This is a genomic window from Brevibacterium sp. SIMBA_078 (genome assembly GCF_046534565.1).
GTDB lineage: Bacteria > Actinomycetota > Actinomycetes > Actinomycetales > Brevibacteriaceae > Brevibacterium.
Window position 1 is genome coordinate 1,782,658 of sequence record NZ_JAWRYQ010000001.1, and the last position, 94,532, is coordinate 1,877,189.

General features: G+C 64.1%; 84 protein-coding genes and 1 pseudogene (1 of these 85 running past the window's edge). 56 read left to right on the forward strand and 29 right to left on the reverse strand.

The window, feature by feature from the left end; translation table 11 throughout:
* Positions 1-686, forward strand: the 3' portion of a protein-coding gene (locus SB749_RS07830) for a response regulator (protein ID WP_410709839.1). The gene continues 16 nt to the left of window position 1, outside the view; the window shows 686 of its 702 coding nt (coding positions 17-702); the start codon falls outside the window, past its left edge; the stop codon is at positions 684-686.
* A gap of 156 nt (positions 687-842) precedes the next feature.
* Here SB749_RS07830 and SB749_RS07835 read toward each other — a convergent pair whose 3' ends face one another.
* Positions 843-1,778: an Ltp family lipoprotein gene (locus SB749_RS07835; RefSeq protein WP_410709840.1), complete on the reverse strand. Its 936-nt coding sequence runs from the start codon at positions 1,776-1,778 to the stop codon at positions 843-845.
* A 346-nt stretch (positions 1,779-2,124) separates the two neighbouring features.
* Here SB749_RS07835 and SB749_RS07840 point away from each other — a divergent pair, with 346 nt between their 5' ends.
* Positions 2,125-4,365, forward strand: coding sequence for a helix-turn-helix transcriptional regulator (locus SB749_RS07840; RefSeq protein ID WP_410709841.1), 2,241 nt, complete (start codon positions 2,125-2,127; stop codon positions 4,363-4,365).
* Between the two features lie 43 nt (positions 4,366-4,408).
* Here the strand turns inward: SB749_RS07840 and SB749_RS07845 are convergent, their stop codons facing one another.
* The gene (locus SB749_RS07845) at positions 4,409-4,759 is read right to left on the reverse strand and encodes an ArsR/SmtB family transcription factor (RefSeq protein WP_410709842.1); all 351 of its coding nucleotides are present in this window, start codon (positions 4,757-4,759) and stop codon (positions 4,409-4,411) included.
* Between the two features lie 120 nt (positions 4,760-4,879).
* On the opposite strand from SB749_RS07845, the gene arsB reads away from it, so the two are divergent.
* From arsB to SB749_RS07860, 3 genes are read left to right on the forward strand one after another with little or no spacing between them, the layout of a single operon-like run.
* On the forward strand, positions 4,880-5,977 hold the full coding sequence (gene arsB / locus SB749_RS07850; RefSeq protein ID WP_410709843.1) for an ACR3 family arsenite efflux transporter: 1,098 nt from the start codon (positions 4,880-4,882) through the stop codon (positions 5,975-5,977).
* On the forward strand, positions 5,974-6,456 hold the full coding sequence (locus SB749_RS07855) for an arsenate reductase ArsC (protein WP_410709844.1): 483 nt from the start codon (positions 5,974-5,976) through the stop codon (positions 6,454-6,456). The genes arsB and SB749_RS07855 overlap by 4 nt, the downstream gene beginning before the upstream one ends.
* Positions 6,449-7,876 carry an NAD(P)-binding domain-containing protein gene (locus SB749_RS07860; RefSeq protein ID WP_410709845.1) on the forward strand — a complete coding sequence of 476 codons (1,428 nt, stop codon included), beginning with the start codon at positions 6,449-6,451 and terminating at the stop codon, positions 7,874-7,876. Before SB749_RS07855 ends, SB749_RS07860 begins: the two co-directional genes overlap by 8 nt.
* Positions 7,877-7,936: 60 nt before the next feature.
* Here the strand turns inward: SB749_RS07860 and SB749_RS07865 are convergent, their stop codons facing one another.
* Together SB749_RS07865 and SB749_RS07870 are read right to left on the reverse strand one after the other, a co-directional pair.
* A complete protein-coding gene (locus tag SB749_RS07865; protein ID WP_139469872.1) occupies positions 7,937-8,590 on the reverse strand; it encodes a histidine phosphatase family protein in 654 nt (217 codons plus the stop codon).
* A gap of 63 nt (positions 8,591-8,653) precedes the next feature.
* The gene (locus SB749_RS07870) at positions 8,654-9,553 is read right to left on the reverse strand and encodes a LysR substrate-binding domain-containing protein (RefSeq protein WP_139469873.1); all 900 of its coding nucleotides are present in this window, start codon (positions 9,551-9,553) and stop codon (positions 8,654-8,656) included.
* A gap of 158 nt (positions 9,554-9,711) precedes the next feature.
* On the opposite strand from SB749_RS07870, the gene SB749_RS07875 reads away from it, so the two are divergent.
* The 3 genes from SB749_RS07875 (at position 9,712) to SB749_RS07885 (ending at position 12,961) form a co-directional block, all read left to right on the forward strand.
* A complete protein-coding gene (locus SB749_RS07875) occupies positions 9,712-10,626 on the forward strand; it encodes a CoA transferase subunit A (protein WP_181271956.1) in 915 nt (304 codons plus the stop codon).
* On the forward strand, positions 10,623-11,471 hold the full coding sequence (locus tag SB749_RS07880) for a CoA-transferase subunit beta (RefSeq protein ID WP_410709846.1): 849 nt from the start codon (positions 10,623-10,625) through the stop codon (positions 11,469-11,471). Before SB749_RS07875 ends, SB749_RS07880 begins: the two co-directional genes overlap by 4 nt.
* A 110-nt stretch (positions 11,472-11,581) precedes the next feature.
* Entirely contained in the window at positions 11,582-12,961 is a 1,380-nt protein-coding gene (locus SB749_RS07885) for an MFS transporter (RefSeq protein WP_410709847.1), read from the forward strand.
* 212 nt (positions 12,962-13,173) lie between these two features.
* Here the strand turns inward: SB749_RS07885 and SB749_RS07890 are convergent, their stop codons facing one another.
* Positions 13,174-15,714 (reverse strand): HNH endonuclease signature motif containing protein, encoded by a 2,541-nt coding sequence (locus tag SB749_RS07890; protein ID WP_410709848.1) that lies wholly within the window; start codon positions 15,712-15,714, stop codon positions 13,174-13,176.
* Positions 15,715-16,515: 801 nt separating this feature from the next.
* On the opposite strand from SB749_RS07890, the gene SB749_RS07895 reads away from it, so the two are divergent.
* Positions 16,516-17,721 (forward strand): NADP-dependent malic enzyme, encoded by a 1,206-nt coding sequence (locus tag SB749_RS07895; RefSeq protein WP_410709849.1) that lies wholly within the window; start codon positions 16,516-16,518, stop codon positions 17,719-17,721.
* Between the two features lie 244 nt (positions 17,722-17,965).
* Here the strand turns inward: SB749_RS07895 and SB749_RS07900 are convergent, their stop codons facing one another.
* From SB749_RS07900 to SB749_RS07910, 3 genes are all read right to left on the reverse strand, one after another.
* Entirely contained in the window at positions 17,966-18,388 is a 423-nt protein-coding gene (locus SB749_RS07900) for an organic hydroperoxide resistance protein (protein WP_410709850.1), read from the reverse strand.
* Positions 18,389-18,459: 71 nt separating this feature from the next.
* Positions 18,460-18,978, reverse strand: coding sequence for a MarR family winged helix-turn-helix transcriptional regulator (locus tag SB749_RS07905; RefSeq protein ID WP_410709851.1), 519 nt, complete (start codon positions 18,976-18,978; stop codon positions 18,460-18,462).
* Between the two features lie 271 nt (positions 18,979-19,249).
* On the reverse strand, positions 19,250-20,428 hold the full coding sequence (locus SB749_RS07910; protein ID WP_410709852.1) for an SPFH domain-containing protein: 1,179 nt from the start codon (positions 20,426-20,428) through the stop codon (positions 19,250-19,252).
* 201 nt (positions 20,429-20,629) lie between these two features.
* Here SB749_RS07910 and SB749_RS07915 point away from each other — a divergent pair, with 201 nt between their 5' ends.
* Positions 20,630-21,328: a FadR/GntR family transcriptional regulator gene (locus SB749_RS07915; protein WP_410709853.1), complete on the forward strand. Its 699-nt coding sequence runs from the start codon at positions 20,630-20,632 to the stop codon at positions 21,326-21,328.
* Between the two features lie 78 nt (positions 21,329-21,406).
* Positions 21,407-22,189 (forward strand): glucosamine-6-phosphate deaminase, encoded by a 783-nt coding sequence (gene nagB / locus SB749_RS07920; protein WP_410709854.1) that lies wholly within the window; start codon positions 21,407-21,409, stop codon positions 22,187-22,189.
* 123 nt (positions 22,190-22,312) lie between these two features.
* Here the strand turns inward: nagB and SB749_RS07925 are convergent, their stop codons facing one another.
* The 4 genes from SB749_RS07925 to SB749_RS07940 form a co-directional block, all read right to left on the reverse strand.
* Positions 22,313-22,999, reverse strand: a complete 687-nt coding sequence (locus SB749_RS07925) for an N-acetylmannosamine-6-phosphate 2-epimerase (RefSeq protein ID WP_410709855.1) — start codon at positions 22,997-22,999, stop codon at positions 22,313-22,315.
* Positions 23,000-23,080: 81 nt separating this feature from the next.
* The gene (locus tag SB749_RS07930) at positions 23,081-24,250 is read right to left on the reverse strand and encodes an ROK family protein (protein WP_410709856.1); all 1,170 of its coding nucleotides are present in this window, start codon (positions 24,248-24,250) and stop codon (positions 23,081-23,083) included.
* Positions 24,247-25,164: a dihydrodipicolinate synthase family protein gene (locus tag SB749_RS07935; protein ID WP_410709857.1), complete on the reverse strand. Its 918-nt coding sequence runs from the start codon at positions 25,162-25,164 to the stop codon at positions 24,247-24,249. Before SB749_RS07935 ends, SB749_RS07930 begins: the two co-directional genes overlap by 4 nt.
* A gap of 10 nt (positions 25,165-25,174) precedes the next feature.
* Complete coding sequence (locus SB749_RS07940; RefSeq protein ID WP_410709858.1) at positions 25,175-26,839, reverse strand: sodium:solute symporter; 1,665 nt, start codon at positions 26,837-26,839, stop codon at positions 25,175-25,177.
* A 320-nt stretch (positions 26,840-27,159) separates the two neighbouring features.
* Here SB749_RS07940 and SB749_RS07945 point away from each other — a divergent pair, with 320 nt between their 5' ends.
* From SB749_RS07945 to SB749_RS07975, 7 genes and pseudogenes are all read left to right on the forward strand, one after another.
* Positions 27,160-27,990, forward strand: a complete 831-nt coding sequence (locus SB749_RS07945) for a CoA transferase (protein ID WP_410709859.1) — start codon at positions 27,160-27,162, stop codon at positions 27,988-27,990.
* Between the two features lie 180 nt (positions 27,991-28,170).
* A pseudogene (locus tag SB749_RS07950) lies at positions 28,171-28,269 on the forward strand (DUF2510 domain-containing protein); the annotation flags it as partial.
* Positions 28,270-28,419: 150 nt separating this feature from the next.
* Positions 28,420-29,841 carry a DUF4041 domain-containing protein gene (locus tag SB749_RS07955; RefSeq protein WP_410709935.1) on the forward strand — a complete coding sequence of 474 codons (1,422 nt, stop codon included), beginning with the start codon at positions 28,420-28,422 and terminating at the stop codon, positions 29,839-29,841.
* A 74-nt stretch (positions 29,842-29,915) separates the two neighbouring features.
* Positions 29,916-30,995: a glycosyltransferase family 2 protein gene (locus tag SB749_RS07960; protein WP_410709860.1), complete on the forward strand. Its 1,080-nt coding sequence runs from the start codon at positions 29,916-29,918 to the stop codon at positions 30,993-30,995.
* Positions 30,992-31,912 carry a hypothetical protein gene (locus SB749_RS07965; protein ID WP_410709861.1) on the forward strand — a complete coding sequence of 307 codons (921 nt, stop codon included), beginning with the start codon at positions 30,992-30,994 and terminating at the stop codon, positions 31,910-31,912. Before SB749_RS07960 ends, SB749_RS07965 begins: the two co-directional genes overlap by 4 nt.
* Before the next feature lie 22 nt (positions 31,913-31,934).
* A complete protein-coding gene (locus SB749_RS07970) occupies positions 31,935-32,396 on the forward strand; it encodes a DUF3151 domain-containing protein (RefSeq protein WP_410709862.1) in 462 nt (153 codons plus the stop codon).
* Positions 32,397-32,499: 103 nt separating this feature from the next.
* The gene (locus tag SB749_RS07975) at positions 32,500-33,969 is read left to right on the forward strand and encodes an MFS transporter (protein ID WP_410709863.1); all 1,470 of its coding nucleotides are present in this window, start codon (positions 32,500-32,502) and stop codon (positions 33,967-33,969) included.
* Between the two features lie 71 nt (positions 33,970-34,040).
* On the opposite strand, the gene SB749_RS07980 is transcribed toward SB749_RS07975, so the two are convergent.
* The gene (locus tag SB749_RS07980; protein ID WP_139469891.1) at positions 34,041-34,385 is read right to left on the reverse strand and encodes an ArsR/SmtB family transcription factor; all 345 of its coding nucleotides are present in this window, start codon (positions 34,383-34,385) and stop codon (positions 34,041-34,043) included.
* Positions 34,386-34,584: 199 nt separating this feature from the next.
* Here SB749_RS07980 and SB749_RS07985 point away from each other — a divergent pair, with 199 nt between their 5' ends.
* Positions 34,585-35,661 (forward strand): NADH:flavin oxidoreductase/NADH oxidase, encoded by a 1,077-nt coding sequence (locus SB749_RS07985; protein WP_410709864.1) that lies wholly within the window; start codon positions 34,585-34,587, stop codon positions 35,659-35,661.
* A gap of 183 nt (positions 35,662-35,844) precedes the next feature.
* Here SB749_RS07985 and crcB read toward each other — a convergent pair whose 3' ends face one another.
* Genes crcB through SB749_RS08000 form a run of 3 tightly spaced genes read right to left on the reverse strand, consistent with a single transcriptional unit; the run spans position 35,845 to position 37,243 of the window.
* Complete coding sequence (gene crcB, locus SB749_RS07990) at positions 35,845-36,222, reverse strand: fluoride efflux transporter CrcB (protein ID WP_410709865.1); 378 nt, start codon at positions 36,220-36,222, stop codon at positions 35,845-35,847.
* On the reverse strand, positions 36,219-36,653 hold the full coding sequence (locus SB749_RS07995; protein ID WP_410709866.1) for a fluoride efflux transporter FluC: 435 nt from the start codon (positions 36,651-36,653) through the stop codon (positions 36,219-36,221). Before SB749_RS07995 ends, crcB begins: the two co-directional genes overlap by 4 nt.
* Entirely contained in the window at positions 36,650-37,243 is a 594-nt protein-coding gene (locus SB749_RS08000) for a universal stress protein (protein WP_410709867.1), read from the reverse strand. Before SB749_RS08000 ends, SB749_RS07995 begins: the two co-directional genes overlap by 4 nt.
* A 314-nt stretch (positions 37,244-37,557) precedes the next feature.
* Between SB749_RS08000 and SB749_RS08005 the strand changes: the two genes are divergently transcribed.
* The 8 genes from SB749_RS08005 to SB749_RS08040 all read left to right on the forward strand — a co-directional run bounded on the left by SB749_RS08005 (position 37,558) and on the right by SB749_RS08040 (position 46,120).
* Positions 37,558-38,052, forward strand: a complete 495-nt coding sequence (locus SB749_RS08005) for a MarR family winged helix-turn-helix transcriptional regulator (protein ID WP_410709868.1) — start codon at positions 37,558-37,560, stop codon at positions 38,050-38,052.
* A 72-nt stretch (positions 38,053-38,124) separates the two neighbouring features.
* Complete coding sequence (locus SB749_RS08010; protein WP_410709869.1) at positions 38,125-39,603, forward strand: MFS transporter; 1,479 nt, start codon at positions 38,125-38,127, stop codon at positions 39,601-39,603.
* A gap of 68 nt (positions 39,604-39,671) precedes the next feature.
* Positions 39,672-40,616 (forward strand): hydroxymethylglutaryl-CoA lyase, encoded by a 945-nt coding sequence (locus SB749_RS08015; protein ID WP_410709870.1) that lies wholly within the window; start codon positions 39,672-39,674, stop codon positions 40,614-40,616.
* On the forward strand, positions 40,613-41,344 hold the full coding sequence (locus SB749_RS08020; RefSeq protein WP_410709871.1) for an enoyl-CoA hydratase/isomerase family protein: 732 nt from the start codon (positions 40,613-40,615) through the stop codon (positions 41,342-41,344). Before SB749_RS08015 ends, SB749_RS08020 begins: the two co-directional genes overlap by 4 nt.
* A gap of 1 nt (position 41,345) precedes the next feature.
* Complete coding sequence (locus SB749_RS08025) at positions 41,346-42,542, forward strand: CaiB/BaiF CoA transferase family protein (RefSeq protein ID WP_410709872.1); 1,197 nt, start codon at positions 41,346-41,348, stop codon at positions 42,540-42,542.
* Complete coding sequence (locus SB749_RS08030) at positions 42,539-43,363, forward strand: enoyl-CoA hydratase/isomerase family protein (protein WP_410709873.1); 825 nt, start codon at positions 42,539-42,541, stop codon at positions 43,361-43,363. Before SB749_RS08025 ends, SB749_RS08030 begins: the two co-directional genes overlap by 4 nt.
* The gene (locus tag SB749_RS08035) at positions 43,360-45,105 is read left to right on the forward strand and encodes a class I adenylate-forming enzyme family protein (protein ID WP_410709874.1); all 1,746 of its coding nucleotides are present in this window, start codon (positions 43,360-43,362) and stop codon (positions 45,103-45,105) included. Before SB749_RS08030 ends, SB749_RS08035 begins: the two co-directional genes overlap by 4 nt.
* Before the next feature lies 1 nt (position 45,106).
* Entirely contained in the window at positions 45,107-46,120 is a 1,014-nt protein-coding gene (locus SB749_RS08040) for an NAD(P)H-dependent flavin oxidoreductase (RefSeq protein ID WP_410709875.1), read from the forward strand.
* Positions 46,121-46,284: 164 nt separating this feature from the next.
* Here the strand turns inward: SB749_RS08040 and SB749_RS08045 are convergent, their stop codons facing one another.
* Together SB749_RS08045 and SB749_RS08050 are read right to left on the reverse strand one after the other, a co-directional pair.
* Positions 46,285-46,614, reverse strand: coding sequence for a nuclear transport factor 2 family protein (locus SB749_RS08045; protein ID WP_139469895.1), 330 nt, complete (start codon positions 46,612-46,614; stop codon positions 46,285-46,287).
* 70 nt (positions 46,615-46,684) lie between these two features.
* On the reverse strand, positions 46,685-47,440 hold the full coding sequence (locus SB749_RS08050) for an SDR family oxidoreductase (protein ID WP_410709876.1): 756 nt from the start codon (positions 47,438-47,440) through the stop codon (positions 46,685-46,687).
* Positions 47,441-47,503: 63 nt separating this feature from the next.
* Here SB749_RS08050 and SB749_RS08055 point away from each other — a divergent pair, with 63 nt between their 5' ends.
* Positions 47,504-48,190 (forward strand): TetR/AcrR family transcriptional regulator, encoded by a 687-nt coding sequence (locus SB749_RS08055; RefSeq protein ID WP_410709877.1) that lies wholly within the window; start codon positions 47,504-47,506, stop codon positions 48,188-48,190.
* 126 nt (positions 48,191-48,316) lie between these two features.
* Here the strand turns inward: SB749_RS08055 and SB749_RS08060 are convergent, their stop codons facing one another.
* Entirely contained in the window at positions 48,317-49,597 is a 1,281-nt protein-coding gene (locus tag SB749_RS08060; RefSeq protein ID WP_410709878.1) for a PLP-dependent aminotransferase family protein, read from the reverse strand.
* 204 nt (positions 49,598-49,801) lie between these two features.
* Here SB749_RS08060 and SB749_RS08065 point away from each other — a divergent pair, with 204 nt between their 5' ends.
* The 9 genes from SB749_RS08065 (at position 49,802) to SB749_RS08105 (ending at position 61,199) form a co-directional block, all read left to right on the forward strand.
* Positions 49,802-50,332: a DinB family protein gene (locus SB749_RS08065; RefSeq protein WP_410709879.1), complete on the forward strand. Its 531-nt coding sequence runs from the start codon at positions 49,802-49,804 to the stop codon at positions 50,330-50,332.
* 143 nt (positions 50,333-50,475) lie between these two features.
* Positions 50,476-52,071, forward strand: a complete 1,596-nt coding sequence (locus SB749_RS08070; protein WP_410709880.1) for a sensor histidine kinase — start codon at positions 50,476-50,478, stop codon at positions 52,069-52,071.
* Positions 52,068-52,925 (forward strand): response regulator, encoded by an 858-nt coding sequence (locus SB749_RS08075; RefSeq protein WP_410709881.1) that lies wholly within the window; start codon positions 52,068-52,070, stop codon positions 52,923-52,925. Before SB749_RS08070 ends, SB749_RS08075 begins: the two co-directional genes overlap by 4 nt.
* A gap of 135 nt (positions 52,926-53,060) precedes the next feature.
* A complete protein-coding gene (locus SB749_RS08080; protein WP_410709882.1) occupies positions 53,061-53,927 on the forward strand; it encodes an ABC transporter ATP-binding protein in 867 nt (288 codons plus the stop codon).
* Positions 53,924-56,458, forward strand: a complete 2,535-nt coding sequence (locus SB749_RS08085; RefSeq protein WP_410709883.1) for an ABC transporter permease — start codon at positions 53,924-53,926, stop codon at positions 56,456-56,458. Before SB749_RS08080 ends, SB749_RS08085 begins: the two co-directional genes overlap by 4 nt.
* A 175-nt stretch (positions 56,459-56,633) precedes the next feature.
* A complete protein-coding gene (locus SB749_RS08090) occupies positions 56,634-57,920 on the forward strand; it encodes an adenylosuccinate synthase (protein WP_410709884.1) in 1,287 nt (428 codons plus the stop codon).
* A 293-nt stretch (positions 57,921-58,213) separates the two neighbouring features.
* A complete protein-coding gene (locus SB749_RS08095; RefSeq protein WP_410709885.1) occupies positions 58,214-59,140 on the forward strand; it encodes a Bug family tripartite tricarboxylate transporter substrate binding protein in 927 nt (308 codons plus the stop codon).
* On the forward strand, positions 59,137-59,691 hold the full coding sequence (locus SB749_RS08100; RefSeq protein WP_410709886.1) for a tripartite tricarboxylate transporter TctB family protein: 555 nt from the start codon (positions 59,137-59,139) through the stop codon (positions 59,689-59,691). Before SB749_RS08095 ends, SB749_RS08100 begins: the two co-directional genes overlap by 4 nt.
* Complete coding sequence (locus SB749_RS08105; RefSeq protein WP_410709887.1) at positions 59,688-61,199, forward strand: tripartite tricarboxylate transporter permease; 1,512 nt, start codon at positions 59,688-59,690, stop codon at positions 61,197-61,199. The genes SB749_RS08100 and SB749_RS08105 overlap by 4 nt, the downstream gene beginning before the upstream one ends.
* A gap of 99 nt (positions 61,200-61,298) precedes the next feature.
* Here SB749_RS08105 and SB749_RS08110 read toward each other — a convergent pair whose 3' ends face one another.
* On the reverse strand, positions 61,299-61,745 hold the full coding sequence (locus tag SB749_RS08110) for a carboxymuconolactone decarboxylase family protein (protein ID WP_410709888.1): 447 nt from the start codon (positions 61,743-61,745) through the stop codon (positions 61,299-61,301).
* 55 nt (positions 61,746-61,800) lie between these two features.
* Complete coding sequence (locus SB749_RS08115; RefSeq protein WP_410709889.1) at positions 61,801-62,079, reverse strand: hypothetical protein; 279 nt, start codon at positions 62,077-62,079, stop codon at positions 61,801-61,803.
* Positions 62,080-62,246: 167 nt separating this feature from the next.
* Here SB749_RS08115 and SB749_RS08120 point away from each other — a divergent pair, with 167 nt between their 5' ends.
* The 4 genes from SB749_RS08120 to SB749_RS08135 all read left to right on the forward strand — a co-directional run bounded on the left by SB749_RS08120 (position 62,247) and on the right by SB749_RS08135 (position 65,439).
* Entirely contained in the window at positions 62,247-63,086 is an 840-nt protein-coding gene (locus SB749_RS08120; RefSeq protein ID WP_410709890.1) for an urea carboxylase-associated family protein, read from the forward strand.
* 28 nt (positions 63,087-63,114) lie between these two features.
* A complete protein-coding gene (locus SB749_RS08125) occupies positions 63,115-64,029 on the forward strand; it encodes an arylamine N-acetyltransferase family protein (protein WP_410709891.1) in 915 nt (304 codons plus the stop codon).
* 54 nt (positions 64,030-64,083) lie between these two features.
* On the forward strand, positions 64,084-64,935 hold the full coding sequence (locus tag SB749_RS08130; RefSeq protein WP_410709892.1) for a helix-turn-helix domain-containing protein: 852 nt from the start codon (positions 64,084-64,086) through the stop codon (positions 64,933-64,935).
* 81 nt (positions 64,936-65,016) lie between these two features.
* The gene (locus SB749_RS08135; protein ID WP_410709893.1) at positions 65,017-65,439 is read left to right on the forward strand and encodes a VOC family protein; all 423 of its coding nucleotides are present in this window, start codon (positions 65,017-65,019) and stop codon (positions 65,437-65,439) included.
* A 55-nt stretch (positions 65,440-65,494) separates the two neighbouring features.
* Here SB749_RS08135 and SB749_RS08140 read toward each other — a convergent pair whose 3' ends face one another.
* Positions 65,495-66,535 carry a GAF domain-containing protein gene (locus SB749_RS08140; RefSeq protein ID WP_410709894.1) on the reverse strand — a complete coding sequence of 347 codons (1,041 nt, stop codon included), beginning with the start codon at positions 66,533-66,535 and terminating at the stop codon, positions 65,495-65,497.
* A 274-nt stretch (positions 66,536-66,809) separates the two neighbouring features.
* Between SB749_RS08140 and SB749_RS08145 the strand changes: the two genes are divergently transcribed.
* Entirely contained in the window at positions 66,810-68,630 is a 1,821-nt protein-coding gene (locus SB749_RS08145; protein WP_410709895.1) for a flavin-containing monooxygenase, read from the forward strand.
* 167 nt (positions 68,631-68,797) lie between these two features.
* On the opposite strand, the gene SB749_RS08150 is transcribed toward SB749_RS08145, so the two are convergent.
* Positions 68,798-69,319 carry a TetR/AcrR family transcriptional regulator gene (locus SB749_RS08150; RefSeq protein WP_410709896.1) on the reverse strand — a complete coding sequence of 174 codons (522 nt, stop codon included), beginning with the start codon at positions 69,317-69,319 and terminating at the stop codon, positions 68,798-68,800.
* Between the two features lie 189 nt (positions 69,320-69,508).
* Here SB749_RS08150 and SB749_RS08155 point away from each other — a divergent pair, with 189 nt between their 5' ends.
* The gene (locus SB749_RS08155; RefSeq protein WP_410709897.1) at positions 69,509-71,053 is read left to right on the forward strand and encodes an MFS transporter; all 1,545 of its coding nucleotides are present in this window, start codon (positions 69,509-69,511) and stop codon (positions 71,051-71,053) included.
* Positions 71,054-71,333: 280 nt separating this feature from the next.
* On the opposite strand, the gene SB749_RS08160 is transcribed toward SB749_RS08155, so the two are convergent.
* From SB749_RS08160 to SB749_RS08170, 3 genes are read right to left on the reverse strand one after another with little or no spacing between them, the layout of a single operon-like run.
* On the reverse strand, positions 71,334-72,881 hold the full coding sequence (locus tag SB749_RS08160; protein ID WP_410709898.1) for a tripartite tricarboxylate transporter permease: 1,548 nt from the start codon (positions 72,879-72,881) through the stop codon (positions 71,334-71,336).
* A gap of 1 nt (position 72,882) precedes the next feature.
* Positions 72,883-73,557: a tripartite tricarboxylate transporter TctB family protein gene (locus SB749_RS08165; protein ID WP_410709899.1), complete on the reverse strand. Its 675-nt coding sequence runs from the start codon at positions 73,555-73,557 to the stop codon at positions 72,883-72,885.
* A complete protein-coding gene (locus SB749_RS08170; RefSeq protein ID WP_410709900.1) occupies positions 73,554-74,591 on the reverse strand; it encodes a Bug family tripartite tricarboxylate transporter substrate binding protein in 1,038 nt (345 codons plus the stop codon). Before SB749_RS08170 ends, SB749_RS08165 begins: the two co-directional genes overlap by 4 nt.
* Positions 74,592-74,803: 212 nt before the next feature.
* Here SB749_RS08170 and SB749_RS08175 point away from each other — a divergent pair, with 212 nt between their 5' ends.
* The 11 genes from SB749_RS08175 (at position 74,804) to SB749_RS08225 (ending at position 87,550) form a co-directional block, all read left to right on the forward strand.
* The gene (locus SB749_RS08175) at positions 74,804-77,074 is read left to right on the forward strand and encodes a S9 family peptidase (RefSeq protein ID WP_410709901.1); all 2,271 of its coding nucleotides are present in this window, start codon (positions 74,804-74,806) and stop codon (positions 77,072-77,074) included.
* Between the two features lie 264 nt (positions 77,075-77,338).
* The gene (locus SB749_RS08180; protein WP_410709902.1) at positions 77,339-78,316 is read left to right on the forward strand and encodes an ABC transporter substrate-binding protein; all 978 of its coding nucleotides are present in this window, start codon (positions 77,339-77,341) and stop codon (positions 78,314-78,316) included.
* 145 nt (positions 78,317-78,461) lie between these two features.
* Complete coding sequence (locus tag SB749_RS08185) at positions 78,462-79,445, forward strand: ABC transporter permease (protein WP_039209291.1); 984 nt, start codon at positions 78,462-78,464, stop codon at positions 79,443-79,445.
* 5 nt (positions 79,446-79,450) lie between these two features.
* Positions 79,451-80,242, forward strand: coding sequence for an ABC transporter ATP-binding protein (locus tag SB749_RS08190; protein WP_039209292.1), 792 nt, complete (start codon positions 79,451-79,453; stop codon positions 80,240-80,242).
* Between the two features lie 119 nt (positions 80,243-80,361).
* A complete protein-coding gene (locus tag SB749_RS08195; RefSeq protein ID WP_410709903.1) occupies positions 80,362-80,964 on the forward strand; it encodes a TetR/AcrR family transcriptional regulator in 603 nt (200 codons plus the stop codon).
* A complete protein-coding gene (locus SB749_RS08200; RefSeq protein ID WP_139469915.1) occupies positions 80,961-81,320 on the forward strand; it encodes an SMR family transporter in 360 nt (119 codons plus the stop codon). The genes SB749_RS08195 and SB749_RS08200 overlap by 4 nt, the downstream gene beginning before the upstream one ends.
* Complete coding sequence (locus SB749_RS08205) at positions 81,317-81,631, forward strand: DMT family transporter (RefSeq protein ID WP_139469916.1); 315 nt, start codon at positions 81,317-81,319, stop codon at positions 81,629-81,631. The genes SB749_RS08200 and SB749_RS08205 overlap by 4 nt, the downstream gene beginning before the upstream one ends.
* 151 nt (positions 81,632-81,782) lie before the next feature.
* Positions 81,783-81,914 (forward strand): hypothetical protein, encoded by a 132-nt coding sequence (locus SB749_RS08210; RefSeq protein WP_410709904.1) that lies wholly within the window; start codon positions 81,783-81,785, stop codon positions 81,912-81,914.
* 183 nt (positions 81,915-82,097) lie between these two features.
* Positions 82,098-84,308 carry a BCCT family transporter gene (locus tag SB749_RS08215; protein WP_410709905.1) on the forward strand — a complete coding sequence of 737 codons (2,211 nt, stop codon included), beginning with the start codon at positions 82,098-82,100 and terminating at the stop codon, positions 84,306-84,308.
* On the forward strand, positions 84,305-85,909 hold the full coding sequence (gene betC / locus SB749_RS08220; RefSeq protein ID WP_410709906.1) for a choline-sulfatase: 1,605 nt from the start codon (positions 84,305-84,307) through the stop codon (positions 85,907-85,909). The genes SB749_RS08215 and betC overlap by 4 nt, the downstream gene beginning before the upstream one ends.
* A 240-nt stretch (positions 85,910-86,149) precedes the next feature.
* Positions 86,150-87,550 (forward strand): TIGR01777 family oxidoreductase, encoded by a 1,401-nt coding sequence (locus tag SB749_RS08225; protein WP_181272528.1) that lies wholly within the window; start codon positions 86,150-86,152, stop codon positions 87,548-87,550.
* Between the two features lie 84 nt (positions 87,551-87,634).
* Here SB749_RS08225 and SB749_RS08230 read toward each other — a convergent pair whose 3' ends face one another.
* Complete coding sequence (locus SB749_RS08230; RefSeq protein WP_410709907.1) at positions 87,635-88,864, reverse strand: cobalamin-independent methionine synthase II family protein; 1,230 nt, start codon at positions 88,862-88,864, stop codon at positions 87,635-87,637.
* Positions 88,865-89,109: 245 nt separating this feature from the next.
* On the opposite strand from SB749_RS08230, the gene SB749_RS08235 reads away from it, so the two are divergent.
* Positions 89,110-89,451, forward strand: coding sequence for a hypothetical protein (locus tag SB749_RS08235; protein ID WP_139469922.1), 342 nt, complete (start codon positions 89,110-89,112; stop codon positions 89,449-89,451).
* A 130-nt stretch (positions 89,452-89,581) separates the two neighbouring features.
* Here the strand turns inward: SB749_RS08235 and purL are convergent, their stop codons facing one another.
* The gene (gene purL / locus SB749_RS08240; protein WP_410709908.1) at positions 89,582-91,966 is read right to left on the reverse strand and encodes a phosphoribosylformylglycinamidine synthase subunit PurL; all 2,385 of its coding nucleotides are present in this window, start codon (positions 91,964-91,966) and stop codon (positions 89,582-89,584) included.
* A gap of 137 nt (positions 91,967-92,103) precedes the next feature.
* Between purL and SB749_RS08245 the strand changes: the two genes are divergently transcribed.
* The gene (locus tag SB749_RS08245; protein WP_172175061.1) at positions 92,104-93,015 is read left to right on the forward strand and encodes a rhodanese-related sulfurtransferase; all 912 of its coding nucleotides are present in this window, start codon (positions 92,104-92,106) and stop codon (positions 93,013-93,015) included.
* Positions 93,016-93,066: 51 nt separating this feature from the next.
* On the opposite strand, the gene SB749_RS08250 is transcribed toward SB749_RS08245, so the two are convergent.
* Complete coding sequence (locus tag SB749_RS08250; RefSeq protein WP_410709909.1) at positions 93,067-94,083, reverse strand: epimerase; 1,017 nt, start codon at positions 94,081-94,083, stop codon at positions 93,067-93,069.
* Between the last annotated feature and the right edge of the window lie 449 nt (positions 94,084-94,532).

Consider the following 94,532-nt stretch of genomic DNA (forward strand, 5'->3'; position numbering starts at 1 on the left):
CGCTGCGGGTGCTCATCGTCGAAGACGATCCGATGACGGCGCAGGCGCATGCGGACTTCGTTGTCCGGATTCCTGGGTTCGAGGTCGTCGGAACGTGTCTGGGCGGGCACGAGGCGATCGAACGCTTCGACGAACTCGCCGCGGCCGGGACGCCAGTCGATATCGTCTTACTCGATATGAATCTCACGGATTCTCACGGTCTCGAAGTTGCCGGGCGCCTGAACTCGCGCGGTCAGGATGTTGACATCATCGCGATCACCGCGGTGCGGCACCTGCAGGTGATCCGATCGGCGATCTCGTCGGGTATCACGCAGTACCTCATCAAGCCCTTCACCTTCGCGTCGTTCCGGGAGAAGTTGGAGAACCAGCGGGAGTTCCGGCGCGGACTCAGCGGATCGGGGACGTTGGCGACTCAGGCCTCGGTGGACAATGCGCTGTCCGCCTTGCGGTCGGTATCGTCGACGACCCTGCCGAAGGGCCTCATCGCCGAGACCTTGGACGCGGTGTCCGCGTTCGTCCGGGACTCTCCGGTTCCGGTCTCCGCCAGCGAGGTGGGGCGTCGGCTTGATCTGTCCCGGGTCACCGTCCGTCGGTACCTGGAGCACCTCGTCTCGACGAAGCAGGCGATCAAACAGCCTCGACATGGGACTCCGGGGCGGCCGGAGTACGAGTATCGGTGGGTGTGAAGGCACGGACTCAATCAGCGTTTGGGGCCGCTGGGTTCGAGCGAATCGGACACATAGACCAGATGTACGAAGGCGGGCGAAGGAATCTCTTCGTTCGCCCGCCTTCGAGGTTGGCAGATCAATGGATCTATCTGCCCAATCAGGTGTTGACGTCCGTCAGTTGTTGAGGTTCTCGATCGCGTAGTCGGCCTCAGACTGAGTGAACTGTTCACCATATTCGCTTGTCAGCTGGTCATGGATTGCGGCTGGCGACATCGACATGTTGTCCTGATACGACCGTGCCTTCTCCAGAGCGTTCTGCTTCCAGTCGGCCTGGACATTGTCGATGGCGTACTGGGCAGCGTCGGCGGAGAACTGCTCGCCGTATTCGCTCGTCAGCTGATCGTAGAGGCCCTTTTTGCTCATGTGCATCATGTCCGAATAGGACTCGGCTTTGGTCAGTGCGGAGCTGTACTCGGCGGGAACGCTCGAGTCGGTCTCTTCCTCTGCCGACGCTGCGGGATCTTCGGCGACGGGCTCTTCTTCGACTGCTTCTTCAGCAGGTTCCTCAGCGGAGGGTTCTTCCGCCGGTTCCTCGGCAGGTTCCTCTTCGACCGCGGGGTCGGCTTCAGCGGGTTCCGTGACAGCTTCGGGGGCAGGCGCTTCTTCGGCGGCAGCTTCCTCTTCGGAGACGATCGGCGCGTTGTCGCTCGGTGCATCCGACATTGCTCCCGCTTTGACTCCGTTGATGATGAGGCCGAGAACGAAGAAGATGCCGGTGACGATCCAAGCGACCTTCTTATGCTGGTCGTACCCCTGGAGGCGCAGACCCTTCTTGTCTTTCTGCTTGCCGGCAAGAGTGATGATCAGGTCGACGAGGTACCAGATGCCGAACCCGCCGAGGGTGATGAGTTTGAGGATGCCGGTGCCGATCTTGCCGAGGTAGAAACGGTCGACGCCGAGTCCGCCGAGCAGCCACGACAGCAGCCACGTAGCGAGGAACGATTTCTGCCCGACAAGGGGGTGGTACTGGCCGAATGAAGGCTGGAATGAGGGCTGAGCTGGGGTCCACTGGTTCGAGTTGTCGACCGGTACTGGAGGCTGCTGTGTCATTATCACTTCCGAATGTTCAGAGAGGAGGTAGTTGCACTTTCAACTATAAGTTAAAATTTCAACTAAGTACACCAGGTGTTGTCTCGATTGGGTAACAAATCCGCTTGTCGGAGTTGCCGGCCCCGTGTGGGGAGCCTCACTCAGGAGTGCAGTGCGGGTTCCGGGGCTCCGAGGAAAGAGTCAGGTTCAGCGTCGTCGATGACACGTGATTCTCTGTCATACTCGTGAACGCACCCCTCATCTCCATGCGGCCGACCCAGCCGCACCTCGACGTGAGTCGAGCCGAACCGAAAGTTCCCCATCCGTGTCACCTCAACAGATCAAGCGAGGCGAAAACCTGAACTGTATGTCGGACTCTGATGGACCGCCATCGGACTTCGACGCGCAATTCGGACCGCGAGCCTCCTCGGCGAAGGACTTCGCATCTGCGGTCGACGTGCGCGACACACTCTCCGAGTCCGAGCTGGAGCGGATCTTCCGGGCCAGCGGCGGTCGTACCCGCATCGCTGCCTCCCTCGTTCAGGCGCGAGCCGAAGCGGGACTGCTCGCGAGCGATACCGACCCTGACCGGACTGTCGCTATGCTGTCCCCATCATTGAATCCGACGCTCGCGAACGCCTCCCGCGAATCGGCCGCGCTCTATCTGCTCGCTCTCTTCTCCTGGACGCCGAGGATCACCTCGAACATGGTCGACCTCGTCCACGCCGCCTTCGCCGCCGCGAAGGTCAGGAGCGATGCCACTCCCGATGACCTCACCCCGCTGCTGACCTCGGCCGGACTGCTCGCTGTTGCCTCCGGCGACGAGGTCTTCACCGTTCCCACCTTCATCCGCATACTCATGCGACGCATCACCGCCGTCGACGACGGCCTCGCGAAGAGGACTCCACGCGAAGCTCTCGGCATGGCCGTCGCCGACATGATCGGCCGCCAGCGCGCGGACCGCCGTGAAGGACTGCCCGAGCTGCTCGACCTCGTCCTGGAGATCAGGGACTGGAAGATCCTCGAGCGTGGGTGGGCACAACGGTCGGTGAACGTCTTCATAGATGTGCCGACTTCGATCGAAGCCTTTCTCAGTGTCCCCGAGGCGGTGATCGCGAAGAACCCGATCCTCACCCTGGCCCGCAGCGCGGCTCGACGCATCGATTCGACCCGGCACGTGCTCGGAACCGATGACCCCTGGCAACTCATGTCGGCGACCGACTTCGACAGCATCGTGGTGCCGGAGCTGCACGGCCGGCTGACCGATCCGAGCCTCCCCCTCTCCGGCGACGAAGTAGCCGTGCTGACCATACTGGAGGCGCGCAGTCACCGATTGAACCGGAATTACGAGGCGGCGCTCAACGTCATCGAGGTGGGACGGAAACGCTTGCTCAGCCTCGGTGCCGGAGAACCGGGGCCCACGCTGATGCTGCAGGCCGAACTCAATCTTGAACGCGGGCGGAACCTCGTCGCAGCCGGTCGATTCACCGAGGCGACACCGGTATTGCAGAGCGTCGTGCACTTCGCGGGAATCTATACACCGAACTCACCGCATCCGCTGCTGGCAGGACTGGTCGAAACCGCATTGGCCGGGCTGGGGCACGGACACGGGTCGGACATGGACCGCTGCCTTGAGCGGGCGCGAGAGAACGCTCGCCGCTTCGGGATGGAAACGCTGCAGGACGAGCGGACGGCGCTGAGCATTGAGCTGATGCGCAGCCTCGACCGGCTCGACCTCAACGCGGCGGAGGACATCCTCGGTGCCCTGGATCAGGTGAAGTCCACTCAGTCTCTGGGGCCGATGCCGGACTGTGGCAAGGCGCTGTACTACGTGTACCGCGGGCGGGCGTCGATTGCTGCGAAGCTCGTGACGGAGAGCCCGACGGTGCAGATCCTGCCGACGGCGGCCGGCGATGCGAGCACTCAATTCTCCGGAATCGTCAACGCCGTCGGGTTCGTGCTCGCTGCGGCGGGGGAGACGAAGACGCTTCAGGACATGAGCGATCGCATGAGTTCGGCCAACCCCGGTGATTCGATCATCAAGGCTCGACAGGCGCTCGTCTTCGGTCAGCATGACCGGCTGTGGACGGCGACCGGGCAGGCGCTCAGCAGTGATCAGGGGCCCAGACTCAAGAGCTGTGCCATGGCCTTGCGCGCCGACATCCTCCACCATGAGGGGCACGCGGATGAGGCGCTGGAGACCTTCGTGCACATGCTCGACTACTGTGCGATCACGGCATCGGTGTTCGCTGCGGCGCAGCTGTCGAAGTCGGCTCGAGAGGCGCTCATTGCCGCATCGGCCGATTTCTCCGAGTGGGAGGCCGTGGCCCGGTCATTCAATTCTGCGGAGATCACGGCGGTCGTGCTGCAGAAGCGACTGCTCGAGCTGCCGGATACCTCGCCTGTGGCCCCGGACTTCCAGACCGATCTCACCCCGGCCGAGCAGTCGCTGCTGTTCGCGATCGACTCGTCGAAGTCGATCGCGCAGATCGCCCGCGAGTTCGGAGTGGTGTCCGGGACGCTGAAGAATCGGCTGTCCGCGCTCTATCGCAAGCTCGGCGTGCGCAGTCGCGCCGAAGCCGTGGCGCACGTCCACCGGCAGCGGTAGGGAGTGAGTCGCCTCGGCGAAAGAGTCCTACCCGTGCGCCGCCTCAGCCGGGGGAGAGGAATTCCGACAGGCGGTTCAACGTGGTGGCATCGAGCGAATAGTACGACCAGACGCCGCGCTTCTCACGGTGCAGGACCCCGGCATCGACGAGGATCTTCAGATGGTGGGAGACGGTCGGCTGGCCGAGACCGACGGGTTCGGTGAGATCGCAGACGCACGCTTCCTGCTGCTCGTGCCCGGCGATGAGGGAGACCAGGCGCAACCGGGTCGGGTCGGCCACTGCTTTGAGGATGCGCGCGAAGTCCTGGGCGTCGTCGAGACTCAACGGCGAGACGGTCAGCGACGGGCAGCAGACGTCCGCCTCGGTCGGAGAGAACGCGGGCTGTGTGGTCATTCCTCCATTATGCCCATACATTGACATTTGTCGATGCCTTGTGGTCCCATCGTATCGATGAACTTCAATGCGCCGGCATGTCAGCGCGGCGCAGAACCGACTCGGACCTCAAGGGAGACCATGCATTCCACGGAGACTGCCAACGCTGAATCACCGGTGGCGGCGAAGATGTCGACGCTGGACCGATTCCTGCCGCTGTGGATCATCGGTGCCATGGCCCTGGGCCTGGTGTTGGGCAGGCTCGTGCCCGGTCTCGACGAGGCTCTGGACTCGGTCAAGGTCGCCGACGTCTCCCTGCCGATCGCCATCGGCCTCCTGGTGATGATGTTTCCGGTGCTCGCCAAGGTCCGGTACAACGAGACCGGGCACGTGCTGGCCGACAAGAAGCTCATGGTCACCTCCTTGGTCATCAACTGGTTGGCAGCTCCGGCGTTCATGTTCGCGCTCGCCTGGCTCTTCCTGCCCGACCTGCCCGAATACCGCACCGGACTGATCATCGTCGGGCTGGCCAGGTGCATCGCCATGGTCCTCATCTGGAATGACCTGGCGTGTGGCGACCGCGAGGCCGCCGTCGTGCTCGTGGCCATCAACTCCGTGTTCCAGGTTCTCGCGTTCGGTCTCCTCGGCTGGTTCTATCTGCAGTGGCTGCCGAATCTGCTGGGGCTGCCGACGACGAGCAGCGAGTTCTCCTTCTGGGCGATCACCCTCAGCGTCCTCGTCTTCCTCGGAATCCCGCTTCTCGCCGGCTTCCTCACACGCACGGTGGGGGAGAAGGCGAAGGGGCGTCAGTGGTATGAAGATCGCTTCCTCCCGAAGGTCGGGCCGTGGGCGCTGTACGGACTGCTGTTCACCATCGTCGTGCTCTTCGCCTTCCAAGGTGACGAGATCACGTCGCACCCGGGCAATGTCGCCCGCATCGCCTTGCCTCTGCTCGTCTACTTCGTCGTCGTCTTCGCTGTCGGGATGGTCATCGGCAAAGCCTTGAACCTGGGCTATGAGAAGACGACGACCCTGGCATTCACCGCTGCCGGCAACAACTTCGAACTCGCCATCGCAGTGGCGATCGGGACGTACGGCGTCGCCTCGGGGCAGGCGCTCGCCGGAGTCGTCGGCCCGCTCATCGAGGTGCCCATCCTCGTCGCCCTCGTCTACGTCGCGCTCTGGGCACGACCCCGTTTCTTCCCCTCAACTTCTGTTCAAGGAGCGAATCGAGCATGAGTCCCACACCAACGCCAAAGCCGAGTGTCCTCTTCGTCTGTGTGCACAATGCCGGCAGGTCCCAGATGGCGGCCGGATTCCTCCGCGAACTGGCCGGGGGATCAATCGAAGTGCGGTCCGCCGGCAGCGCACCGGCCGAGACGATCAACCCCGTCGCCATCGACGCCATGCGGGAGCTCGGCATCGACATCACCCGCAACAGCCCCACTCTGCTCGACGCAGATACCGTGCGCACCTCGGACGTCGTGATCACGATGGGCTGCGGCGATGCGTGCCGGATCTTCCCCGGCAAACGATACGAAGACTGGGTTCTCGACGATCCCGCAGGTCAGGGCCTGGAATCGGTGCGCCGAATCCGTGATGAGATCCGGACCCGAGTCGAAGCCCTCATCGTCGATCTCGCCCCCGACGCAGGGACGAAATCCACACAGTCGACGACCACGTCGAACCCCATCGCCGAGGCGGCTCCCAATGACTGATATCGCGCTCGCAGATCTGCCGGTCGCCGTGATCGGTTCCGGTCCCGTCGGCCTCGCGGCCGCGGCCCAGCTGGTCCGACGTGGAATCCGACCGCTCGTCCTCGAAGTGGGATCGTCCGTCGCGGCGGCAGTGGCCGAGTGGGGTCATATCGGGTTGTTCTCACCGTGGAAGTACAACATCGACGTTGCGGCCCGCAGCCTGCTGGCACCGACCGGTTGGCAGGAACCCGACGGCGAGCACCTGCCCACAGGGGACGAACTCATCCGGGACTATCTCATTCCGCTGGCCGAGACAGATGAACTCCGGGACGCCATCCTCACCGATACCCGGGTTGTGGCAGTGAGCCGAGTCGGAATGGACCGGACCGGCACCGCGCAGCGTGAATCGACTCCCTTTCTTGTTCGCACTCAGAACTCCGATGGAACTACGACGGACTTCCAGGTCAGGGCGGTCATCGACGCCTCGGGGACATGGGAGAGCCCGAACCCGATCGGGCAGTCCGGGCTCGCAGCGCCCGGCGAAGTCGAGGCCCGTCGCAGCGGGTTCGTCACCTCGCCTCTGCCCGATGTGACCGGCCGTGACCGTGAGCATTTCGCCGGGAGGCGGACTCTTGTCGTCGGTGGAGGGCATTCGGCGGCGAACACGCTCTTGGCACTGGCGGAGCTGCGTGCGGAAGTGCCGGGCACGCGAATCGGCTGGGTGCTCAGGCGCGCAGACCCGGCATCCGTCTACGGTGGGGAGGACCAGGACGGTCTGCCGGCTCGCGGAGCCCTGGGCGCGCGGCTCCGCCGTCTTGTCGAAGACGGAGCCATCGATGTGTATGCCTCCACGACGATCACCGGGTTCGCCGCCGACGGTGGTGGCACCGTGGCTTCCGAGACCGGCGGTGAGTCGGTGACGCTCCACGCCGATCGGGTCGTTCCCGCCACTGGCTTCCGTCCGGACCTGGGATTCCTGCGCGAGATCCGGTTGGACCTTGACCCGGTTGTCGAAGCTCCGCAGCAGTTGGGGCCGCTCATCGATCCCGAGTATCACAGCTGCGGAACGGTCCCTCCGCATGGTGCCAGGGTGTTGGGGCATCCGGAGCCAAATTTCTACATCGTGGGCATGAAGTCCTACGGGCGCGCCCCGACGTTCCTCATGTACACCGGTTACGAGCAGGTCCGTTCCGTCGTCGCAGCGATCGCGGGGGACCTGGAAGCTGCGGACCGAGTCGAGCTCGTCCTGCCGGAGACCGGCGTGTGTTCGACCGACATTGGATCTTCGTGTGACGCGCCGACCGGCAAGCCTGGTTCTGTCGACTTGCCCGCGGCAGGCGCACCGGACGCAGGCGGATGCTGCGGACCTGCGGAACCGGTAGTGATCGGGATCCCCACGGGGACAGAACACGGGCGATCAGGAGAGACCGGGAACGACTGACTCGCGGGCTCGGCTTACGTCGCCACGGCGGACTGACTCGCCGGTTCGGCCCTCGCCGCCTCAGCGGTAGGTGGCGTTCTTCGGATCCTGGTGGCCGTGGTCGTTGAACGAGATGAGGCTGGTTCCGCCTCGGCCGGTGATGATCTTCGTGATGCCGGTGTTGATGGTCACTCGGTTGAAGGCCATCCACTGATCGAAGCCGCCGCCGATCAGTCGGGCCGCGGTCCACGCGATGGCGCCGGCGCTTGAGACGACGATCGTCGACTGTCCCGAGCTCATCGCACCGGTCGCCTCGTCGAGGGCTCGATCGACGCGTGACGTGAACTGGTTGTAGGTCTCCGTGTAGTCCTCATCGTGCTCACCCGAGGCCCACCGGGCGGCACCGCGCTCGAGTTCGCCCTGGAAGATCTTCGAATCGTGCTGAGCGCGCGGATCGAGATCCGTGAGCACGCCGGTGAGCTCCCATGCGGCGTATTCGTTCCAGCCATCGTCGACGTGGGCGTCCATATCGAGGCCGAGTCCTGCGAGGAGGCCTTCTGCGGTCTGGCGCTGCCGCAGCATCTCACCGTGGATGATGCGATCGGGTTCGAGTCCTTGTGAGGCGAGGAAGCGACCGGTGATGCGGCTCTGCTCTTTGCCGAGATCGGACAGCCTGTCATAGTCATCCGTGCCGAACGACGCCTGCCCGTGCCGAACCAGATAGAGCACACTCATGAATCACACATCCTCGTCGTGAAGCCCACGCTGCTTTTCGAGTGATCGTTTACTGATGTGAGTCTACGGGACATCGGTGGGGAACAGCTGCTCGGCCAGTCGAAGCACCTCAGCGAGGGCAGGACTGACGTCATCTCTGCGCCATGCCATGAGCAGCGGGAACGGCCCCTTCGGGTCTTCGAGGGGGACGAAGGCGATATTGGGGAAGGAGGCGTTCTTCGGCACCGACGCCACTGTGACTGAACAGCCGATCTCCGCACCGACGAGCGAGAGTATCGTCCACGTGTCCGGAGCCACCTGGATGACGGTGGGGTTGAAACCTGCGGCCTGCGACAGCTCGTAGAGCCGTTCGATCGTCGTCGACCCCGGATTCGGCGGCACCGTGATGAACTCCTCTCCCGCGAGCTCGCTCATCGACACCGACTCGCGGCCTGCTAAGGCATGCTCTCTGTGCATGGCGACGACAAGCGACTCCTGGGCGACGATGCGAGTATCGACCGACTGTGGCACGAATGGCCAATAGCCGAAGACGAGGTCCACTGAGCCGTCGGCGACGCTGTCGATGGCCGGCATCCCGAAGGAGGCGCTCTGCAGACTGAGGTGGATTCCCGGATGAGTCCCGCGGACCAGTTTGAGCAGCCGTCCGATGAGTTTGTGGGTCGCGATGCCGGTGAATCCCAGGCGCAGATGTCCGACCTCGCCTTTCCCTGCTGCCTGCACTGCGGAGTCGGCGAGGCGATGACTCATGAGGATGTCGCGCGCAGGTTCGACGAGCGCCTGTCCTGCCGGAGTCAGGCGCACGGACCGAGTGCTGCGTTCGAACAGCTGTGCCGACATGTCGGACTCCAGGCCCCGGATGAGTCGGCTGAGGGGAGGTTGGGTCATATGCAGTCGTTCGGCGGCTCTGCCGAAGTGAAGTTCCTCGGCGAGGACGAGGAATGCGCGGATGTGCTTTGTGTCCATATCGGTGTCTCAATCGTGAAGGCGGCCGCCCAGTGAGGATCGGGCGATATTCGTGCAGTGACTGCATTAATCGTCTCCATTATAAGTATTGGACTGGTATCAATGATTTTGAAAGGATGACCCAGGTCACAGTCATCCGAGGTTCGAGGAGGAACGCGATGGACAAGACGATGAGTCTTCCCCAGGCGATCAGCACCTATCTGCGCAACGGGGATACAGTCGCCCTGGAGGGCTTCGGCCACATCGTGCCGGTCGCTGCCGCGCACGAGATCATCCGGCAGGGCTTCACTGATCTGGTCCTTGCGCGCATGTCCTGCGACGTCATTGTCGACCAGCTGCTCGGAGCGAACTGCCTGAAAGGTCTCATCTCCTCGTTCATCGCCAACAGTTCGGCCGGTTCCCTTCACGAGCTTCGGCGGCGCATTGAGAAGTCGGACCCGGAACCGCTGTGGTTCGACGAATACAGTCACGGCGGAATGGTCGCCCGCTATCAGGCCGGTGCCTCGAAGCTTCCGTTCCAGCCCATCGCCTCCTACCGGGGCAGCGACCTAGCGGCGAAGAATCCGCGGATCAAGTCCGTTCCCGATCCCTACGGTGGACCGGACATCCACGTCGTCCCCGCACTCAATCCCGACCTCACGATCATCCACGCCCAACGTGCGGACATGCATGGAAACGTGCAGGCATGGGGGATGCTCGGGATTCAAACCGAGGCCGCATTCGCCAGTCACCGACTCATCGTCACAGTTGAGGAGATCGTCGACGAGGCTGTCGTCCGCTCCGACCCGAACCGCACAATCGTTCCCGCGCATGTCGTCGATGCCGTCGTCGCCGTGCCACGCGGCTCGCATCCTCATTCGGTCCAGGGCTATTACGACCGCGACGACGAATTCTCGAGACAGTGGTCCGCGCTCGCCCGCGACGCGGCGGCGGTCCAGGACTGGCTCGAGACCAATATCCGCGGCACGAGTGACCACGATGAGTTCCTTGCCACCCTCGGATCGGAACATTTTGAGCGGATGGCCATCCACGACGCATATTCGACGCCCGTGAACTATGGAGGGCGAGCATGACATTGAGTGCTCACGACACCACTGAGACCCGGTCCCGCGACGAGCTCAGCGAGACCACAAGCAGCGAGGTCGCTGGCGACGTGGTCACCAGCAGCGAACTTCTCACCGTCCATTCGGCGCGGGCGCTGGCCGGACGCAACGTGGTCTTCGCCGGGCACGGCCTGCCCACACTGGCCGTCTCTCTGGCCCAGCACACCGTCGCACCGGACATCGAGATCGTCTACGAGTCGGGAGTCACCGGAGCCAGGCCGCCGGCCATGCCGCGCAGCATTTCGGACTCGATCCTCGTCCCGGGAGCTGCCTCGGTGATGCCGATGACGCACCTGTTCAACTATGTTCTGCAAGGCCAGCGAATCGATGTCGGCTTCCTCGGTGCCGCGCAGGTCGACAAGTTCGGGAACCTGAACTCCACCCTCATCGGCGAGGACTGGGAGCACCCAGACAGCCGACTTCCGGGCTCAGGAGGAGCCATCGAGGCCATGGCGGGCGCGGCCGAGATCTTCCTCGTCATGCGCAGGCACACCCCGCGTACCTTCGTCGAATCCTTGGACTTCGTCACCTCCCCGGGGCCGAAGAAGGCCGCTGAGGCTGCGGTCGGTTCAATGCCGGCTGGTTCCGGCGTGACCCACGTGATCACCGACCTGGGCATCATGACGCGCTTCGCTCGGGATGAGGAGCTCACTCTGACAGCCGTTCACCCCGGTGTCGACCCCGCCGAGGCGGTGCGGCAGACCGGATGGAACCTCCAGGTATCGACCGACCTCAAGACGACGCAGCCGCCGACTCCGGATGAGCTGGCACTGCTGCGAGAGACGCTCGATCCCACCCGGATCTACCTGCGCTGAACCGGAGCCCTCACCCACTGACCGATGTCCGCGGCCAGCTGTAGGCGACAGTCGCCCACTGCGGCTCCCTGCTGAGCAAGCGAGAATTCGAATCGAAGAAAGTTGAAATCATGTCAATGAAGACAAACGCACAGGTTACCTCCCCTCCTGATCCGAATGTGACTCGGCCCGAACTGCGCCGTGCCGCGTGGTCGTCGTGGCTCGGCAGTTCGCTCGAGTACATGGACTTCACCTTGTATACGCTCGCCTCGGCTCTGGTCTTCGGACCGCTCTTCTTCCCCAATGAGACTCCTGCGGTGGCGCTGATCTCCAGTCTCGGCGTCTACGGGTCCGGTTTCGTAGTCCGGCCGATCGGTGGATACGTCTTCGGACGGGTCGGTGACAAGCACGGACGTCGGATCGTCCTCATCGTCACTCTGTCGATGATGGGCATTGCCACCATGGGCATCGGTCTTCTGCCGACTTATGCGCAGATAGGCATCTGGGCGCCTATGCTGCTCGTCGTACTCCGGCTCGTGCAGGGGTTCGGAGCCGGAGCCGAATTGGCCGGAGCTTCGGTGCTCTTGGTCGAATCGTCGCCTGTGCGTCGCCGTGGGCTCTTCGGGGCGATCGTGGCGATGGGGACCAACAGCGGAATCTTCCTGGCCACTGTTCTGTGGACGCTGCTCACCCTGCTGCCGGACGAGGCTTTCCTCAGTTGGGGCTGGCGGGTGCCCTTCCTGCTCAGCATCGTCACCACTTTCGTGGCTCTGGCAATTCGTACGAAGGTCAGGGAGTCCCCGGTGTTCGAAGAGGCGAAGGAGCGCCGCGCCGAGGTGGCCGCGGACAAGAGCGATCAGCCGAGCATCCTCGTCGAAGCGCGTCGGTCGACGAAGTCGTTCCTGCTCGCCTTGGGCATCCGAATGGGAGAGAACTCCGCAGTCTACCTCGTCAAAGGCTTCATGGTCGGGTGGGTGGTCACCACGACGGGAATCGACTCCTCCATCGTCACCACCGGCATCATGATCGGCACCGTCATCGGATTCGCGACTGTGCCGTACTTCGGCAAGCTCAGTGACAAGCTGGGTCGCCGACCCGTGTTCTTGGGGTTCACTCTATTCCAGATCCTCTTCGCGATTCCGGCCATGATCCTCATCGACACGGGCAACCCGATCATCATCGCGGCCGTCTTTGCGGTCTTCGTCGGCGGGCCTCTGCCGAATCTCTACGGTGTCGAGTCGAGCTGGTTGGTCGAACTGTTCGGATCGAAGCATCGGTATACGTTCATGACCACTATCAAAGAGGTCGGATCGGTCGTCTCCGGCGGTCTGGCGCCGGTGATCGCGGCCTCGCTCGTCGCCGTGATCACCGACTCATGGTGGCCCGTTGCGATCGTTCTCATTCTGTTCGCCGGCTGCGGCCTGCTCGGTGCGCTCTTCGCGCCCGAGACCCGTGGTCGCGACCTCACGACTGAAGTCGACGCAGTGGACGAATTGCGACCGCAGCAATAGGCAAGGGCTGGGACCCCGCGGCGGGCGAGGGCCGGGACCCTGCGATACGCGACGGCCGCCCCGGTGAGGTGGACTACGACCAGCCCGCTGGGGTAGGCGACGGCCCTACTGCCGGATTGCGGTCAGTTGTTGTGGCGCGGAGGCACTCTGCCACCAGTGCTGTCGCTGCAGCTCTGCGTTGAGAGCGATGCCACAGGCTCCGTGGGGCGTCATCAGAACGGTGGGGGATCGACTTCGAGGTCGTGTTCCCAGTTCACCGTCTTGAAGACGAAGCGGTGGTCCCAGGGATCGTCGGCTCCAGCGTCTTTGGAGTCGGAAGCGTCCTCAGACTGCGCCTTGACCTCCGAGTCGCTGATGCTCGAGCCGGTGCTGGTACGAGCGCTGGGTTTGTCGAGCCCGTTCGGGTCGACGGTGATGTCGTCGATGGCGAGACCCGCGAGACGCGACCAGTTAACTGCCTTTGCATACTTGGCGTTCCCAGTCAGCTGCTTCATTGCAGCTGGGTCGGTGCCGGCGGGAAGACTGAGCTGGTGGGCAGACTTCTCCCAATTGAGGCAACGTTCAAGCCGCAGCCGCCTGTTTTCTGCCTGCTGCTCCCGATACGCCTCCGACAGTCGCCGCTGTCGGGCTTCGCGTTCCTCTCGCTGACGCCTCTCCTCGTCGCGCCGGCGCTTCTCTGAGTCGCGCTGGCGGATCGTCGACTCACCGGGCATGAGTTCGAGCACCCTTGGCGTTGGCGGGACCATCGACCAGGGCAGTTTCCACCGTTTGAGACCCAGTCGTCCCAATGCATCGAATTCGAGCGCTTGGGCCACATTGATCGGCTGGCCGGGCGCCGACACAGTAGTCGTGATCCCGTGCTTGAACTCGTAGTCGAGCTCACCGGATTTCGGCATAGTGACCCGAAGGCGACCGGCGGTCTTCAACGCATGGTGTTTCTTGCACAGAGGATGCAGGTTTCCGAACCGGGTGAGACCGCCCTTGAGCGGATTCAGGTGGAAGAACGGAACGACGTGGTCGATCTCCGACTTCTCGGCCCGACGAGAGCAGCCGGGAACGGTGCACACCGTCCACTGCTCGACCAGGGTCTTCCGAAGATCCCTGGGGACTTGGTAAGTCGTCGCTTTGGCGTCGACAGGAGTGCCGGTGCCGGGGTCGGTGAGGATCCGTTGGATGCTCTTCGAGCGGCCGGCGATAGTGCGGGCCACCTCGGCGGGTACAGGCGAGCCATCGGCAAAGGTGCCGGGCAGGTCCGAATCTTCGGTGAGGGTGAGGAAGGGAACGGTCACCACGGTGGCGGCCTGATGCGACAGCCACCACGAATTGGTGGGCATGCGCAGCTTGACGACATATTCAACGGCGCCGTCAGAGTCCTGGCCTTCGACGCTGCAGTCGGGGCGGAAAGTCGAACCGTCGGGTCGGTTGGCGACAGAGAGTCCGTCGGATGAATCCGTTGAGCCAGCGGCCGAGCTCCGGTCGGACGACTCTGTGGTGTCGTCAGCTGAACCCGAAGCAACGTGCTTCGCGAAGTCGGCGACAGCGTCGTCGGAGCCCATATCCGGAATGAGCTCGCCGTCGGCGTCGAGCAGCGATGTGTCTTTGGCTGTTTGGATTCCCGTGATCGGGTCGACCGAAATGACTTTGACCTTGAGTTCCGGGACAGGCCGGATGAACAGATCGTACTCGAGCTGAGAGATGGAGCGGTCATCGCTGATCTCAACGCCCACAGGCAGATTGAACGCCGACTTGTTCTTTCCATGCACGGCCAGCGCCATGCCCTGGATTCGGTTGTAGCAGGCGAAGATCTCCGCTGAAGGCCCGCTGACGGTCAGGCAGGCCGAGCCGTCCTTGTAGCCTTCGACATCGACGCGGCGACGCTTGGTGGCGAGTTCGGTGTTGTCGACCGGCGGAACGAGCAGGGCGACCATCTTCGCCAGATCCCGGCGCAGGGTCTCGCAGGTGATATCGGTGCGCCGGGCTGCCAGGAAGATATCGAGTTTCGGAAGGAAGGCGAAAGCGACGTCGGCACACTGGCGGGCAACCACGTCGACATGGGCTTGGGTGAACTCTCCGGCGCGGACCCGGTTGGCGAAGCGGGGAAGACCATAGAAGATCGTCATCGCGCCGGTGAGCTGACGGTAGGTACGGGCAGTGTTGGTCCCCAGCACCGTCGAGATCTCGACGAGGTCCTCAGCGTCGACATTGTCATAGACCCATTTCGAGAAGCAGATGCCCTCATCGAGCTCGGGGAACTCGGGCAGCGCCTTCGCCTCGGGCTCAGTCGCCTTGCGCAACTGTTCGCGGGCGAAGTCGGCGACATAGAGCACAACTGTCGCGGAAGGGGAGCCGCCGGTGCTGGTCGTGTCGTCAGTGGGCGACGACGCGCCGTTGGACGAAGACGCGCCCTTGGTTGACGACGCGCCCTTGGGTGAGGACTCCGACTTCTCCGCAACGCCGAAGACGGTGTTCTCTTCGGACTCTTTGGCGCGGCGTTCGAAGGATGCGGAGATCGTTTCGCAGCGAAACGGTTCGGAACGCTCGGGCACGGGTAGTTCGAGGGCGATGAAGACCTGTTCCAACACAACTGAGGAGACTGACTCGAGGAGGGAGAAATGGGCACGGTCGGAAGCGACCGCGTTCTCGGCAAAGCGAGACATGCTTGATTCGAAGCGGATGGAGAATCGGGGCGACGGCTGTGCCATACCCGGCTCGTCTGCTTGCGCGGGAGTCGAACGGTTGGTGGTGCCCTTCATTGCGTTTTCACCTGCCTCGGACTTCGTCGTCGGGAGTGGTGCTGATTGGAAAAGCTGTTAACTCTATGTTAAGCGTTCAAACGGACAGTCGCAATAGAAAACCAAGAAAAGATTCGAATATTTGTCGATGAGAGATCGAAGAGGTTCTGATTACCTCATTATCTTTGCATCCGGCACTGACATGAGAGTGTTGGATTTCATCCATGCAGGTCAGGTACGGTTTCTGGACGAGTGCGGTTCGTGGGTGGGGATTGCGGGGAAGGTCTGCTGCGATTTCGGGGGAGAATACGCCTCCTCGGTACTGACCCGTCGCGGCTGCAGAATGAGTCGGCCATCGGGGGCGTGCCTCCTCGGCGGCCACAACGACGACGTTCCAGCCTTGAGTCCAAAGGTCTGGAGAACATGCCACCGGAACGGCGGGACAGCCTCGGTGGGGCCGGATTCTCGAGTGAAACGGGTCACAGCATCGGTTATGATGATCGAGTTGTCGGATGCGACCCATGAGGTCGGTACTCGCCTCATGCGAGCCGTATCCGCACTGCGCGCAACCGCGTCGCCCTTCACCTAGGGTCATGTCGCGGGCCGCGTCGACGTCACCGCGCCATCCTTCACTGGTGACCAGTTCTTCGCCCAGACCATCGCCTGCGCTCACGGTCGACCGTGTCCGCGCCGGCCGACGGCCAGACGATCACTGCCGGCTGCACCGATGATCCGATCATCGAACGGAGTGCTCGCTCGACCGAGAACTCACGAGCCCAGCAGGCTCACCAACCGCCGCCGCATCAACCACGAGGATCAACCATGACGACCACCGCTCACAACTCAACCGCCTCCGACCAGGGCTCGAAGGGCCCGATCACCGACGCCGAGATTTTCGAGGCACACGAAGGCGGCAAGCTCTCCGCCGAGCTCACCTCACCGCTGCAGACCCAGCGCGACCTCTCGATCGCGTACACCCCCGGCGTGGCCAAGGTCTGCACCGCGATCAAGGACGAACCGCAGCTGGCGCGCACGCACACGTGGACCGGCCGACTCGTCGCGGTCATCGCTGACGGGTCGGCTGTGCTCGGCCTCGGTGACATCGGTCCGGCCGCCTCGCTGCCGGTGATGGAGGGCAAGTGCGCCCTGTTCAAGTCCTTCTCCGGGCTGAATGCGATTCCGATCGTACTCGACACCAATGACACGGACGAGATCGTCGAAACCATCGTCCGCATGGCCCCGACCTTCGGAGCGATCAACCTCGAGGACATCTCCGCTCCGCGCTGCTTCGAGATCGAGGATCGGGTCAAGGAAGCCCTCGACATTCCCGTCATGCACGATGACCAGCACGGCACCGCCGTCGTCGTCCTCGCCGCGCTGACGAATGCTCTGCGCGTGGTGAAGAAGTCTTTCGAATCCGTCCGCGTCGTCGTCTCCGGTGCCGGAGCTGCCGGTGTGGCCGTGGTGAAGATCCTCGCCGACGCTGGTGTCAACGACATCGTCGTCCTCGATTCCAAGGGCGTCGTCGAGTCCGGCCGCTCAGATCTGACCGAGACGAAGCAGTTCCTCGCCGAGTCGACGAACCCGCGCGGAATCGCTGGTGGGATCGGCGAGGCCCTCGACGGTGCCGATGCCTTCATCGGCGTCTCCGGCGGCACCATCGACGAAGCTCACCTGGCCAACATGGCCGACGACGCGATCATCTTCGCTCTGTCGAACCCCAACCCCGAGGTGGTCCCCGACGTCGCCGCCAAGTGCGCCACCGTGGTGGCTACCGGGCGCAGCGACTTCCCGAACCAGATCAACAACGTCCTCGCGTTCCCCGGAATCTTCCGCGGTGCGCTCGACGCTGATGCGTCCGAGATCACCGACGATATGAAGCTCGTCGCCGCCCGTGCGATCGCCGATCTCGTCGGCGATGACCTCGAGCCCGGCTACATCGTGCCCGGCGCGCTCGATTCCCGTGTGGCCCCGGCCGTCGCCGAGGCGGTCGAGAAGTCCGCGCTCGAGGCCATGGCCAAGCGCTGAGGTTCGCATGCGTCCGTTGGTCTCTGCTGATGTCAGCTGGTATCCGCTGACGTCAGCTGAGGTTTGGGTGGGGCAGGGCCTGCGGGCAGGCTGTTGAATCCGAACGGCACTGAGGGCGGGTGAAGAAAGATCTTCACCCGCCCCACAGTTGTTATTGCGGCCGGAGGCTGCGGCCCGCGTCGGCGAGCCGGTGTCGGTCAGCTGCTGGAGGCCTGCCGCCGACTGTCGGCGGCCGCGTTGCAGATCAGTCGTCGGTGACGGTGATGGTGACGTCGATGTTCCCGCGGGTGGCGTTCGAGTATGGGCAGACCTTGTGGGCCTTGTCGGCCAGAGCCTGGGCCTCGGCCTTCTCGAGATGCGGGAGTGTGACCTCGAGTTCGACGGCGAGCTGGAACCCGCCCTCATTGTCCTTGCCGATGCTCACGCGTGAGCCGACCGTGGAATCGTCGACGTTCGCCTTGGCTTGACCGGCCACGAGGCGCAGCGCTGAGTGATAGCAGGCCGCGTAGCCGACGGCGAAGAGCTGTTCGGGATTCGTGCCGTTGCCGCTGCCGCCCATCTCGGTCGGAGTCGCGAGATCGACATCGACCTTTCCGTCGCTCGTGCGTCCGTGGCCGTCGCGGCCTTCGCCTGTGGCCAGTGCTTCTGCTGTGTAGAGAGCCTTCATGATGTTTCCTTCCGTTGTTGGTGCATTGTCGGATCAGTGGTGATCGGTGGGGTCAGCGGTGCAGTACGGGTTCAGTGGCGCGCTGTCAATGCAGAGGCGCGGTGCGAGTTCAAAGGTGCGGCAGGGGGGTCGGGGGACTCGAAAGGCGCGGGTTCCGCGCGCAGGTTCCTCGTCAGCGCGCGCAGAGTCTCCAGCAGCTCGGGCATCGACGCGGGGTCGAGATTCGTGCGCTCGCCGATCCGGGCCGGTACGCATTCGGCGCGTTCTTTGGCCGCTGCGCCCTCGGCGGTGGCGCGGACGAGAACTCTGCGCGAATCCTCGGCGGAACGATGGCGAGTGACGAAGCTGAGCGATTCGAGTCGTGACAACAGAGGGGAGAGCGTGCCCGAGTCGAGCTGCAGACGCTCGCCGAGGCGCTTGACCGTCACACCCTCGTCGTTGGAGCCCTCTTCCCACAGCACGAGCATCACCAGATACTGCGGATAGGTGATGCCGAGTTCGGCAAGCAGGTCCTTGTACGACGCGGTCATCGCTCGTGACGCCGAATAGAGAGCGAAGCAGAGTTGCCGGTCGAGGTCGAGCGCGTTCATACGAAAATGATTGCACACAATTCAATTGTGCACAACTGATTTATCGAAATGCGGGTGAGCAGGGATCGCGGTGAACACAGCGGAGGGGCGGGCGAAGATCTCTCTTCGCCCGCCCCTTTGCGTGGCTTGCCGCCTGCGTGGCCGGCATCCATCACCGTTAGTGGCTTAACGCCCCAGCCCGTGGGCATCATTCACCGTTCGCGCCTTTTCCTCCCGTGGGAGCGGGACGGTGCGAGGCACCGGGTGGGTGATGCTGTTGTTGGAGGGGGTTCTATTGCTGAGGATTCTGCGGCGGCTGCTGGCCGTTCTTCCACTGCTGAGCAGCCTCCCGCGCCGACTGGGCTGCAGAGCGAACGGACTGGCCGAGCGACTGGCCGGAACCTCCGGGGCCACCTGACCGACCGTCATGACCCGAGCCGTCGGAACCATTGGAGCCGCCCGAGCTCGGCGGGTTGGACGGCTGCGGGGGAACGCTGGCCTGCTCGGAGCGGTGGCTCGAGGTGTACCTGCTCTCGGGCGCCGTGAAGGTCGCCCCATCCTCGGCGGCGTTGGCGGCGAACAGGGCGTTGCGGATCTCCTGGCCCATCTCGCCGAGGCCGCCCGGGTTCGAGGGCATGAACAGCACGTTCGACCGGCCCTCCTGAGCGACGTTCTGCATGGTGTCGAAGTACTGGGTCATCATCAGCAGCTGCTCGGCCGTCTTGTCGATGCCCACCTCCTGCAGCTTCGCGTACTGCTCGGCGATACCCGTCGCGATCGCCTTGCGCTGAGCGGCGACACCCTCACCGTGGAGGCGCATCGCCTCGGACTCCGCCTGAGCCTGGGTGACGCGCTTGATCTTGTCCGCCTCGGCGAGCGACTGAGCGGCGACGCGGTCACGCTGTGCGGCATTGATCGAGTTCATCGAATCGCGGACCTTCGGGTCCGGGGTGATATCTGTGACCAGGCTACTGACGATCTTGAAGCCGTAGCGCTTCATCGATTCCGAGAGCCGGCCCTCGACGTTCTCCGCGATATCGTCCTTCGACTCGAACGCCGTGTCCAGAGTCAGGCCCGACAGTGCCGAACGAACGGTGTCGAAGACGTAGGAGCGGATCTGCTCCTCGGAATTCGCCAGCTTGTAGTAGGCGTCGGCGACATTGTTCTCTTCGACGACGTACTGGACGGCGACGGGAACGGTGACGAAGACGTTGTCCTTCGTCTTCGACTCGATGTTGACCTCGAGCTGCTGGACGCGCAGCGAGATCGGCCGACTCGTCGTCTCGATGAACGGCACCTTCGTGTTCAGTCCTGGCTTCGCCACCTTCTTGAACTTGCCGAATCGCTCGACGATGACGTTCTCCTGCGTCTTCACCGTGAAGAACATGCTGGTGCGCAGCTTGCCGAAAAGCAGAACGGCGATGATGAGGATGACGATGATTATGGCGAATGTGGCCACCAATCCAGTCATGGGTGCTCCAATGCGTCGTAGATTTCGGCCGCCGAACGACCGCCTGTGACTACCACCCTAGTAGCCAGGACGACATCCGCATATGCCAAGGTCGGTTGGCGTCACGGCCCAAGTGTCTCGACATCGAAGAACGACTGCCGGAACATCTGATGTCAGACGTATAATGGAGGCTCAGCGTAGAACGACCAGCAGAAGGTGATCATGGCGGAGCCGACAGAGACCGGACGGAAAGTGACGACCTCCGACAGAATCAAGGATCTCATCCTCTCCGATGGTCTGCGTCCCGGAGACCTGCTGCCGACCGAAGGCGAACTGTGCACCCGCCTCGGCGTCTCGCGGTCGAACGTCCGGGAAGCCATCCGCAAGCTCTCGACCCTCGACATCGTCGACGTCCGGCACGGTCATGGCACCTACGTCGGCGAGATGACGCTCGACGCGCTCGTCGAAGCCCTCGTCTTCCGCGGCGTGCTCAGCCCCGGCGACGACCTCGACGCACTGCGCGATGTCGTCGAAGTGCGCAAGGCCCTCGACCACGGAATGTCCGAACAGATCGTCCACGTCCTCAACGGCACGGAGAATTCCGAGCTCAAGGACCTGGTCGACGAGATGACCGCGCTCGCCGCTGACGGCAAGACCTTCCCGCAGCAGGATCGCGCCTTCCACACGGGACTGCTCGCGAAGCTCGGAAACTCGCTCGTCGGCCAACTCGTCGCTGCTTTCTGGGACGTGCACACCGCCGTCCTGCCTAAACTCAACGTCGCCGTGGCTTCCGACCTGGAACAGACTGCCCGTGCCCACGGCCTCATGCTCGAAGCGGCAGAATCCGGCGATGCCGAGGCCTTCCGAGCCGCGATCACCGCCCACTATGAGCCGATCATGCGGGCCCTCGAACAGAAGTGATTGACTGAAGGCAGAGACTCCCGCACAACCGACCGGGGCAGCGCCGAATTCAGACCGCAGTACGCCGAAGGAGACCACATGGAAGTCGTCATCGCCGACGAATACACGCTAGCGGAGCTCGCCGCCGACGCGATCGAGCGGTTGCTGCGCACCGAAACCGCACCGGTCATCGGCCTGGCCACCGGGTCGAGCCCACTGCGCATCTACGACGAGCTGACCACCCGCCACAAGAACGAGGGTCTGTCCTTCGCCCACGCGCAGGCGTTCATGCTCGACGAATACGTCGGCATCGCCGACGACCATCCGCAGCGCTATCGCAACGTCATCGACGCCGAGATCGCCACTCGAGTCGATTTCGCCGAGGGGGCCGTCCACGGTCCCGAGGGATCCGCCGATGACCTGGCGGCCGCCTCGGCGGACTATGAACGGGAGATCGCCGAGGCGGGCGGGATCGACCTGCAGATCCTCGGGATCGGCAGCGACGGTCACATCGCGTTCAACGAACCCGGATCATCCCTGGCCTCGCGGACGCGGGTGAAATCCCTGACGCACCAGACCCGGCTCGACAATGCGCGGTTCTTCGACGGCGACGTCGAGCAGGTGCCGAAACTGTGCCTGACCCAAGGGTTGGGCACGATCATGGAAGCGAAGCATCTCGTGCTCGTCGCGACCGGAGGCAACAAGGCCGAGGCAGTGCATCAGATGGTCGAAGGGCCGATCTCGGCGATGTGGCCGGCGACCGTGCTGCAGATGCACCCGCATGTCACTGTCATGCTCGATGATGCGGCGGCGTCGAGGCTGCAGCTCGGCGACTATTACCGCCACGCGTATGAGAACAAGCCGGAGTGGCAGAGCCTCTGAACGATTTCGGCCTGGGCAGGCAACTGGCGGGGCCTCGGAGCGAGATCAACCCGGGCGGGTAGCCGGTCAGCTCATCCCGGGCCGCTTACCTGCGAACTCAGCCCGGGCAGCTGACTCGTGAACTCAGCCCTCGACCGCCTCGGTGAACCATGAGGTGATCGTCGAGGGGTGCGTGATCGCGGTGCCCACGACCACGGCGTCGGCGCCGGCTTCACGGGCGGCGGAGGCATGCAACGGGGTGTGGATGCGGCCCTCGGCGACGAGCAGCGCAGGCAGTTCCGCCGCGCGGATGGCACTGATGAGCTCGAGGTCGGGGCCTTCGGTGGCCGGTCGTTCTCCCGAGTACCCGGCCAAAGTCGTGCCGACGATGTCCGCTCCTGCATCTGCCGCTGCCTTTGCATCGTCAAGGCTGCCGCAATCGGCCATGACCAGGGCGTTCGTCTGCTCGTGGAGGCGTTCGACCGTCTCGGCCAGGCTCAGTCCGTCGGGTCGTTCCCGCCGCGTCCCATCGAGAGCGACGATGTGGGATCCAGCCAGAGCCACTGCATACGCGTGTTGAAAGGTCGGGGTGATGACGACTCCGTCTTTGCCGTCCTTCCACAGCCCGATGACCGGGACGTCGACGGCCGAGCGGGTTGCCTGAATGTCGCCGAGACCTTGCACTCGTACGGCAGATGCTCCTCCGCTGACCGCCGAGGCCGCCACCTGCGCCATCGTCCTCGGATCGCGCATCGGCTCGCCCGGATAGGCCTGAGCGGAGACGATGAGCCGTCCCCGCAGCGCCTCGAGGATCTCGGTCTTCGACAGCATCAGTGAGTCTCCTTCTTCTGGCGGTTCTCCTCGCCGTTCGGCGAGTTCGTCAGTGTGTTGGTTTGACAGGAGGGAAGCGTCTCAGTGCTTCTGGCCAGGCGCGTCATTCCAGAGGCCGGCAGCGCCGATGAGCGCGGCGTCCTGCCCCAATTCTGCCTTCACCAGCCGGGTTCCGGAGGTGGCGGGGATGAGTTCCGCGGCGAAAGCCTCGCGCAGAGGTGCCCACCAGGTCTCGTCCATATCGGCGAGTCCGCCGCCGATGACGACGACCTCGGGGGAGAGCACGTTGACGATCCCACCGAGTGCCGAGCCGAGGGCACGCGCCCCGATGTCGAAGGCGCGAAGCGCCAATGCATCCCCCGCCGAGGCGGCCGCCGCCAATTCTCGGGTGTTCGCCGGGACCGGCGCGGGCGTGAAAGTTGGGGTGAAGGAGTCGCACGGTTTCGCTGAGGCGGGGCTTGAGACGGGAGACTGCCCTTGTGCCGCACGTTCCGATTGCCCGTGGCCGGGCTCGGTCGATCCTTCGACCAAACGCCGGTAAGTCTCGAGAATAGCCGGACCCGAAGCGATGGCTTCGACGTGGCCGTTGCCGCCGCAGGGGCAGTCCAGTCCGGCCGCTGCTGCAGAAGGTACGTGTCCGATATGCCCGGCGGCCGAATTCCGGCCCGTGAGCAAGCGGCCACCACTGATGAACCCGCCACCGATACCGGTGCCTGCCGCGACGAGCAGCGAACTTTGCGTACCGGTGGAGGCTCCGGCAGCCGCCTCGCCGAGGGTATGAGCGTGCACATCGTTGACGGCGCGCACGGGTAGGCCGGTGCGGGCGGTGAGTTCGGAGACCACGTCTGTTCCGGCCCACCCGGGCAGGGAATCCGTCGCCGAGACCACGGCCCCCGTCGTCGTGTCGATGACCCCGGCCGCGCCGACGCCGATCCGCCACGCGAAATCGGAATGCGATCCGGCCTCGCCGAGACCGGCGGGCTCGCCGCTAACGGCCGACTCAAGGCTGGTGCCAACGGCAACCCCGCCACCGGGGTCGGACCCACCCGAGCCGGACTCGGCGCCACGCGAACCCGACGTCTCCACGATGACGGCGGCGGCCACCTCGGCGATTGTGTCGAGTACCGCCTGGGCACCTGCGATCGCGGGCGTCGGCACGCTGCGCACGTGCGCAAGTTCGCCGTCGATGACGGAACCGGCACGGATCTTCGTGCCTCCGACATCGACGGCGACGGTGGCGGGCAGGGTCACAGCAGTCCTGCGGCGGCGACGATTTCGCGGACGCGCTCGGCCTCGTAGGCGTTGAGCGCTTCCATCGGCTCGGCCATCCGGTTCGAACCGATGACGCCCATGAGCTGCAGGGCGGTCTTGAACCCGCCGAGGCCGGCCGCACCAGCGGACACGCGACCCGGGGTCGCGGCTCCGGTGATGTCGAACAGCGCCGCCACACGGTCCTGCTCGGCAGCTGCGGCCTGCCAGTCGCCGGCCTTCGCCGCATCATAGATGCGCACATATCCGGCAGGGTCGACATTGCCGAGCCCGGGGACGATGCCCGCCGCGCCGCCGAGCATCGCACCGTCGGTGACCACCTCGTGGCCGGTGAAGACGGTGAAGTCGGGCAGGTGCTTCGTTGCGAGGAGCAGCCGGCGGAAGCCGACATCATCACCGGAGGAATCCTTGACTCCGGCGATGACGCCCTCCTCGGCGAGGCGGACGAGGACGTCGAGCGGCATCTTCATATGCGTGCGCACGGGCACGTCATAGGCGAACAGGGGCACGCTGATATGGGCGGCGACGGCGCGGAGGTGGCGCTCCACCTCGGCGGCATCGGACAGAGCATAGAACGGCGTGGTCACGACGGCTGCGTCACCGCCGATGGCCAGCAGGCGGTCGGCCTCTTCGAGGACCCGGGTCGTCGTCTGCTCGCTGATGCCCACGAGGACGGGCACCCGGCCGGCGGCGGCCTCGATCGCGGTCTCGAGGACGAGGTCACGCTCGGCCTTCGTCAGGTACGGGACCTCGCCGGAGGACCCGAGCACGAAGATTCCGTGTACACCGCCGGCGACGAGGTGGTCGACGAGGGCGGCCAGCCCGGCGCGGTCGACCTCACCGTCGGAGGTTCGCGGGGTCAGCAGCGGCGGGATGATTCCGTGGAAGTCAGTCATGGTCGTGTCCTTACTTGTCGTACTTGTCATTGTTCGGTGGGGCGGCCCCGGAGTCGGTCGGAGCCGATCCGTTCGGCGGGGCAGAGTCGGCGGAGACCGCGGGGGAGGAGGCCACGGATGCGGCGGGCTCCCGGGCGGGTTCGGTGGGGACTCGGCGAGTGTAGGCGGAGCGCTTTCCGTAGATCGTCAGCGGCAGCACATCGTGGTGGCTGCGGCCGGTCTGCATCGCTCCGGTGAGCAGAGAGATGAGGTAGCCGAAGACCATGGCGGCGATGAACGCGACCGCGGAGACGGCGAACGGTGTGAGCCCGGCCTGTTCCTGGACGATCCAGGCCAGTGCGGCACCGAGCAGGAGGCCGGCGAGCACTCCCGAGGTGTTCGCCCGCTTCGTGAAGATGCCGAGTGCGAAGACGCCGGCCAGCGGGACGCCGAAGAGTCCGGTGATCGAGAGGAACAGGTCCCAGGTTTGGGCCTGATCGGTCGCCGCGAGGTAGAGCGCAACCCCGACGGACAGGACACCGACGATGACGATGACGGCACGGGAGAAGCCGACTCCGGTGCGAGGCTGGCCATCCTTGGGCGGAAAGAAGCGGTCGCGGATGTCGACGGTCACGCAGGCCGAGATCGAGTTGAGGCTCGAGGAGATCGTCGACTGTGCGGCGGCGAAGATCGCGGCGATGAGCAGACCCGAGATGCCGGCCGGCAGGGCAGTGACCGCGAAGTAGGGCACGAGCGCCGAGGTGTTGAAGCCCTCCGGCAGAGCCTCCGAGTGCTGGTAGAAGCTGTAGAGCACGGTGCCGATGCCGTAGAACAGCGGGATCGTCAGCAGGGCGAGGAAGCCGTTGACGATGAGCGAACGGGCCGTCGACTTCGGCGAATCCGTGGTCTGGTAGCGCTGGACGACGTCCTGGCTGGCCGTGTACTGATGCAGGTTGTTGAAGACCGAACCGAGGAAGACGATCGGGATGGCCGCTGCGGCTCCGCCGAACTTCCAGTTGTCGGCCGAGATGAACTTGTCGTCGGCCGCAGCGTCGGCGGCGACCGTGCCGAGCCCTCCGTCGATGGCCATGACGCCGAAGACGAGGATGACCGCCGCGCCGACGAGGAGGATGATGCCCTGAACGACATCGGACCAGATGACGCCTTCGATGCCGCCGAGGAAGGTGTAGACGACCGAGAGCACGCCGACGGCTCCGGCGACGAGCGCCGGGTTGATGTCGGTGACCGAGCTGATGGCCAGTGTCGGCAGGTAGATGACGATGGCGACGCGGCCGATGTGGAAGAGGACGAAGAGGACGGAGCCGAGCAGGCGGATGCTCGGGCCGAAGCGCTCCTCGAGGTACTCATATGCCGTGGTGACGTCGAGCTTGCGGAAGAAGGGGATGTAGAAGATCACGAGCAGGGGGACGATCGCGAAGATCGCGATGTTGCCGGCCGCATAGGACCAGTCGCTGAGGAAGGCCTGCTCGGGCGTGGACATGTACGTGATCGCCGACAGCGTCGTCGCGTAGATGGAGAAGCCCGCCGCCCAGGCCGGGATCCGCCCGCTGGCCTTGAAGAACTCCTCTGTTCCGCCGCTGGCTCGCCTGGTGAACCAGACTCCGATGCCGAGGGTGGCCAAGAGGTAGATGATGATCACGGCCCAGTTGAGGCCGCCGAGTCCCGGAGCGTCCATGCTCCCTCCTCACGTGGATGAACGTAGGGGACCGGCGCGGGCGTGAGTGCGAGCGGAAGTCCCATCTGACATAGAAGACCAACACGTAAGACGTATGATGTCCTATGTTGTGAATGTACGGGAATGTGCGGCACGGCACAACCCGGCAGGCGGCGGATGTGCTATCCGCGCAGGTGGGGGCGGGTAGATCGTGAGGGGCCTGCGACATTCGGACGCCCCTTATTGAACACTCTTTCAGTTTCCAATACATTCGGTGAAAGACGATGAGGTGCAGCAGTCGTGCTGTGAGCCGATTCCATGGCCGAATACGAGGAGACACGGTGCCCGACCAGCAGCCACTTGACGGAGTCACGGTGATCAGTCTCGCCGTGAACCTGCCCGGCCCCTTGGCCGCCGCCCGATTGAGCGCACTCGGAGCCGAAGTCATCAAGATCGAACCATTGACCGGTGACCCTCTCGATGCCGTTGTGCCCGAATACTACCGAGAACTGACCGTCGGCCAGGACATCCGCAGAATCGACCTCAAGGATCCCGCCGGCAAGGCAGAGCTCGAGGCCCTCGCCGCCGATGCCCAGGTGCTGCTGACGGCGATGAGACCGCGAGCCGCCGCTGCTCTCGGCCTGCCCGAGCTCGTCGAACAGCACGGACTCGTCCATGTCGAGATCGTCGGCTTCGCCGGTGACCGCGCCGATGTGCCCGGTCACGACCTCACATATCAGGCGGCACATTCCACACTCGTGCCCGGAACGATGCCGACCGTGCCTGTCGCCGACGTCCTCGGTGGTGAACATGCCGCTCTCGAGGCGCTCGCCGGCCTGCGGGAGAAGGAGCGGCTGGGGGCCGCCGGCGGCATCGTCAAGCGCGTCGTCCTCGACGACGCTGCCGCATGGGCGGCAGGGCCGGCACGGCACGGTCTCAGCTCACCCGGGGGCCACCTCGGCGGGGGATCACCGTTCTACCGGACCTACCCGACCTCCGATGGGCACGTGGCCGTCGCTTGCCTCGAGCCCCATTTCGCGAAGGCGCTGGCGGCGCACATCGGCACCGAGGAGGCCGTGCTCGAGAGCACGTTCGCCGGGAAACCGACCGCGCACTGGGTGGAATTCGCCGCAGAGCACGACCTGCCCATCGAGGCCATCGCTCTCAACTGATCGTTCCTCGCGGCGGAGAGCTCCACCTCAACCGGGAATTGCGGAATCGCGTTGTAGGTTCCGCGACTCGCTTGTTCAAGAACGTGCGAAGGCGCGAGGAGGGCACCTCACCGCGATCTATTGAAAATCGGTTTAAAAGCCGAGAAGCCGAGCTGTTTCATTCCATGCTTAGATAACTACATGAGCAATGTTCCTCCAGGCTGGTACGTGGATCCAGGCAATAGTGCGTTTGTGCGGTGGTATGACGGTGTGAAATGGACTGCCCATTCCCAACCGAGGCAACCGCTTCCTAGCCAGCAACCAGGGTATCCTCAGCGGCCGCCGCAGCCTCCCCAATTTCAACAGGCTGGACACTCCGAGCAGAGGTCGGCTCATCAACAGCCGATGCAAGGATCCAAATCCAGTGAGTTTCGAGCGGAGACTAGGGGCGTGGCGAATTCGACTCATGTCCGGTCGCATGCATCAGAAGTTGGAGCAGCGGACACGCCTAACAGAGGTGCGGAAGCACGACCGGAAAGTGCAACGGCAACTCCAAAAATTGGCCTTTTCAACGGAAAGCGTCGAGCCACGGAACTCCAGGGAGAGCTGGATGCACTACGAGGCTGGATGCGCGATAACGGCGTCGATGACGCATTCAAAGCCGAGCAAGTCAGACGAGAAACAGTGGCGAAGATCGAAGAACTCGAACGCAGTTACCATGCTCAGACGATAGAGCTCAAGAATCAGACCGATGCGGCCCAGCGTTCGCTGGAGCAGGTCCGGTCAACGCTGGCAGTCGAAGAATCCAGACTCGTCAATATTCGTGCGAACGCAGAGCTGCAGGATGTGGGGATATTTGATTTCACTCATCCAGCGGAGTCGTCGGCCGATCTGTCTGATGAGCTCGATCGCGTGCGTTCGCAATACAAGTCAATGGCCCGGACGAATTCGGCGACGACTACCGCGACGGGAATGGCGTTCAACAATTCTGCGAGCGAGGGCGAGCGCTTTCTCAAGAACATGTCGAAGTTGCTGCTCCGCGCGTACAACGCGGAAGCTGAAAATGCTGTGAAGGCGGCGAAAGCAGGCAACTTGGATTCGTGCATCAAACGATCGAATCGAACTCGCGAACAAGTAGAGCGCAACGGGAAGATGATTGAGCTTCAAATCACTCCTGAATACCATCGGTTGCGCGTTACTGAAATCGAACTCGCAAACCGACACCTGCGGGCCAAAGAACGAGAAAAAGAGCTCGATCGCGAACGAAGGGCTCAGCTGCGGGAAGAGAAAAAGGCTGAAGCGGAATTCAGGGCGAAGAGAGCAGATCTCTTGAAAGAACAGCGGCATTATCAGAATCTGCTTGATTCACTGCGCGCACGCAACGATTCCGAAGGACTAAACAGAGTGCTCGAGCAGCTACAAGAGGTCGAGCAGTCAATTGCTGACGTCGACTATCGCGCGGCCAACACGCGAGCGGGATATGTTTACGTCATTTCCAACGTAGGCTCGTTCGGTGAGAACGCAGTGAAGATCGGAATGACCCGACGACTGGAACCCATGGACCGCGTCCGTGAACTCGGCGATGCTTCGGTTCCTTTCGGCTTTGATGTGCACGCGATGTTCTTCTCCCAGGACGCAGTAGGCGTGGAGACCATGCTGCATCAGAAATTCTCGTCGAGTCGCATCAATCAGATCAATCTGCGACGTGAATTTTTCTCTGTCACACCGCAGCAAGTACTCGATGCGCTCAGGGACGAAAAGGTTGAAATCGTCGAGTTCACGCTAGAAGCCCCAGCTGAGCAGTTTCGGCAGAGCGTGGAGATGGCAAAGCTGCGCCAGGAGGATTCGGGCGGCCGAGCACCTCGCCATTGAGTCAGCCGTTGCAGGCGCCCCACCTGTACGCCCCCTCAAGACCGAGCGCGCGCGGGTATGGGAAGATTGAGGGCGTGTCGAAAGTACTTGAGATCCTGACCCCGGAGGGCCTTCCGCCGCTTAACGAGAAGCCCGGAGTCTCCTTCATCATGCCGGTCCTCAACGAGGCCGAACACATCGAGCAGGCGATCACCACGATTCTTGCGCAGGAGTATGACGGGGACAAGGAGATCGTCCTCGCCCTCGGTCCCTCGACCGACGATACGAACGCCATCATCGAAACGATGGCCGCCCGCGATTCGCGGATCCAGACGGTCGACAATCCGCAGGCCGCGACCCCGATCGGGCTCAACCTCGCGATCGCCGCGACCCGACACCCGGTGATCATCCGCGTCGACGCGCACTCCGGACTCGGCGCCGACTACACCAGGCAGGCCATCGACACCCTGCGCGAGACGAAGGCCGCGAACTGCGGCGGGCTCATGCTCGCCCGTGGCAAGACTTCCTTCCAGAAGGCCGTGGCGCGCGCCTATATGTCCCCGGTCGGCCTCGGCGGTCCCGCCTACCACTCCGGTGATGAGGCGCAGGAAGCCGAATCGGCCTACCTCGGCGTCTACCGTCGGGAAGTGTTCGACCACCTCGGCGGATTCGATGAAGGCATCAAACGCGGTCAGGACTGGGAGCTCAACCTGCGGATCCGCTCCGCCGGCGGCCGCATCTGGTTCAACCCCGACATGGAAGTCACCTACTGGCCGCGCGGCACCTGGTCGAAGATCGCGCAGCAGTTCTGGGCCACCGGAATCTGGCGCGCCGAACTCATCCGCCGCTACGGTTCGCAGAACTCGCTGCGCTACTTCGCCCCGCCGCTGCTCGTGCTCGGCATGAGCGCGGCCGTGATCGAGACATTCCTCCAGCTGTCCGGGTCGACGAAGAAGTGGCCGAAGTTCCTTCGCCGCTTCACCTCGCTGATCCACGTGCCCAGCTTCGGCTACATCGCGGGAATCCTGGCGACCGCCTCGGCGGCGAAGGACTGCGGACGACGGGAGCGGTTCTGGTTCGGCATCGTCCTGCCGACCATGCACCTGTGCTGGGGCGCCGGGTTCCTCCGGGGACTCGTCACCGGAGCCGGAACGACGAAGGACAGCAGCCGATGAGCAAGAAGAAGAAGCCGAGGCAGGCCCACCAGGATCGCTATGGCCGCGGCACCACTGATCCGCTGCCGAGCGTCGATCCCGAATCCCGCGAGCGGATTCCCGTGCCCGAGCGTCCCGCGCCGAAGAAATTCAACGCACCCCTGTGGGCCGGCGCCATCGTCGTCCTCCTCGTCGCGGGCGTGCTCGTATTCAATTTCGTGAAGTCAGATGATCAGCTGACCGTCGATTCGCTCAAACCGCCAGCCGTGGGCGCCCTCGACGGCGGATCCTCGGTGTACCCGGCGAACTCGAAGCTCGCCTTCACCGAGAACGTGAAGTTCGGCTACCTGCCCGCGCCCACTCTGTCGGCGTTGGGCGACGGCACGATCGTCGCCGCGAACCCGGAGACCGCGGCCGAGGACATGGGCCTGAAGAAGTCCCTCGACGAGCTCGACTCCGCGGAATTCCTCGACCAGACCATCAAACCGGCCCGCAAGAACACGAGTCCCGGCGATCCCATCACTTGGGACCAGGTCGTCGACGGGTTCGGCGGGGACACCGTGTTCATGCCCGCCATCGACTCCGCCGAGGTGGCCACCCCGGCACTGAAGACCATCACCGAGGCGGGGCTCGAGGACTCGACGCTCGTGCGCACCGATGACCCCGAGGTGGCCCGTGCCGCCGCCGACGCCGGCGTCGGCGCCATGTTCACCGGGGACGTGACGGCGTCGGGGAACGAGTCGCTGTCCGATGCCGGATACACGGCCGTGGCCGTCGAGGCCGAGGCCGCCGAGAAATGGACCGGAGTCGACCTCGACGTCTGGGCCACCGATGTCAAGGACAAGAAGCAGCTCGAGAAGCTCGCCGACGCCGGGGTCACCGGAGCACTGAGTGCGAACCCGTACAAGGTGCTGCCGTCCGAAGTGAAGAAGAACTGAACTCGACAACCAAGGAGACGCAATGACCCAGCCCATCGGCAACCCGTCGCATATCGGAAACCTGGATGCCAGCCAGCTCGGCCCACAGCCGACCTATCTGCCCGCCGACCACCCGGACGTCGATGCTCGCAAGCGCATCGACGCAGGTGAAGAGCCCATCGACGTCGCCGCGGCACTGCCGGCCTCGTCCCTGGCCTGGGCGGAACTCGCCGATGAAGCGCACCAAGAAGGCCGCCTCGTCGACGCCTATGCCTACGCCCGCGTCGGCTACCACCGCGGACTCGACGCCCTGCGTGCCGCCGGATGGCGCGGCGCCGGACCGATCCCGTACTCGCACGAAGTCAACCGCGGATTCCTCCGCGCGCTTTACGCCCTCGGCCGTGCCGCCGGCGCGATCGGTGAAGGTGAGGAAGCCGCCCGCATCGAAGAGTTCCTGCACTCGTCAGATCCGACGGCAGTGGAGGCCATCGGCCGCGGGGAGTAGACCCGCCGCAGCTTTTTCGGACACATCGGCCTCCCTAGTGCGTGAGCAAACGCACCTCGGAGGCCGATTGTGCTTGTCGGCAGGGCGGCGTAGAACTATATGAATGGGTAATGTTTCCGAGACGGTCATGACGGCAGAGCAGCGCAAGATCCTGGCGGTGATGCTCGTCCCGATGTTCATGTCGCTGCTGAGCGTCTCGATCGTCAATGTCATCCTCCCCGACATGCAGCGCTCGATCGGCGCCTCGAATTCGGCGATCCAGTGGGTGCTCTCGGGCTATACGCTCGCGTTCGGCGTGCTCCTCGTCGCAGCCGGCCGAGCCGGTGACCTCTTCGGCCGTGGTCGGCTCTTCGTCATCGGCGTCAGTGTCTTCGCCCTCGGCTCCCTCATCTCGGGACTGTCCCCGGACCCGCTCGTGCTCAACATCGCACGTGTCGTCATGGGTCTCGGCTCCGGACTGCTCAGCCCCCAGGGCGTGGGGATGCTCCAGCAGTACTTCCACGGTCAGGTGCGCGGTCGCGCCTTCGGGATGTTCGGCACGATCGTCGGTGTCTCCGTGGGCATCGGCCCCGTGCTCGGCGGTGGACTCATCGCTGTTCTCGGCGACGGGTGGGGATGGCGTTCGGCGTTCCTCATCAATGTGCCGATCGCCCTGGCCGCAATCATCCTCGGCCGTTTCTGGCTGCCGAAGAGCGCCTGGATCGGCACCGGCACCGAGTCCGATTCGCACGGCCGACGTCGCGCCGACTTCGATCCGGTCGGGCTCGTTCTGCTCGGCGTGGGCACATTGCTGGTCATGCTGCCCTTCCTCGAGCGCAGCGCAGGTGCTTGGATCTATGCCCTCGTCCCGGTCGGCGTCGCCGTCGTCTGGCTGTGGGTGCGGTGGGAGAACCGATACTCCCGCCGAGGCGGATCACCGATGGTCGACATGCAGCTGTTCCGGACGCGCAGCTTCGCCTACGGGGCGTCGCTGACGTCCATGTATTTCGTCGGTATGCCCGGCATCTGGGTCATCGTGGCGCTCTATCTGCAGAACGGTCTCGGATTCCCCGCCCTCCACGCGGGCCTCGTCGGTCTGCCCTCGGCGCTGCTCTCGGCGATCGCAGCACAGGCGGCCGGCCGTGTCGTGCTCACCTTCGGCCGGAAGATGGTCGTCCTCGGGGTCGCAATCGGTCTGACCGGGGTCGTCGCCTCGGCGCTCCTCGTGTTGGCGCATGAGGCCTGGGGGATCAGCATCTGGTGGTTGCTCCTCACTCTCGGGGTCACCGGCCTCGGGCAGGGCATGGCGATCAGCCCGAATCAGACGCTCACTCTGGCTGAGGTGCCCGTCGAGTATGCGGGCAGCTCGGGCGGTGTGATGCAGACCGGGCAGCGGGTGGGCACGGCCATCGGCATCGCGATCGTCACCGCCGTGTTCTTCGTCGTCCAGCCGATGGCCGGCTACGGCGCCGCCATCGTGGCGGGCTTCGGGTTCATTGCGCTCGTCATCGTCTTCGCCGGAATCATCGGACTGGTCGATCTTGCCCGCGGTCGGGCCAAGGCCCGGCAGGAAGGGCAGCCGGTCAGGAGCTGAGCCCGGTCTTGCGCAGGGGAGTGCCTCCCCGACCGTTTCGGTCACGTCTGGGCGGAGGCGACTCGGCCGGGTCAGTCGCGAGATTCAGGGGCGGTTGCCTCGGCGCGTTCGATGTCCTGGGCGGCGAACACGGCGTCGAGGAGGCCGGGGAAGCGGGCATCGAGATCGTCCTTGCGCAGGGTATTCATGATCTTCGTGCCCTCATATTCCTGTCGGATCACGCCGGCTTCGCGCAGAGTGCGGAAGTGGTAGGTCGCCGTGGACTTCGACACCGGCAACTCAAAGGTCGCGCACGCATGATCGCCGAATGCGTCGTTGAGCTTGCAGGCGACGGTGCGGCGGACCGGGTCGGCGAGGGCGGCCAGGACGGTGTCGAGTCTCATCTCGTCCCTGCTGGGGTGGTCGAGTGTGCGCATCTGGATCCTCCCATCTCGCCATCGCGTCGATCAGCGTCGGTGGATGTCATCTGAACAGCCACCGATCACAGGTAGCGCCGCATCCCTTCATTGTACGAAATATTTGGTAGTACGAAATTCATCGTAGTAGAGTGCGAACCCGAAGTACGAAGAATCTCATACTTCTGGACGATCATTCTCGACGAGATCACGAGGTCTTATGTCTCATCTCCTGTTCGAACCGCTCACCCTGCGCGGACTCACGTTCCGCAACCGCATCTGGGTTCCGCCCATGTGCCAGTACTCCGTTGAGAATCTCGACGGCGTTCCCGCACCATGGCACACCGTCCACTACGGCGCGATGGCCAGGGGAGGTGCGGGAGCCGTCATCGTCGAAGCCACCGGCGTCACTCCGGAGGGGCGGATCTCGGCGAAGGACCTGGGGCTGTGGAACGACGCGCAGCGCGACGCCTTCGCCCCCATCGTCGACTTCCTTCACTCGCAGGGAGCGGCCGCCGGCATCCAGCTCGGCCACGCGGGCCGCAAGGCCTCGACATATCCCGAGTGGGGGACCGACGGCGATGGCAGCGTCCCGGTCGAGCAGGGCGGTTGGCAGACCGTGGCTCCGTCCGCGTTGGCCTTCGAGGGTCTTGCCGAACCCCGGGCTCTGACTGAGATGGAGATCGCCGAGGTGGTCGCGGCCTTCCGGTCCTCGGCCCGTCGGGCGATCGAGGCCGGGTTCGACTTCGTCGAGATCCATGGTGCACACGGGTACCTCCTCCATGAGTTCCTGTCGCCCCTGAGCAATACGCGCACCGACTCCTACGGCGGAACTTTGGAGAACCGGGCCCGACTGCTGCTCGAGATCGTCGATGCCACCCGCGCCGAGGTGGGCGACGACGTTCCCGTGTTCGTGCGCCTGTCCGCAACGGACTGGACCGACGGTGGGCTCACACTCGACGACACCGTCCACGTCGCCGGATGGCTCAAGGAACACGGCGTCGACCTCATCGACGTCTCCTCCGGCGGCAATGTGATGGCGTCGATTCCCGTCGGTCCCGGCTACCAGACGACCCTGGCCGCCGGCGTGCGCCAGGGATCGGGGCTGCCGACCGCGGCCGTCGGCCTCATCAGCGAACCGTTCCAGGGCGAGCACATACTGGCCACCGGCCAGGCCGATGCGATCCTCGCGGGCCGTGAGCATCTGCGCGACCCGAACTTCGCGCTGCGCGCCGCCGACGCACTGCGCTTCGACATCGACTACCGCCCGGCTCAGTACCACCGCGCTTATAAGTGAGCTGAGCTCAATTCGCTGGAGCGGCTCGGCGCTCATACGCTGACGGCCCAGTTGAAGTCGCACAGCACATGTTCAAATGTGTGTTCTTCGACTTCAACTGGGCCGTTCGGCGTCTGCGCGGACAGCGCCTTGCCGAAGGTGAGCGTGTGGAGATGTGGCTGAGTCCAGAACGGTCTGTCGCAGCTAAGCCAGGCCGCCGAGCCACATTCCGATCGCCGCGGTCGCCGTGGCGAAGACGAGGGTGCCAAGCCCGTTGACCAGGCCGGCGACCCAGCGACGTTCCTGGAGAAGCCGAACAGTCTCGAAGCTCGCCGTCGAAAACGTCGTATAGCCGCCGAGGAATCCCGTGCCGAGCACCAGGTGCCAGGCTTCCGGCAGCAGATTCGCCCCGGCCAGCCCGGTCAGCAGTCCGAGTACGAGCGACCCCGAGACGTTGATGATGATCGTTCCCCACGGCAGGGCCGTGCTCATGCGGGACTTGATGAGTCCGTCGATCAGCATTCGTGATGAGGCGCCGAGTCCGCCGGCCGCGGCAAGGGCGACGAAGACCAGCGGCGTCATCGGGCGCCTCCTCGACGCAGCGTCGTCGCCGTGGCGATGCCGGCGAACGTGGCGAGACCGCCGATGAGTACCGTGCCCACCGCGTAGGCAAGACCGATGCCGGGGTTGCTCGCACCGCCCGGATCCGCGCCGAGGAGGCCCGCCGTATCCGCGGCCAGTGCGCTGTACGTGGTGAATCCGCCCATGAAACCGGTGCCGACCAGGACCCGCGTTCGGCGACGCCACCCGTCATCTGGACCGCTGCGCGCCAGGGAATCCAACAGCAGGCCGAGCAGGAACGCCCCGAGGATGTTGACCGTGAGGATCGCCCACGGCACACCGCCGAGGGGCGGCAGGCTCAGGCTGATCGCCTCGCGTGCCGCGGTTCCGAGCGTGCCGCCGAGGAACGCGAGCCCCAGATAGGACAGGCGCAGATGGACCGGCCGGGTCACTGCCCGGCCTCGCCGGTCAGAGGTTCAGCAGCGGGGGAGGCGCCTGGTGTCGGCGACGTCGCAGCAGCTTCGGGGGCATCCATGCCGTCGGCGCCTGCTGCCAGCGGAACGACGACGAGCGGGCGATGCTGGCGCCTTGACAGTTGGATCGCGACCGAACCGTTGAAGAACTCATGCAATGAGCCGCGGACACCTGCGCGACGGACGCCGAGGATGATCATGCGGGCATCGAGCGCCTCGGCGAGCCGGTCGAGTTCCTGTGCCGGTGACCCGGCCAGTGCGCGAGTCGACCAGGCCACATGTGTCCCTGCCAGGGCGGCAGCGATACGGTCCTGGAGTTCTGGGTCGAACTCGGTGGCCGCCTCGGCCGTGGTGTCCGGATCGATGGGCATCGAGAGCACGGAGCCGTCGGGACGAGTCTCAACGGTGCAGCGGGAGTCGTCGACGTGGGCGCAGACGAGCTCGGCGTCGAAGTGGGCGGCGTAGTCCGCGGCGGCGGCGATCACCTCGGCGGGCTGATCGGGGACGACGCCGAGGATGATGCGGGCGCGCGGCGGCCCGTCGTATATCGGATCGGGGCTGGCGGTCATGGTCTCTCCTACCTTTCGGGCATGCTGAAGCCGGTCGAGGTAGGGACTGTTGTCGACTGCGGACTCTTGAACTTCATCACGAGTCCTGCGCCGAGGTTGGGTACGGCGAGCCCCACCGCCGTGCCGCGCCAGTCGCGACATCTTCATTGTGCCACAGGGTGGGAGTGCAGGCGGGTGCGCCTGATTGAGGTCGGCAAAAGTGGTGGCACCGCACCTGACATGGTTTCACGGCATCCGGAAGCACGCTAGGTCATGGAACGATAGAGTACTGACGTTTCTATGCCCGCTGGCGCACAAGAAGATTGGATGCCTTTATGGACGACGCCCCGCATGCAGAAGGTGGCGCGAGCACGCAGCCGCTGCAAATAACCGAGCTTCTCTCGTTCCGAGTGCGGCGTCTGGCTAACCTGCTATCAGCCAGCGCGGGGCCTCGATTCCGACGGGAGTTCGACGTTAGTCTTCCCGAGTGGCGGACCTTGGCCCTGCTCGGTCAGACGCAGCCGATGACTGTGAACAAGTTGGCTCGTTTGGCTGCGCTCGACAAAGCGCAGATGAGTCGAGTGATTTCGGGACTTGTGGATCGCGGCCTAGTCTCCAAGTCGCTGGGGCCTCGCCGGTCGAGTCAGCTCACTCTTACAGATAGCGGGCAATCGCTATTCGAGCAGATCATCGCAGCCGCAAATGAGCGAGATCAGACGGTGCTTGCGGTCTTGGAACCTGAGGAACGTGAGGTTCTGGACCGAGCTCTCAACAAGCTCGCCGACGTCGCAATCGTCCTCGATCACCACGAGCACGAGACCCCAGGGTGAGGTGACCTAGTCAGAGTTTCGGAGACGAGCTTCTTTGTGTTGATTTTAGTGTTGACAAACTCAACACTGAGAGTGAGACTTGAACCACTTAATTGGAATCAAGGCATTGGGGGCTTGTCCATGGCGATTGACGCTGCGACAGAGGTGTCGCTGACAGAGAAAAAGCGCATCTACCGAAAGGTGGCTTTGCGGCTAATGCCGCTTCTGGTCATCTGCTATTTCATCAGCTTTATCGACAGGACGAACATCGGCATCGCCCAGATCGGACTGGAGCGTGACCTGGGGTTCAGTGAGGCGGTCTATGCGTTAGGGGTGAGTTGCTTTTTCGTTGGATTCATCATCTTTGAGATTCCGTCGAACGCGCTCATGTCCCGTATCGGTGCACGAAAGACCATTGTGCGCATCATGATGCTTTGGGGTTTGGTCACCATTGCCACGATGTTCATCACTGGACCGGTGACCTTCTATATCGCACGGTTCCTCCTCGGGGTTGCTGAGGCGGGCTTCTTTCCGGGGTGTCTGCTCTTTCTCTCATACTGGTTCCCCTCTAGTCGGCGAACCGGGATGACCGCGATCTTCTTTATGGCTATTCCGATCTCGGGTGCCGTGGGGTCCGCGATGTCCGGATGGATCATGAGCGCTTTCGGTGGTGTTGCGGGTCTGGCTGACTGGCAGTGGCTGTTCGTTATCGAGGGCATCCCTCCGCTCATTCTCGCGGGAATCGCTTGGCTGGTGCTCTGCGATAGGCCGTCTCAAGCTAAGTGGCTGAGTGGCGCGGAAAAGGCTGTTGTTGAGCAGGATCTTGCTGATGACTCAGCGACGAAGGGCACGGGGCACGAATCGCACGGTGGACTGCGCGTAGCGCTGCGCGACCCAAGGGTGTGGATTCTTGGCCTTGGCGCCTGTGCAGCGTATACGTTCGCCAACGCGGTCTCCTTCTGGACGCCGCGCATCATCCATCGCTCCGGTATTGATGATCCGCTTTCGTTGGGCCTGCTCTCGGCCATCCCGCCGATCGGCGGAATCATCGTGATGCTCCTCGTGGGGCGCCATTCGGACAGAACTCGCGAGCGCCGCTGGCATACGGCTGTGCCGTGGTTGACGGGCATCGCAACGATGTTCATCCTCGCGTTCACTCTTGATACGCCGCCGCTTGTGGTTGTCCTGCTCACTGTGATGGCATGCGCGCATTATTCGGGTCTTACGGTCTTCTATTCGATCCCCTCGATCTATCTGTCGCCGAGGACCGCTGCTACCGGCATTGCCTTTGTCACGGCTGCTGGATCGGTCATGGCGGCTGTGGCTCCGGCGATGCTGGCTGCAATCCAGGCAATCACCGGCGACATCTCCGTGGGCCTCATGGCCAGTGGGCTCATTATTCTGTGTGGAGTCTTCGTTGTGCTGATCGGTATTCCGGCGAAGTCGCTGCGGGAGGCTGATACCAGGCAGGCGACGGAATTGAATGCTGAGGGCGAGCCGACTGTTGGTCAAAATGGCTGTGGTGATGAGGCTGTGTCGGGGAGCGTGGCATCAGGCGATGGAGAACGGTGAGTCCCAACTGTTGATTAGGTCAACAGTTATGCGATAGTCTGCAGCAACGACAAAGGAGAATCACCAGAATGAACGACAGAGTGAGCATCAACGAGTGCTTCGCCCGAGATGGTCTGCAGCACGAAAGTGCTTTCGTGCCGACATCACAGAAGCTTGTTGTGCTCAAATCTTTCACTGCTGCCGGGTTCCGGCGCATTGAAGCCACCAGTTACAGCCACCCGAAGCAAGTGCCAGCATTTACCGACGCCAGTGACCTGCTGAAAGCGCTGCCGCGGAGCAAAGGCGTCGCCTTCAAAGCCACGTGCCCAAATCAGAAGGCCGTCCAGCGCGCTGTGGCTGACGCAGCGTCCGGGTACGGAGCCGAGGAAATCAGCCTGCTCACCTCTGCCAGCGACTCGCATTCGCAGGTCAATCTCCGTGCGACTCGAGCAGAACAATGGCAGAAAGTCGAGCAGATGGCTGAACTTGCCGCAGGGAGTTTCACACTGGTAGGCGTTGTCTCGGTTGCCTTCGGTTGCCCATTTGAAGGAACGGTCGACCCGCAGAGAGTCATCGATGATGTGGCTCGCTTCCGTGACCTGGGTGCCGCCTATGTGACCATCGGGGATACGACCGGTCTGGCGGACCCGGCAGGTGCCAAGAGTCTCTTCGCGGAGCTGGTCCCAGCTTTCCCTGAACTTACCGTCGTCGCTCACTTCCACGATACGCGTGGCCTCGGCATCGCGAATGTTATGGCTGCCTATGAAGGAGGCTGCCGTAGCTTCGACTCCGCAATGGGCGGTGTCGGGGGGCACCCGAACAAGATCAACTACGGTTCCGGGTCGACGGGCAATGTGGCTACCGAAGACACGGTCAATCTCTTCGACTCGCTTGGGGTGGATACGGGTGTTGACCTCGACGCACTAATGGAGGCCTCTGCCGAATGTGAAAGAGTGCTCGGCCGCACGCTCCTAAGTAAGACGTCCAAAGCGGGGCTGTCGAACTCAATCCTGAGAAAGGCTGACGCAGTATGACCAGTGACACACTCATCGTCACGGACTCCGAAGGAGGAGTCAGGACCATAACTCTCAACCGCCCGGACAAGCGCAACGCGCTCAACACAGAACTGACAACAGCCCTCCGAGATGCCCTGCTCGACTGCGATAGTGAACCTGAGATACGGGCAGTTGTCCTCGCCGGAGCTGGGCGCGGCTTCTGCGCAGGCGCTGACCTGAGTGAGTTCACGGAACTCACCCCGGATCACGCCGAACGCGTGGTTGCCCGAGCGGCGCTCACCGCTGAGCTGCAGTCGCTGCCGACCAGCCTCTCGGTGCCTGTGGTCGCTGCGGTGAAGGGCCATGCGGTGGGCGGAGGCGCTGGACTGGCTCTGGCATGCGACATGATCGTCGTCTCCGATGACGTGTCGTTCGGGTACCCCGAGATCAAGCATGACATTGTTCCTGCGCTCGTGATGACAGGTCTGCAGCGGCACCTGGGGCGCAAGCTCGGGTTCGAGTTGATCTCGACTGGTCGTATGCTCGGCGCGAATGAGATGTCAGAACTCGGGCTGGCAAACGAGGTCGTTGAGACCGGCGCCGAGGTCGCTCGTGCACAGGAGATTGCGACCAGTTGGGCCGGACGTTCGTCTAGGGCGTTAAGCGCCATCAAATCTCTGTACTACCGGGTTGCCGATCTTCCGACGGCAGCGGCGATGGATGCAGGGCAGGACCTCAATGCGCTTATGCGATCGTTCAGGAGCTGAAATGACCAAACCGCTGGATGGAATCCGCATTCTCGACTTCTCGCGCGTCCTGGCCGCGCCGATGGCCACTCAGATCCTTTCTGACATGGGTGCCGAAGTGATCAAGGTCGAGCGTCCTGGGAAGGGCGACGAGACTCGATCTTTCGAACCGAGAGTCGGAGACCAGAGCGCCTACTTCTTCGCTTTCAATCGCGGCAAGAAGTCCGTCACGTTAGATCTCAAAAGCGATGACGACAGACGCATCGTCGAACGCCTTGTCACTGAGGTCGACGTCGTCGTCGAGAACTTTGTCCCAGGCACCATGGATCGCTACGAACTTGGCTGGGAACGTCTGCATGAACTCAATGAAAGACTCATCTACGTCGCCGCCAGCGGCTTCGGGCAGACGGGTCCTGAACGCAACCGAAAAGGCTACGACACAGTGTTCCAAGCTCTGTCGGGAGTTATGCACCTGACAGGCGAGCCCGAGTCAGGGCCGTCGAAGGCAGGCATTCCAGTGGCCGACATGACAAGTGGACTGTGGGTAGCGATCGCGATCCTCACCGGGCTTGTCGGGCGTGGCACTCACGGAATCGGCACCTTCATCGATATTGCGATGATGGACGTCCAGACTAGCCTGCTCGCGCTCGCTGCCGCTCGGACGTTCGCTCTCGACGAAGATCCCGCGCGGACCGGTACCGCGCACCTCGGTCGGGTGCCCTCTGCAGCATTCGAATGCCGAGATGGGTGGGTGCAGATCAGCGGCAGCGACCAACACTGGCCGCTTCTTTGCAACGTTCTCGGTCTCGACGAGCTTGCGCGAGACGCGGAACTGGCTGAGAACGCCGGCCGAGTCAACCGTCGTGAGGAAGTGACTCAGGCGCTGTCCGAAGCCATCTCCTCGTGGACCCGAGGCGAGCTGGTTGCCGCTCTCGGCGAAATTGGCATCCCCGCGGGCGAAGTCCGCTCTGTCAAAGAGGCCCTGAACGCACGACAGACACAGGAACGCGGAATGGTCGGTACCTTCGAGCATCCCACAGTCGGCAGGTTCAGTGCGCTGCGCACCCCAGTGAAATTCCACGGATATGAGGACCCGACGATCTCTGCTCCTCCACTCCTGGGAGCCGATAACGAGGAAGTGTTGGGAGCCTTCAAGCCTGTCGGGGCCATGCACGCGGGTGGCGCAGCCGAAACTGCCGGAGCGGAGGGGCAGGCATGAGCCAGTCGCTGACGACGAACACAGCAGCCGTTGCTGGACCGGCGCCGAGCCCGCGGAACACGCTGACGACCGAACGCCTCGGCGACGTCCTCATTGTCATGCTCAACCGTCCTGAGGCCCGGAACGCCGTCAACCTCGAACTCTGCCTTGACCTCATCGATACCTTCGGGGCCATCGACTCCGAACCGCCGGGTGTTGTGGTGATCGGTGCTAACGGGCCCACGTTCTGCGCCGGTGCCGACCTCAAAGAACGACAGGACAAGGACTCTGCATGGATTCGACAACGGCGGCTTGCCTCGTTTGCGGCATACCGTGCAATCGTGCGCTGCCGTGTTCCGGTCATGGCCTATCTGCAGGGAGCCGTTGTCGGTTCTGGAGGCGAGATCGCACTTTCCTGCGACTTCGCCTACGCGCAGGATGACGTCAGCTTCCGTTACCCCGAAGTTCACTGGGGCACGATCGGCGCCACTCAGCGACTGCAACGCGTGGTCGGGGTCCGAAAGGCCAAGGAACTTCTCTTTACCAATTCGGTCGTGGATGCCGCCGATGCTGTCGACCTGGGGCTTGTGCAAAAGGTGATCAACTGCGAGGACGGGTGGGACTTCGTGCTGCAAACGGCAAAGACGATTGCGGAAGCGCCGACCTCCGCAGTGCAACTGACGAAGAATGCCATTGATGCGGGAAGCGAAGTCAGCCTTGACCAAGGCCTCGACATCGAACTGCGCGCGATCGAGACGAATCTCGCCCAGGGCGAGTGGAAGAAGGGCCTCGCAGACTTTGCAGCCCGTAATGACACAACCACCACGGAGGTGCGTAAGTGACTGCTCTGAATGACGTCACGGATACGTTTGACACCGATCCCTTCGACCGCACCGAGGTGCCGGTAGACGCCTGTCCTCTGACTACCTCCGCGGTGCTTGCTCGAGCAGCGGCCACTGTCCCGGACCTCGAAGCCGTCGTGTGCGGCGATGACCGTGTCACCTATGCAGAGCTCAAACGCAGAGCTGATTCCGCCGCTGTGGTATTGCGTCGAATGGGTGTTCGTGCAGGAGACCATGTGGCGCTGTGCGTTGGCAACGGTCCGCGCTGGGTGGAGCTGTTCTACGCGATTACGGGCATCGGTGCGGTGGTCGTTGCGGTCAACACGCGGTACCGTTCAAGCGATCTGGCCTATGTGCTCAATGACTCGCAGGCGTCATTCCTCATCACTGCTCCACGCGTGCTCTCGAACGATTTCCTCTCCACGATTCGCACCATCGGACCAGGACCGGATTCAGAGCTGCCGCACCTCGAATTGCCCTACTTGGCGTCAATTGTCGTCCTCGAAGATGACTCCGCGACAGAGATCGAAGCGGGTTGGACTCGCTGGTCCGAGTTCTCCGATACCTCTGTCGGCAGTCGCCCAGAGGAGGTGGTCGTGGAAGGTGACGCAACCGATGGAGCGGACGGAATCGCTGGCGATGATGCCGCTGTCGTCAGCCCGGCGAGCATCTCACTTATCCAGTACACGTCGGGGACTACCGCTCGTCCGAAGGGAGTCCTTCTGACTCACAGGGGAATGTGCGCCGACGCGCACTTCTCGGCCGTGAGAATGGGACTGCGGGCCGGCGACAGGTTCCATTCAGTCCGCCCTTTCTTCCATGTCGCAGGCAGCACGCTTTCCGTGCTCAGCAGTGCACAGTCGATGGCGACGTTGGTGACTATGGAACGGTTCTCTGCAGGTCCCGCGCTCGGTATCCTCGAACGGGAGCGGTGTACTCACTTCTCCGGCAACGACACAATCGCGCTCATGCTCCTCGACCACCCGGATCGACCGCGACGAAATCTTGTCTTGCGGGGCGCTTGGGTCGCGGCTTCTGCCGCGGTGCTCAAGCGAGTGGCCGAAGAACTCGGTGCCAGCGAGGTTGTCGCTGGGTACGGTCAGTCAGAGGCCTCACCGAACGTCGCTCAGTCAGCGTGGTGGGAGCCCGAGCACGTGCGGCTTGCCTCGGCGATGCTTCCGCAGCCTGGAGTTGAGGTGCGGATCTGGGACGATGCTGCCACCGAGCAGGCGCCGACCGGGTGTAAGGGAGAAATTCAGGTGCGCGGTTGGAACGTCATGAGCGGGTATCTGAACAATCCTCAAGCCACACGCAACGCCTGCACTTCTGATGGGTGGCTGCGCACGGGGGATCTCGGCATCTTGGACGAGGACGGGCGACTGACTTTCGTCGGTCGGCTCAAGGAGATGTTCCGCGTGGGCGGTGAAAACGTTTCGCCCGTTGAGATCGAAGAGGAACTGCTTCATCATCCTGCAGTACGGCAAGCTGTGGTGGTGGGAGTGCCGGACCCGCGCCTCATCGAAGTGCCGTTCGCATTCATCTCCCTGTCCCAGGGACATTCGTTGGAAGAAGCGGCATTAGTAGCATGGTTGCGCGAACGTGTGGCTGGATTCAAAGTACCCAAGTACGTCCGCTTCATGGAGGACTTCGAGGAACTGGGCATGACGGCCAGTTCGAAGGTCCAACGCGGGGGTTTGGGCCGACAAGCACAGAAGTATCTCGAAGAGATGGCGGCGATCTGAAATGCGCATCGACACACCCCTAACCCGTCTCGTCGGTACGGACCTGCCCATCGTCCAGGCAGGAATGTCCTGGGTGAGCTCCTGTGCCGAACTCCCCCTGGCAGTCTCCGGAGCCGGTGGTTTGGGAGTTGTCGCTGCCGGTCCGATGCGGCTGCCCGACCTCGATGAGTGCCTCACGCGCATGTGGGCCGGTACGGACCGACCATGGGCTGTCAACATGCCCCTCTACCGCAAAGGAGTCGATGAGGTGATGGCTCACCTCATCGACCAAGCGCCGCCGGTGATCATCGCCTCGCAAGGCGGGCCGAAAAAGTACCTCGGCGCTCTCCACGAGGTCGGGACTGTTTGGCTTCACGTCGTCACGAGCCTCCCACACGCGGCCAAAGCCGTCGGAGCCGGAGTCGATGGTTTGGTCGTCGTCGGTGCGGAGGCAGGCGGCCATCCGCCCGAGCACGGAGTGACTAGTCTCGTGCTCACCCGTCTCATCGCGCGAGAGTTCCCTGAGATCCCGGTTGTAGCGTCCGGAGGGTTCACCGATGGTCACTCGCTCGCTGCTGCGCTGTCGTTGGGAGCTGCCGGAGCACAATTCGGCACTCGATTCATCGCTACCCCAGAGGCGAACGTGCACCCGGCGTACCAGGACAGGGTACTCAATGCGGAAGCCGAGGACGCAGTTCTCGTCGGACGCGAACTCAATCCGATTCGCGCTCTGCGCAATCAATTCACCGAACGGATGCTGGATCTTGAGAATGCAGGGGCGTCGGTGGACAACCGGCGGGAAGTCTTCGCGTCCACCGTGCTTCGGCATTCGGCAAAAGACGGTGAGGTCGAGACCGGGAAGGTCGAAGCGGGTCAGACAGCAGGTTTGGTGACGGAGCTCCAATCCGCCGCTGAGGTTGTTCGCCGAATCGCAGCCGAATACGGTGCCGTTGTGAATGGACTTCCCCGGGCAGCCGGCGGTGACAGTGCTCCCCAACGCGCACAGGCAGACGGGAATGTGGCAACCGCCGTGTAGCCTGGCGGTCCACCTCGGTGATGGTGCCGCGAAAGCGAACGGCGAGCCCCACCGCCGTGCCGCGCAGTCGCGACACCGATATTGTGCCACTGGACCATAGCGAAAGGGCCGTCGGATGGTCGGCATCCGACGGTCCCCGCTGGGGTATCAGCGCTCGCCGAGCCTCAGCCTTCGCGGATCGTCATCCGGCTCAGTTTGTCGCCGTCGATGATGAAGGCGAACGATGACCGGCCGTTGGCATGCGTCGAACGCCAATCGCCGACGACGATGACGTCGTTTCCGTCGACGGTGACCTCCTCTGGCGTGAGGATGCCGGTTGCGCCGATGAACTCCTTGTCGCTCCACGCCTTGATGGCCTCTCGGCCCTGGAACTCGCGGCCCCAGTCATCCACGACGCCGTCAGAGGTGAATGCGTCGAGGAAACCCTGGTCATCGTGAGCGTTGACGGTGTCGATGAAGCCGGCGACGGGTTCGGGAATCTGCAGATCTGACATGTGTGCTCCTGTGGTTTTGAGAGGTGGTTGCTGGATGGGGTGCTCAGGGGACGGAAGTGTCGGGTCTGCCTCAGCGAGTGGTGTAGCCGCCGTTGGCGAAGATCGTCTGGCCGGTGATCCAGCTGCCTTCCGTGGCGAGGAATCGCACGATCGGTGCGATGTCCTCGATCCGGGTCAGACGGTTGCCCATGCCCTGCGATTTGTGGAACTCCACTCGTTCCGGAGTCTCCTGACCGTAGAAGAACGGAGTGTCCATGGGCCCGGGTGCGATGGCGGTGACGGAGATGCCGCGGTCGGCATATTCCTTCGCTGCGGCTCGGGTGAAGTGCTCGACCGGACTCTTGCCGCCGGCATAGGTCGAATAGCCGTCGGTGAACGCGGCGAGCAGGGCAGTGACGATGGTGACGATCTTCCCATTGTCGGCAAGGTGTCTGCCTGCTTCCTTGATGAAGAAGTAAGCGGCCTTCGCGTTGATGTCGAACATCGCGTCGTACTCGTCCTCGGTAGTCTCCGCAATGGGCTTGCGCAGAACCTTGCCAGTCGTGTTCACCGCGATATCGATGGGCCCCAGCGCAGAGACGGCATCGTCGAAGAGCCTCTCGACGTTGGCGGGCTTGGTGAGATCTCCGGTGAGCAGAACGCCCTTCGATCCGCTGGCCTCGACGGCCGCGAGTGTCTCTTCGGCCTCCGGGCGCGTTGATTCCGAGTTGTAGTGGACGGCGATATCGGCTCCGGCCGCGGCGGTCTGTCGAGCAATGAGTCCGCCGAGGTTCTTCCCGCCTCCTGCGATGAGGATGGTCTTGCCTTGCAGAGTCTGTTCGGTCATGGTTTCAACCTCCGTATCGTTGTTACATCGGACTATATCGACGGTACACTATAATATAGCGATATGACAGAAGTTGAGGAAACGGATACACGGACCCGTCTGCTCGAAGCGGCCGCCGACCTCATTGCCGCGGCGCCAGGAGAGGACTTCTCTCTGCGCGCGGTCTGCGACGCGGCGGGGGTCAAGATGCCCACTCTGTACCATTTCTTCGGCAATAAGCAGGGGCTGATCGAGGCCGTCGTCGAGCGTGGCTTCGACATGTATCTGTCGGCCAAATCCTCGACCGAATCCAGTGGCGACCCGATTCAGGATCTGCGTCTGGGCTGGGATGCTCACGTCGCCTTCGGACTGGAGAATCCGGGTTTCTACACCCTCATGTACGGCAAGGTCAGACCCGGCTATTCACCCGAGGCACAGTCGAAGCCGAGCGAGATTCTGCGCGGTCTGACGCTCAAAGCGGAACAGGTCGGACGGCTCGTCGTCGGCCACGAGCAGGCGGCAGCTCATGTGCTCGCCACGAATATCGGCGTCACCCTGCGGCTGATCATTCAAGGCAGGAACGATCCCGAACTTTCAGCAGGCGTCCGCGAAGGCGTCCTCGCCGCCATCACCGGAACAGGACAGAGCGAACCGGGCGACGGTCGTCTGGGTCATGCTGTCATCGAACGTGCTGCGGCGAATCCGGACATCCTGGGCGAAACGGAGACTCAGCTCCTCATCCAATGGATCGGCCGCCTCGGCGAGGTCTGAAAACGGTCGCCGAACGGGCGGCCGCGCCCGCCTGTTCGGCCGAGGCGGGGCCGTCGGTGCGGGAGCGCTCGGACGTCGTGGTCGAGCGAGGTCGGGGCCGCCTCGGCGAAGGTGTCGTCCTGGTGATCAGCGCTCTGCGCGGTAGCGGTCGACGGCAAGGCGGAGGCGCTGCAGGCCATCGTCGATGCGGTCTGGAGCCGCCGAGGCGAAGCACAGGCGCAGCGCATTCGAGAAGTTCCCGGCCGGCGAGAACGCGGGACCAGGGATGTAGGCCACACCCTCCTCGAGTGCGGTGGTCAGGAGGTCTTCGGTGTTGATGGATTCGTCTTCGAAGGTCACCCACAGGAAGAATCCGCCGTCGGGATCGGTGGCTCGGATCTCTCCGGGGAAGAGCCTCTCCAGTCCTTCTGACATCGCAATCTTCCGCTCGCGGTAGGCCGTGCGCAGGGCCTCGACATGGGAGTCGGCGCCGCCTTCGGCCAGCCACTGGGCGATGAGGTGTTGGTTGGGAACGGGGGCGCAGGAGTCCATCGTCTGTTTGGCATTGACGGCGAGCTCGCGGACCTCGGGATCGACGTCGATCCAGCCGACCCGCAGACCCGGGGCGACGAATTTCGAGAACGTGCGTACCCCGAAGATGAGGGGATCGTTCGGGCTGAGGTCGCTCAGCGCCGGCAGGGACTGACCTTCGAAGCGGAGCATTCCGTACGGATTGTCCTCGATGATCACCGACCGGTGGCGGTGGGCGAACTCGAGCAGGCGCTCGCGACGCGGCAGCGACATCGTCACTCCGGCCGGGTTCTGGAAGGTCGGGACGGTGTAGATGACCTTCGGCGCGCGCCCGGTGCGGTTCGTGTGCTCTTCCAGGACGTCGATCTGCATGCCGTCTTCGTCGACGGGGATCTCGAGGATCTCCGCCTCATAGCTCATGGCCGTCGCCGAACCGTTCGTATAGGTCGGCGACTCACAGGCGACGAGGTCACCGGGGGTGACGAAGAGTTTGAACCCGAGGTCGAGACCCTGCATGCCTCCGGAGGTGATGAGGAGGCGGTCGCGGTTCCCCTGCTGTTCGGGCGGGATCTGCTCGGTGGCGGCGAGGTAGTCGTGGAGGGCTTCGATGAGGATGGGTTCGCCCTTCGTCTCACCGTATGTGAAGTTCTCCGGTGAGAAGACTTGCGCGGCGATGCGGGCGAAGTCCGCGGCCGGCAGCATGTCCGGCGCGGGCGCCCCCATGCCGAACTTGACGATGTCGTGGTGATATTGGGCGAGCACCGTGGTGGAGGCGTCGATGACGGAGCCGACGAGCTGATCGCGGCGGCGGGCGTAGGGCAGCGCTGGGGACTGAGACTGGTTCTCGGGCTGGTTCTGCGAAGCACTCGTGGCCGGATGCATTGACGTGGTGGACATGAGCGACCTCCTCTGAGCGGTGATGCCCTGAAGTCGACGGCTCCGGCGACAACGCCAAGGCTCCTGCCCGAACGACGGTGTACGTGGGTCACTTCAGCATAGGGGTGGGGGACGTGGCGGACAAGGATGCTGATCGCCTGCGATTTCGGGCGAGTCGTCGTTCGGTTCGGTCCACCCCCGCCGAGGCGGCTCTAAGCTGGGTCCATGACAGGTGCAGGTGCCGACGGCGGCAGTCCGACGACCAGACCTTTTGATGTGCGTGAGGCCGACCTCGGCGTGCAGTTCACAGCGTTCATCGACGAACATCGACGGCATTTGCTCGGGAGCCTCGACGACCTGAGCGAAGAGGAGGCGCGGCGGTCCCTCGTGCCGAGCAGAACCCGCCTGCTGTCTCTGCTCAAGCACGCCGTCTTCGTCGAAACCGTCTGGTTCGGAGAGGCGGTCACCGGCCGGAGTCGAGTCGACTACGGGCTTCCGCACGATTCCAAGGACTCCTTCCTCCTCGACTCCACGGACACGATCGCCAGCGTTTCGGCCGACTATCGGGCCGCCGTGGATCGCTCGCATTCCGCGATCGAGGGGATGGTCCTCGACACCGTGCTCACCGGTCACCGGGCTGGGCCGATGCCGCTCCGATGGGTGCTCCTCCACGTCCTCCGCGAACTCGCCCAACACTGCGGGCACGCGGACATCCTCCGCGAGCAGATCCTCGCCGAGCGGGGGAGACGCGGCTGAGCACCTCAGCAGGCACGGAAGTCGGAGCGGCCAGCGCTCCGGGACGAGCGAGGTGTCACGGCTGAGCGCCGCAGCAGGCACGGTCGTCGGATCAGCCCTGAGTATGATGTGGGCTCAATCGAAGGCGAACTAGCATGGCCGACATGAGCAATCGATCCACCCGGGCTGCGGCCGGACCGCCGAAGCCGCAGCAGCGCACCCCCGACCGCGTCGACCGCATCCGTCGGTTCGTCGCCGCCCGCCCCTGGATCGTCGACACCGTGCTCTGGGCTCTGCCGCTGACCTATCTGACCATCGTCTTCACCTCCTCCCAGGCCGAGCGAAGCGAGATAGCCCTGGTTCCGGTGTTCGTGCAGGTCGGTATCGCCATCCTCCAGACAGCACCGCTGTGCCTGCGCCGCACGGCCCCGCTGCTGAGTTCCTCCCTCATCGCCGTCGGCTGCCTCCTGACCGTGCTCACGATGATGGGGCCGACGATCGGGATCGTCGCCGTTCCGCTCACCGTGTATTCGACGACGGCCTGGGGCACCCGGAACCAGGGTCGCCTCGTGTTGGCACTGGGCCTCCTCGGCGCACTCTTCTTCGGCGGGTGGCTCTACCTCGTATCCCTGCAGGCGACGATCGGCGCGAACTCGCGTCCCCTGGCCGCCGGCGAATACGTGCTGCTGGTCGTCGTCATTGCGCTCTGTGCCTCAATCGTGCTCATCGCGTGGCTGCTGGGCGGAGTCGGATTCCGCCGCCGCCGTGAGATCGAGGGCATCCGGGAGCGCAATCGGCTGCTGGAGCGCGAACGCGAATCAGAGACCCGACTCGCCGCCGACGCCGAACGCATGCGCATCGCCCGTGAGATGCACGATGTCATCGCTCATTCCCTCTCCGTCGTCATCGCCCAGGCCGACGGCGCGCGCTATGCCGCCAAGACCGATCCGTCCGTCGCGCTCGGAGCCCTCGAGACCATCGCACTGACCGGACGGGAAGCCTTGGCGCAGACGCGATCGCTGCTCGGCTTCCTCCGCGCCGAGGATGACGACGAACGCACCTCGTCGCCGCTGCCCGGAGTCTCCGACATCGGCTCTCTCATGGCCGATGTGCGATCGGCAGGGCTTCCGGTCTCGGTGAGCGAACTCGATGCCGTCGACCGCGATCGCCTGCCCGAAGGGGCATCGCTGGCCGTGTACCGCATCGTTCAGGAAGCGCTGACTAATGTGCTCAAACATGCCGGGGACGGTGCTCGGGCACATGTCGAGCTGCTGGCGGAGGACACAGAGCTCGTCGCCCGCATCAGCGACAACGGCACCGGAAACACGGACGACCGCGACAGCTCGGAATCGGGCAGTCGGGGGTACGGCATCGTCGGCATGCAGGAGCGCGCCGCGCTCTACGGCGGCAGCCTCACCGCCCGCCGGATCCGTTCGACGGGCATGAGCGACCGATCCGAGGAACGCGCCGAAGCGAAGCCCGGATTCTCCTCCGGCGCTGTCACCGGAAGCGCCTTCGGAGCGACGACAGGATTCCTCGTCGAGGCTCGACTGCCGCTGTCCGCACCCCTGCCCAGCGCTGAGCCCGAAGCCGAACCCGGCACCGTCGAGGGGACCGGCTCTCCCGACTCGACCGATCGAGGAGAGAACGGGACTGCCGAAACCGGAACGGCCGTCGAATCCGGAAGGACCGCCGGCACCGGAGCACCCGTCGAAACCGGTGAGAGCCAGCCCGCCGACTTCGAGGAGACCAGCCGATGAACATCGATGATGAGGCGACCGCGCACGGTCAGCCCGAGGCTCGGGGAAGCGGGCCGCTTCGCGTCGTACTCGTCGACGACCAGGCTCTCGTCCGAGCTGGCTTCGCCATGGTCATCGACTCACAGCCGGACCTCACCGTCGTCGGACAGGCAGGCGACGGTGCGGCAGGTCTCGACATCGTCAGCCGGGACGAACCCGATGTCGTGCTCATGGACGTCCGGATGCCTCGCGTCGACGGCATCGAAACGACCCAGCGGATCCTCGCGCTCGCCGACGCAGGGACGATCCGTCCGCCGAAGATCATCGTGCTGACGACTTTCGACGATGACGACTATGCACTGCGGGCGCTGCAGGCTGGTGCCTCAGGGTTCCTTCTCAAAGACACCCTGCCCGAGGTGCTCCTCGAGTCGATCCGCACCGTCGTCGACGGCGGCGCCGTCATCGCTCCGACCACCACCAAACGACTGCTCGAGACACGACTCATTCCCCGCCTCAACGCGGAATCTCCTTCCCCTTCGGACCCGCAACCGGCGGTGCCGTCCGCCGGTGCGCCCCTAACAGGTGGAGGTGCGGCCGCACATCCCGAAGGCGCGGACGCGACAGGACAAGCCGGTGCGAGCCGCCTCGATGCGGCAGATGTGCGCCGATTGGAGTCCCTGACTCAGCGAGAGACCGAGGTCCTCGTCCTCATCGCCACCGGGCTGAGCAACACCGAGATCGGCGAACGCCTCTATCTGGCCCAGCCGACCGTGAAGACCTACGTCGGGCGGATCCTCATGAAACTCGAGGCCCGCGACCGAGTGCAGGCCGTCGTGTTCGCCTACGAAGCAGGTCTCGTCGGACCCGGTCACTGAGCCGGAAGCTTCTCGAAGCCGCCCTCAGGAATCCGAGATCATCCTCAGGTATGACGGTCAGGCCACGGCCGCCTCGGCGAAAGACCATCCCCTGGTCCGATGTGGGCGGGTGGGTCCGGCGACGAAGCTGGAGTCATGAACACATCAGCGACACACACCGACGCTCTTCCGTCCCCGTCCGCGCCTTCAGATCCACCCTCTAACCCCGCGCCGAGGCTGGCCATCCAAGCCATCGGACTGCGCAAGACCTATGGAAAAGGGGACGCGCAGGTCCGTCCGCTTGACGACCTCAGCATCGACATCAATGCCGAGCGTTTCACCGCCATCATGGGGCCGTCCGGCTCGGGCAAATCGACGCTGCTCAACATGCTCGCCGGCCTCGACACCCCGGACTCGGGCGAGGTCTTCATCGGACGGACGGCGATCTCACGGCTGAGCGATCGCAAGCTCACGGCGCTGCGTCGCGACCGCATCGGCTTCGTCTTCCAGTCCTTCAACCTCGTGCCCGCAATGAGCGCCGAGGAGAACATCCTGCTGCCGTCGGAACTGTCGGGCAAGAAGGTCGATCGCCGCCTCTTCGACCGCATGGTCGACCTGCTCGGCCTGCGCGAACGTCTGGGGCATCGACCGCACGAGCTCTCCGGCGGACAGCAGCAGAGAGTCGCCGTCGCTCGCGCCCTCGTCGCCCAACCCGATGTGCTCGTCGCTGACGAACCCACCGGCAACCTCGACTCGAACTCCGGTGAAGAGGTCCTTGGCATTCTTCGCGCGTCGGTCGATGAGCTCGGCCAGACCGTCGTCATGGTCACTCACGATCCCCGGGCCGCGGCCCGCGCCGATCGCGTCGTCCTGCTCGCCGACGGACGACTGGCCGGTGAGCTGTCCCAACCGAATCCGGAATCCGTGGCCGCCGCCCTGATGAATGTCACGGCACGTTCCTCAGCCGCACCATCGTCCGCATCCGGGACCGCGGCCGGACAGCCGGAGAGAGGTGCCCGATGATCCGCATCGCTTGGTCCAACCTCCGCAGCGCCACTGGGCGCCTGTCGGCGGCGATGATCGCGATCGCCGTGTCTGTGGCCTTCATCGTCGCCGCCCTCCTGTTCGCCCAGGCTTTCGGCGACACCCTGCGCAATCAGGTCCGTGCCGAATGGGCCGGAGCCGACGTCGCAATCACCGCGACCGCCTCCGATGACCCGACCGCGGCCGGTGAGGCGCCCCCGCTCACCAAGTCCACGGCCGAGACCGTGGCCGACGTCGACGGGGTCGAGCACGCCCAGCTCACCGAATCCGCCTACGTCGCGGTCGGTGCCGGCACCACCTCGGTGACGGGTGCGGCGACGAACCTCCCGCAGGGGCAGACAGAGACCGTCGACGGTTCCGCACCGGATTCCGATGACGAACTCATGCTCCGCGAAGCCGATGCGAAGACCCTCGGGGTCGGCGTCGGCGACACCATCACCCTCGGCGAATTCGACGGGCAGCGGCAATCGAGCGTCGACGGACCCGACTTCACGGTCTCGGGCATCATGCCCGGTTCCTCCTCGGCGGGGATGAAGCTCTACCTCACCGAGGATGGGCTGGCCTCCTCCCCGGGTGAACTCGTTCCCGACTCCATCCGAATCGTCGCCGCCGACGGATCTGATCGTTCAGCTCTTGCCGAGGCGGTCGAATCCGCGCTCGCCGATGCCGGTGCCGACCAGGGCGTTTCGGTCCGGACCGTCGACCAGGTTGTCGACGAGCAGATCGAATCGCTGTCGAACACCTCTGACATGCTCTCGACCGTCGGCATCGCCTTCGGACTGCTGGCCGCGGGAGTTGCGGCACTCGTCATCTCGAACACGTTCAACGTCCTCGTCGCCTCCCGCACCCGGGTGCTCGCGCTCTTCCGCGCAATCGGTGCCTCGCGCACTCAGGTGCGTGGTGCCTCGGTGATCGAGAGCCTGACCCTCGGCGTCGTCGGATCCGTGATCGGCGTCGGACTCGGCCTCCTCATCGGATGGGGACTCTCATCGGTGGTCGGTGCGCTGTGGGTGCCCGAATTCGCTGAGATCTCCCCGTCCGTTTCGGCCTTCGTCGTCGGACCGGTCGTCGGCATCCTCGTCACCCTCGCCGCTGGGATGGTTCCCGCGATCCGCGCCTCACGGGTCTCTCCGATCGAAGCGCTGCGCCCGGTCGACGTACCGCCCGCAACGCCGAAGGTCCGGTGGGTGCGGACGACGCTGTCGGTTCTGCTCGGCGCCACCGGAATCGGACTGTGCCTGCTGGGCACCAGCAGCCACTCCGTGCTCATGGGCATCGTCGGCTGCTTCGCACTCTTCGTCGCCCTTCTCATCGGTGCGAAGGTCTTCGTCCCGCCGCTGGTGGCCCTGTTCGCCCGCATCGTCGGCCTCATCACCCGGCGCTCACCGGCAGTCAAACTGGCCGGACGGTCGGCGAGCACTGCGGGAGGACGCACCGCCTCGACGACGGGCGCGCTGCTCATCGGCATCACCCTCGTCACGGCCGTGGTCGTCGGTTCGTCGAGCCTGCAGCGGACCCTCGAGCTCGCCACCGCCCAGGACACTCCCGTCGACCTCGTCGTCTCGACCGCGGGTCACAGCGGTGCCGACGATGCGAAGGTCGCGTCCGTGCTCGATGACTCGCCCATCGTCGAGGACCGGGTGAACGTCCCGGCGCCCACCGCGAAGGTGAGCGCCGGTGGGACCGATGGCTCCGGTGACGTGGCGATCGCCAGCGCCGAGGCGGCCGCCGACTCCCCGGTGCTGCGCAGCGACGGGTACGACGTCGATGAGGGCACGATCCTCATCGATCCGAAATCGATGGGACTCGACGCGGATGCCGACGTCGACGGCACGACCGCGACGATCCGCCTCGGCGGGCAGGACATCGATCTCACGATCGAAACATCCTTTGCCGTCCCCGCGGGGACGGCACTGGTCAGCGGTGCCGATGCGGAGTCCATCGAGGCCGCGGCCGGCGGTGGTGCGGCCGAACAGACCTGGGCGAAGATCGCCGATGACGCATCGAGCTCGCAGATCGAAGCCCTGGCCTCAGAACTCGACGCCGTGGATGCCTCGGCCGATGCGTCTGCGGCGCAGACCCGGGCTGAGTTCTCCTCGCTGTTCCAGGTCGCCCTGGCAGTGGTGCTCGGACTGCTGGCGGCTGCGGTGGTCATCGCCATCATCGGAGTGAGCAATACGCTCACGCTGTCGGTCATGGACCGGCGTCGGGAAGGTGCCCTGCTCCGGGCACTCGGTTTCACTCGGGCGGCGATGTCGCGGATGATCACGATCGAATCGCTGCTCATGACGGTCATCGCGCTCATCGTCGGCGGCGTGGTCGGCACGTTCTTCGGGTGGGTCGGAACGGCGTCGATCATGCCGGCGGCCGCGAATCCCGTGCTGTCCGTGCCGTGGGCACAGATCGGCTTAATCGGTGTCGCCGCAGTGCTCGCCGCCTTCCTGGCTTCGGCGATTCCGGCTCGGTCGATGTCGCGGATCGTCCCGGCCAAGGGGATGAGCATGGAGTGAGTCCGGATTCGGACCTCGGTGCTCAGTGCTCGGTGCGGCCGCGGGCGGAAGCTTGGAGCCTCCTGCCCGCGGCCGCCTCGGTGAGGGAAAGCGCCCGATGGCGGCTGCGACAGTGTGACCCAGTAGACTTAGCGAGTAATGACATCCCCTTTTCACTTTGAGGTGAAGCACTCTCATGCCAGCAATCGTTGTCGTCGGCGCTCAGTGGGGCGACGAAGGTAAAGGTAAGACCACCGATATCCTCGGCACCAGCGTCGACTACGTGGTCAAGCCCAATGGTGGGAACAACGCCGGCCACACGGTTGTCGTCGGAGGAGAGAAGTACGAACTCAAGCTTCTGCCGGCGGGCATCCTCTCACCGAACGTCACCCCGGTCATCGGCAACGGCGTCGTCGTCAACCTCGAGGCGCTCTTCGAGGAGATCGACGCCCTCGAATCCCGCGGCGCAGACACGTCGAAGCTGCGGATCTCGGCGAATGCGCACCTCGTGGCCCCGTACCACCAGACCCTGGACAAGGTGACTGAGCGATTCCTCGGCAAGCGGGCCATCGGCACCACCGGCCGCGGCATCGGGCCGGCCTATATGGACAAGATCGGTCGCCTGGGCATCCGCGTCCAGGACGTCTTCGACGAGTCCATCCTGCGTCAGAAGATCGAAGGGTCGCTGCGGCAGAAGAATGAACTGCTCGTCAAGGTCTACAACCGTCGCGCAGTGTCGGTCGAAGAGATCGTCGAATACTTCGAACCCTTCATCGAACGTCTGCGTCCCTACGTCGCCGAGACCGAGCTCATGCTCAACGAGGCGCTCGACCGCGGAGAGGTCGTCGTCATGGAGGGTGGCCAGGCGACCATGCTCGACGTCGACCACGGCACCTACCCGTTCGTCACCTCGTCGAACCCGACGGCCGGTGGATCCTGCGTGGGCTCGGGCATCGGCCCGACCCGCATCAACCGCGTCGTCGGCATCGTCAAGGCCTACACAACCCGTGTGGGCGCTGGTCCGTTCCCGACCGAGCTGTTCGATGAGATGGGCGAATACCTGCAGAAGGCGGGCGGCGAATTCGGCGTCAACACCGGGCGTCCGCGCCGCTGCGGCTGGTACGACGCGGTCATCGCCCGCTACGCCGCCCGCACCAACGGCTTCACCGACTATGTGCTGACCAAGCTCGACGTGCTCACCGGCATCGAGCGGATCCCCGTGTGCGTGGCCTACGAGGTCGATGGCGAGCGTCATGACGAGATGCCGGTGTCGCAGACCGAGTTCCACCATGCGAAGCCGATCTTCGAGTACTTCGACGGCTGGACCGAGGACATCACGAAGGCGCGCACCTTCGAGGACCTGCCGGAGAACGCGCAGAAGTACGTGCTCGCCCTCGAAGAGCTCTCGGGCTGCCGGATGTCCGTCATCGGCGTCGGCCCCGACCGCGAACAGTCCATCGTGCGTCACGACCTGCTGGACTGAGCCGGCTCCCGGGAGCTTCCCGGATCGAATCAGATGCCGAAGGGCGGAACCGAGAGCGACTCGGTTCCGCCCTTCGGCTTTTGCCCGCTAAGTGGGAACACCTGTCATAGCACTCAGGCAGCTTGTCTCATTCTCGCAAGATTCGTTGAGGACCGAAGTCGTTCAGGAGTAACGTGCCGGTCATGCTCCACTTCGGATTCCCAACGGCGAGAACATCCTCAACGAGACGAACTATTCTGCGTGCTGCCGCCGCGTCTGCGGGTCTTGGCCTCGCCGCGTCGATGACGGCATGTATGCCTGACATCCACAGAAATGATGGCTTCCCTCCGCCGCGGGTCACGGCTATCGCTGCAGGGTCACCGGGCGGGGGCCTCGATCTGACGACTCGCATCACGAACGACGGATTCGAAGCCGCGGGAATCGATACCTTCATGTCGATCGAGAACATGGGAGGCGGCGGAGGCAACCCGGCTCGTGCCGCAGTACTCCAGCGGGAGAATGACGGGACATCCGTTGTCTTCGAGTCCAACCGAATCTTCCTCTCAAACGTCACAGGAACGACCGACATGTCCCTCGACGACTTCACACCGCTGGCTCAGCTGACAACCGACTACGAAGTGTGGATCGTGAAATCCGGGTCGAATCACGACTCTGCAAAGAAGGTGCTCGAAAGCATCAAGAAGGATGCGGGATCGGTCAACTTCGGAATCGGCACCGTTCCCAGCGACGACCAGCTCAACGTCCTTCGTCCCGCCAGTGAATACGGAGTCGAGGACCTGTCGAAGATCAATCTCGTGGCGTTCTCCGATGGAGGCGACCTCAACAACGAACTGTTGGGCGGACGTATCGATGTGGCATCGACGGGGATGTCGGAAGCGATGGAGCTCGTCGACAGCGGTGACATCGAAATCATCGCAGTCTCGGCACCGGAACCGGTCGATTCGGCACCAGGAGTTCCGACATGGCATGACCTCGGAATGGACATCACGATCAACCACTGGCGGGGAGTATTCGGTCCGAAGGACATGCCTCAGGACGCGGTCAACTGGTGGCGTGAATCGTTGAAGAAGGCTGTGGAGACAGACGAGTTCTCCAAGCAGGCAGAGGCATTGGGGATCAACCCCGAATATGTCGCAGGTGACGAATGGCTCGACACGGTGATTCGCCCCGAACAGGAGGAATCGACGGAAGTGCTGGAGAAAGTGGGGTTGGTGAAATGAGCGCGGACACAGAACTCCCAACGACTGATCCCGCCGGGCCCTCGCAATCAGAGGCGGGAAGTCGAGCGGTCTCGGTGGGGATTACGAGCGTCCTACTCGGGGGCCTGGCGATCTTCTACCTCGTCAGTGCCATCATGCTGCCGAATTCGGCGGGAGACGACGGAATCGGCCCGAAGACATTCCCTCTCGTCGTCGGCATCGTCCTGCTCTGCACTACTGTGCTGGGCATCATCGCCATCCTTCGCGGCAGCGTTGATGTCAGACCCGTCGGCGGACGTGAGATTCTGCGTGTCGGTTGGTGCATTGTCCTCTTCGCTCTCTTCACAGCATCGATCTTCCTCATCGGCTTCGTCGAAGCCTCAGTGATCTTTTCGATGCTCGTGTCTCTCACAGTGTTCGGCGTACGCATGAGCGCGGCGAAGGCCGTCGGTCTGATCATCATCAATATCGTCATCGCGATGGCGCTCTTCCTCATCTTCGACGTCTGGCTCAATGTCCTGCTGCCTGTCGGGTGGTTGGAGTACTGGGTCTTCGGAGGTCTGCAGCTGTGAACACCGTCAACGAACTGCTCTCAGCTCTGGGCGGGATCGCCACTTCGCCGAGCCTCCTTCTTGTCATCCTCGGTGGAGTCATCCTCGGCACCATTGCCGGACTGCTGCCCGGCATCGGACCATCGACCGCGATCGCTCTGCTCCTGCCTGTGGCGATCACGGTTCCGGCAGAGATTTCGCTGCCGCTGATGGTGTCGCTGTACCTGGGCGCCGAATACGGCGGCAGGATCTCCGCGATCCTGCTGAACATCCCGGGCGATCCCGGTGCCATCATGACCACCCTCGACGGACACCCGATGGCGCTCAAAGGCAAGGCGGCCACTGCGCTGTCGATCTCGGCTCTCGCTTCCTTCGTCGGCAGTATTCTGGCGTTCCTCGGACTCGCGTTCATCGCCGGACCGATGTCTTCATTGGGCTTGGCCTTCGGACCTGGAGCCTACTTCGCCGTGGTCGTGATGGCTCTCGTGCTCAGCGCCACTCTCGTCGGGTCGGCTCCGATGCTCGGTCTGACCGCTGTCGGCATCGGTGTCGCCGTGTCGACCGTCGGAATCGAACTGCAATCCGGGCTGCCTCGCTTCACCTTCGGCAGCTTCACTCTTCTTGAAGGCATCGATCCGATCGTCGCGATCATCGGAGTCTTCGGCGTCGGGGAGATCTTGGCCAGCACCACGATGGGCAAAGACTCCCAGGTGATGTCGACGCTGTCGGGACGCTTCCTTCCGACGAAGTCCGACCTCAAGCAGGGGACCCTTCCCAGCCTGCGAGGCTCAGTCATCGGATTCATCGCCGGAGTCCTGCCAGGGGCCGGCACGACGATCGCGGCCTTCTTCTCGTACGGTCTCGAGAAGCGGCTTGCGCCCGCCTCGGCGGGAATGGGCAAGGGAGCTGTCCGTGGACTGGTCGCACCGGAGTCCGCGAACAATGCTGCAGTGTCCGGTTCGATGGTGCCGTTGCTGACACTGGGTATCCCGGGATCCGGAACCACTGCAGTTCTGCTCGCCTATCTGATGATGTACGGACTCAACCCGGGACCGGGATTCTTCGACGCGAATCCGGAACTCGCGTGGACGATCATCGGGGCCCTGCTGGTCAGCGCAATCTTGGGAGTGGTCATCAACATCGGAGCATCGCCTCTGCTGGCGAAGATCCTAGCGATCCCGATGCCGTTCATGGCTCCGGTCATTCTCATCCTCGCGCTCATCTCCTGTTACAGCATCCACAACTCCGCGACCGATGTGTACATTGCGTTGGCCTTCGGCGTGCTCGGTTATGTCATGCGTTTGGTCGGAATGGCGCCCGCACTTCTGGTCATCGGACTGGTTCTAGGGGAGATGCTCGAACGCAATCTGCAACAGGCACTGGGACTGACCGGAGGAAACTTCTGGGCCGTCATCTCTGACCCGCTCGCAATGGTCTTCCTCATCATCGCCCTGCTCGCGCTCGTGTCGGTCCTGCCCTGGAAGAGAATGCTGGGCAAGAAAGATGACGAAAAGACGGTCAACGTCTGACCGGTGGTCCGATCAATTCAGTCCAAAAGAGGAGGCGGGGCCGACACGATCGTGTCGGCCCCGCCCTCTTTTGGCTAGATCAGCGGTGTCCGGACGGACTTAGTCCAGGTGCTGGTGGGTGCTCACAGCGAGACGATTCCAGACGTTGATCGCCGAGATCGCCATCAGCAGCTCGACCATCTCCTGCTCGGAGTAGACCGCTGAAGCAGCTGTCCACGTCTCTTCGGAGACGCCGTCATCGGCGATGAGCGTGACCTCTTCGGTCATGAGCAGTGCGGCCTGTTCGCGGTCGCTGTAGACGGATTTCGCTTCCTTCCATCCGGCAAGCACATCGACCTTGACCTGGTCGACCTCGGCCTTGCGCGCCTCGCCGGCATGCATCTTCAGGCAGTAGGCGCAGCCGTTGATCTGGGAGGCGCGCAGTTTGATCAGCGACAGCAGAGCCTCACCGAGGCTGCCTCGGTGAATGTACTTCTCGAGCGCATAGAGCGGTTCGTAGGCCTTCTTGTCGACGGCGAGGATGTTGAGTCGTTGAATGTCTGACATGTGGATCATCTTCTTCTTCACGAGGTTTTCCGGTGCCCGCCGAGGCGGGACGTGATCATCCGCGCAGCTTGCGAATCGATTCGATGGCTCCGTCGTAGGCGGCGGCGATGTCGACGAGGTCGATCCGGTCCGGCAGGTCGCCTGCGGGCTGATGGCTGAGGAGGAATTCCACGGTCGCGCGGGCCGTGGCTTCGTCATTGCCCAAGACTCCGTCCGTGACCTCTTCGGCATCCTCGAACATCAGGACGATCTCATCAGTCCCCGTCGCCGAGTGGATGCTGGCCAGGAATTCTCCCGTGTCCTGCATCTCGACGTCGATCTTCTCGTCAGCCATTCCGACCTCCCAATGCTCGCTACACGCGGTTCGGCACATGCGCCGGCGCGGCCCACTCGGCTGCGTCGACTCTCTTTTCAGCATAGACCCGACGAACAACCCCTTGGGAAGCTGGGCAGAAACTGGCATCGTTGCAGGCAGAACAGCCACGGAGGAGGATGCATCCAATGACTCAGAGCCGTCTGCAGGAAGCTGCCTATCAGGGTCCCGCGCTTGAGGTCGACAGAGACTTCTACTCGCGGATCGGTGACGACACTCAGTCGCGGGAAACCATCGATGAGATCACCATCCCCATCCGCTCCGGACAGGCGTGGGAGGTCCCCGCCGGTCATGTCTGCCGCATCTCCACCGTCGACGGCCCACAGGTCGGCGACCTCAATCTGTGGAACCGCCATGACCCCAGGGAACGATTCTGGGCGGCACGGACCCGACAGCTGCAGGCCGCACACGTCTCCACCTTCGACCGTCTGTGGTCGACGCTGCCGTTCCTGCGGCCGATGGCCACAATCGTCGGGGACACCCTGGCCGATTACGGCACCGACCAGGAGGGCGGCCGAGTGCACGACACACTGGGCACCCGCTGCGATCCCTACGTGTCGCAGATGCTCAGCGGCGTCGACTTCGACTATCACTGCCATTCCAACCTCGTCCGAGCGATCCTGCCGTACGGCCTCACCGAATTCGACGTCCACGATGTGCTCAATGTCTTCCAATGCACAGGACTGAACGACAACGACGAATACTTCATGAAGACCTGTCCAGCACGACCAGGAGACCACTTCGAATTCTTCGCCGAACAGGACGTGCTCGCGGCCCTGTCCACCTGCCCCGGCGGTGATCTCTCCGCGCCCATGTTCGGGGACGGAGCCGAAGACCCGGTGGAGAACTGCCACCCCTTGAAGGTCACGGTCTATCGTCTTCCCAAGGACCTCCTCGGCGATTGGAGCGAACCGACCTCACCGAGCTATCGAGGAGCCCACGGACTCCGACCCCAACCGTGGGCGTGAACTCGCGCCCAGAACGGAAGGACTCGTCATGGCATCGTCAATGCTCATCACCCGGTACGCCGACCGGCTCGGGCTCGACAGCTCGGAGGATGTGCTGCGACGTCGGGCGCGTGGGTCGGCCGACGAAATCGTCGATCTCATCGATGAACTGCTGGCCGCCCACGTCCGGTCGATCTCCTTCGAGAACCTCGACGTCATCGCCGCACGCGCAGCAGGGGAGTCGCGGGGCATCCCGACCGACCTCGACTCACTGACGGCGAAGCTGTTGGACGCAGGCCGCGGCGGCTACTGCCACGAACACGCGACACTCATCCGCGCCGTGCTCCGAGAGCTCGGGCTGAGCGCGCATCCGATCCTTGCCCGAGTCCACCTCGGCGAGGGGAGAACAGCACCGGGAGGGCTGACGCACCAGGCGACGATCCTCGATCTCAGCGGACGGCGGTTCCTCGTCGATCCGGGGTTCGGCGGTGGGACGCCGCAGGTCGCACTTGAACTCGATGCGGAGTCACAACCGCGGTCGACCGAATACGGAGAGTACAGACTGGTCACTGCCGACACCGTGCTGGAGCCCGAGATGCGAGCAGAAGCCGAATGGGCGCTGCAGTCCCGGACCAGCGCTGACCAGGAATTCCTCACCGTCTATGCCTTCGCGGACATCCCGCGGGAACACGTCGACCTCGAAGTGTCGAACTGGTTCACCGCGACGAAACCGGGCACGCGCTTCACCAGCGCACCGGTGGTGGCCAGGACGCTCGGCAACGGCGGAAAGGTGTCGCTCGAAGGCCGTCACCTGCGCAGCCTCCGTCCCGGTGGGGAGTCCGAAAGCCTTGAGCGGACAGTGACCGATGCCGCCGACTTCGCGGCCGCACTCCGTGAGGAATTCGCGCTCGACCTCGACCGGGCTTTCACGGATCTGGTCTGGAGCTTCGACGATCAATCCTGACGGGCCGACCTGCGACGACTACCCGCACGGCTGAGCCAGGTCTACACTGACGCCATGTCCGCGTCGCGCAATGACGAGCTGATCCGCCGGCCTCACCCGAGACTGCGGCCGTTCGTGGGCGATTACGCCGGCTACGACATCGCCGGCGTCCCCGCGGGGACGCATTTGGGATTGCCTTCGGGGACGCTGACCTTCATCGTCTCGATCGACGAACCGCTGTGCCAGGTCGATGCGGTCACCGGCAGTCGCGAGCATTTCGACGTGCTGATCGCCGGCCTCCACCTGCGCTCGACGCTCATCGCTCACCCCGGCGCGATGTCCGGTATCCAGATCAACTTCAGTCCGTCGGCCCCGCGGGCGTTCTTCGGGATCCCCGCCGCAGAGTTCGCTCACCACAGTGTCGACGTCGCTCGGATCTCCCGGCCGCTGGCCGCGGAACTCCATGAACGGGTCAACCTCGAGACAGAATGGTCCGCCCGCTTTGCCGCCATCGACGACCTGCTCATGCGCACGCTCGATGACACGAATCGACCCCGCACCGAGGTGGCCGACGCCTGGCATCGGATCGTCGGCAGCCGTGGCGGTCTGCCAGTGGCCGTCGTCGCAGAGGATGTCGGGTGGAGCAGACGCCACCTGGGCAGCCAGTTCCGGTCCGAATTTGGGATCGGACCCAAAGACGCAGCACGCATCGTCCGTTTCGATCGGGCGAGGCGTCTCATCTCGGCAGGTCGGGGCAGCATGGCGGAGATCGCTGTGAGCTGCGGCTACGCCGATCAAGCGCACCTCAACCGGGATTTCCAGGATTTCGTCGGTCTCAGTCCCAGTCGGTGGTTGGCTGCCGATGACGTGGCCCGGACGCATACGGTGGGATCGGATTCGGTGGGGGCCGCCTCGGCGAGGGGATGAACTGTTCCCATTTGTCCAAGACCGGGAGTGGAGTGCTCCTCGATGATGGAATTCACGAACACCGAGAGAGAAGGAGTCCTCATGTCCGCCGAATCCGCAGATGCTCGGGCCTGCAACGTGTGGCCCACGTTCCGCTATCGCGATGCCAAAGCCGCGATCGCATTTCTCCAGGAGGCGCTCGGCTTCGAAGTCGTCGCCGAATACACGAACGCCGATGATCCGAACCGAGTCGAACACGCCGAACTCGCCTGGCCCGAGGGCGGGGGAGTGATGCTCGGGTCCGTCCGCGACGACGGCGGGGTCATGACGAAGACCGGAGTCGCCTCGGGGTCGGTGTATCTGGCCTCCGGAGACGTTCGTGAGCTGCACGCACGTGCGCTCGCCGCCGGTGCCACCGAGGTCATGGGACTGACGGACCAGGACTACGGGTCACTCGACTTCGCCATCCAAGACCCCGAGGGCGTGCTGTGGTCGGTCGGGAGCTACCGCGGGGCTAATGGGTAGGACCTGCGCGACCGGGTGCGGTTTCCAACTCCCGGCAACGCAGTTTGACTGACCCTCACTCCACCCGTGCGTCGACGCCCTCGGCCCACCGATAGGGACGGGTGGCGAGCAGGGCTCCGACCGATCGGCGCAGACGCGAGACCTCTGCGCGGACGGTGACCACGTGGTCACCGTCCCCGTAGAGGCGCTGGCTGAGGTCGGAGGCGCTGATCCCCGCTGACCCCGCCGAGGTGACCGCCGCGAGAATCTGCGCCCGCCGTGGCGTAAGCGGAACGACCAGAGGGTCGGTGCCGGAGTGGATATCGAGAACGGGTGGATCCTGCCGCATCCGCAGAGTCACCGAGGCGCGACGGTCGCCGGTGGGCCGCAGCAGCCACCCGCCGGTGACCTTCTCCGGCAGACACAGACCGGCACCGGGGATGAGGATCGACCGGTCGGCGGCCGGTGCTTCGATGCGGTCACGGCTGCGCACTCCCTGCTGGTACGCCACCCACCCGGCATCGTCGACGACGAGGGCTGGACCGGAAGTGCCGGCGAGCATCGCCGACATCCGATCGCGCAGAGTATTCAGCGCTTCCTGCTGGGCGATCATCAGCCTGGCCTCCGCCAGTCGCACCGCCGTCGTCACCAAGGACTGCACGGCCGGGTGAAGCGTCATCGCCGGACCACTGATGTCGACGACTCCCAAAAGAGTCCCGTCATGTGGGTCGTGCACGGGGACGGCGCTGCAGTACCAGGGATGCTGAGACGCCTCGAAGTGTTCGGCGGAGAAGAGCTGGACGGGTGCCTCCTCGGTCAGCGCTGTGCCGATGGCGTTCGTGCCGACCTTGGCTTCGGACCAGTGGGCTCCCTCGACGAATCCGAGCTCATCGGCTTGCCGTCTCGCGGATGCCGCACCATCTCGCCACAGAATGACGCCGTCGGCATCGGTGACGACGAGGATGAACGGAGCCGCGTCCGGAGCCCGCAGCAGCACCGACCGCATCTCCTCGACGACTAAGCGCAGCCGTGATTTCCTCCGTCGAGTCTCCAGCTCAGCCTCATCGGCGACGATCCGCGCGTTCTCACCGTCCGGGTCCAGGCCCAAGCGCAACATTCGATCCCACGAGCGCCTGACCAGCGCGCGCGGTTGAACCGGGGGAGACGCCCCGGTGATCACAGCATCGTGAATGCGTGTCAGATCTCTGGCGAGATGTGCCAGATCCGGCTGAAGCATGCCTTGAGTATAAAGCGGGATCGAACCCCTGACCATGGTGTCGAAGCGTTCGTGAGAATCCCGCCTCGGTGAGAGGCATGCAATCCGATGCAACTCTTCCGAGCTGTGGGCGCCCGACCTAGTTTGGAGTCACTGAACTCAATGAGGAGGAAAGATGACAACGACGCTCGACCGCCCGCAGCTGACTGCCGACGACATCGCAATGAGGTGGCTGCAGGACTTCGAATCGGCGCTGAGCCGCAAGGACATTCCGGCTGCCGCCGGACTGTTCGCCACCGACAGCTATTGGAGGGACCTCGTGTCTTTCACCTGGAACCTCAAAACGGTGGAGAATCCCGATGGCGTCACCGACCTGCTCACTCATAACCTCGACCGGGTCGCACCGGAGGAATTCGAACTCAGCGAGCCGGCGGCAACGGACGACGGAGTGACCGAAGCATGGTTCACATTCGCCACCTCCGTGGGGCGCGGCAAAGGGCTCGTCCGCCTCATCGACGAAGACGGCATCAAAGCCTGGACCATGCTCACCTCTCTGCAGGAGATCGCCGGACACGAGGAGCCGCGCGGCACCCGCCGCATCAAAGGCGCCGAGCACGGTGTTGATCCCGAGCGGAAGAGCTGGTCGGAGAAGCTCGCCGAGGAGGACGCCGCCTGGGGCAAGACTGCTGATCCCTACATCCTCGTCGTCGGTGGAGGGCAGGGCGGGATCACCCTCGGCGCTCGCCTCCGCCAACTCGGGGTGCCTTCCCTGGTCATTGACCGGTGGGAGCGGCCGGGTGACCAGTGGCGGTCGCGGTACAAGTCGCTGTGCCTGCACGACCCGGTCTGGTACGACCACCTGCCGTATCTGAAGTTCCCCGACAACTGGCCGGTGTTCGCACCGAAGGACAAGATCGCGGACTGGTTGGAGTTCTACACGAAGGTGATGGAGATTCCGTACTGGTCATCGACCACAGCCGCCTCGGCGAAATATGACGAAGCAGCCGGCCGGTGGACCGTCGAGGTCGACCGGAACGGGGAGAAGATCACTCTGCACCCGACCCATCTGGTGATGGCCACGGGCATGTCGGGCAAGCCGAACATCCCCACCTTCCCCGGCTCGGACATCTTCAAGGGCGAGCAGCAGCACTCCTCGCAGCACCCGGGCCCCGACGCCTACGCTGGCAAGAAGGTCGTCGTCATCGGCAGCAACAATTCGGCGTTCGACATCTGCGGCGCACTGTATGAGAACGGCGCTGACGTCACGATGGTGCAGCGCTCGAGCACGCACATCGTCAAGAGCGATTCGCTCGTGGAGATCGCGATGGGCGACCTGTACTCCGAACGCGCGCTGGCCAACGGGGTGACGACGGAGAAGGCGGATCTCATCTTCGCATCACTGCCGTACCGGATCATGCACGAGTTCCAGATCCCGCTCTACGACCAGATCAAGGAAGAGGACAAGGACTTCTATCAGCGGATGGAGGACGCCGGATTCGACCTCGACTTCGGTGACGACGAGTCCGGCCTGTTCCTCAAGTACCTGCGTCGCGGATCGGGCTACTACATTGACGTCGGATCCGCCGAGCTCGTCGCCGACGGCAAAGTGAAGCTGTCCAAGGGGCAGGTCGACCACCTCACCGAGGATGCCGTCGTCCTTTCCGACGGTACCGAGCTGCCAGCTGACCTCGTCGTCTACGCCACCGGTTACGGTTCGATGAACGGCTGGGTCGCGGATCTCGTCGATCAGGAGACCGCGGACAAGGTCGGCAAGTGCTGGGGCCTGGGGTCGGAGACGACGAAGGACCCGGGCCCGTGGGAGGGCGAGCAGCGCAATATGTGGAAGCCGACCCAGCAAGAGAACCTGTGGTTCATGGGCGGCAACCTCCATCAGTCGCGCCACTACTCGCTCTACTTGGCGCTGCAGCTCAAGGCCCGCCACGAAGGGATTGAGACTCCGGTGTATGGGCTGCAGGAGGTTCATCACCTGAGCTGACTCAAGAGTCGGCGCGGCACGGATCTTCCGCGTGAAGCCACGCTGGCGGGGGAAATTGCTGCTCATAGGTGGGAGAAATGGTCACGTTCTGCGCAATAGAACGTGACCATTTCTCCCACCTAATTCGTCTGCCCGGCGTCTGTAGGGAAGCACGCCGGGCAGGTGTTCTAGAGGCCCAGTCGTGTGAGCACTCGCTTCACATGATCGAGGGCCTCGTCCTGCGAGAGCCCGAAGTTTTGATTGAAGTACATCCCGTCGCCGATGAGCTGGATCGTCATCGCCAGATCAGCATCGCCGAGGTGGTCGTTGAGCAAGTTGAACCAGGCTTCCCTGGTCTTGCGCAGAGCCGCCTTGGCTTTCTCGTTCTCGAGCGCGAGGCAGCCCGCCGCGATGAGGCTGCGATCCAGGGGAGTGCCGACCTCGGCCGAAGTCTCGAGGTAGTAATAGTGGAGGCGCTCGCCGGCGGCCTTCATCTCTTCGATGTCTTCGTCGACCAATTGGTCGAGTCGATCCAGGCTGCCTTTGATGAGCTCGGCCTTCGACCCGAAATGGTAGAGCAGACCGCCTTTGGAGACCCCGGCCTTCGCAGCTACTGCGTCCAGAGTCGCACCGGCTGTGCCGTGTTCGTCGAGGAGCGTATCGAAGGCGTCGAGCAGCTTCTCCTTGGTTGCGGTCGGATTGCGTGCCATGACCACGAGCCTAGTCGATGGCTGTACTCACGAGACGCACGTGTGCCCGGTGTTCGCCCGGCTGGGCGTGCAGGAGTCCGCCCGCATGCTTCGCGCAACAGGGCTTGTACCTGCGCAATGCCTGAGCATCTCGGTCGGAGCGCGCTCACCGCTTTTCAACTGTACCGTCCAGACGGTACAGTTGGAGGCATGGCGACGACACTGACTCCACAGCTGCGTGCCGGCCGGCGCGAATGGGCCGGACTCGCGGTGCTCATGATCCCCGTGCTGCTGATCTCGATCGACAACACGGTCCTCGGCTTCGCGATCCCTGCCATCAGCACCGGCCTGCATCCGACGGGCACGCAGCTGCTGTGGATCGTCGACATCTACGCGCTCATGCTTGCCGGTCTGCTGGTGGCCATGGGCAGCCTCGGTGATCGGGTCGGACGTCGCAAGCTGCTGATCATCGGGTCCGTCGGCTTCGGTGCGGCCTCGCTGCTGGCGGCGTTCTCCACCTCCGCCGAGATGCTTATTCTCGCCCGCGCCCTACTCGGCATCTTTGGCGCCACCCTCATGCCCTCGACGCTGTCGCTCATCCGCAACATCTTCGACCATGACAAGGACCGTCGCATTGCGATCGCCACCTGGGCCGCAATGTTCTCCGGCGGTGCCGCGCTGGGACCGATCGTCGGCGGCTTCCTGCTCGCGCACTTCCACTGGAGCTCGGTCTTCTTCATCAACCTGCCGCTCATCGCGCTCTTCATCCCTGCGGCCGCCATTCTGCTGCCCGAATCGCGTGATCCGAACCCGGGTCGCTTCGACCCGTTCTCCATCATCCTGTCAATGCTCGCCCTCGCCCCACTCGTCTTCGCCATCAAACACAGCATGGCGGCTGGTGCCGACTTCCTCTTCTGGCTCAGTCTGTCCGTGGCGATCGTCGCCGGTGCCAGCTTCGTCCTCCGCCAGCTCGCCACGTCGAACCCGATGCTCGACGTCCGTCTGTTCGCGAACTCCGTGTTCACTTCGGCGGTGGTGTCGAATCTGCTGAGCGTCATGGGACTGGCCGGGTTCCTCTACTTCGGCACTCAGCTGCTCCAGCTCGTGCTCGGACTCCCTCCGATCGACGCCGCCCTTGTGCTCATCCCCGGACTGATCACTTCGGTTGCGGCAGGCTACCTCGCTGTACCGCTCACCGCCCGCTTCGAACCGCGCGTCGTCGTGCCCTGTGCGCTCGCGCTCAACGCCATCGGCATGGGCACCATCGCCTTCACCTCCGAACACTCCGTGATGGGAATGCTGCTGGCCTTCCTCATCCTCGGAATCGGACTCGGCACCGCCGAGGTCATCACGAACGACCTCATCCTCGCTGCGGTCCCCGCACACAAGGCCGGAGCCGCCTCGGCGATATCGGAAACCGCGTACGAATTCGGTTCCGTCATGGGCACGACCGTGCTCGGCGGACTCTCGACCTTCATGTACGGATCCGCGCTGCAGTCCGCGATCGGGGACACAGCCGACAAAGCCGAGTTCGATACGCTCGGCTCCGCCCTCGAATACGCTTCCGGGCTGAGTGGTGCAGCCGGTGAGCGAATCGCCGAGGCGGCCGTGTCGGCCTTCGACTTCGGCGTGCAGTGGGCCGCCGGTGCGGCCGTGGTCCTCGTCCTCATCGCCGCCGTACTCACGAGCTTCGGCCTCAAGGGCGCCGGGCGACTCCTGCCGAGACCAGCCTCCCGATCTGATTCCGACCGCTGAGACCGCTTCACGGGCAGTGGGCGCGGGGCAGTGGACGCGGGGGAGAGCACGCTGGGCAGAGCACGCCGTGCAGTGGACTCCCCGCGAAAATAGGTCAGCACCGGATACTTCTTGGGGGTAGAAAGTATCCGGTGCTGACCTATGTTCGGCGCCATTTACGACAAAGGACTGAGGAGACGTTCCTCGGCGCTGAGCCGGGTCCATCTCCCCAGTCGCTGGTGATTGCCGCGGCCGGAACCGTACCCAGCAACCACGGCGGCCTACGCCGCGGCCGCTGGGATCAGCCCTGCGACGAGTTCGCCGGGGAGAGCATCTCCTGCGTCGTCTGCTTCTGCCGCTTTCGGGCCAGCACTCGGCCGATGCCGGTGTAGACGAGAGCGGCGATGAGCACGACGTAGATGATGATCGTGATCGGCGAGGACACCAGAGTCGACGCATCACCGCCGGAGGCCAGCAGAGCATCGCGCAGGTTCGACTCGGCCAGCGGACCGAGCACCATGCCGATCATCAGCGGCGCCAACGGCACACCGTAGCGCTTGAGCACGAAGCTCAGCACTCCGATGCCCAGCAGGATGAGCAGCTCGAAGGTCGAGGCGGACGTCGCATAGATGCCCAGTCCGCAGAAGACCGCGATGCCGCCGTAGAGGTACGGGTCCGGGATCTTCAGCAGCTTCGCCCACAGAGGAGCGAACGGCAGGTTGATGATGAGCAGAACGATCATCGCGACGAAGAAGCTCGCCAGCAGACCCCACACCAGCTCGGGGGAGCGGTCGAAGAGCAGCGGACCGGGCTGGATGCCGTACTGGCGGAACGCCGCGAGCATGATCGCCGCCGTCGCCGAGATCGGCAGCCCCAGAGCCAGCAGGGCTCCCATGGCAATGCCCGTCGTCGCCGATCCGGCCGCCTCGGGGGCGGCGAGACCGCGGATCGCGCCCTTGCCGAACTGCGGATCCTTCCGGCGGGAATCGAGCTTGCGCTCCAGACCGTAGGCCATGAACGTCGGCACATCGGCACCGCCGACGGGGATGACACCGAAGGGCAGACCGATCGCCGTTCCGCGCAGCCATGCCGGCAGGGCTTCGCCGACCTCCTTGCGGGAGAGGAAGGGGCGACCCGAGGAGTTGATCGTGTTGTCCTTGGTCTGACGGCGGATGCGGGAGGCGATGAAGAACACCTCGCCCAGCGCCAGCACACCAACGGTCACCGTGACCAGGGAGACTCCGTCGAAGAGCTCGGGCACGCCGAGGGTGAACCGCTCCGTACCCGAGACCGAGTCGATGCCGATGACGGTGAAGCCGATGCCCAGCACCAGAGCCGTGAGCCCCTTGAGCACCGAATCGGCGACTACCGAGGAGGTGGCGACGAAGGCGAAGAGCGCGAGAGCGAAGAACTCGGCCGGGCCGAAGCTCGTCGACAGCTCCGCCAACGCGGGAGCGACGAAGACGACGAGGAAGCAGGAGATGAACCCGCCGATGAACGCGCCGATCGCGGCCGTCGCCAGAGCCTGCGGGGCCCGCCCGGCCTTGGCCATCTTGTGGCCTTCGAACGTCGAGGCGATCGCCGAGGCCTGACCAGGGGTGTTCATGAGGATGGCCATCGTCGAGTCGCCGAAGAGACCACCGAAGTAGACGCCGGCGAACATGATGAATGCACCCGTGGGATCCAGCGCAAAGGTCATCGGCAGCAGCAGAGCCACGGCCATCGATGACCCCAGGCCCGGCAGCACGCCGACAGCGGTGCCGAGGAAGCAGCCGACGAGCACCCACAGCAGGTTCATCGGCGTCAGAGCGTGTGTGAACCCTTCGAAGAGGGACATGAGAGCGTCCATATCAGAAGCCACCTCCCAGAATTCCCGAAGGAAGGTTGAGTCCCAGCATCACCGAGAAGGCGATGTAGACCAGGGACGAGAACGTCAGTGCCAGAGTGAGATCGAACAGCGGCTTCTTCGACCCCATCGACCGAGCCACGCACCAGAACAGAAGAGCTGCGGCGATGATCCACCCGGCGAATTCGAGGATGAGGGCGAACGCCGCGAAACCGCCTGCACCCCAGGCCAGGGACACGAAGTCGCTGTGGGTGCGGTGCTTCGCATCGGCCTTGCGGGCAGCGGCGAGAGCCTGGCGGTCTTCTTCCGGCTCGTCTTCCTCATGAGGGGAGAGACGAGAGGCCGCGACAGCCGAGGTGACCGGAGTCGAGAACGCCTTGTCCTCCTCGGCCGCGGCCGGCAGCTCGTCCTCGACATCGACGGGTTCCGGATTGCGGATATAGGCGATGACCAGCAGGATCGTCAGCGCGTATCCGACGAGCATGATGATCGTCGGGAAGAACTGCGGACCCGGTTTGTCCGCGTCTGGGGCGACGTCCATGGTGAGGATGCCGACGAGCAGATAGGTCGAGAATGCTCCCATGATGAGGGGGACGATGAGGCCCGACCGTCCCTGCCACCAGGTGCCCGCGCCGAGGTGGCCCGTCCTGTCCGTGCGCGATGTCGTCTGTGCGCTCACAGTCCCAACTCCTTCAGCAGCTTCTCCACTCGGGAGGTGTCTTCTTCGACGAATTCGGCGAACTCCTCGCCGGTCTGCCATACGTCTGTCCACTTGTTCCGATCGAGGGCGTCCTTCCAGGCCGCACTGTCACGAGTCTTCTGCAGGATCTCGAGGAGCTGAGCGGAGTCGTCACCGTTGATGTCCGGTGCTCCGAGCCAGCCGCGCCAGTTCGTCAGCGTCACCTCGTATCCCTGTTCGGACATGGTCGGCACGTCGTCGAAGCCCTCGATGCGTTGGGGCGCGGCCACGCCGATGGCTTTGACACGTCCGGCCTCGATCTGGTCGGAGACCTCGTTGAAGCCGCACGAGGCGAAGTCGGTGGTGCCCGAGAGCAGAGTCTGGATGGCTTCACCGCCGCCGGACTTCGGGATGTAGGTGATGTCAGAGGCGGGGATCTTGCCGAGCAGCGCCAACTGAGCGATGGTCAGATGGTCGACCGAGCCGGCCGAACCGCCCGTCCACACGAACCCTTTCGGGTCCTTCTTCCACGCGCCGATGACGTCGTCGATCGTATTGTGCGGGGAATCCGCGGCGGCGATGAGCACGTCATAGTCCTCGGCCACGCGGGCGAGCAGAGTCGTATTGTCGAATCCGACCGGCGATTTGTTCAGCGCGATACCGCCGACCATGGCGGTGCCGGTGGCCAGGATCGTGTCCGCCTGACCGTGCATGGTCGAGAATTTGCCGAGGCCGATGGTGCCGCCGGCACCCGGAATGTTGACGACCTGGGCATTGTTGGCGAGCCGGTCGACACGCATGGCCTGCTGGGTCTCGCGGGCGAATCCGTCCCAGCCGCCTCCGGCGCCGGCCGGAGCGATGAGGGTGAGATTCGATGACAGGTCGCCCTTCGCCGAGGCGGCCCTGACCGAGTACGTCGTCGCCGTTCCGATCGCCGCCAAGGCGATCGCCCCGTAGGCGATGCGACCGAAGGTTCGTCGCGAGGGATGGGAGGATTCGGGCACGGAATCCTCGGGAGGTGGCGCCTTTGGCACGGACTTCTCCTTTGAAGGCAGGTGTGATGTGAGACTCACCTTAGAGGTTCCTGAGTGTCGACTGCGAGGTTGTGCTCACTCTGCGCGTTCTGCTCATTGAGCGCGTTGATTGCATTCTGCTCAAAGGGTGGTGTCGAAGAGAGCAGTCGCTGGTGAGGGGAGGGGCGGTGATGAGGTGCGGGTGTTCCTGAGTCTGCCACTAGGCTGGCGTCATGAGCGAAACTTCCGGCAGCGACACCGCCTCCTCGACGACCGCGACCCCGACATCTGCGCCGGTGGCGAAGAAAGTCCCCTTCGAGCGCACCCACCACGGCCACACCTTCATCGACGACTACGAGTGGATGCGAGAGAAGGAATCCCCCGAGGTCATCGCCCACCTCGAAGCAGAGAACGAATGGACGACCGCACAGACCGCTCAGCTTGAAGGACTGCGGGACTCGATCTTCACCGAGATCAAGACGCGCATCAAAGAGACCGATATGTCGGTGCCCAACCGGCGCGGGAACTATTGGTACTTCTCCCGCACGAAGGCCGGACTCGACTACGGCATCAGCGTCCGCATCCCCATCTCCGGACCTGATGACTGGACCCCGCCGGAGGTCGGCGAGGAATCTCTGCCCGGCGAAGAGGTCGTCTTCGACTCGAACATCGCCGCCGAAGGTCAGGAGTTCTTCTCCCTCGGCTCCTTCTCACTCTCAGATGACGGCAGCAGTCTCCTCTACGGCGTCGACACCACCGGCGACGAACGCTATACTCTCCGCGTTCGCGACCTCGCCACGGGAGACGACCTCCCCGACACGATCGACGGCACCTTCGCCGGAGCCTCCCTCGACTTGAGCGGACGCTTCGTCTTCTACACCACCGTCGACGACGCCTGGCGACCCGAGAAGGTGTGGCGCCACGTCGTCGGCACCGACAGCAGCGACGACGTGTGCATCTTCCACGAACCCGATGAGCGCTTCTTCGTCGGATCGGGTTTCTCGCGTTCGGGCCGGATGATGTTCGTCGTCACCGGATCGAAGACGACGACCGGATACTGGAGCATCAGCGCCGACGACCTTGAAGCCGAACCGCAGGAGATCTGGCCCCGAACTGACGGCGTCGAATACAACGTCGAGCACGCCGTCATCGGCGGTGAGGACCGGTTCCTCATCACCCACAATCGCGATCGCGCCGACTTCGACCTCGTCGACGTCCCCGCTGCCGATCCAACCTCGCCCGGCCGCGACGTCATCGTCACCGAGTCCGATGCCGACGGCAACGACGAAGTGCGCATCGAGGACCTGCGCATCGAGGACGTCGATGCCTTCGCCGACTTCATCGTGCTCGGATACCGTCGCGGCGGATTCGCGCGTGTCGGCATCATCCTCCTGGGGGATTCCTCCTCTCCGTTCGGTCCGCTGCAGGAGCTCCCCTTCGGCCGAGAGACCGGGGCACTCTACGTAGGCAGCAACCCCGAGTTCGAGCAGACGAGCATCCGACTGCATTTCACCTCCATGTCCACACCCGCCGTGATCTATTCGCACAGCGTCGCAGACGGCACTCACACGGTTCTCAAGCGTCAGCCCGTTCTCGGCTCGGTCGACCTCGACGACTACACCGAAACCCTGCTGTGGGCGAAGGCCGAAGACGGCACCGAAATCCCGATCTCGGTCGTCTTCCGCAAGGACCTTCACCGTTTCGACGATGACGACAGCACCGCCTCGGCGACGAAGGGGGCAGGCGACGGCGCGAGCGCGACGAATGACGGTGCCGCCTCGGCGAAACCGCTCCTACTCTACGGATACGGCTCCTACGAAGCGAGCATGGACCCGTATTTCTCGGTCTCCCGGCTGTCACTGCTCGACCGCGGAGTCGTCTTCGCCATCGCCCACGTGCGCGGCGGCGGCGAAATGGGCCGACACTGGTACGACCAGGGCAAGACGACGGCGAAGAAGAACACGTTCACTGACTTCATCGACGTCGCCCGCCACCTCATCGACACCGGGTGGACGAGCCCGGACCGGCTCGTGGCCAGCGGCGGATCGGCCGGCGGACTGCTCATGGGCGCGATCGCGAACATGGCGCCCGAGCTCTTCGCCGGCATCAGCGCCGAAGTGCCCTTCGTTGACGCGCTGACCTCGATCCTCATGCCCGAGCTGCCGCTGACCGTCATCGAATGGGAGGAGTGGGGCGACCCGCTGCACGATCCGGAGGTCTACGAATACATGCGCTCGTACTCTCCCTACGAAAACGTCACCGAGGCGGCCTACCCGCAGATCTTGGCCGTGACCTCGCTCAACGACACCCGAGTCCTCTACGTCGAACCCGCGAAATGGGTTGCCCGACTCCGTGAGGTCGGTGCGAACGCCCTGCTCAAGACCGAAATGGTTGCCGGACACGGCGGAGCCTCCGGGCGGTATGACACCTGGAAGGAAACTGCCTTCGAGTACGCATGGATCCTCGATGTGCTGGGACGATCGGATGTCGAAATAGAGGCCTGAGGGGACGTCTGTCGCCGCAGATAACGATACTGGGACGATTGTCTCCAAAACCCGGATTCGGCACCCGGTGTCAGTGCCGGGCCATACAGTGGATATCATCACATTCGACGTGATGCGCGTCATGATCTCAGAACGGTCTGGGTGAAGGCGGCGCATCATTCATCTGCATTGCCGTCATTTCCTTGCGCGCGAGGGAAAACGGTGCCGAATGCAGAATTCGTGACGGATCCGCACCGGCGGACCGAAATTCCGAAAGGGAGAAGAATGCGTCTCAGGAAAGTAGCCACAGCGATGGTGGCAGTCGGTTCGATTCTTGCGGTTTCGGCCTGCGGCGGCGGTGAGAGCGGAGGCGGCGAAGGCGATTCGTTCTCCATCGGCGTCTCGCAGCTCGTGCAGCACCCGGCGCTCGACGCCGCCACCGAAGGCTTCAAGAAGTCCTTCGAGGACGCCGGCGTCGACGTCGAATGGGATGTGCAGAACGCCCAGGGCGAACAGGCCAATGCGACCTCGATCGCCCAGCAGTTCGCCAGCGACGACCTCGACCTGGTTCTGGCTGTCGCTACCCCGGCCGCCCAGGCCGCAGCTCAGGCGATCTCCGACAAGCCCGTGCTCTTCACCGCCGTCACCGACGCCGAAGAAGCCGGACTCGTCGACTCCAACGACAAGCCCGGCGGCAACGTCACCGGCACCTCCGACCTCAACCCGGTCGAAGAGCAGCTGAAGCTGGTCAAGGACGTCAAGCCCGATGCGAAGACCGTCGGCATCGTCTACAGCTCCGGTGAGGTCAACTCGCAGGTGCAGGTCGATCTCGCGAAGAAGGCCGCAAAGGGCCTCGACGTGAAGATCAAGGAAGCGACGATCGCGAACTCGGGCGAACTCGCTCAGGCAGTGGACTCGCTCGGCAAGGTCGACGCCTACTACGTGCCCACCGACAACAACGTGGTCTCGGCAGTGTCGACGATGGTCCAGGCGGCAGAGAAGAACAAGGCTGTGCTCGTCGGGTCGGAAGCCGGCCAAGTCGAATCCGGTGCGGCGATCACCCGCGGCATCGACTACACGAAGCTCGGTGAACAGACCGGTGAAATGGCTCTGAAGATCCTCCAGGGCGGAAAGAAGCCCGCCGAGATGCCCGTCGAGACCAGCTCGAACCTCGAACTCGTCGTCAACCCGAAGGCTGCCAAGGCCCAGGGCGTCGAGATTCCGAAGAAGCTCGTCGACGAAGCCGACAAGGTCATCGAGTAACCGACACCAGTCACACCCTGTGACCCGGTGCGTGGAGTCCTGACTTCTCCGACCGCACCGACGTCACCGGCCCCGAGGCCGCCGGCGCTCCCGCCGACGACCTCGGGGCCACCACGAACCACACACCAGAAATGAACGGAAACCCATGTTCGGAGCATTGGAGCTCGGGCTCATCTACGGCGCGATGGCGCTCGGGGTCTATCTGACCTTCAAGGTCCTCAACTTCCCCGACCTCACCGTCGACGGAAGCTTCACTACGGGCGGCGCCACCGCAGCCTCCCTCATCATCGCCGGGGTCAACCCCTTCCTGGCCACTCTCGCCGCAATCGGCGCGGGACTCATCGCCGGCTACATCACCGGCCTGCTCCATACGAAGGGCGGCATCGACGGACTGCTCGCCGGAATCCTCACGATGATCGGCTTGTGGTCGATCAACCTCCGGATCATGGGGAAGGCGAACCTGCCGCTCCTGCGAGAAGACACAGTGTTCACCCCGCTGCGCGAGAACATGCTCATGGGCGGCTGGGCATCGATTGCGATCCTGCTCGTGTTCGCCCTCATCCTCAAATTCGCCATCGACTGGTTCCTCACCACCGATCTTGGTCTGGCCATCCAAGCCACCGGCAACAACAAAGAGATGATCCGCAGCCTCGGCGTGAACACAGACAACTCGACGATGCTCACCCTGGCGCTGTCGAACGGATTTGTCGCCCTCTGCGGTGCACTCATCGCCCAATACCAGGGATTCTCCGATATCAGCATGGGCATCGGCCTCATCCTCGTCGGACTCGCCTCGGTCATCCTCGGCCAGGCAGTGTTCGGCAGCCGCAACATCTTCATGGCCAGCCTCGGAGCACTCCTCGGGTCGGTCGTCTACCGACTCATCATCTTCCTCGCCCTGCGTGCGGGCCTGGACACGAACGATATGAAGCTGACAACCGCGCTGCTCGTCGTCATCGCACTGCTGCTGCCCAGATGGGGATTCCTCAAGCGGATTCCCTCGCTTCGCGGGCGCGGAAACCGCGCGGCCGCCTCGGTGCCGGCGGGAACGACCGATATGAAGGACCCGGCCGAAGTCGCCGATATCCCCGCCGGGGCCACCGGCGCCCGGGCAGGGAAGGAGATCTGAGACCCATGCTCAAGATCGACAACATCTCGAAGACCTTCTTCCCGGGCACCGTCAACGAACGCAAGGCGCTGCAAGGGCTCTCGCTCGAACTCGACGAATCCGACTTCGTCACCGTCATCGGTTCCAACGGCGCCGGAAAGTCGACGCTGCTCAACACCATCTCCGGCCGTCTGCCCATCGACACGGGTTCGATCACCATCGACGGCGCCGAGGTATCGAAGATGCCCGAGTACAAACGGGCGAAATACCTGGGGCGAGTCTTCCAGGACCCGATGGCCGGCACCGCTCCGGACCTCACGATCGAACAGAACCTCTCGCTTGCGCTCAAGCGCGGAAAGCCGCGTGGGCTGGGGCGGGGGACGACCTCGGAGCGGCGCGAACACTTCAAGGACGAGCTGGCCACTCTCGAACTCGGCCTGGAGAACCGGCTGAAGACGAAGGTCGGGCTGCTCTCCGGTGGTCAGCGGCAGGCGCTGAGCCTGCTCATGGCCGGATTCACCCAGCCGCGGATCCTGCTGCTCGACGAGCACACCGCTGCCCTCGACCCGCAGCGTGCCGCCCTGGTGTCGGCCCTGACGAAGAAGATCGTCGAAGCCGACGGGCTGACCACACTTATGGTCACGCACAATATGGAGCAGGCGATCGCGCTGGGCAACCGGCTGATCATGATGCACGAAGGACGGATCATCTACCAGGCTTCGGCCGAGGAGAAGAAGGACCTGACCGTCGAGACCCTGCTCGGTGAATTCTCGAAACTCAAGGGAGCGACTCTGGGCGACCGGGCGCTGCTGAACTGAGCAGGGCTCCGGCGCGCGGCTGATGCGTGTACGGGAGAGGGCGGCTAGCACCGATTTGGTGCGGGCCGCCCTCTTGTTTCGCTTTGGCTACTTTACCAACCGGTTGGTAAAGTAGCGGTATGGCAAGTGATGGACGGATGCGGATTCTCGAAGCGGCGAAGGCTCTGGCTGAGTCGCATGATTCGGTGCAGGGTGTGACCATCTCACTCGAGTCGGTCGCGCAGAAGGCTGGGCTGACGAAGCCGGGTCTGATGTATCACTTCCCGTCGAAGGAAGCGCTCATGCTCGGGCTCGTCGACCACGCCGCCGAAGAATGGGCGCAGCGACTGTGCAAGCACACCGGGCAATCGAGTCAGGACCTGACGAGCTTCGACCGGCACCGTGCCTACGTCACCGTGGCCACCACCGCTGAGGTCTCCCGCGCCGACTACTGGATCTTCTCCGATGCGCTCTATCACCCGAAGCTGTCGCGGGCCTGGAGTGAACACCTCGGCCCGTGGTTCGACACCACCGGACTCGACGATCGGGCGGTGTCTCTGCTGACCGCGGCCCGGTTCTGTGCCGACGGTGCGTGGATGTCCGAAGCCACCGGAGTGTTTCCCTCCGATGACCTCACGGCCGTGTGCCGACACGCCCTCGCCCTCATCGACGCCGCTGAGCAGATGTCCGACGGTGCTGCTGAAGAAACGTCTACCGATACTGAGACGGAGGTGACCGAATGAACTCGAAACGTCTGCTGCTCCTCGTCGCGGCCATCCTCGCCGAGGTGGCCGCCACCCTGATGCTGCGCGCATCGGTGTCCGATCCCGTGTGGATTCCCGGTGTCGTCGTCCTCTACGCCACAGCCTTCTTCATCCTCGGCCTCACCCAGCGTCTGGGCATGCCGCTCGGTGCCGTCTACGCCACCTGGTCTGCCAGCGGGGTCGCGCTCGTCGCCGTGCTCGGCGTCGTGTTCTTCGGTGAGCTCCTGAGCATCGGCGCCATCATCGGGATCGCCCTCATCATCATCGGCGTCATCCTCGTCGAGTCCGGCACTCCCGAAGAGTCCGAGACCGTCGGTGCGGAGGTGACCGAATGAGCTGGCTGTGGTTGGCCCTGTCGATCCTCAGCGAAGTCGCCGGCACCCTGTGCCTGCGTGCAAGCGCCGGACTGCAGCGCAAGATCTGGTTCATCCCTGTGGCGATCAGCTACACCGCGGCCTTCTTCTTCCTCGGCCGCACCCTGGCGGAGGGGATGCCGCTCGGCGTCGCCTATGGTCTGTGGGCGGCCTGCGGAGTGGCATTGGTCTGCCTGCTCTCGCGAGTGATCTGGAAGGACCCGCTGACGCGGAAGGCACTCCTCGGGATCGGCTTCATCACCGTCGGCGTCATGCTCGTCGAGATCGGCTGACGCGGCCGTACCGGGTTGCACATGCCATACCCGGTTGCCCCGACCACGTCTGGCTGACTCGGCCATAAGCGGCCGACCAGGCCAGCGGTTCGCCTGCTCGTTGCTGAGAATTTATTGTGAAGCGTCAAGGAAGCTGTTATCGTCCGAAGACATGACCCCTCTCGAATTCGACGACCACCAACGCTGTGGATGGTCGACCCCGAATCGAGAGCGCCCGAGCTGCGGCTTCGCCAATGATTCCTGGGAACCCATGGCCATCGGCTGGTGGGGCGGCGAGCCCTAGTCACTGATCGCCGATCCGCAGACCTCCTGCCTGATCGACGACCTCCGGCCGGTCGCATCACCTGATTTCCGACGAGTACCCGATGTGCGTTCACGCCATCGGGCCATGATGCGTTTGCCTCCGTGCACGGCACCGATCGATTTCGGCAGTTTCCGCAACAATCGAAAGAGTGTGAACCGACACATGACAGATGACCCCACCCGAACCGACGAACAGGATCCGGGGCCGGATCAGCAGTCCGATTCCACCACCGAGGCGGCTCGCCGTGCACCACGCGAACGGATCATGGCCGATGCCCGCCGGGTGAGGGACGACGCCAAACGCGTCGGCCGTGAGACCGGGCGCAACCTCGGCCAGTTCGACTACCGCCGCCCTCGCGGTCCCGTGAAGGCCGATCTCGAAGATACGCACGGCCACTACCCGCACGACACCCACCCGATCCTCGTGCCCGGAATCGCCATCGACGAACAGCGGCGCAAGTACTCGCTGGACACGATCATCTTCGCGATCGCCGGCGGCCTCACCGTCGCCTTCGTCATCTGGGGCATCACCAGCCCCTCCAGCGTCGCTACGGTCGCTCAGACTGCCTACGATTGGGCCACGCTCAACGTCGGATGGCTGTTCAACCTCGTCGCGATCATCATTCTCGTCTCCCTGCTCATCCTCGCGTTCTCTCCCTACGGCAAGATTCCCTTGGGCAAGGATGGGGAGACCTCAGAATTCTCCACCTTCTCCTGGGTCGCCATGCTCTTTGCCGCGGGCATCGGCATCGGCGTCCTCTTCTTCGGACCCTCTGAGCCCCTGACCTACTTCATCTCACCGCCGCCGCTGACGAATGATCCGGAGTCCACCGAGGCGCTCCACGGTGCGATGGCCCAGACCTACTTCCACTGGGGCTTCCACGCCTGGGCGATGTACGCCCTCGTCGGCGGTGCCATCGCCTACGCCGCCTACCGTCGCGGCCGTTCGCTGCTGCTGTCCTCGATCTTCCAGTCGCTGTTCGGCAAACGCCAGACCGAGGGCTTCGCCGGCAAACTCGTCGACATCTTCGCGATCGTCGCCACTCTTTTCGGCACGGCCGCAGCCCTGGGCATCGCGGCCATGCAGATCGGCACCGGAGTCAGCATCGTCGCCGATGCGGGACCGATGACGAACAACGCGCTCGTCATCATCATCCTCGTCCTCACCCTCGGCTTCATCATCTCCGCGGTCTCCGGCGTCTCGCGCGGAATCCGCTACCTGTCCTCGATCAACATCGTGCTGACCGTCGGCATCGTTGCACTCGTGCTGTTCCTTGGACCCACGCTCTACCTGCTCAACCTGCTGCCGTCAGCGTTCATGGAATACCTCGGGTCGATGTTCGATATGATGGGCCGGTCCCTGTCCTGGGGCGCTGAGACCCAGGAATTCCAGTCCCTGTGGACCGTCTACTACTGGGCCTGGTGGATCTCCTGGTCACCGTTCGTCGGCACCTTCATCGCCCGCATCTCCCGCGGCCGTTCGATCCGCCAGTTCATCCTCGGCACGATCTTCATCCCCTCGACGCTGCTCTTCGTCGCCTACGGCATCATGGGCGGAACCTCGATCTGGATGTACCGGTCCGGAGCGTCGGGCTTCACCGACAGCATGGAAGCCCCCGAGGTGTTCTTCACCCTCATCGACAACCTGCCCTATGTCGAATGGCTGCCGTTCGTCGTCATCATCGTCCTCGCGATCTTCTTCATCACCTCCGCGGATTCCGCCTCGGTGGTCATGGGCATGCTCACCAGCCGCGGTGATCAGGAGCCGAAGAAGTGGGTCGTCGTGTTCTGGGGTCTGGTGATGTCCGGCATCGCCGTGGTCATGCTCCTCCTCGGCGACGCCAGCGCCCTCGAGGGACTCCAACAGCTCGTCATCGTCACCGCAGTGCCGTTCGCGCTCGTCATGCTCTTCATCATCGTCGCCTGGTTCAAGGAGCTGCGGACGGACCCGCTGGCGCTGCGTCGTCAGTACGCGCTCAACGCGGTCGACAACGCCGTGGTCGCCGGTGCCGATGCCTACGGTGACGACTTCGCCCTCCAGGTCGTGCCCACTGACCCCGGTGACGGTGCGAACGGCGGAATCGACTCCGAGCACGGGGACTACACCGACTGGTACCAGCGCACGGACGAGAACGGCGAACCCGTCGGGTTCGACTACGAAACCGGCGAATGGGCCGACGGCTGGACCCCGGACGACGATTCCACGAACACCGCGGACTCCGCAGAGACTGAGGAATCCACCGTCGCCGAGGCGGACGCCGCCTCCACGACCGATGCGGACTCCGGGACCGCCTCGGCGAGCGAATCCGACCCGGATTCAGCGACCGATTCCGAAGCCGACTCCGGCCCCGACCGCAGAGAGGACCACCCATGACCACCCCGAACATCGTCGTCATCCAAGCCGACCAGATGGCCGCCCAGGCTCTGGGAGCCTATGGTGATGCGGCCGCGCTGACGCCGAACATGGATGCCCTCGCCGCCGACGGAGCCGTCTTCGACCGTGCGTACTGCAATACTCCGCTGTGCTCGCCGTCGCGGGCATCGATGATGACCGGGCGGATGCCCTCGGAGATCGACTGCCTGGACAACGGCGACGACTTCGCTGCGTCCGTGCCGACGTTCGCCCACCGTCTGCGCAAGCTCGGCTACCACACGGCGCTGATCGGGCGGATGCACTTCATCGGGCCTGATCAGCACCACGGTTTCGAAGAGCGCCTGACAACGGACGTGTACCCGGCCGATCTCGATATGGTGCCCGACTGGAACCGTCCGCTGGAGCAGAAGCTTCAGTGGTACCACGAGGCGGACCCCGTGTTCACCGCCGGTGCGGCGACCGCGAACGTCCAGCAGGACTTCGACGACGAGGTGATCTTCAGAACCCTGCGCCACCTCAACGACCGCAAGCGCGCGAACCAGGCTGCCGGGTGCGATCAGCCGTTCCTCATGGTCACCTCGTTCATCCACCCTCACGACCCGTATGAACCGCCGAAGGCCAACTGGGACCGATTCGCCGAGGTGGCCATCCCGGACTCAGCCCACCCCGAGGTTCCCGACCCGGCCATCGACCCGCACAGCCACCGTCTGCGCACGATGTGCGGTTTCGACGAACGCGAACCGGGAATCGAGGACGTGCGGCGGGCCCGCCGTGCCTACTATGCGGCGGTGAACTACATCGACGACCATGTCGGGGCGATCCGGCGCAAGCTCGAAGAGCTCGACCTGGCGGACAACACCGTCATCGTCGTCACCAGCGACCACGGGGACATGCTGGGGGAGAAGGGGCTGTGGTTCAAGATGTCGCCCTACGAGCAGTCCTCCCGAGTTCCGCTCATCATCAACGGACCCGCCGAGGTGATCGACCCGGGCCGGTATGCGGCCCCGGTCAGCCTCGTCGACCTCGCGCCGACCCTGGTGGAGATCGCCCAAGGCCCGAGGCCGGAGGACACGAAATCCGGCTTGGCGAGGTTTCTGCCTATACGCCGTGCGGATCCTGAGCCCGCCTCGGCGATCGAGGAAGGTCTGGTCGGGACGTCCCTGCTGGAGACGGCTCGGCGAGAAGCCGCCGGCGAACTCGGGACGGAGAACCGCGATGTCGTAATCGAATACTTCGCAGAAGGCACGTACAAGCCGCAGGTCACTTTGGTCCGTGGGGATCTCAAGCTCACGCTGTGCCCGGGGGATCCGGAGCTCCTGTTCGACCTCGCCAACGACCCGGATGAGCTGAACAACCGGGCCGAGGACCCGGCCTTCTCCAGGAGGCTGGAGAAGATGCGTGCCGAGCTCGAGTCCCGTTACGACCTCGAGCACCTCGAGGACCATGTGCTCGCTTCGCAGCGCAGCCGCCAGCTCGTCGCCGATGCGCTCAAGATCGGTCGAGTCCGCCACTGGGACTTCGACCCGGAGCCGGAGCACGGCTACGTGCGCGGAGACTTCTGGTCGGCGTTCCGCTTCGGCAAGATCCCGGCCGCCGACTGACTCGTCGGCTTCTGCAGCGGCTCGCGCTGCACTCGCTGGTTCAAAGTGTGGGCGTCCTGATTTCGATCAGGGCGCCCGCACTTCTAACCCGCGGAAGCGGAATGCGGACCCCGCCGGACGGCTTCGGCGGGTCGGCTGAGAGGGTGAGTCGCCTCGGCGACAACAATTCACTTGGACTTAGGTGAGTTGCGAGTCACATTCTCAGAATCCGGTGGCATCATTCGAGGTAGGAGGGATTCCATGACCATCTTTGAGTCGACATCTGAAGTTCCGCTCGGTGCGGAGACCACATTCGACTGGCATGCTCGGCCAGGAGCGCTGACCCGCCTCTCGCCTCACTGGGCGCAGGAGATCGTCGAAGAGAGCTATCCTCCGATCGCGCCGGGCTCGGTGGCGCAGGTGAAGACGAGCGTTCCCGGTACCTACGGACTTGTGCGGCGGCCGTTCAGCTCGGTGCATTCGGAGGGGCCGTCGCGGTTCTCCTTCGTCGATGAGCTGAAGAAGGGACCGCTGAGCCAGTGGAAGCACACGCACGAGTTCACCTCGGTCGCCGGCGGGACGAAGATCGACGACCACATCGAATTCTCCATGGCTCCGCAGGGCTTCGACGTCATCGACCGGGGCCTCACCCACTACCTTGAAGCCACTTTCGACGCCCGCCGCAAGCGGATGCTCATGGACATCGATTTCCTCGAATCCACGAACGCGCCGCTGCTGGCGCGGAAGAAGGGCAAACACATCCTCATCGCCGGCGGCAGCGGAATGATCGGACGCCAGGTCGCCGCCCTGTTCTCCACTGCGGGTCATTTCGTCCGACTGCTGGTGCGCGAAACCCCGAAATTCCCGTACGAGGTGCACTGGAACCCGGACCTGGGAATCCTCAATCCACGGGACCTCGCGTGGGCGGATGCGGTGGTCCACCTCGGTGGGCGGTCCATCGCCACTCGGTTCACCAAGCACGCGAAGGATGAGATCTGGTCGTCTCGAATCGACTCTACGAGGCTGCTCGTCGAAACGATGCGTGGTCTGCCCGAGGCGAAGCGTCCGTCGGTCTTCGTCTGTGCCTCTGCGGTCGGCTACTACGGGTCGAAAGCTGACGAACCGGTCGACGAAACCGGACCGGCCGGCGACGGATTCCTCGCCGAGGTATGCCAGAAGTGGGAAGAGACGGCGGCCGGTGTCGAGGAAGTCGGGATCAGACGTGTGTCGATCCGAACCGGAGTCGTGCTCAGCTCCTTGGGCGGTCTGCTCAAACTGCAGGCGCCGCTGTTCCTTGCGGGTGCCGGCGGTCGATTGGGCAGCGGGGAGCAGGCTCTGGCGTGGATCTCTCTTGACGATGTTGCGCGGTCATATGTGCATGCGGTCCTCTATGACTATGTGCGCGGGCCGGTCAACGCTGTTGCGCCGGAGCTTGTCACGCAGGCGGAATTCGCCGAGGCGCTCGCCGCTCACCTTCGCAGACCCGCGTGGATCCCGACGCCCGGGTTCATCACGGAGATCATGCTCGGCCGTGACGGTGCGAAGGAGCTCGCTCTGGCCGACCAGCGGGTGGTGCCGGAGAAGCTGCAGGAAACCGGATACCAGTTCGCCCACCCGACATTGAGCGACTGCTTCGAGGAGGAGCTCGGCGGCGGGGCGTAATACAGAGGTCCCCGCCGTTCGGCATGTGAGCCTAACGGAGGGGACCGGTGTTTCTGCTGTTACTGCTGTTTTCGCGGTACTGGGTCAGAAGCGCTTCGAGGCGATCTCCGCACCTTCGGTCAGAGACTGCAGCTTCGCGACGGCGATGTCCGGGTGGACTCGGCCGCCCAGCCCGCAGTCGGTGGAGGCGACGACGTTCTCGGGTCCGACGAGCTTGGCGAACCGGCCGATGCGTTCGGCGACGAGCTCGGGATGCTCGACGACGTTGGTCGAGTGGGAGACGATTCCCGGGATGATGTACTTGCCCTCGGGCAGCTTCTTCTCTTCCCAGATCCGCCACTCGTGTTCGTGGCGGACGTTCGCGGCTTCGAACGTGATGCCGGCGGCATTGATCGAGAGCACCTGGTCGACGATCTCGATGAACGGCAGGTCGGTGACGTGCGGTCCGTGCCAGGAACCCCAGCAGGTGTGCACGCGCACCTGCGCCGGGTCGATTCCGCGCAGCGCATGGTTGAGCGCGTCGATGCGGACCTGGATGAACGTGCGGTAGTCATCGAACGACGGTTCAGGGTTGATCTGGTCGAAGTTCTCCGCCAGGGACGGATCGTCGATCTGGACGGTCAGCCCCGCCTCGGTGATGGCGAGGTATTCCTCCCGGAGCACATCGGCCCATGCCCAGATGAACTCCTCATCGCTTGAGTAGTACTCATTGGCGATGCGGGAGGCCGAGCCGGGGGAGAGGGCGTTGATGTAACCGGCGCGCTCGTCGTAGCCGGCGGCGGCCAGACCTGTTTTGAGGTTCGCGATGTCACGGTTGACCTGGTCCTGACCGATGTAGCTGATCGGGCCGGTGGCCTTCGGGAACTGCGGCTGCTGGCCGGTGTCGGTGCCGGCCTTCGGATCCGTGTAGACGTTCGGGAAGAGGTTGCGATCGCGGCGGTCGGGCATGCTCGTGAGCACGATATTGCCCGGGGTCGAACGGTTCGCCGGGATCTCCCAGAGGTCGATATCGTGGAGCTCGAGCCCACCGGTGCGGGCGAACGAGTAGTGCCACCAAGCGCCGTAGTCGAAGTCGGCGGCCATGGCGTGACCGTACTCGCCGTCGTTGGGCAGTGAGATGCCCAGGTTCTTCTGGCGTTTGACGAGGTCGGTCACGCTGGCGGCGAGGAGCTCGTCGAACTCCTGCTCCTGTTCCTGCGAAACGAATTCGCCGGCGAGACGGGCGGTGTTCTGCGCCTGCTTGACCTTGTTGGCCTCGATGAGCTCGGGAGTGCGGGGTAAGGATCCTGCGTGGGATGTGCGAATCGTTGCCATGATTGGCTCCTCTTCCTTGAATGTGGTGTCGTTCGTCTGCGCTTCTGAGTCGGCGGCCGCGGAAAGGCTGAAGCCGCATCGTTCTTCTTCAGGCAATCACATTCGCAGTCGTGCATGAGTGGAGACTGTCATCTTCGGTCACGTCGCGGATGGGCCGCGCTGCTATGTCAGGCGTCGCCATACACATGTCAGCATTGCCACTTCAGAGGACACTGTCGTCCGCCGCCTAGTCCTAGAGTGAAAACATGAGTTCGATACAGCCGCAGACACCCGGTGTGAGTCGGGCGCTGCCGCCCCAGCAGAAGGCCGGTCAAACGGGCATCCCCGGCACTTCCGTTGCGGCGGCTGCCCAGACCGAACAGTTCGCTCGGGTCATGCTCTGGTGCTCCCGGTGCCCCTCGGCGATCACCATCGCGTTACTGGTCATCGGAATCGCGATCGCGGGCTGGGCTGATTCCTTCTGGCTGATCTATTGGACGATTGTCGCCGTCTTCACCGCTCTCGCCTGGGGCGTAGTCGGACCGCTGCGTGACCGGTTGCGCCGCAGCAAGCGCGAATGTGAGAAGTCTGCCGACCCGCCTTCGTGACCGTCACGCCCAGCAGGGCGATCGGACTCAGCGCGACAGCGAGACGGCCCCTCAGCCTCGACAAGACCAACCGCAGCTGGTCGTATCGAGGCCGAGAGGCCGTCTCGTGACAGTCTTCGCCGGTCGTGGCTCAGACCGCGGTTTCGGTCACCGCCGCGACGCTGCCGCCGAAGCGATCAGCCAGCGTACCCTCGTGGGCCTGGCCGAGTTCGTCGAGTCCGATCGAGAAGTGGTCGACGACCTCGAGCTCGGGAGCTCCGTCGCCGGCATCGGTCATGCCGATGCGCACGAACGGGAACCGCCGGGCTGTGCACATGTCCTTGAAACGGACCTCTTCCGACCGCGGCACGGCGACGATCGCACGCGCCGTCGATTCGGAGAACAGCGCGGTGAACACGTCGATGCCGTCACGCTCGCAGACCTCGTCGAGCCAGATCCGGGCACCCGTGCCATAGCGCAGCGACGATTCGACGAGGGCCTGCGACAGCCCGCCCTCGGACAGATCGTGCGCGGCATCGATCATGCCGTCGCGCGAGCAGTTGATGAGGATCTCGCCGAGTTCTTTCTCCGCCGCCGGCTTGTACTGCGGAGGAACCCCGCCGAGGTGGTCGGCCGTGACGTCGGCCCACGCCGATCCGTCGAGCTCCGCCTCGGTGGTGCCGAGCAGATAGATGGTCTGGCCCGGTTCCTGCCACCCACTCGGGGTGGCGCGGGTGACGTCATCGAAGACACCGAGCACACCGACGACCGGAGTCGGGTGGATGGCCACTCCGCCGGTCTGGTTGTACAGGGACACATTGCCGCCGGTGACCGGGATTCCCATGTCCTGGCAAGCGTCGGCGAGGCCTTCGACGGCCTGCGCGAACTGCCACATGATCTCCGGATCCTCGGGCGATCCGAAGTTCAGGCAGTCGGTGACCGCACGCGGAATGGCACCTGAGGTCGAGACATTGCGGTAGGCCTCGGCCAGAGCCAACTGGGCACCGCGCGCCGGGTCGAGGAAGCTGTAGCGGCCGTTGGCGTCGGTGGCGATGGCCACGCCGAGACCGGACTCCTCGTCGACGCGGACGACACCGGCATCATCCGGGTGGGCCAGTGCGGTATTGCCCTGGACGTACTTGTCGTACTGCGAGGTGATCCACGACTTCGAGGCGAGGTTCGGCGACCCCGCGAGCTGCAGCATCGTCGACCGCAGCTCATCGTCGGACTCGGGCTTAGCCAAGCCGGCGGCCTCAACGGTGTTCGCAGCCACCTCGGCGGTCCATGACGGTGCGGTGAACGGACGGTTGTACACGGGTCCGTCGTGGGCGACCGAGCGCGGAGGCACATCGACGATGACGTCGCCATGCCATTCGATGACGAGACGATCGGAATCAGTGACCTCGCCGAGCACGGAGGTCTCGACCTCCCACTTGCCGACGATTTCGAGGAACTCCTCGAGGCGGTCGGGACGGACGACGGCCATCATCCGCTCCTGCGACTCCGACATGAGGATCTCCTCAGGGGTGAGGGTCTCATCGCGCAGCAGTACGTCGTCGAGCGCGATGTGCATTCCGCCGTCGCCGTTGGACGCCAGTTCCGAGGTCGCACAGGAGATGCCCGCAGCGCCGAGGTCCTGAATGCCTTCGACGACACCGGCGTGGAAGAGCTCGAGGCAGCATTCGATGAGCACCTTCTCAGCGAAGGGATCGCCGACCTGGACGGCGGGGCGCTTCGAGGGCTTCGAATCGTCGAAGGACTCGGAGGCGAGGATCGAGGCACCGCCGATGCCGTCGCCGCCGGTGCGTGCACCGAAGAGCACGACCTTGTTGCCCAGCCCCGACGCATTGGCCAAACGGATGTCCTCATGCCGCATGACACCCACAGCCAGGGCGTTGACCAGCGGATTTCCCTGATAGACGGAATCGAAGACGGTTTCGCCGCCGATGTTCGGCAGGCCCAGGGAATTGCCGTAGTTGCTGATGCCGGCGACCACGCCGTGGACGACACGGGCGGTGTCCGGATGGTCGATGGCTCCGAACCGCAGCTGATCCATCACAGCGACCGGGCGCGCACCCATGGAGATGATGTCGCGGACGATGCCGCCGACTCCGGTGGCCGCACCCTGATGGGGTTCGACGTAGCTGGGGTGGTTGTGGGATTCGACCTTGAAGGTCACGGCCCAGCCGTTCCCGATGTCGACCACGCCGGCGTTCTCGCCGATGCCCACAAGCAGGTGCTTCTTCATGTCCTCGGTGACTTTGTCACCGAACTTGGACAGGTGGACCTTCGAAGACTTGTACGAGCAGTGCTCGGACCACATCACCGAATACATGGCCAATTCCGCCGAGGTGGGGCGACGTCCGAGGATCGCCTTGATCTTCTCGTATTCGTCGGCCGTGAGACCGAGATCGGCGAAAGGCTGCTCGACGTCGGGGTTCGCCGCTGCGAACTCGACCGTCTCCTTGACCTTCTTCGATGCATTCTGCGGGGAATCGACCTGCGTGGAATCCGCAGAGCTGAGGTTAGACGTCATGTCCTCTTCGGGGCCCTTTCATACGACACGGCACTCACGGCCAATCTTAGCCGTGTCCTCACCGCGGGGGCGAAGCGCGTCCACGGATGGGCCGCCTCGGCGAGCTCGGCACGCTGCGCCGTCTTAGAATAGGGGCCATGGCAACTCCCAAGATCGTCCTGTTCTACGTCTTCACTCCGCTGCCCGACCCCGAAGCGGTCAAACTGTGGCAGCACACCCTGGCCGAGAGCCTCGGGCTCAAGGGGCGGATCATTGTGTCGAAGGACGGGATCAACGCCACGGTCGGCGGGGACATCTTCGAGGTGAAGCAGTACGTGCGGGCAACGAAGTCGTATGCGCCTTTCAAAGGTGCGGACATCAAATGGTCGAACGGCCAGGGCGATGACTTCCCGCGGCTGAGCGTGAAGGTCCGCGACGAACTCGTCACCTTCGGCACTCCTGATGAGATCACCGTGACCGAAGACGGAGTCCAAGGCGGAGGTCAGCACCTCAAACCGGGAGCCCTGCACAAACTCCTCGACGAACGCGGCGAAGAGGTCGTCTTCTTCGACGGCCGCAATGCGATGGAAGCACAGATCGGGAAGTTCCGGGACGCGATCGTTCCCGACACCGACACCACGCGCGACTTCATCGCCGAAATCGAATCCGGCAAATACGACGACCTCAAAGACAAACCCGTCGTCACCTACTGCACCGGCGGAATCCGCTGCGAGGTCCTGTCCGTGCTCATGAAGAACCGCGGGTTCGAAGAGGTCTATCAGCTCGATGGCGGCATCGTCCGTTACGGCGAGACCTTCGGCAGCTCCGGCTACTGGGACGGTTCGCTCTACGTCTTCGACAAGCGCATGCACGTCGAGTTCGGTGACAATGTCGAATCCATCGGGCATTGCGTGTCCTGCGACAGGAAGACGCCGGAGTTCGTCAACTGTGCGAACCTCGAGTGCCGCAGACAGTACCTACGGTGCGCCGATTGCACGGACAAGGGTCTGCAGCCCTATTGCGCCGACTGCGTCGAGCAGGGAATCCCCGCCGAGGCGGCCGTCGGCTGAGCGCGTAATCTTGCCCTTCCTCGGAGACGGGAGAGTCCCGCGCCCGACACTTCAGCGGAGCAGGTGTTTCGTCGCCGCCTCGACGTCGGTCCACCTGAAGTCGAACCCGGCTGCTTCGAGTCGTGCCGGCAGCACCCACCGACTCTTGAGCACGAGTTCCGACTCCTGACGCAGGACGGTCATCCCGATCTCGAGCAGCCATCTGGGTGCAGGAATTCCCACGGGCATGCGCACTGCCTTGCGCAGCGCTTTCATCAGTGAGCGATTGTCCGAGACCTGTGGGTTCGAGACGTTGATCGGGCCACTGAGCTCCTCATGGTCGTCGATGAACCAGATTGCCCGGAGCACGTCGTCGATATGGACCCAGCTGAACCGCTGTCGTCCGTGAGTCGGCGGGTGTCCTCGCCAGACCGTCGGCCCGGAAGCCGCCGGTCCGATCCCGCGATAGCGCCGGTGCGGGAACCAGCGCCCTTCATGCTGGGCTCCTCCCGCGCCGAATCTGGCCGCGATGGCCAACATGTTCAACGCCGCTCCGTCACCGAGCACGATCGCCATCCGCAGCGCGACTCGTCTGGTCGCGGGCAGATCTTCGGCGAAGAATTCCTTCTCCCAGGCCTTGGCGATGTCGACCGAGAACCCTTCGCCGATGTCGCCGTCGTCCTCGGTCTGCGGTCGATCCATTGCGTGACGGTAGATGGTGGCCGTGCTCGAGTTGATCCACAGACGCGGCGGCGCCGAGGCGGCTGCCACGGCCGTATTGAGAGCGCGGGTCGTATCGACTCGGGAGTCCCAGATGACCTGCCGGTTGGCGTCCGTGTACCGACATCCGACGCTGCGACCGGCGAGGTTGATGAGCAGGTCTGCACCGTCGATGAGTTCGGCGATTCGGTCGGGACGGTCCCAGATGGCGTCGGCGGAGGCAGGGGAGCGGCCGATCGTTCGCGTCGCGTACCCCCAGGAGTTGAGCGCATCGAGCAGCTCGCCGCCGATGAACCCCGACGCCCCGGCGACGACGGCGATCGGAGCATGAGTGCTTGTCAGCGATGTGTCTGTGGGTTCCGTGCTCATACTCAGGACGCTAACACCCCTCGTTCGTGGAGCGATCGGTGCGGCACAGAACCTGTGTGGTGGGTGTCACGTGGAGAAAGTCGGTTTTGGATTTGCGCGGTGGCTCTGGGGTGGTCTAGAGTTATATCTCGTTGCCCCGCCGGAAACACGGTCTTCGAGACACTGTTTCTACTGGGTCTGACCAGGACAAACACGGTTTGTTCCACGGGTTCAGGCGATCGGGTGGGTAACCGAAAAGGAAACTGATACCCCCAGTGAACATGCTGCTTATTTGTGTGGTGTGGTGATGGGTGTGTGTTTGTGGTTTGAGAATCCAATAGCGTGTTTGTTTGAACAAGTTGTGATGCCAGAACAATTTATTATTTTCTGGTGAGACAATCATCTGGCCAAACAGTGGTTCACCCTCGTGTGGGTGGTTCTTCGCCGAACCGTCCGCCGTTCAGTGGGGT

Excerpts from the sequence above, each read along its gene's own strand:
- SB749_RS07835 (WP_410709840.1), bottom strand. The coding sequence starts at position 1,778 with ATGACACAGCAGCCTCCAGTACCGGTCGACAACTCGAACCAGTGGACC.
- SB749_RS07840 (WP_410709841.1), top strand. The coding sequence starts at position 2,125 with ATGTCGGACTCTGATGGACCGCCATCGGACTTCGACGCGCAATTCGGA.
- SB749_RS07845 (WP_410709842.1), bottom strand. The coding sequence starts at position 4,759 with ATGACCACACAGCCCGCGTTCTCTCCGACCGAGGCGGACGTCTGCTGC.
- arsB (WP_410709843.1), top strand. The coding sequence starts at position 4,880 with ATGCATTCCACGGAGACTGCCAACGCTGAATCACCGGTGGCGGCGAAG.
- SB749_RS07855 (WP_410709844.1), top strand. The coding sequence starts at position 5,974 with ATGAGTCCCACACCAACGCCAAAGCCGAGTGTCCTCTTCGTCTGTGTG.
- SB749_RS07860 (WP_410709845.1), top strand. The coding sequence starts at position 6,449 with ATGACTGATATCGCGCTCGCAGATCTGCCGGTCGCCGTGATCGGTTCC.
- SB749_RS07865 (WP_139469872.1), bottom strand. The coding sequence starts at position 8,590 with ATGAGTGTGCTCTATCTGGTTCGGCACGGGCAGGCGTCGTTCGGCACG.
- SB749_RS07870 (WP_139469873.1), bottom strand. The coding sequence starts at position 9,553 with ATGGACACAAAGCACATCCGCGCATTCCTCGTCCTCGCCGAGGAACTT.
- SB749_RS07875 (WP_181271956.1), top strand. The coding sequence starts at position 9,712 with ATGGACAAGACGATGAGTCTTCCCCAGGCGATCAGCACCTATCTGCGC.
- SB749_RS07880 (WP_410709846.1), top strand. The coding sequence starts at position 10,623 with ATGACATTGAGTGCTCACGACACCACTGAGACCCGGTCCCGCGACGAG.
- SB749_RS07885 (WP_410709847.1), top strand. The coding sequence starts at position 11,582 with ATGTCAATGAAGACAAACGCACAGGTTACCTCCCCTCCTGATCCGAAT.
- SB749_RS07890 (WP_410709848.1), bottom strand. The coding sequence starts at position 15,714 with ATGAAGGGCACCACCAACCGTTCGACTCCCGCGCAAGCAGACGAGCCG.
- SB749_RS07895 (WP_410709849.1), top strand. The coding sequence starts at position 16,516 with ATGACGACCACCGCTCACAACTCAACCGCCTCCGACCAGGGCTCGAAG.
- SB749_RS07900 (WP_410709850.1), bottom strand. The coding sequence starts at position 18,388 with ATGAAGGCTCTCTACACAGCAGAAGCACTGGCCACAGGCGAAGGCCGC.
- SB749_RS07905 (WP_410709851.1), bottom strand. The coding sequence starts at position 18,978 with ATGAACGCGCTCGACCTCGACCGGCAACTCTGCTTCGCTCTCTATTCG.
- SB749_RS07910 (WP_410709852.1), bottom strand. The coding sequence starts at position 20,428 with ATGACTGGATTGGTGGCCACATTCGCCATAATCATCGTCATCCTCATC.
- SB749_RS07915 (WP_410709853.1), top strand. The coding sequence starts at position 20,630 with ATGGCGGAGCCGACAGAGACCGGACGGAAAGTGACGACCTCCGACAGA.
- nagB (WP_410709854.1), top strand. The coding sequence starts at position 21,407 with ATGGAAGTCGTCATCGCCGACGAATACACGCTAGCGGAGCTCGCCGCC.
- SB749_RS07925 (WP_410709855.1), bottom strand. The coding sequence starts at position 22,999 with ATGCTGTCGAAGACCGAGATCCTCGAGGCGCTGCGGGGACGGCTCATC.
- SB749_RS07935 (WP_410709857.1), bottom strand. The coding sequence starts at position 25,164 with ATGACTGACTTCCACGGAATCATCCCGCCGCTGCTGACCCCGCGAACC.
- SB749_RS07940 (WP_410709858.1), bottom strand. The coding sequence starts at position 26,839 with ATGGACGCTCCGGGACTCGGCGGCCTCAACTGGGCCGTGATCATCATC.
- SB749_RS07965 (WP_410709861.1), top strand. The coding sequence starts at position 30,992 with ATGAGCAAGAAGAAGAAGCCGAGGCAGGCCCACCAGGATCGCTATGGC.
- SB749_RS07970 (WP_410709862.1), top strand. The coding sequence starts at position 31,935 with ATGACCCAGCCCATCGGCAACCCGTCGCATATCGGAAACCTGGATGCC.
- SB749_RS07975 (WP_410709863.1), top strand. The coding sequence starts at position 32,500 with ATGGGTAATGTTTCCGAGACGGTCATGACGGCAGAGCAGCGCAAGATC.
- SB749_RS07980 (WP_139469891.1), bottom strand. The coding sequence starts at position 34,385 with ATGCGCACACTCGACCACCCCAGCAGGGACGAGATGAGACTCGACACC.
- SB749_RS07985 (WP_410709864.1), top strand. The coding sequence starts at position 34,585 with ATGTCTCATCTCCTGTTCGAACCGCTCACCCTGCGCGGACTCACGTTC.
- crcB (WP_410709865.1), bottom strand. The coding sequence starts at position 36,222 with ATGACGCCGCTGGTCTTCGTCGCCCTTGCCGCGGCCGGCGGACTCGGC.
- SB749_RS08000 (WP_410709867.1), bottom strand. The coding sequence starts at position 37,243 with ATGACCGCCAGCCCCGATCCGATATACGACGGGCCGCCGCGCGCCCGC.
- SB749_RS08005 (WP_410709868.1), top strand. The coding sequence starts at position 37,558 with ATGGACGACGCCCCGCATGCAGAAGGTGGCGCGAGCACGCAGCCGCTG.
- SB749_RS08015 (WP_410709870.1), top strand. The coding sequence starts at position 39,672 with ATGAACGACAGAGTGAGCATCAACGAGTGCTTCGCCCGAGATGGTCTG.
- SB749_RS08020 (WP_410709871.1), top strand. The coding sequence starts at position 40,613 with ATGACCAGTGACACACTCATCGTCACGGACTCCGAAGGAGGAGTCAGG.
- SB749_RS08025 (WP_410709872.1), top strand. The coding sequence starts at position 41,346 with ATGACCAAACCGCTGGATGGAATCCGCATTCTCGACTTCTCGCGCGTC.
- SB749_RS08030 (WP_410709873.1), top strand. The coding sequence starts at position 42,539 with ATGAGCCAGTCGCTGACGACGAACACAGCAGCCGTTGCTGGACCGGCG.
- SB749_RS08040 (WP_410709875.1), top strand. The coding sequence starts at position 45,107 with ATGCGCATCGACACACCCCTAACCCGTCTCGTCGGTACGGACCTGCCC.
- SB749_RS08045 (WP_139469895.1), bottom strand. The coding sequence starts at position 46,614 with ATGTCAGATCTGCAGATTCCCGAACCCGTCGCCGGCTTCATCGACACC.
- SB749_RS08050 (WP_410709876.1), bottom strand. The coding sequence starts at position 47,440 with ATGACCGAACAGACTCTGCAAGGCAAGACCATCCTCATCGCAGGAGGC.
- SB749_RS08055 (WP_410709877.1), top strand. The coding sequence starts at position 47,504 with ATGACAGAAGTTGAGGAAACGGATACACGGACCCGTCTGCTCGAAGCG.
- SB749_RS08060 (WP_410709878.1), bottom strand. The coding sequence starts at position 49,597 with ATGTCCACCACGTCAATGCATCCGGCCACGAGTGCTTCGCAGAACCAG.
- SB749_RS08065 (WP_410709879.1), top strand. The coding sequence starts at position 49,802 with ATGACAGGTGCAGGTGCCGACGGCGGCAGTCCGACGACCAGACCTTTT.
- SB749_RS08070 (WP_410709880.1), top strand. The coding sequence starts at position 50,476 with ATGAGCAATCGATCCACCCGGGCTGCGGCCGGACCGCCGAAGCCGCAG.
- SB749_RS08075 (WP_410709881.1), top strand. The coding sequence starts at position 52,068 with ATGAACATCGATGATGAGGCGACCGCGCACGGTCAGCCCGAGGCTCGG.
- SB749_RS08080 (WP_410709882.1), top strand. The coding sequence starts at position 53,061 with ATGAACACATCAGCGACACACACCGACGCTCTTCCGTCCCCGTCCGCG.
- SB749_RS08085 (WP_410709883.1), top strand. The coding sequence starts at position 53,924 with ATGATCCGCATCGCTTGGTCCAACCTCCGCAGCGCCACTGGGCGCCTG.
- SB749_RS08090 (WP_410709884.1), top strand. The coding sequence starts at position 56,634 with ATGCCAGCAATCGTTGTCGTCGGCGCTCAGTGGGGCGACGAAGGTAAA.
- SB749_RS08095 (WP_410709885.1), top strand. The coding sequence starts at position 58,214 with ATGCCTGACATCCACAGAAATGATGGCTTCCCTCCGCCGCGGGTCACG.
- SB749_RS08100 (WP_410709886.1), top strand. The coding sequence starts at position 59,137 with ATGAGCGCGGACACAGAACTCCCAACGACTGATCCCGCCGGGCCCTCG.
- SB749_RS08110 (WP_410709888.1), bottom strand. The coding sequence starts at position 61,745 with ATGTCAGACATTCAACGACTCAACATCCTCGCCGTCGACAAGAAGGCC.
- SB749_RS08115 (WP_410709889.1), bottom strand. The coding sequence starts at position 62,079 with ATGGCTGACGAGAAGATCGACGTCGAGATGCAGGACACGGGAGAATTC.
- SB749_RS08120 (WP_410709890.1), top strand. The coding sequence starts at position 62,247 with ATGACTCAGAGCCGTCTGCAGGAAGCTGCCTATCAGGGTCCCGCGCTT.
- SB749_RS08125 (WP_410709891.1), top strand. The coding sequence starts at position 63,115 with ATGGCATCGTCAATGCTCATCACCCGGTACGCCGACCGGCTCGGGCTC.
- SB749_RS08130 (WP_410709892.1), top strand. The coding sequence starts at position 64,084 with ATGTCCGCGTCGCGCAATGACGAGCTGATCCGCCGGCCTCACCCGAGA.
- SB749_RS08135 (WP_410709893.1), top strand. The coding sequence starts at position 65,017 with ATGTCCGCCGAATCCGCAGATGCTCGGGCCTGCAACGTGTGGCCCACG.
- SB749_RS08140 (WP_410709894.1), bottom strand. The coding sequence starts at position 66,535 with ATGTTGCGCTTGGGCCTGGACCCGGACGGTGAGAACGCGCGGATCGTC.
- SB749_RS08145 (WP_410709895.1), top strand. The coding sequence starts at position 66,810 with ATGACAACGACGCTCGACCGCCCGCAGCTGACTGCCGACGACATCGCA.
- SB749_RS08150 (WP_410709896.1), bottom strand. The coding sequence starts at position 69,319 with ATGGCACGCAATCCGACCGCAACCAAGGAGAAGCTGCTCGACGCCTTC.
- SB749_RS08155 (WP_410709897.1), top strand. The coding sequence starts at position 69,509 with ATGGCGACGACACTGACTCCACAGCTGCGTGCCGGCCGGCGCGAATGG.
- SB749_RS08160 (WP_410709898.1), bottom strand. The coding sequence starts at position 72,881 with ATGGACGCTCTCATGTCCCTCTTCGAAGGGTTCACACACGCTCTGACG.
- SB749_RS08175 (WP_410709901.1), top strand. The coding sequence starts at position 74,804 with ATGAGCGAAACTTCCGGCAGCGACACCGCCTCCTCGACGACCGCGACC.
- SB749_RS08180 (WP_410709902.1), top strand. The coding sequence starts at position 77,339 with ATGCGTCTCAGGAAAGTAGCCACAGCGATGGTGGCAGTCGGTTCGATT.
- SB749_RS08185 (WP_039209291.1), top strand. The coding sequence starts at position 78,462 with ATGTTCGGAGCATTGGAGCTCGGGCTCATCTACGGCGCGATGGCGCTC.
- SB749_RS08190 (WP_039209292.1), top strand. The coding sequence starts at position 79,451 with ATGCTCAAGATCGACAACATCTCGAAGACCTTCTTCCCGGGCACCGTC.
- SB749_RS08195 (WP_410709903.1), top strand. The coding sequence starts at position 80,362 with ATGGCAAGTGATGGACGGATGCGGATTCTCGAAGCGGCGAAGGCTCTG.
- SB749_RS08200 (WP_139469915.1), top strand. The coding sequence starts at position 80,961 with ATGAACTCGAAACGTCTGCTGCTCCTCGTCGCGGCCATCCTCGCCGAG.
- SB749_RS08205 (WP_139469916.1), top strand. The coding sequence starts at position 81,317 with ATGAGCTGGCTGTGGTTGGCCCTGTCGATCCTCAGCGAAGTCGCCGGC.
- SB749_RS08210 (WP_410709904.1), top strand. The coding sequence starts at position 81,783 with ATGACCCCTCTCGAATTCGACGACCACCAACGCTGTGGATGGTCGACC.
- SB749_RS08215 (WP_410709905.1), top strand. The coding sequence starts at position 82,098 with ATGACAGATGACCCCACCCGAACCGACGAACAGGATCCGGGGCCGGAT.
- betC (WP_410709906.1), top strand. The coding sequence starts at position 84,305 with ATGACCACCCCGAACATCGTCGTCATCCAAGCCGACCAGATGGCCGCC.
- SB749_RS08225 (WP_181272528.1), top strand. The coding sequence starts at position 86,150 with ATGACCATCTTTGAGTCGACATCTGAAGTTCCGCTCGGTGCGGAGACC.
- SB749_RS08230 (WP_410709907.1), bottom strand. The coding sequence starts at position 88,864 with ATGGCAACGATTCGCACATCCCACGCAGGATCCTTACCCCGCACTCCC.
- SB749_RS08235 (WP_139469922.1), top strand. The coding sequence starts at position 89,110 with ATGAGTTCGATACAGCCGCAGACACCCGGTGTGAGTCGGGCGCTGCCG.
- purL (WP_410709908.1), bottom strand. The coding sequence starts at position 91,966 with ATGACGTCTAACCTCAGCTCTGCGGATTCCACGCAGGTCGATTCCCCG.
- SB749_RS08245 (WP_172175061.1), top strand. The coding sequence starts at position 92,104 with ATGGCAACTCCCAAGATCGTCCTGTTCTACGTCTTCACTCCGCTGCCC.
- SB749_RS08250 (WP_410709909.1), bottom strand. The coding sequence starts at position 94,083 with ATGAGCACGGAACCCACAGACACATCGCTGACAAGCACTCATGCTCCG.